The sequence below is a fragment of the Bacillus spongiae genome (assembly GCF_037120725.1).
In the GTDB taxonomy this organism is placed as follows: Bacteria; Bacillota; Bacilli; order Bacillales; family Bacillaceae_K; genus Bacillus_CI; species Bacillus_CI spongiae.
The window spans coordinates 1-115,343 of the sequence record NZ_JBBAXC010000009.1 but is presented as its reverse complement, the minus strand read 5'-3'; the positions used below and the strand labels follow the sequence as shown (position 1 = coordinate 115,343).

At 35.7% G+C, this 115,343-nt stretch carries 108 protein-coding genes, 1 tRNA gene, 1 rRNA gene, 1 pseudogene and 1 other annotated feature; of the genes and pseudogenes, 78 read left to right on the top strand and 33 right to left on the bottom strand.

Annotation, left to right across the window (positions count from 1 at the left end; genetic code table 11):
- Nucleotides 1–380: 380 nt before the first annotated feature.
- Entirely contained in the window at nt 381–725 is a 345-nt protein-coding gene (locus WAK64_RS12245) for a hypothetical protein (protein WP_336587263.1), read from the bottom strand.
- A 578-nt stretch (nt 726–1,303) separates the two neighbouring features.
- Here WAK64_RS12245 and WAK64_RS12240 point away from each other — a divergent pair.
- Entirely contained in the window at nt 1,304–2,686 is a 1,383-nt protein-coding gene (locus WAK64_RS12240; RefSeq protein WP_336587262.1) for a polysaccharide deacetylase family protein, read from the top strand.
- Between the two features lie 123 nt (nt 2,687–2,809).
- On the opposite strand, the gene WAK64_RS12235 is transcribed toward WAK64_RS12240, so the two are convergent.
- Nucleotides 2,810–3,808, bottom strand: coding sequence for an NAD(P)/FAD-dependent oxidoreductase (locus WAK64_RS12235; protein WP_336587261.1), 999 nt, complete (start codon nt 3,806–3,808; stop codon nt 2,810–2,812).
- Nucleotides 3,809–4,129: 321 nt separating this feature from the next.
- On the opposite strand from WAK64_RS12235, the gene WAK64_RS12230 reads away from it, so the two are divergent.
- From WAK64_RS12230 to WAK64_RS12210, 5 genes are all read left to right on the top strand, one after another.
- Nucleotides 4,130–5,344 (top strand): NAD(P)/FAD-dependent oxidoreductase, encoded by a 1,215-nt coding sequence (locus WAK64_RS12230; protein WP_336587260.1) that lies wholly within the window; start codon nt 4,130–4,132, stop codon nt 5,342–5,344.
- A gap of 481 nt (nt 5,345–5,825) precedes the next feature.
- Nucleotides 5,826–6,281, top strand: a complete 456-nt coding sequence (locus WAK64_RS12225) for an NUDIX hydrolase (RefSeq protein WP_336587345.1) — start codon at nt 5,826–5,828, stop codon at nt 6,279–6,281.
- Between the two features lie 160 nt (nt 6,282–6,441).
- Complete coding sequence (locus tag WAK64_RS12220) at nt 6,442–6,567, top strand: YuiA family protein (RefSeq protein ID WP_336587259.1); 126 nt, start codon at nt 6,442–6,444, stop codon at nt 6,565–6,567.
- 173 nt (nt 6,568–6,740) lie between these two features.
- Entirely contained in the window at nt 6,741–7,058 is a 318-nt protein-coding gene (locus tag WAK64_RS12215) for a YuiB family protein (protein ID WP_336587258.1), read from the top strand.
- Between the two features lie 120 nt (nt 7,059–7,178).
- Nucleotides 7,179–7,841: a 3D domain-containing protein gene (locus WAK64_RS12210; protein ID WP_419465942.1), complete on the top strand. Its 663-nt coding sequence runs from the start codon at nt 7,179–7,181 to the stop codon at nt 7,839–7,841.
- A gap of 37 nt (nt 7,842–7,878) precedes the next feature.
- Here WAK64_RS12210 and WAK64_RS12205 read toward each other — a convergent pair whose 3' ends face one another.
- Nucleotides 7,879–8,664, bottom strand: coding sequence for a cobalamin-binding protein (locus WAK64_RS12205; RefSeq protein WP_336587256.1), 786 nt, complete (start codon nt 8,662–8,664; stop codon nt 7,879–7,881).
- 12 nt (nt 8,665–8,676) lie between these two features.
- On the bottom strand, nt 8,677–9,156 hold the full coding sequence (locus WAK64_RS12200) for a divergent PAP2 family protein (RefSeq protein WP_336587255.1): 480 nt from the start codon (nt 9,154–9,156) through the stop codon (nt 8,677–8,679).
- A 175-nt stretch (nt 9,157–9,331) separates the two neighbouring features.
- Between WAK64_RS12200 and WAK64_RS12195 the strand changes: the two genes are divergently transcribed.
- The 3 genes from WAK64_RS12195 (at nt 9,332) to WAK64_RS12185 (ending at nt 12,667) form a co-directional block, all read left to right on the top strand.
- On the top strand, nt 9,332–10,837 hold the full coding sequence (locus WAK64_RS12195) for a leucyl aminopeptidase (protein ID WP_336587254.1): 1,506 nt from the start codon (nt 9,332–9,334) through the stop codon (nt 10,835–10,837).
- A gap of 223 nt (nt 10,838–11,060) precedes the next feature.
- Nucleotides 11,061–12,377: a Na+/H+ antiporter family protein gene (locus tag WAK64_RS12190; RefSeq protein ID WP_336587253.1), complete on the top strand. Its 1,317-nt coding sequence runs from the start codon at nt 11,061–11,063 to the stop codon at nt 12,375–12,377.
- A 95-nt stretch (nt 12,378–12,472) separates the two neighbouring features.
- A complete protein-coding gene (locus WAK64_RS12185) occupies nt 12,473–12,667 on the top strand; it encodes a hypothetical protein (protein WP_336587252.1) in 195 nt (64 codons plus the stop codon).
- Between the two features lie 339 nt (nt 12,668–13,006).
- Here WAK64_RS12185 and WAK64_RS12180 read toward each other — a convergent pair whose 3' ends face one another.
- The 3 genes from WAK64_RS12180 to WAK64_RS12170 form a co-directional block, all read right to left on the bottom strand.
- Nucleotides 13,007–13,390: a YuzC family spore coat inner layer protein gene (locus tag WAK64_RS12180; protein WP_336587251.1), complete on the bottom strand. Its 384-nt coding sequence runs from the start codon at nt 13,388–13,390 to the stop codon at nt 13,007–13,009.
- A gap of 349 nt (nt 13,391–13,739) precedes the next feature.
- The gene (locus WAK64_RS12175) at nt 13,740–14,123 is read right to left on the bottom strand and encodes a PaaI family thioesterase (RefSeq protein WP_336587250.1); all 384 of its coding nucleotides are present in this window, start codon (nt 14,121–14,123) and stop codon (nt 13,740–13,742) included.
- Between the two features lie 328 nt (nt 14,124–14,451).
- Nucleotides 14,452–15,666, bottom strand: coding sequence for a cytochrome P450 family protein (locus tag WAK64_RS12170; protein ID WP_336587249.1), 1,215 nt, complete (start codon nt 15,664–15,666; stop codon nt 14,452–14,454).
- 572 nt (nt 15,667–16,238) lie between these two features.
- On the opposite strand from WAK64_RS12170, the gene WAK64_RS12165 reads away from it, so the two are divergent.
- Nucleotides 16,239–16,808 (top strand): TetR/AcrR family transcriptional regulator, encoded by a 570-nt coding sequence (locus WAK64_RS12165; RefSeq protein WP_336587248.1) that lies wholly within the window; start codon nt 16,239–16,241, stop codon nt 16,806–16,808.
- A gap of 163 nt (nt 16,809–16,971) precedes the next feature.
- On the opposite strand, the gene WAK64_RS12160 is transcribed toward WAK64_RS12165, so the two are convergent.
- Nucleotides 16,972–17,742: an SDR family NAD(P)-dependent oxidoreductase gene (locus WAK64_RS12160; protein ID WP_336587247.1), complete on the bottom strand. Its 771-nt coding sequence runs from the start codon at nt 17,740–17,742 to the stop codon at nt 16,972–16,974.
- 310 nt (nt 17,743–18,052) lie between these two features.
- Between WAK64_RS12160 and rpiA the strand changes: the two genes are divergently transcribed.
- Entirely contained in the window at nt 18,053–18,727 is a 675-nt protein-coding gene (gene rpiA / locus WAK64_RS12155; protein WP_336587246.1) for a ribose 5-phosphate isomerase A, read from the top strand.
- Nucleotides 18,728–18,782: 55 nt separating this feature from the next.
- Here rpiA and WAK64_RS12150 read toward each other — a convergent pair whose 3' ends face one another.
- Nucleotides 18,783–19,628, bottom strand: a complete 846-nt coding sequence (locus WAK64_RS12150; RefSeq protein ID WP_336587245.1) for a LysR family transcriptional regulator — start codon at nt 19,626–19,628, stop codon at nt 18,783–18,785.
- A gap of 152 nt (nt 19,629–19,780) precedes the next feature.
- Here WAK64_RS12150 and WAK64_RS12145 point away from each other — a divergent pair, with 152 nt between their 5' ends.
- Both WAK64_RS12145 and WAK64_RS12140 read left to right on the top strand, forming a co-directional pair.
- Nucleotides 19,781–20,443 (top strand): type 1 glutamine amidotransferase domain-containing protein, encoded by a 663-nt coding sequence (locus WAK64_RS12145; RefSeq protein ID WP_336587244.1) that lies wholly within the window; start codon nt 19,781–19,783, stop codon nt 20,441–20,443.
- Between the two features lie 130 nt (nt 20,444–20,573).
- Entirely contained in the window at nt 20,574–22,010 is a 1,437-nt protein-coding gene (locus WAK64_RS12140; protein ID WP_336587243.1) for an NAD-dependent succinate-semialdehyde dehydrogenase, read from the top strand.
- A gap of 295 nt (nt 22,011–22,305) precedes the next feature.
- On the opposite strand, the gene WAK64_RS12135 is transcribed toward WAK64_RS12140, so the two are convergent.
- Nucleotides 22,306–23,280, bottom strand: a complete 975-nt coding sequence (locus WAK64_RS12135) for an alpha/beta hydrolase (protein WP_336587242.1) — start codon at nt 23,278–23,280, stop codon at nt 22,306–22,308.
- A gap of 379 nt (nt 23,281–23,659) precedes the next feature.
- On the opposite strand from WAK64_RS12135, the gene WAK64_RS12130 reads away from it, so the two are divergent.
- Nucleotides 23,660–24,022 carry a VOC family protein gene (locus WAK64_RS12130; protein WP_336587241.1) on the top strand — a complete coding sequence of 121 codons (363 nt, stop codon included), beginning with the start codon at nt 23,660–23,662 and terminating at the stop codon, nt 24,020–24,022.
- Between the two features lie 544 nt (nt 24,023–24,566).
- Here the strand turns inward: WAK64_RS12130 and WAK64_RS12125 are convergent.
- Nucleotides 24,567–25,118 (bottom strand): 2'-5' RNA ligase family protein, encoded by a 552-nt coding sequence (locus WAK64_RS12125; protein WP_336587240.1) that lies wholly within the window; start codon nt 25,116–25,118, stop codon nt 24,567–24,569.
- A 909-nt stretch (nt 25,119–26,027) separates the two neighbouring features.
- Nucleotides 26,028–26,272, top strand: a binding site (T-box leader).
- A 49-nt stretch (nt 26,273–26,321) separates the two neighbouring features.
- Between WAK64_RS12125 and WAK64_RS12120 the strand changes: the two genes are divergently transcribed.
- Entirely contained in the window at nt 26,322–27,317 is a 996-nt protein-coding gene (locus WAK64_RS12120; RefSeq protein ID WP_336587239.1) for a tryptophan--tRNA ligase, read from the top strand.
- 156 nt (nt 27,318–27,473) lie between these two features.
- Here the strand turns inward: WAK64_RS12120 and mnhG are convergent, their stop codons facing one another.
- From mnhG to WAK64_RS12085, 7 genes are read right to left on the bottom strand one after another with little or no spacing between them, the layout of a single operon-like run.
- Complete coding sequence (mnhG, locus tag WAK64_RS12115; RefSeq protein ID WP_419465941.1) at nt 27,474–27,854, bottom strand: monovalent cation/H(+) antiporter subunit G; 381 nt, start codon at nt 27,852–27,854, stop codon at nt 27,474–27,476.
- Entirely contained in the window at nt 27,835–28,122 is a 288-nt protein-coding gene (locus tag WAK64_RS12110) for a Na(+)/H(+) antiporter subunit F1 (protein WP_336587238.1), read from the bottom strand. Before WAK64_RS12110 ends, mnhG begins: the two co-directional genes overlap by 20 nt.
- Nucleotides 28,122–28,598, bottom strand: coding sequence for a Na+/H+ antiporter subunit E (locus WAK64_RS12105; RefSeq protein ID WP_336587237.1), 477 nt, complete (start codon nt 28,596–28,598; stop codon nt 28,122–28,124). Before WAK64_RS12105 ends, WAK64_RS12110 begins: the two co-directional genes overlap by 1 nt.
- A 6-nt stretch (nt 28,599–28,604) precedes the next feature.
- Entirely contained in the window at nt 28,605–30,086 is a 1,482-nt protein-coding gene (locus WAK64_RS12100) for a Na+/H+ antiporter subunit D (protein WP_336587236.1), read from the bottom strand.
- On the bottom strand, nt 30,079–30,423 hold the full coding sequence (locus WAK64_RS12095; RefSeq protein ID WP_336587235.1) for a Na(+)/H(+) antiporter subunit C: 345 nt from the start codon (nt 30,421–30,423) through the stop codon (nt 30,079–30,081). Before WAK64_RS12095 ends, WAK64_RS12100 begins: the two co-directional genes overlap by 8 nt.
- Nucleotides 30,423–30,845, bottom strand: coding sequence for a Na(+)/H(+) antiporter subunit B (locus WAK64_RS12090; RefSeq protein WP_336587234.1), 423 nt, complete (start codon nt 30,843–30,845; stop codon nt 30,423–30,425). Before WAK64_RS12090 ends, WAK64_RS12095 begins: the two co-directional genes overlap by 1 nt.
- Nucleotides 30,842–33,229: a Na+/H+ antiporter subunit A gene (locus tag WAK64_RS12085; protein WP_336587233.1), complete on the bottom strand. Its 2,388-nt coding sequence runs from the start codon at nt 33,227–33,229 to the stop codon at nt 30,842–30,844. Before WAK64_RS12085 ends, WAK64_RS12090 begins: the two co-directional genes overlap by 4 nt.
- 309 nt (nt 33,230–33,538) lie before the next feature.
- Here WAK64_RS12085 and WAK64_RS12080 point away from each other — a divergent pair, with 309 nt between their 5' ends.
- Both WAK64_RS12080 and WAK64_RS12075 read left to right on the top strand, forming a co-directional pair.
- Nucleotides 33,539–33,745, top strand: a complete 207-nt coding sequence (locus tag WAK64_RS12080; RefSeq protein ID WP_336587232.1) for a hypothetical protein — start codon at nt 33,539–33,541, stop codon at nt 33,743–33,745.
- 160 nt (nt 33,746–33,905) lie between these two features.
- On the top strand, nt 33,906–34,481 hold the full coding sequence (locus tag WAK64_RS12075; RefSeq protein ID WP_336587231.1) for a DUF5366 family protein: 576 nt from the start codon (nt 33,906–33,908) through the stop codon (nt 34,479–34,481).
- Between the two features lie 103 nt (nt 34,482–34,584).
- Here WAK64_RS12075 and WAK64_RS12070 read toward each other — a convergent pair whose 3' ends face one another.
- Nucleotides 34,585–36,435, bottom strand: a complete 1,851-nt coding sequence (locus WAK64_RS12070; protein ID WP_336587230.1) for a transglycosylase domain-containing protein — start codon at nt 36,433–36,435, stop codon at nt 34,585–34,587.
- Between the two features lie 275 nt (nt 36,436–36,710).
- Here WAK64_RS12070 and kapD point away from each other — a divergent pair, with 275 nt between their 5' ends.
- A complete protein-coding gene (gene kapD, locus WAK64_RS12065) occupies nt 36,711–37,331 on the top strand; it encodes a 3'-5' exonuclease KapD (RefSeq protein WP_336587229.1) in 621 nt (206 codons plus the stop codon).
- A gap of 272 nt (nt 37,332–37,603) precedes the next feature.
- On the opposite strand, the gene kapB is transcribed toward kapD, so the two are convergent.
- A complete protein-coding gene (kapB, locus tag WAK64_RS12060; protein ID WP_336587228.1) occupies nt 37,604–38,002 on the bottom strand; it encodes a kinase-associated lipoprotein KapB in 399 nt (132 codons plus the stop codon).
- An 85-nt stretch (nt 38,003–38,087) separates the two neighbouring features.
- Here kapB and WAK64_RS12055 point away from each other — a divergent pair, with 85 nt between their 5' ends.
- From WAK64_RS12055 to WAK64_RS12045, 3 genes are all read left to right on the top strand, one after another.
- A complete protein-coding gene (locus WAK64_RS12055; protein WP_336587343.1) occupies nt 38,088–38,822 on the top strand; it encodes a peptidylprolyl isomerase in 735 nt (244 codons plus the stop codon).
- 173 nt (nt 38,823–38,995) lie between these two features.
- Nucleotides 38,996–39,202 carry a hypothetical protein gene (locus tag WAK64_RS12050; protein ID WP_336587227.1) on the top strand — a complete coding sequence of 69 codons (207 nt, stop codon included), beginning with the start codon at nt 38,996–38,998 and terminating at the stop codon, nt 39,200–39,202.
- 227 nt (nt 39,203–39,429) lie between these two features.
- Nucleotides 39,430–39,939, top strand: a complete 510-nt coding sequence (locus WAK64_RS12045; RefSeq protein ID WP_336587342.1) for a superoxide dismutase family protein — start codon at nt 39,430–39,432, stop codon at nt 39,937–39,939.
- A 132-nt stretch (nt 39,940–40,071) separates the two neighbouring features.
- Here the strand turns inward: WAK64_RS12045 and WAK64_RS12040 are convergent, their stop codons facing one another.
- Nucleotides 40,072–41,226 carry a MalY/PatB family protein gene (locus WAK64_RS12040; RefSeq protein WP_336587226.1) on the bottom strand — a complete coding sequence of 385 codons (1,155 nt, stop codon included), beginning with the start codon at nt 41,224–41,226 and terminating at the stop codon, nt 40,072–40,074.
- 75 nt (nt 41,227–41,301) lie between these two features.
- On the opposite strand from WAK64_RS12040, the gene WAK64_RS12035 reads away from it, so the two are divergent.
- Nucleotides 41,302–41,562 carry a DUF1871 family protein gene (locus tag WAK64_RS12035; RefSeq protein ID WP_336587225.1) on the top strand — a complete coding sequence of 87 codons (261 nt, stop codon included), beginning with the start codon at nt 41,302–41,304 and terminating at the stop codon, nt 41,560–41,562.
- Nucleotides 41,563–41,668: 106 nt separating this feature from the next.
- On the opposite strand, the gene WAK64_RS12030 is transcribed toward WAK64_RS12035, so the two are convergent.
- Nucleotides 41,669–42,493, bottom strand: coding sequence for an alpha/beta fold hydrolase (locus WAK64_RS12030; protein WP_336587224.1), 825 nt, complete (start codon nt 42,491–42,493; stop codon nt 41,669–41,671).
- Between the two features lie 171 nt (nt 42,494–42,664).
- Here WAK64_RS12030 and WAK64_RS12025 point away from each other — a divergent pair, with 171 nt between their 5' ends.
- Nucleotides 42,665–43,165: an Lrp/AsnC family transcriptional regulator gene (locus tag WAK64_RS12025; RefSeq protein WP_336587223.1), complete on the top strand. Its 501-nt coding sequence runs from the start codon at nt 42,665–42,667 to the stop codon at nt 43,163–43,165.
- Nucleotides 43,165–44,337 (top strand): aminotransferase, encoded by a 1,173-nt coding sequence (locus tag WAK64_RS12020; RefSeq protein ID WP_336587222.1) that lies wholly within the window; start codon nt 43,165–43,167, stop codon nt 44,335–44,337. The genes WAK64_RS12025 and WAK64_RS12020 overlap by 1 nt, the downstream gene beginning before the upstream one ends.
- A gap of 220 nt (nt 44,338–44,557) precedes the next feature.
- Here WAK64_RS12020 and WAK64_RS12015 read toward each other — a convergent pair whose 3' ends face one another.
- Nucleotides 44,558–44,917, bottom strand: a complete 360-nt coding sequence (locus WAK64_RS12015) for a helix-turn-helix transcriptional regulator (RefSeq protein WP_336587221.1) — start codon at nt 44,915–44,917, stop codon at nt 44,558–44,560.
- A gap of 207 nt (nt 44,918–45,124) precedes the next feature.
- On the opposite strand from WAK64_RS12015, the gene WAK64_RS12010 reads away from it, so the two are divergent.
- The 3 genes from WAK64_RS12010 (at nt 45,125) to yugI (ending at nt 47,414) form a co-directional block, all read left to right on the top strand.
- Entirely contained in the window at nt 45,125–45,643 is a 519-nt protein-coding gene (locus WAK64_RS12010) for an RNA polymerase sigma factor (protein ID WP_336587220.1), read from the top strand.
- Nucleotides 45,633–46,838: a hypothetical protein gene (locus WAK64_RS12005; RefSeq protein ID WP_336587219.1), complete on the top strand. Its 1,206-nt coding sequence runs from the start codon at nt 45,633–45,635 to the stop codon at nt 46,836–46,838. The genes WAK64_RS12010 and WAK64_RS12005 overlap by 11 nt, the downstream gene beginning before the upstream one ends.
- Before the next feature lie 177 nt (nt 46,839–47,015).
- Nucleotides 47,016–47,414, top strand: coding sequence for a S1 domain-containing post-transcriptional regulator GSP13 (yugI, locus tag WAK64_RS12000; protein ID WP_336587218.1), 399 nt, complete (start codon nt 47,016–47,018; stop codon nt 47,412–47,414).
- A 95-nt stretch (nt 47,415–47,509) separates the two neighbouring features.
- Here the strand turns inward: yugI and WAK64_RS11995 are convergent, their stop codons facing one another.
- Nucleotides 47,510–48,838 (bottom strand): sigma 54-interacting transcriptional regulator, encoded by a 1,329-nt coding sequence (locus WAK64_RS11995; RefSeq protein ID WP_336587217.1) that lies wholly within the window; start codon nt 48,836–48,838, stop codon nt 47,510–47,512.
- A gap of 172 nt (nt 48,839–49,010) precedes the next feature.
- Between WAK64_RS11995 and pruA the strand changes: the two genes are divergently transcribed.
- From pruA to WAK64_RS11975, 4 genes are all read left to right on the top strand, one after another.
- Nucleotides 49,011–50,555: an L-glutamate gamma-semialdehyde dehydrogenase gene (gene pruA, locus WAK64_RS11990; protein WP_336587216.1), complete on the top strand. Its 1,545-nt coding sequence runs from the start codon at nt 49,011–49,013 to the stop codon at nt 50,553–50,555.
- Nucleotides 50,556–50,633: 78 nt separating this feature from the next.
- Nucleotides 50,634–51,830, top strand: a complete 1,197-nt coding sequence (locus WAK64_RS11985; protein WP_419465939.1) for an ornithine--oxo-acid transaminase — start codon at nt 50,634–50,636, stop codon at nt 51,828–51,830.
- Nucleotides 51,831–51,929: 99 nt separating this feature from the next.
- The gene (locus WAK64_RS11980; RefSeq protein ID WP_336587215.1) at nt 51,930–53,174 is read left to right on the top strand and encodes a Glu/Leu/Phe/Val family dehydrogenase; all 1,245 of its coding nucleotides are present in this window, start codon (nt 51,930–51,932) and stop codon (nt 53,172–53,174) included.
- A gap of 225 nt (nt 53,175–53,399) precedes the next feature.
- Nucleotides 53,400–54,800: an aldehyde dehydrogenase gene (locus tag WAK64_RS11975; RefSeq protein ID WP_419465938.1), complete on the top strand. Its 1,401-nt coding sequence runs from the start codon at nt 53,400–53,402 to the stop codon at nt 54,798–54,800.
- Between the two features lie 106 nt (nt 54,801–54,906).
- Here the strand turns inward: WAK64_RS11975 and WAK64_RS11970 are convergent, their stop codons facing one another.
- The gene (locus tag WAK64_RS11970) at nt 54,907–55,143 is read right to left on the bottom strand and encodes a DUF378 domain-containing protein (protein WP_336587214.1); all 237 of its coding nucleotides are present in this window, start codon (nt 55,141–55,143) and stop codon (nt 54,907–54,909) included.
- A 132-nt stretch (nt 55,144–55,275) separates the two neighbouring features.
- Here WAK64_RS11970 and WAK64_RS11965 point away from each other — a divergent pair, with 132 nt between their 5' ends.
- The 3 genes from WAK64_RS11965 to WAK64_RS11955 all read left to right on the top strand — a co-directional run bounded on the left by WAK64_RS11965 (nt 55,276) and on the right by WAK64_RS11955 (nt 58,558).
- The gene (locus WAK64_RS11965; RefSeq protein WP_336587213.1) at nt 55,276–56,439 is read left to right on the top strand and encodes an iron-containing alcohol dehydrogenase; all 1,164 of its coding nucleotides are present in this window, start codon (nt 55,276–55,278) and stop codon (nt 56,437–56,439) included.
- Between the two features lie 213 nt (nt 56,440–56,652).
- Nucleotides 56,653–58,002, top strand: coding sequence for a glucose-6-phosphate isomerase (locus tag WAK64_RS11960; RefSeq protein WP_336587212.1), 1,350 nt, complete (start codon nt 56,653–56,655; stop codon nt 58,000–58,002).
- A 151-nt stretch (nt 58,003–58,153) separates the two neighbouring features.
- Entirely contained in the window at nt 58,154–58,558 is a 405-nt protein-coding gene (locus WAK64_RS11955; protein ID WP_336587211.1) for a YugN-like family protein, read from the top strand.
- Here WAK64_RS11955 and WAK64_RS11950 read toward each other — a convergent pair.
- Nucleotides 58,555–59,544: a potassium channel family protein gene (locus tag WAK64_RS11950; RefSeq protein ID WP_336587210.1), complete on the bottom strand. Its 990-nt coding sequence runs from the start codon at nt 59,542–59,544 to the stop codon at nt 58,555–58,557. The two genes, WAK64_RS11955 and WAK64_RS11950, sit on opposite strands and share 4 nt — an antisense overlap.
- A gap of 107 nt (nt 59,545–59,651) precedes the next feature.
- Nucleotides 59,652–61,850, bottom strand: a complete 2,199-nt coding sequence (locus WAK64_RS11945; RefSeq protein WP_336587209.1) for a beta-propeller domain-containing protein — start codon at nt 61,848–61,850, stop codon at nt 59,652–59,654.
- 1,120 nt (nt 61,851–62,970) lie between these two features.
- Between WAK64_RS11945 and WAK64_RS11940 the strand changes: the two genes are divergently transcribed.
- Nucleotides 62,971–63,043 (top strand) — tRNA-Ala (locus WAK64_RS11940).
- A gap of 738 nt (nt 63,044–63,781) precedes the next feature.
- Here the strand turns inward: WAK64_RS11940 and WAK64_RS11935 are convergent.
- Together WAK64_RS11935 and WAK64_RS11930 are read right to left on the bottom strand one after the other, a co-directional pair.
- Entirely contained in the window at nt 63,782–64,675 is an 894-nt protein-coding gene (locus tag WAK64_RS11935) for a right-handed parallel beta-helix repeat-containing protein (RefSeq protein WP_336587208.1), read from the bottom strand.
- Between the two features lie 682 nt (nt 64,676–65,357).
- Nucleotides 65,358–65,594 (bottom strand): hypothetical protein, encoded by a 237-nt coding sequence (locus WAK64_RS11930; RefSeq protein WP_336587207.1) that lies wholly within the window; start codon nt 65,592–65,594, stop codon nt 65,358–65,360.
- 418 nt (nt 65,595–66,012) lie between these two features.
- Between WAK64_RS11930 and WAK64_RS11925 the strand changes: the two genes are divergently transcribed.
- Entirely contained in the window at nt 66,013–66,807 is a 795-nt protein-coding gene (locus WAK64_RS11925; RefSeq protein ID WP_336587206.1) for a right-handed parallel beta-helix repeat-containing protein, read from the top strand.
- 289 nt (nt 66,808–67,096) lie between these two features.
- Here the strand turns inward: WAK64_RS11925 and WAK64_RS11920 are convergent, their stop codons facing one another.
- Nucleotides 67,097–68,914, bottom strand: coding sequence for a M4 family metallopeptidase (locus WAK64_RS11920; protein WP_336587205.1), 1,818 nt, complete (start codon nt 68,912–68,914; stop codon nt 67,097–67,099).
- Nucleotides 68,915–69,140: 226 nt separating this feature from the next.
- On the opposite strand from WAK64_RS11920, the gene WAK64_RS11915 reads away from it, so the two are divergent.
- The 3 genes from WAK64_RS11915 to WAK64_RS11905 all read left to right on the top strand — a co-directional run bounded on the left by WAK64_RS11915 (nt 69,141) and on the right by WAK64_RS11905 (nt 71,001).
- Nucleotides 69,141–69,785, top strand: coding sequence for a DUF4047 domain-containing protein (locus WAK64_RS11915; protein ID WP_336587204.1), 645 nt, complete (start codon nt 69,141–69,143; stop codon nt 69,783–69,785).
- A complete protein-coding gene (gene sipW / locus WAK64_RS11910; protein ID WP_336587203.1) occupies nt 69,769–70,311 on the top strand; it encodes a signal peptidase I SipW in 543 nt (180 codons plus the stop codon). Before WAK64_RS11915 ends, sipW begins: the two co-directional genes overlap by 17 nt.
- A 90-nt stretch (nt 70,312–70,401) precedes the next feature.
- Nucleotides 70,402–71,001, top strand: a complete 600-nt coding sequence (locus tag WAK64_RS11905; protein ID WP_336587202.1) for a TasA family protein — start codon at nt 70,402–70,404, stop codon at nt 70,999–71,001.
- Between the two features lie 58 nt (nt 71,002–71,059).
- Here the strand turns inward: WAK64_RS11905 and WAK64_RS11900 are convergent, their stop codons facing one another.
- Nucleotides 71,060–72,286 (bottom strand): helix-turn-helix domain-containing protein, encoded by a 1,227-nt coding sequence (locus WAK64_RS11900; protein WP_336587201.1) that lies wholly within the window; start codon nt 72,284–72,286, stop codon nt 71,060–71,062.
- Between the two features lie 674 nt (nt 72,287–72,960).
- A complete protein-coding gene (locus WAK64_RS22435) occupies nt 72,961–73,068 on the bottom strand; it encodes a putative holin-like toxin (protein ID WP_419465937.1) in 108 nt (35 codons plus the stop codon).
- Between the two features lie 306 nt (nt 73,069–73,374).
- Between WAK64_RS22435 and WAK64_RS11895 the strand changes: the two genes are divergently transcribed.
- From WAK64_RS11895 to WAK64_RS11735, 34 genes and pseudogenes are all read left to right on the top strand, one after another.
- Nucleotides 73,375–74,715 carry a fibronectin type III domain-containing protein gene (locus WAK64_RS11895; RefSeq protein ID WP_336587200.1) on the top strand — a complete coding sequence of 447 codons (1,341 nt, stop codon included), beginning with the start codon at nt 73,375–73,377 and terminating at the stop codon, nt 74,713–74,715.
- A 12-nt stretch (nt 74,716–74,727) separates the two neighbouring features.
- Nucleotides 74,728–77,421 carry a right-handed parallel beta-helix repeat-containing protein gene (locus WAK64_RS11890; protein ID WP_336587199.1) on the top strand — a complete coding sequence of 898 codons (2,694 nt, stop codon included), beginning with the start codon at nt 74,728–74,730 and terminating at the stop codon, nt 77,419–77,421.
- A gap of 276 nt (nt 77,422–77,697) precedes the next feature.
- Nucleotides 77,698–77,898, top strand: coding sequence for a cold-shock protein (locus WAK64_RS11885; protein ID WP_336587198.1), 201 nt, complete (start codon nt 77,698–77,700; stop codon nt 77,896–77,898).
- Nucleotides 77,899–78,848: 950 nt separating this feature from the next.
- Nucleotides 78,849–79,286, top strand: a complete 438-nt coding sequence (locus WAK64_RS11880; protein ID WP_336587197.1) for a DUF4064 domain-containing protein — start codon at nt 78,849–78,851, stop codon at nt 79,284–79,286.
- 422 nt (nt 79,287–79,708) lie between these two features.
- A complete protein-coding gene (locus WAK64_RS11875) occupies nt 79,709–80,419 on the top strand; it encodes a YveK family protein (protein ID WP_336587196.1) in 711 nt (236 codons plus the stop codon).
- Entirely contained in the window at nt 80,400–81,059 is a 660-nt protein-coding gene (locus tag WAK64_RS11870; RefSeq protein WP_336587195.1) for a CpsD/CapB family tyrosine-protein kinase, read from the top strand. The genes WAK64_RS11875 and WAK64_RS11870 overlap by 20 nt, the downstream gene beginning before the upstream one ends.
- 363 nt (nt 81,060–81,422) lie before the next feature.
- On the top strand, nt 81,423–83,252 hold the full coding sequence (locus WAK64_RS11865; protein WP_336587194.1) for a polysaccharide biosynthesis protein: 1,830 nt from the start codon (nt 81,423–81,425) through the stop codon (nt 83,250–83,252).
- Nucleotides 83,253–83,324: 72 nt separating this feature from the next.
- Complete coding sequence (locus WAK64_RS11860) at nt 83,325–84,479, top strand: glycosyltransferase family 4 protein (protein WP_336587193.1); 1,155 nt, start codon at nt 83,325–83,327, stop codon at nt 84,477–84,479.
- Nucleotides 84,464–85,582 (top strand): glycosyltransferase family 1 protein, encoded by a 1,119-nt coding sequence (locus WAK64_RS11855; RefSeq protein WP_336587192.1) that lies wholly within the window; start codon nt 84,464–84,466, stop codon nt 85,580–85,582. The genes WAK64_RS11860 and WAK64_RS11855 overlap by 16 nt, the downstream gene beginning before the upstream one ends.
- The gene (locus WAK64_RS11850; protein WP_336587191.1) at nt 85,579–86,469 is read left to right on the top strand and encodes a glycosyltransferase family 2 protein; all 891 of its coding nucleotides are present in this window, start codon (nt 85,579–85,581) and stop codon (nt 86,467–86,469) included. Before WAK64_RS11855 ends, WAK64_RS11850 begins: the two co-directional genes overlap by 4 nt.
- A gap of 26 nt (nt 86,470–86,495) precedes the next feature.
- A complete protein-coding gene (locus tag WAK64_RS11845; RefSeq protein WP_336587190.1) occupies nt 86,496–87,572 on the top strand; it encodes an EpsG family protein in 1,077 nt (358 codons plus the stop codon).
- Between the two features lie 24 nt (nt 87,573–87,596).
- Nucleotides 87,597–88,634: a UDP-glucose 4-epimerase GalE gene (gene galE, locus WAK64_RS11840; RefSeq protein WP_336587189.1), complete on the top strand. Its 1,038-nt coding sequence runs from the start codon at nt 87,597–87,599 to the stop codon at nt 88,632–88,634.
- A 66-nt stretch (nt 88,635–88,700) separates the two neighbouring features.
- Nucleotides 88,701–88,853: a YwzD family small protein gene (locus WAK64_RS11835; RefSeq protein WP_336587188.1), complete on the top strand. Its 153-nt coding sequence runs from the start codon at nt 88,701–88,703 to the stop codon at nt 88,851–88,853.
- Between the two features lie 11 nt (nt 88,854–88,864).
- Complete coding sequence (locus WAK64_RS11830) at nt 88,865–89,467, top strand: sugar transferase (protein ID WP_336587187.1); 603 nt, start codon at nt 88,865–88,867, stop codon at nt 89,465–89,467.
- Nucleotide 89,468: 1 nt separating this feature from the next.
- Nucleotides 89,469–90,089 (top strand): acetyltransferase, encoded by a 621-nt coding sequence (locus WAK64_RS11825; RefSeq protein ID WP_336587186.1) that lies wholly within the window; start codon nt 89,469–89,471, stop codon nt 90,087–90,089.
- A 55-nt stretch (nt 90,090–90,144) separates the two neighbouring features.
- Entirely contained in the window at nt 90,145–91,266 is a 1,122-nt protein-coding gene (locus tag WAK64_RS11820) for an aminotransferase class I/II-fold pyridoxal phosphate-dependent enzyme (RefSeq protein ID WP_336587339.1), read from the top strand.
- 57 nt (nt 91,267–91,323) lie between these two features.
- Entirely contained in the window at nt 91,324–92,472 is a 1,149-nt protein-coding gene (locus WAK64_RS11815) for a glycosyltransferase family 1 protein (RefSeq protein ID WP_336587185.1), read from the top strand.
- Nucleotides 92,444–93,643, top strand: a complete 1,200-nt coding sequence (locus WAK64_RS11810) for a glycosyltransferase (protein ID WP_336587184.1) — start codon at nt 92,444–92,446, stop codon at nt 93,641–93,643. The genes WAK64_RS11815 and WAK64_RS11810 overlap by 29 nt, the downstream gene beginning before the upstream one ends.
- On the top strand, nt 93,640–94,701 hold the full coding sequence (locus tag WAK64_RS11805) for a glycosyltransferase family 2 protein (RefSeq protein ID WP_336587183.1): 1,062 nt from the start codon (nt 93,640–93,642) through the stop codon (nt 94,699–94,701). Before WAK64_RS11810 ends, WAK64_RS11805 begins: the two co-directional genes overlap by 4 nt.
- Complete coding sequence (locus WAK64_RS11800; RefSeq protein WP_336587182.1) at nt 94,694–95,881, top strand: CDP-glycerol glycerophosphotransferase family protein; 1,188 nt, start codon at nt 94,694–94,696, stop codon at nt 95,879–95,881. Before WAK64_RS11805 ends, WAK64_RS11800 begins: the two co-directional genes overlap by 8 nt.
- A complete protein-coding gene (locus WAK64_RS11795) occupies nt 95,868–96,287 on the top strand; it encodes an FAD synthase family protein (RefSeq protein WP_336587181.1) in 420 nt (139 codons plus the stop codon). Before WAK64_RS11800 ends, WAK64_RS11795 begins: the two co-directional genes overlap by 14 nt.
- A gap of 15 nt (nt 96,288–96,302) precedes the next feature.
- Nucleotides 96,303–97,496, top strand: a complete 1,194-nt coding sequence (locus WAK64_RS11790; protein WP_336587180.1) for a glycosyltransferase — start codon at nt 96,303–96,305, stop codon at nt 97,494–97,496.
- Between the two features lie 17 nt (nt 97,497–97,513).
- Nucleotides 97,514–98,710 carry a glycosyltransferase gene (locus WAK64_RS11785; protein ID WP_336587179.1) on the top strand — a complete coding sequence of 399 codons (1,197 nt, stop codon included), beginning with the start codon at nt 97,514–97,516 and terminating at the stop codon, nt 98,708–98,710.
- A 68-nt stretch (nt 98,711–98,778) separates the two neighbouring features.
- Complete coding sequence (locus WAK64_RS11780; protein ID WP_336587178.1) at nt 98,779–99,996, top strand: glycosyltransferase; 1,218 nt, start codon at nt 98,779–98,781, stop codon at nt 99,994–99,996.
- Nucleotides 99,980–100,168, top strand: a pseudogene (locus WAK64_RS11775) (glycosyltransferase family 2 protein); the annotation flags it as partial. The gene WAK64_RS11780 and the pseudogene WAK64_RS11775, both read left to right, overlap by 17 nt.
- 288 nt (nt 100,169–100,456) lie before the next feature.
- The gene (locus WAK64_RS11770) at nt 100,457–102,022 is read left to right on the top strand and encodes a lipopolysaccharide biosynthesis protein (protein WP_336587177.1); all 1,566 of its coding nucleotides are present in this window, start codon (nt 100,457–100,459) and stop codon (nt 102,020–102,022) included.
- Nucleotides 102,023–102,411: 389 nt separating this feature from the next.
- Nucleotides 102,412–102,552 (top strand): VanZ family protein, encoded by a 141-nt coding sequence (locus tag WAK64_RS22430; RefSeq protein WP_419465936.1) that lies wholly within the window; start codon nt 102,412–102,414, stop codon nt 102,550–102,552.
- A 78-nt stretch (nt 102,553–102,630) separates the two neighbouring features.
- Nucleotides 102,631–104,565, top strand: coding sequence for an asparagine synthase-related protein (locus WAK64_RS11765; RefSeq protein WP_336587176.1), 1,935 nt, complete (start codon nt 102,631–102,633; stop codon nt 104,563–104,565).
- Nucleotides 104,566–104,579: 14 nt separating this feature from the next.
- A complete protein-coding gene (locus tag WAK64_RS11760; protein ID WP_336587175.1) occupies nt 104,580–104,711 on the top strand; it encodes a paeninodin family lasso peptide in 132 nt (43 codons plus the stop codon).
- Nucleotides 104,712–104,817: 106 nt separating this feature from the next.
- Nucleotides 104,818–105,768 (top strand): ATP-binding cassette domain-containing protein, encoded by a 951-nt coding sequence (locus tag WAK64_RS11755; RefSeq protein WP_336587174.1) that lies wholly within the window; start codon nt 104,818–104,820, stop codon nt 105,766–105,768.
- Complete coding sequence (locus tag WAK64_RS11750) at nt 105,755–106,045, top strand: lasso peptide biosynthesis PqqD family chaperone (RefSeq protein WP_336587173.1); 291 nt, start codon at nt 105,755–105,757, stop codon at nt 106,043–106,045. The genes WAK64_RS11755 and WAK64_RS11750 overlap by 14 nt, the downstream gene beginning before the upstream one ends.
- A 17-nt stretch (nt 106,046–106,062) precedes the next feature.
- Nucleotides 106,063–106,506 carry a lasso peptide biosynthesis B2 protein gene (locus tag WAK64_RS11745; RefSeq protein WP_336587172.1) on the top strand — a complete coding sequence of 148 codons (444 nt, stop codon included), beginning with the start codon at nt 106,063–106,065 and terminating at the stop codon, nt 106,504–106,506.
- Between the two features lie 19 nt (nt 106,507–106,525).
- Complete coding sequence (locus WAK64_RS11740) at nt 106,526–107,728, top strand: nucleotidyltransferase domain-containing protein (protein WP_336587171.1); 1,203 nt, start codon at nt 106,526–106,528, stop codon at nt 107,726–107,728.
- Nucleotides 107,729–109,528 (top strand): ABC transporter ATP-binding protein, encoded by a 1,800-nt coding sequence (locus WAK64_RS11735; RefSeq protein WP_336587170.1) that lies wholly within the window; start codon nt 107,729–107,731, stop codon nt 109,526–109,528.
- Between the two features lie 120 nt (nt 109,529–109,648).
- Here WAK64_RS11735 and WAK64_RS11730 read toward each other — a convergent pair whose 3' ends face one another.
- Entirely contained in the window at nt 109,649–110,209 is a 561-nt protein-coding gene (locus tag WAK64_RS11730) for a CBO0543 family protein (RefSeq protein ID WP_336587169.1), read from the bottom strand.
- Between the two features lie 196 nt (nt 110,210–110,405).
- Between WAK64_RS11730 and WAK64_RS11725 the strand changes: the two genes are divergently transcribed.
- The 5 genes from WAK64_RS11725 to WAK64_RS11705 form a co-directional block, all read left to right on the top strand.
- Complete coding sequence (locus tag WAK64_RS11725; RefSeq protein WP_336587168.1) at nt 110,406–112,001, top strand: alpha/beta hydrolase; 1,596 nt, start codon at nt 110,406–110,408, stop codon at nt 111,999–112,001.
- 129 nt (nt 112,002–112,130) lie between these two features.
- Complete coding sequence (locus WAK64_RS11720) at nt 112,131–112,433, top strand: hypothetical protein (RefSeq protein WP_336587167.1); 303 nt, start codon at nt 112,131–112,133, stop codon at nt 112,431–112,433.
- Between the two features lie 746 nt (nt 112,434–113,179).
- The gene (locus WAK64_RS11715) at nt 113,180–114,121 is read left to right on the top strand and encodes a DMT family transporter (protein ID WP_336587166.1); all 942 of its coding nucleotides are present in this window, start codon (nt 113,180–113,182) and stop codon (nt 114,119–114,121) included.
- Nucleotides 114,096–114,614 (top strand): GNAT family N-acetyltransferase, encoded by a 519-nt coding sequence (locus tag WAK64_RS11710; protein WP_336587165.1) that lies wholly within the window; start codon nt 114,096–114,098, stop codon nt 114,612–114,614. The genes WAK64_RS11715 and WAK64_RS11710 overlap by 26 nt, the downstream gene beginning before the upstream one ends.
- A 535-nt stretch (nt 114,615–115,149) precedes the next feature.
- A 16S ribosomal RNA gene (locus WAK64_RS11705) occupies nt 115,150–115,343 on the top strand; the annotation flags it as partial.

Sequence of the window (115,343 nt, the reverse complement as noted above, 5' to 3'; positions counted from 1 at the left end):
TATTACTGTACGGATAACACTAGAAAACTGTCATTTTCAGCTTTGTAAATAAATATCCGCCACCCCAATTTTACCGAGTCAGGGTTGCGGATAGCGCCTTCCTTAGCGTGTTTTTTACATAAGGACCGTTTAGGAGGTTTTTTTAGTTTGGATTGTAATGGTATTTATTCACGATGAGGTCGAGTAAATGAACGAACAATCTAGTGAAGTGTTCGGCGAATAATAGGAATTACCTGCGGTAAGTCGCAAGACGTTATGATAGACATAAGGTCATAAGTACCACACGTTAACCCCTTGGATTCATTCTGAACCTTCATGTTGTGATAGTTTGCAGACGTAGAGCACGAATTTCTGTCAGCAAGTAAATATTTACTGAAAAATTACAAGTCAACGAACTCATTATTATAAAAAGTATTACCTACAGAACAGTTATCTCTATCGCGGAAATAAAGATTAATAATCAACTCTTTATGCTTGTCCGTTTCAAATAATACTTCGAAGTGACGAGTAGCATCGGAATCAAACGTTGCACGAGTTCCTGGAGGGATGGTGAGCGTTTCTGTTTTTATTAATTCTGGTTCCATTGTATCTTCCCAATCAAAAGCGTAAGCTGTCACTTTAATGGTTTTGTTACTACGGTTTAAAATTTCAGCGTGACTATTATCTGCTCCTACTTCTCTATATAAGACACCACTAGTTCTTTTTTTTGTCTTATTGTGCCCCATTAATACACCACCTTTCATATTTCGATATATTATCGTATGAAGAATAAGCTATTAATGTGCTAGTTTCATCTATCATTTAACGGAAGTATTGTGATAAGAATATCGAGATTTTGATTGCAAAAATTTGGTGAAGTGGGAAAGGAAGTATCAATAAAATTGAAATGGGTAATTCATTTTCACGAAGAAAGCCAAAACAACATCCAATGATCATACTCTCATAAATGATTCTACTTGATACGTATTTCTCATCGGATTATGAAATTCTATTTTTGTAATACCTAGACGTTACTTTCTACACGCACCCGAATATAAAAGTGAAAGGGCTAAAAAATTCCACTGACTATATACCCAATATTCAAAACGTTAACTATATTGTTTGAACTTTCACAAGTATATTATTTTCACATAATTTACCAAAGAATTGAGCTGAAATATACAATAAGAAAAACTAGTACTGTGATATACTAATATAATAGTTTAATAGGGTATCTCCAATAACAAAACCAAAGAGAAGCCTGCTTTAATGCGGGGTTCTTCTCTTTTTGACCATAAAATGAATTGGAAAGGGATGAACTGTGATGATCAAAAGCCTAAGATGGCCATTGTGGTTACTAATTATGGCCCTCTTTAGCGGAGTACTTTTTTTAGTAAATCAATTACTAAGTAGCGGGACATATGCAGAAGAAAAGGTTGAGAGAAAGGACTGGAGCAAGTACCCTGGTTTAGCGTTAGAGACGAGGACGAAAAAAACAGAATATTATACCTTTTCTATTAGCCTACCTATGTTGGACAATAAGGAAATGAATAAGATAATTCAAAAGTGGGCTGCGGAGAAAAAAGAGTTTTTCCTTAGCAAGGTAGAGGAGAATAAAGACCAGATACATAAAGATAATCCTGCCTCTTTGTCAATAGAAGTAGATACAATTCAATTAGATGATGAAATGTATAGTTTAGTCTTCTCTAGTCATCTTGACTCAGGTGGTGCGAACGGGAAACAATATAAGAAAACCTTTAATATTAATGTATCGACCCATGATATTATAGGACTTGATGATGTTATTAAGGATAAAGAAAGCATTGAGGAAATGCGAAAGCTTGTCCAAAATGAGATGGAAAAAAATAAGGATTTATTTGCAAAGGTAGATAAAAATTTGTTAGAAAAGAGCTTAGCGAACCCACAAGATTGGAAATGGTCCATGGACTCGGATCAGTTTCATGTGTATTTTGATGAATCTGAAATATCAAAAGGGGATTTAGGTTCTGTAACGGTGGATATTTCAATGGATGAGGTCGAGCCTTTACTGCAATTACAGACAGAAGGTGAGCAAGAAAAAATAATACCACTGGACCCTAACGGGAAGTATGTTGCACTCACGTTCGATGATGGGCCGAATAAAAACGTTACACCACAAGTATTACAAATATTAAAAGAATTTGATGCAAAAGCTACCTTCTTCATGTTAGGAATACAAGTAGAGCGCTATCCTGAGCTTGCGCGAAAAGTGGCAAATGAGGGTCATGAAGTCGCTAATCATGGGTATGATCATCATGATCTAACACAACTAAACAAACAGCAAATTAAGTCGCAAATAGTAAAGACAAAGGAATTGATTAAAGAGGTCACGGGACAAGTACCATCCTTATTGAGACCACCATATGGGGCGTTTGATCATAAAGTGGAAGCCATAGCTTCATTAACAAGCTCTCCTCTAGTTTTATGGTCTGTTGACTCGTTAGATTGGAAAAGAAAAGGTTCTCAAACTGTGAGCAATATTGTCCAACAAGAAACAAACCCTAATTCCATTATATTACTCCACGATATTCATTCTACATCAGCTGAAGCACTTCCCACTATCTTATCTAAGTTAAAGGAAGACGGGTACCAGTTTGTAACTGTATCACAATTATTAACGTTAGAAGAATTTGATATGGATAATCCTGTGTATGGAGCAGTGAGATAATAGTTTTCTAGATAAATAGGTTGATAACCGTATACAATAGGTTGTGAAATAATAGACAAAGCAGGAGTGTCCGTAGTGACCTCCTGCCTTTTAAATAGTTATGGTATTTTCTAATAGGAATGATTAACTGTTAAAGAGAGAGGTGCTGTGAAGTGGTTGTACTCGAGCCTTTGGGTCCATGAATGCTTTTGCATTGTTTACAGCAGTAGGTGCCTCGCCAAATCCACTAGCAATTAATTTGACTTTTCCATCATACGTGCAAATATCACCTGCGGCATAGATTCCCTCAATATTTGTTTCCATTCGCGAATTGACGACAATCGAATTCTTTTCAATTTCTAGACCCCAATCTTTAATAGGGCCCAACGATGATAGAAAACCAAAGTTTACAATGAGTGAATCAAAATCAATCGTTTCCTTATTGATGCCTTTTACTTCATCCAGGACAATCTTCTGCGCAATTTCGCCATTTCCAACAAGTTCTACAGGTACAAACGGTGTTTTAATCTCGACAGTTGATTGGAATAAGTTCTCAACACTATGCTCATGTGCACGAAACTTATCGCGCCTGTGGACAAGTGAAACTTTTTCGGCTATTGGTTCGAGCATTAAGGCCCAATCAACGGCAGAATCTCCACCACCACATACTACAACCTTTTGATTGCGGAATTGTTCAAGGTTATCAATAAAATAATGGACGTTTTTCCCTTCATATTGTCGTGCATTATCTAACTGCAATCGTCTAGGCTGAAAAGCGCCATTTCCAGCGGTAATAATAATGGTCTTACTATAATGAACTTCTTCGTTCGTTGTAAGCTTAAAGGTACCGTCTGATTGTTTCTCTACTGTTTCAACTGCTTGTCCTAAACAAATTGTTTGCTCAAACTGATTCATTTGTTCTTTTAAATTATCAACGAGTTCTTGGGCCTTCACTTTCGGAAAGCCGGCAACATCATAAATGTATTTTTCAGGGTATAAGGTAGCGAGTTGCCCCCCCAGCTGTGGTAAGCTCTCAATTATTTTTACACTTGCTTGCCTCATTCCACCATAGAAAGCAGTGAATAAGCCGGTAGGTCCCCCACCAATGATAGTAATGTCGTATATTTTTTGATCTTCTTTCATTCAATCTCCCCCTATGGACAAACAATTTTCTCTCCCCTTATATTACCACAAGGAAAGCAAGTTCCCCATGAAAGAGAGTGTATTTTTTAAATTTTCTTAAGTTTTATTATTTCCTATATTAATCTTGAAAATACAGGGTAAAAAGAATAATATGTAATGTAGGCATAATGTTAAGATTTTATGACATTTTTCGGCCCCTTTTCTATAGGTTCGTGAAATGCGTCACAAAATATTCTTTTCGTTACTTATAAATAAAACTGGCTTTTGCGGTGAAGCTACTAAAAAACATCGTAAAATCAACTAAAGGTGGATGTGATACAGGTGAGAAAGCCAAGAATTGTTGTTTTAGGAGCAGGATACGGCGGGCTAATGACGGTTACTCGTCTTCAAAAGCAAATCTCAGGTGAAGCAGAAATCATTTTAATTAATAAAAATGATTATCATTATGAAACGACTTGGTTGCATGAAGCTTCAGCAGGGACAATGCATCACGATAAAGTACGTTACGACATTAAGAGTGTAATTAATCGTAGCAAAGTTCATTTCATGGAAACAACTGTTGAAGATATTAAAACAGATGAAAATAAAGTCATTACGACTGATGGTGAAGTTGAATATGACTACTTAGTTATTGCCTTAGGCGCTGAACCGGAAACGTTTGGTATTAAAGGATTAAAAGAATACGCTTTTTCTATTACAAGCATTCGTTCAGCTCGTCATATTCGTGAGCATCTTGATTACCAATTTGCGACATATAGTCAAGAACAAGAGAAAAAAGATGAGCGTTTAACGATTGTAGTAGGGGGAGCAGGATTTACTGGTATTGAATTCTTAGGTGAGCTAGGAAATAGAATTCCTGAGCTATGCCATGAATACGACATCGACCCTAGCAAAGTCCGTATAGTATGTGTTGAAGCTGCTCCAATGATTCTTCCAGGTTTCGACCCTGAGCTTGTAAAATATGCTCGTGCTAAACTGGAGAAAAAAGGTGTAGAGTTCCGAATCGGTACACCAATTAAAGAAGCAACTGAAGATGGTATTTTCATTGCAATAAATGAAGAGGAAGTAGAAGAAATTAAGGCATCAACCGTTGTTTGGGCAGCAGGTGTTCGAGGCAGTAACCTTATTGAAAAAGCTGGGTTTGAAAACATGCGCGCTCGTGTAAAAGTTGAAAAAGATTTACGTGCTCCTGGTCACGATAATGTTTTCATAGTGGGAGATTGCTCGCTTATGATTAACGAAGAAATCAATCGTCCATATCCTCCAACAGCTCAAATTGCGATGCAGCAAGGTGAAGTATGTGCTCGTAATATTGCGGCTCTTGTGAAAGGGAAACACGATTTAGAAACATTTGTACCAGACTTGAAGGGAACTGTATGTTCTCTTGGAGAAGATGATGCGATTGGACTAGTATTCGGTAAAAAGCTAATGGGTTCTTCAGCTGCTTTCATGAAAAAGGTCATTGATAATCGTGCGTTATACATGATCGGTGGCGCTAGTCTCGTATTCAAAAAAGGAAAGTTTAAATTCTTTTAATAGAGATTTTAAAAAAAGGACGAGTATTCCCTCGTCCTTTTTTGTTTTTTGAATTAAGTTTAGCTAATACGAAGAAAAGCCTATTCCTCTTTGAATGCTTCTGATTCTGTGACCATTATTGTATTTTCGTCTGTGTAATGAGGTGGATAATTCCCCAATCGTTTGTCTTACTCATCTATGTTATTCTCATTGATGCAGGAGTACTTGTGCTAACCATTTCTGTCAGTGAAATTCCTCTATACTCGGAGAAATATTTTGTTTTTGAAGTAATCTATCTTTATTCTTTTTAATGGTTGTATAATCGTAATTCTCCAGTTTTTCCTACCTTTTGTGTTGTTGTAGACAGTTATTTCACAACTTCTAAAAATCGACGTTTTCAAGATAATATAGTGAATCGAAGAGAGTTTTATATCATGTTGGTATAATAGAAATAGTAAAAAAACTTTAGGAGTGGTAAGGAGTGTCTAAAGGTAAAGTATGGATGTGTGTAGCGGGATTAGTTGTTAATCAACAAGGGAAGTGGCTATTAGTAAAAAAGAAGTACGGTGGTTTAAAGGGGAAATGGAGTTTACCCGCTGGATTTGTACAAGCGGGAGAAACAGCTGATGAAGCGGCTGTCCGTGAAACAAAGGAAGAGACAGGCATTGATGCAAAAGTTCAAGGGTTGATTGGACTTAGAACGGGTGTGATTCGTGAGGAAGTGAGCGATAATATGCTGATTTTCTCATTAAAACCTAGGGAAAACCAGCCAATTCAAATACAAGAACAAGAAATTATGGAAGCTGCTTGGCTTGATCCGAAGGAAATAGCTTTTCAAGATTCCTCAGTGATGCTCTTTGAAATGCTGAAACAACATTGGGAGGATTATAAACAGAAGATTGACGGAATTGATCCAGGAGAAGTATTCGGTTATACCACTTACCGCCTATTTTTGTAATTTTTTAAAAAAGGAGTATGGACGAGATAATAATAGAAAAAGGAGGATGTATCCGTTTACATATTGTTAATTGGCCGATTTTGAATCTTTTCTTATTACAGGAATGATGATATATTATCAGAAAATTAAGAATAATTCTCTTAAGGAAGGGGAAAACAAAATGGCAAAGCATATTTCATCACAAACGAAGAAATGCCAGTATTGTTCAGGGAAAGGTTATTTTCAACTCATTCTTGGTGGTTCTGAAACATGTCCATGTTGTGGGGGAAGCGGCAAAAATAAATAAGGCTATGAAACAAAGGAAGACTGAACTTTGTATTAAGTTCAGTCTTCCTTTGTTAATGTTCAAGTTAAAGCTTATGAAGTGATGTATTATTGTTTCCACTTAAGTCCCTCCTAATTGACGGAACTTGTACATTTGAGTACACTAAATCATAGTGTAAGTAGGAGGTGTGCTTAGTGAACATTGCTCAGTTTATTATTTCTATTTTAATCTTTTTTGTTCTCTTTTTTAGCATTGGGTTTATTCTTAATATGCTTTTACGAATGACATGGGTTATGGCAATTATTTACCCAATCGTGACGATTTTCATTATTGATGATATTCGTTTTATTCAGTATTTTAGAGAACCTGGTAGTTCTTTTTCCGCTCTTGGGGAAAAATTAACAAATTTAGTAATGGTCGATGTCGTCATCTTATTAAGTGGTTTAGCAGGTGCGATTGTGTCAGGTATTGCTATTCGAGTGCTGCGAAAGAAAGGATATCGAATGTTTTAAACTGCCATACGAAATGGCAGTTTTTTTGTTGGAATAAACACTTTTTCGTCTTTTTCTTCGATTTGCGCATAATTTTCACTCCCATAGGAAAGTATGATACTTGGGAGGAGTGAAATGTTCATGAAATCAATCTTCATTTGGACAAAGCGCATCTTCATGATAGTGATCGTTATGTTAGCTCTAATAACAACTTATGAGACTCTTTCTGGTATAAAGGCATCGACAATGTTAGAAGAGTTTTTCAGTCGAATGGATGAAACAAGGGAAGTCCCTATGGTGCTTAAAAAATTAAAAACTAGTGATGATTCGAGAAAGAAACATGAACAAGTGAATGGTCATTTAAGATTAGAGGATAAAAATTGGTCGCAGTATCCGACAAAAACAGTAGTAGCAACAGGTTATACAGCTGGGATTGAGTCGACAGGAAAAAATGAAGGTCACCCTCTCTATGGAATTACATTTTCTGGTGTAAGAGTGAAGAGAGACCTTTATTCAACGATCGCAGCTGACTTATCTGTATTTCCAATAGGGACCATTTTATTTATTCCTGAATACGGGTACGGAGTGGTTGCGGATAAAGGAAGTGCAATAAAAGGAGATAGACTCGATTTATACTATGATACAGTAGAAGAAGTGTATGATGAATGGGGAAAGAAAGAAGTAGGTGTATATATCGTTTCGATGGGAGATGGAACACTTACAGAAGAACATCTTGTTATGTTAAATGAAACGGAGGATCTACAATCCTTTCGACCTCAGTACAATAAAACATTAAGAGAATAAAAGGAGGGAGGTTTCTCCCTCCTTTTTCCTTAATTGATTAAAGGTGTGAATATTTTTCAGGATGTAGAAGCTTTCCTAGCTTAATAGCACCTTCTATGAGACGTGGAGAAGGTCGACAATACAATGCTTCTTCTAAAATGAAAATTTTATTATGTTGAATAGCTTTAATTTCCTTCCACCCTGGTCTATACATTAATAAGGAAGGGTTCATTTTTTGTTGTTTTACTCCTACCCATGCCATCGCTATAATATCGGGGTCCCTTTCTTTAACATCTTCCCAATTTGTTTGGATGCTTGCAAGCTCTATATCAGCATAGAGGTTTTCTCCTCCAGCTAGCTCACTAATTTCCGTTAGCCAATTAATTCGACCTGGAGTAAATACTGGTTTGGGCCACCATTCCCAGTACACAGTGGGACGATGGTTTATTGATAACCCTATTTTGCGGAGCTCCGTTACTTTATGATTGAATTGGGTAATATAGGCTTCTGCCTCGCCTTTCCTCCCACACGCCTCCCCTACTGTAAGGAGATCTTTACTAATATCATGAAGACTTTGGGGATTTAAAACGAGATGAGGGATGTTTCGCTTTTTTAGTTGTTCCACGTTCCTTTCCATCCCAGGAACACTTAGGGAAGCAAGAACAAGATCAGGTTTTAACGCTTCTATTTTATCCATATTAATGGATAAATCAGGACCGAGACGAGGGAGATGCTGAATATGTTTTGGCCAATCTGACTCATCGTCTAACCCTACGAGATGAGAAGATAAATTTAAATACGCCATTATTTCTGTATTACTGGGACAAATTGATATAACCCTCATTCCTTCCCCTCCTCATGTCCAAATGTACAGACGAAATAATATCGTAAGGAAAATCCCTGTTAATCCTCCGATAAACACTTCATTTGGCTTATGGCCAAGAAGCTCTTTTAGTTCCTTTCGTTTATCCTGTTCAGGTTTTTTTTGCCACATTTTAGCTTCGACTACAAAACGTTGGAAATCAGTGACGAGTTGATTTAAAACAATTGCTTGCTCTCCCGCTTGTCGACGCACGCCTGTAGCATCAAACATAACAATAATGGCAAAGACTGCTGCTACTGCGAAGATGGGTGATTGGAGTGATGTTTCGAATGCTACGCCTGTTGCTAATGCTGTGACTGCGGCCGAATGAGAACTTGGCATTCCACCCGTAGAAGTCAAAAGGGACCAATCAATTTTCTTGGTAGCGAGATATTGAATGGGGACTTTAATAAATTGGGCAAAGAAGATAGCCATTAGTGAAGCCATAAGTGGAAAATTCAATAATAAATCCATATAGCTAGCCAGCACCCTTCCAAAGTGAAGTCTATTCCAAATAGTGTAATTTCCTAATTAGTATACCACAGTTTCCCAATCTAAAACGTGATAATGTATTGGTGAAGTAATGGTGAACCTGAGATGCTAGATTGTCGTTTGGGAATTCGCTATAATAACGGAGGAGGTGTTCTAAATGAAGTTTTCAGTAGAACAGGAATTTTTACTTGAGCAAGAAGTAGATGCGTTAGTATTGGGAGTTTATCAACAACCAGTATTTCATGGGGTCATAAAACAATTAGACGATATTTTTAACGGTCAGCTTACAGAATTAGCAAAGTCGAAAGACATCCATTATAAAGTGAAGAAAGTTTCTTCAATACATACTTTGGGTGCTATCGGTGCTAAAAGGTTGATTTTTGTTGGATTAGGAAAGGAACAGGAATTAACATTTGATGATTTACGTGCTGTATTTGGAAAGGTCAGCAAAACGGTAAAAGAATTTTCTTTACAAAAAATAGGAGTAGCGGTAGACACTTTCATAAATGAGGCTATTAGTGCAGAGGATGTCGCACATGCACTAAGCGAAGCAACAACAATGAGCCTTTACTCTTTTGAAGGGTATAAACAAAAATCTAACGAGCCTGAAAAAATGGTCGAAGAAATGGTTCTGTACACAGACACTGATGGAGATGATGTAAAAGCTGCTCTAGAGGTTGGTTATGCGCATGGACGTGGAACAAATTCAGCTCGTACGTTGGTTAATATTCCGGGAAATATGTTAACGGCAACAAAGCTTGCGGAGTACGCACTAGAATTAGCCGATAAATATGGTTTTGAGTCGGAAATACTAGAAAAAGAACAGATGGAAGAGCTTGGTATGGGAGCGTTATTAGCGGTTAACCAAGGTTCAACAGAACCACCTAAAATGATCGTTCTGAAATATCGTGGGAAAGATGAATGGAAAGACGTTATTGGTCTAGTTGGAAAAGGAATTACTTTTGACACAGGTGGTTATTCAATCAAGCCGAAAGACGGGATCGTAGGCATGAAAACGGATATGGGAGGAGCAGCAGCCGTGTTAGGAGCCATGGAAGTTATTGGTGAACTAAGACCGGAACAAAATGTTGTAGCTGTCATCCCTTCAACGGATAACATGGTTAGCGGAAATGCGTTTAAACCAGATGATGTCATTACGTCGATGAGTGGAAAGACGATAGAGGTTTTAAATACAGACGCTGAAGGTCGACTAGCATTAGCAGACGCAATGACATATGCTAAACACCATGGAGCGAATTATTTAGTTGATGTTGCGACATTAACAGGTGGGGTAATAGTTGCTCTAGGCTATGACAAAACAGGGGCACTGACGAATAATGAAGAAATGTTTGAACAAATGTTAGAAGCTTCCTATGAAGCAGGAGAATTTATGTGGCGTCTTCCATATACTGAAAGTGATAGAAAACGTGTTCGGAAGAGTCCAGTAGCAGATTTGAATAATTCTCCGGGACGAGATGGTCATGCCATCTTTGGTGGAGCATTTGTCGGTGAGTTCGCTGAAGGAACACCTTGGGTACATTTAGATATTGCCGGAACAGCTACTACAACTAGCCCGCATGATTTAGGGCCAAAAGGGGCTACCGGTGCTATGGTACGGACACTTGCTCTTTTTGTAGAGCGATTTGAAACAATAAACAAATAACTGCATAGAAAAAAGTCAACCTTCATAGCGTTGACTTTTTTCTATGCAGAGAATAGTGATCCTCGACATCGTTTTCTTTTTTTAGGGAATTATTAAGGTTTGAAAATCATTAAATAGAGCTGTTGACAAATATTCTAAACATCTGCTAGAGTATATTACATTACTTTAGTTCTCTACTATTTTAATAAACTAAAGAGTTAACGATATACTGGAGGAGAAGAGAATGAATTCTGTCATAATTGCTGTGTTAATTATGCTAGTGTTAAGTTTATTTCGTATAAATGTAGTGTTATCCCTTTTGATTGGAGCCATTGTTGGAGGAGTAACAGGGGGATTAACGTTAGAAAATACCATTTCTATTTTTACTGAGGGAATGGGCGGAGGAGCGACCATTGCCCTTAGCTATGCGCTACTCGGTGGCTTTGCTGTCTTAATTTCATCAACAGGAGTTCCGACAGCGATAGTAGAAGGTATGACCAAAATAGTAGGAAGAGGGAAATCTTCTCGAAAAAAATCATTAACAAAAGTTTTACTTATATTATTAGTGCTATTAATGGCCGTTTTTTCACAAAATTTAATTCCAATCCACATCGCCTTTATTCCGTTATTAATCCCTTCATTGTTAAAAACGATGAATGAGCTCGAGTTAGATCGTCGATTAATAGCAACCGCCTTAACATTTGGTTTAACAGCTCCTTACGTATTGTTACCAGTTGGATTTGGCTTGATCTTCCATCAGACCATTGTCGATAATATGGCGGTGAGCGGAATGGAAGTTGCTTTAGCTGATGTGCCTAAAGCGATGATGATTCCTACGTTAGGCTTGATTGTTGGTTTACTGATTGCTTTATTTATTTCTTATCGTAAACCAAGAAAATATGAAAATAGTAAATTTGTTAATGAAAACACTGCTGGAGACTACTCTAAGAAAGATATTCTTTTTGCAGGGATTTCAATTGTGGTAGCACTTGTCGCTCAGTTAAAGTTTGATTCTATGGTGATGGGAGCGTTGGCAGGTATCATCATATTAGTTGTAAGTGGGTCTGTCTCTTTAAGGAAGGCAGATGAGTTATTAACGGATGGAATGAAAATGATGGCGTTTATTGGCTTTGTTATGATTACAGCTAATGGATTTGCTGCAGTAATCAATGCTACTGGAGACGTTGAAACTTTAGTAACCAATACGGCGTCTATGATTGGAAATAATCAAGCAATTGCAGCATTATTGATGTTGGTAGTAGGACTTATTATTACTATGGGAATAGGTTCATCCTTTGCAACCATTCCGATTATAGCAGCGATTTTTGTCCCTCTTTCTATTCAATTGGGATTTAGTCCTCTTGCTACGATTGCTATTGTTGGGACAGCGGGTGCTTTAGGTGATGCGGGGTCTCCAGCTTCAGATAGTACACTTGGACCAACAGCAGGATTGAATGCTGATAACGCACATAATCACATTTGGGATACGTGTGTTCCAACGTTTATTCACTATAACATACCACTTATTATATTCGGGTGGATCGCAGCTATATTATTATAATCATTTGTTTCAAAAAAGTTATCAACAGATGCCCATGTCATTTTCCCTCATTTTGCATAAATAAGTAATGAGCCCGAATGAAGGAGGTATATGAAATGAATGAACGACAATTTATCGGTGGATATGGAAGAAGGCCCTTTGGGTATGGTTTCGGCCGAAGAAGATTTTTCTTTGGTGCTCCTTTTCTTGCCGGACTTACAGGTGGCCTTCTTGGTGGTGCATTATTAGGACCGCGTCCATATTATGGATACCCACCATATGGATATTATCCATACTACACTTATTATTAAAAAATATAACATCCCTTCATATGATGAAGGGATGTATTTTTGTGAACCGGTAAGTTACCTACTAACCGGTGAATAGGTAAAAGTAGAAACCTTGCGGGCTTCTTCATCCATTTAGTCGAGCGTTATCCAATGTGAACGGAAGGAGATATGAAATTCTTCATATTATATTTCAATGAGATAGTAGAAACATGGTACGCATTTTTATATCTTCTTTTTGTGAAGGGCTTCTTCAAAAGTTTCAATTGTTCCGTTGTTAAGAGAACGACGTTTGCTTTATTCAATAATATTAACGGTAAGAATTTAAATGATAGCAAAGTTCATCTATTGAACGGCTCTCCGTTATTGCCAGCGGAGAGCTAAATGAATTTTACAACAGTCGATATGTTCAAAGTCTTTTGTTAAAAGAATGCTTAAACCGTCAGGATTATAATTAATCGATGGTTGGGCCTGCATTCCAATGGAACGTACAAGTTCTTTTACGGTATCTGTATCCGACAATTGAGCTGCGTTCATTAGTTGATAGGAGAATTCTTCCGATGAAGAGATTTTATCCATAAGGAGGCGAGCATCGGTTAATAAAGATATAGAGAGTTCTGCTGACTTCTTAAAAAGCTTTGTTGAAATTGGTGGAAATTCGCGTGTAGGTATCATATAGGCAAGTGGCGATAACCTTCTGCAAGGAGGTTGGTGAATGACTGAATGGAAAGGATGGTAATGGTACATTCGTTGGTCACCTCTTTTCAATTCTAGGTCGTACCTATAATAAAAGTATGTAATGAACCAATACAAAATGTCTGTCATGTTTTGATTAGTATGTTCCTATTTCAAATGCATTGTTTGCACATGAATGCGATTTGACTGCATTTATTTTTTCCCTTATTTATTTTTATACATCATTTCACTATTTTATCTTTTCAACCGAATTGTTTTATAGCCTTGAAATAAAAAAACGAATCTCAAGTCTATCGTTGACTGAGGATTCGTTTTTAATTATTATCATTTTCCAACAAGCTGACTTCAAATTGAAAAGGGTGTTGACTACTATTATGATTCGCTACATATTAATTTAATGCTACCTCTTGGGAACAACAGCCATCGTACATCTTGAAGTGGAGATAAGCTGTTCCTGCTCATCTGTAATTCGAATGTCCCAAACCATTGTACTTTTCCCTTGGTGAACAATCGTTGCTGTCGCTGTAACAACCCCTTCTCGCTTCGCTTTAATATGATTTGCATTAATTTCTAATCCAAAACAAATCTCTTTTTCTTGATCAATTAGCTGTAATGCACCAAAGCTTGCAACCGTTTCAGCCAGTGCGACAGAAGCACCACCATGTAGATATCCTAACGGTTGACGCGTTCTTTCATCAACGGGCATTGTTGCCACTACAATCCCTTTTTCAATTTTTACAAATTCCATGCCAAGTGTACTAATTAATGTATTTTCAAGATTCATTTATTTCCCTCCTACCCTATTTATGCCTCTCCCTCTTTTGTACCGTTTTTTGGTATACACGTCAATATTAATTAGAAATATCTAGTATGAGGTAAATAGGAATGATGCACTCGGGATGGAGGATGTCATGTAATAGTTAACTAAACTTCTAAAAAAATTTTGTGAAGCCCGATTTCGTTTTGGTTTAGTCTGTGTGGAGAAAACAGGGCTGTCCAATAAGACGATTTTTGACTATAGGACGCCCCTCTTAATGTTTAATAATGCTTTTGACGTTTCTGGCATTTATCAATGATAGTATTGAATAAGCTGGTTAAAAAAGTAGGGTTGGTCACCAATTTATTGGTAGAGCTTCAAGTCCTCGAAAAATTTCTGAATGTCTCCATTTTAATTCTTTCTCTTCATTTAGCGATATATTTGGGAAATGTTCAAGAAGGTGTTTAAAAGCAACCTGTCCTTCTAATCTAGCTAAAGGTGCACCTAAACAAAAATGGATCCCATTGCCGAAAGCTAGGTGTTTATTTGGGCTCCTTGTTATATCAAGCTCATTAGGGTTTACAAATTGTTTCGGGTCTCGATTGGCTGCTGCTAATCCTAAAAATAGGAAATCTCCTTTTTTAATTTGATGCTCATGAAACATAAAATCTCGCACTGCATACCGAGAGGTGCCAAATTCAACAGGATTTGTAAATCTCAAAAATTCTTCAATGGCCGTTTTCATATGTTCAGGGTGACTCCTTAATGTTTCCAATTGATCACGGTTTTGAAGAAGGGCTAACATTCCATTGCCGATTAAATTTACGGTCGTTTCGTGTCCAGCTACGATTAATAAAAATAGCATTGATAACAGCTCTTTATGGGAAAGCATTTCTCCGTCTTCTTCAGCGATAACTAAACCACTAATAATGTCATCTGAAGGGCCTTTTTTTCTTTTTTCAATAATTTCTTCTAAATATTGTACGAATTCTTGAATGGAAGCTTCAAAATTTTTGGCATCTTCTACGCCATTTGAAACATTGGTAATGGCATTTGACCATGCTCTGAATTTATGCCGATCTTCCTTTGGGATGCCCATCATTTCAGAAATAACTGTTACTGGAAGAGGAACTGCATAGTCTTCTAATAAGTCAATCTCTACTTTGGTTTTCATTTCTTCAATTAGTTCGATAGAGATTTGTTCAATTCTATCTTTTAACCCTGCAATCATTTTAGGAGTGAATACTTTATGAACAAGCAATCGTAAGCGAGAATGGTCAGGTGGGTCTTTAAATAACATATTGTTAACAAGTAAATCTAAGCTATCCCCAAATTCATCTTGAATTTTCTCCTCTTCAGACAAAGTATTGATAACGTCTTTAGTCACGTCTTCATGTTTTAATAACGTGAGGACATCTTGATAACGGGTTATAAGCCAAGCATTTCTTTGGTACTCACCGCGAGAAATGAAAAATGGATGGACGGGGTCATGTTCTCTAAAGTAGGCTAAAGTCGGATAAGGATTATTTTGATACTCTGAAGAATACAAGTCAAAAGCCATTTTTTCCATACAGGTCTCTCCTTTTTTTTACTGATTACAAAAAAACGGAACGCTACATTAGGCCTACAAACGCTTCATAAAACTATTTTTAAAAAATTTATTGATTTGAAATAGGGCATAAGAACTACTATTTTCCTACTGTACCTATTTAATCAATTCTGTATAAACTATTCTATTAAAAGAATGTACATTCCTGTCGCTCTATAAATAAAATCCATTTATTATCTATTTTTAATATATTTTACATATATGAAATAATAGTAATTTTCATGTGTTTGAAATGATGAGGTGTTTTATTGAAGTGAAGATCATGTTATTAAAAAGTAAGGTGCTTCCTTTTCTAGATTTTTCTCAAGCACTTTGAGTTGGAAAGAAGCTATAAAGAAGTTGAAGATGAAGGATTGAATGAGATGTATGTGGGCTGCTTTCTGTGTATATCGCTTTACGTGAATGGATGATTCAAATCTCTTTCCTTGAAATAGGTAGATGATAGCTTACGGTTGTATCCTCTATGCAACTTGTTAAAATAGGGGAATGCGCTCTTTATTGACTCCTTATCTACATAATGGTAGATTGTGAATATGAATAATAACAATACGACTTTACAAAAAATTTTAGACGAAGGTCTTCATCTTATACAAAAACATGGCTACAATGGCTTTAGTTATGCTAATATTGCTGAAAGTATAGGCATTAAAAAAGCTAGTATTCACTACTATTTCCCAACAAAGCAAGAATTAGTTCAAGCAGTACTACAAAGATATAATAAGGATTTTCTAAACGACCTTGCCCAAATTGATCAAAAATTTAAAGATCCTGTTGATAAACTGAAGTCTTTTTTTCAACTATATCGTAGTGCTTTAGATAATAGTTCGAAACTTTGTTTATGTACGATGATGGCAGCGGAAATCACTTCATTCCCAGAGGAAATACGTACTGATGTCAATCGCTTTTTTCACGATAATGAAAAGTGGATTGAAAATGTTCTATTACAAAAAAAATCTGCAGACAGTTCTGTTAATCCTGATCGTATAGCCGATCAATCCAGGTTAGTTTTGGCTATTGCCCAAGGTGCTCAGTTGTTAGGTAGGTCTTCGGGAGAACTTGAGCAATACGATTCTATAGTCAATCATTTTTTAGCAAATTTATAAAGAAATGGTGACCTAAGATTATTTTAATATGTGATATCAAATCATCTATTTAGGTTATTTTCCAAAGACTAAAAAAGCAACCAGTGTGTGTTTACTATTGACGCCATCACTGGTTGCTTTTTGCTATTAACCCTGCCACTTCTTCATATTAGGGAAAGAATGATTATCTTAATCTTGCGGTGGCACCTCCATCCAGTGGTAAGACAACACCAGTTATCCATGATGCACGTTCACTAGCTAAAAAAAGGATTGTCTCAGCCACATCTTCAGGTTGACCATTTCTTCCAATCGGATGGAACTCATTAAAAGTAGGTAATGCTGTAGCCACTTCTTGTTCTGTCATAAACGAACGATATATGGGGGTTTCAACAACTGCAGGAGCCACTGCATTTACTCTAATATTATCTTTAGCGAATTCTACTGCGAGATTTTTGGTAAGAGCGTGTCTACCAGCCATAGCAGCTGAATAGGCAGTGGAAGGAGTTGCTTCTACTGACTGAATGGCCCACATTGAGCCTGTATTAATAATTGCGCCACCGCCACGTTTTTTCATTTCAGGGATGGCAGCTTGCGCGGAATAGAAGGTTCCTTTAAGGATGACATTAATATAATTATTCAAGTCTTCTTCTTCATGATCCAAAAATCCAGTCGGTTTAAAGATTCCCGTATTACATACGAGTACATCCACACCGCCAAATACTTCAACGGCTTTCTCTATTAATCTCACAGAAGTAGATTTAATACTAATATCCCCAGCTATATAAGCTATATTTTTACCGGAGGGATCAAGTTCATTTGCTGTTTCTATTAATAAACGCTCCCTTCTCCCATTTATCACTACTTTTGCGCCTTCATCAATAAAGCGTTTGGCAGTCGCTTTTCCTATTCCTGAACTGCCACCTGCAATAACGACTACTTTTCTATTAAAATTCATTATATTTCCCCCTTGGTTAGAATTATTCTTTAAAAAGTAAGTAAAACATTACTTCTTGAACATATTCTACCTACCAATAGGTAGAATATCAAGAGAAATGATTTATTTTTATTAAAATAAATCGTTTTTTTAGAGCAATTACTACCTTATGAATGGTTAAATAAAATATCGTTTTATTACAGAGCATTCGGGAAAAGTTAAAAAAATAGGATTTACTAAGAATATAACGGTGGGATTAACCGATTTTTCATGCAATAAGGTGAAAAAATAGCAATACGATACCAATTGGAATAAAGAGGAGAGAATTAGGATGAATCAAAAACAATTAGCAGGAGAAAAAGCAGTTGAATTTGTTAAAGATGGAATGATTGTTGGTCTTGGAACGGGAAGTACAGTTTATTGGACAATAAAATTATTAGGTGAGAAGGTAATGGATGACAGCTTACAGATTAAAGTTATTTGTACATCTGTAGAAACAGCAGCATTAGCTTCTAAGTACAATATGGATGTTGTCGGCTTTTCTGATATTAATTCGATAGACATAACGATTGATGGAGCAGATGAAATTGACCCAAACTTTAATCTAATAAAAGGCGGAGGAGGAGCGCTATTCAGAGAGAAAATAGTAGCCGTTTCATCTAACTATAATATTATTGTTGCAGATGAATCTAAAATTGTTTCTAAACTAGGGAAATTCCCTCTACCAATTGAAGTGTTACCTTTTGGATGGGAGGGGACCTTAAAAAGAATTAATCAGGTTGGTGCAACATCTAAACTAAGGTTACATAATAACAAGAAACCATTTGTAACGGATAACGGGAATTACATAGTAGATTGTGATTTTAAAGCGATAGATCATCCTAAATCCTTGGATAGGAAGTTAAAGCTCATTACTGGTGTGATTGAAACGGGATTATTTATTCATACGACAAATGTTGTTATTATCGGAACCGGTCATAATAATCTAAAGGTCATATCTAAATGAAAATTTGAATGAATGTTTATCTAGTTGAGCTCATTTCAAAAAAATAAAAAAATCGTTATTGTAACATTGCAGCGACTTTTTTTCCGAGCGTTTCGTCATTTGCTATTAGAGAAACATCACGTGATATATTAAAGTCGTTGATGGCGATGGCCTTAACATTTTCGGAGGTGTTTTGTATAAAAATTTCTGGAAGAATGGTTATGCCAAGATTTGCTTCAACAAATCCTAATATGCTTTGACCAAATTCAATTTCAGAAGCGACCTTTAAAGAAGCGCCTTTTGAAATAAATTCTTTTTCAACCAACACTCTAGCATCGCAAGTAGAAGGAAGAACAACAAACGATTCCTCTTTGATTTCATGAAAGGAAATAGAGGATTGATTAGTATAAAGAGGATGGTGGGCATTGATAAAAAGAAAGAATGGTTCTGAAAATAAAAACTTTGAATAATAAGAATGTTTGATTTCTCGATCATCAAATAACGCAACATCAATTAATCCACTCTCTAAACCTGATAATAATTCCAGAAAGCTATGTGAGATTTTAATTTTAAATCTATCTTTAAGCTCTTGCTTTGCAAATTTATGAGGAAGATATGACGTTGCTATACTTGGCCAAGACCCGATGGTGATATTACTTATTCCTTGACTAAGACTAATCTCTTTCCGGACAGAATTGATTTCCTTTAGTATATTTTTACTGCCCTTTAACAAAATTTCACCGGCAGGAGTTAATCGAACACCAGTGGAGGATCGAATAAATAAACTGACACCTAAGTCAATTTCAAGATTTCTTATTTGTTTACTTAAAGCAGGTTGACTAATGTGTAATAGTTCGCTTGATTTAGTTAAGCTTTGCGTCTCTGCCGTTATTTGAAAGGCTTCTAACCATTCCATTTTCATTTCTCTCACCCTTATAACTTTCCGTTATTCCCATCTAACATAATGGAAGAACATAATCTTTAGTATTGATGATAACCTATAGAAGTAGCGAAGACAATTTTAACACTTAAATAAAGTTACATGTGTAATTTTCATTATTAGGAGGAATAGACATGGCAAATGTATTAATGGTTATATCAAATGGAATAGCAGTAAAATCATATCGTACAGGTTATTGGTCAGAGGAATTCCATGTTCCACTTAACGCATTAGAAGAAGCGGGTCATAAGGTTACAATTGCATCGCCTAAAGGCGGAGATGGAAAGGTTGATCAGTTTTCTTTAACCGAGCAATGGGATCCGAATGGTGAGTCAAAAGAGTTTGAAAAGCTTGGACGTTGGAAGGATACTCTACGTTTAGCAGACTTACACGGAGAGGATTATGATGTCATATTGTTTGTGGGTGGACATGGTCCTATGTTCGATGTAGCGTATGACCCACATGCTCATCGCTTAATCAATGAAATCTATGATAATAAAGGAATTGTTGCTGCAGAGTGTCATGCCCCTGCTGTACTAGCGTTTACTTATAGAGAAGATGGCAAATCCATCATAGAAGGGAAGAAGGTAACGGCCTTTCCGGATGCCTATGAACCAAAAGAAGTATTAGAATTCCTACCTTATAGTGTAGAACAAGAATTAGCCAAAGTTGGGACATATGTGGGCGAATTAGATACACCTGAATTAGCGGTCTGGGCAGATGATCAAATTATAACGAGTCGTGACCCTGTATCATCAGGAATCATCGCTAAAGAAATAATAAAAGTATTAAAATAAATTTAGTCGTAAAAGCAGCTGGCACATAGAAGGGTTGATTCTGTGTTTCAGCTGCTTTCTATGTCGATAGAGTATCGATGAGGGATAATACAAGTCTTTATGGTAAATAACAGGTAAAGGAGTGTTCTAGATGTTTATTAAACAAAATTATATAAACGGTCATTGGGTAGAAACGAAAGACGTCATGTCTGTTATAAACCCGGCAACGAAAGAAAGGATAGGGGAGGTTTCAAACAGTGGAACGGCAGAAGCTACTCTGGCTGTTGAAGCTGCCTCACAAGCTTTTGTTCCATGGTCAAAAAAGACTGCTAACGATAGAAGTCAATTTCTTTACCAATGGCATCAATTAATTAAAGAACATACAGACGAGTTAGCTCAGATTATGACAATCGAGCAAGGGAAACCATTAAAGGAAGCATTAGCAGAAGTCCAATATGCAAATGACTATGTGTTATGGTATGCAGAGGAAGCAAAACGAAACTATGGCGATACGATTCCAGCCTCTTCAGTGAATAAACATATTATTGTAAAAAAGGAGCCAGTAGGAGTTGTAGCAGCTATCACACCTTGGAATTTTCCAGCAGCCATGATTACAAGAAAACTTGCTCCAGCGTTAGCAGCGGGGTGTACAGTCGTAATAAAGCCCTCTGAAGAAACTCCGTTTACTGCTTTAAAATTAATTCAATTAGCAGAAAGGGCCAATTTTCCAAAAGGTGTATTGAATATTGTGACAGGTAATGCCAAACAAATTGGGGACGTTTGGTTACAAGATAAAAGAGTGAGAAAGTTAACCTTTACAGGATCAACTCCTGTCGGAAAACTACTAATGAGAAAAGCTTCTGATACAGTGAAAAAATTATCCCTAGAATTAGGTGGACATGCGCCATTCATTGTCATGAAGAATGCAGATATCGAGAAAGCAGTTGAAGGAGCGATTCAATCAAAATTTCGTAATGCAGGTCAGGCATGTGTGGCAACGAATCGTTTTTATGTTCATGAAGATATAATGGAAAGATTCACAGATAGATTGATAGAACAGGTTTCACGTTTATCCATTGGAAATGGGTTAAACAATAATGTTGACATAGGACCGTTGATTAATGAAGCTGCTATAACAAAAGTAATGGATCATATTGAAGATGCTGTAAAGAAAGGTGCATCCATTTTAACAGGTGGAAAAAGAACTATGGAGAAAAAGGGGTACTTTATTCAGCCTACTGTAATTGGAAATGTGACAGATGATATGCTCTGTATGCAAGATGAAACGTTTGGTCCATTAGCTCCTATCACCTCTTTTAAGACAATTGATGAGGTAGTGGATAGAGCGAATAATAGTGCATTTGGCCTTGCTGCTTATGTGTTTACAAATAACATGAATGAAGCGGCATTATTTATGAATAATCTAGAATATGGGGTAGTGGGTGTAAATGATGGACTCCCCTCTACGGCGCAAGCCCCTTTTGGTGGTTATAAAGAAAGTGGTCTAGGTAGAGAGGGAGGCTATTTTGGAATTGAAGAGTACTTAGAACTAAAGTATATTTCAATCGGGTCATTCATCCAAAACTAAACAATCAAACAGAAAAAGGTAATGACAGGTGATAGGCAGGCTGTGAGTATTCTTTATTTATACAATGGTATATATTTTGAGTTTTATAGATTTACTGATTAATCGAAGGTTGAATTTATTCAAATAGGGTCCTTCTCTTAGGGAGGGAAGGCCTTATCTTTATGAGTCGGGCGCAATTGTGGAGGAACAAAGAGAACGGGATATAGGTGAAATGAAAAAAAGAGCCGCCAAATGGCAACTAAAGTATAAAGAGGGCTTACATTTGAAAAGACCAGCTTGTTTGTAAAATATCCAATCACTTACTTTTGGCTATTTTTAAAGCTCTAAGTAAGGCATTTAAGCTATTATCCGCCTCTTTTTTACTATGAAAAGCATCTGGAACGTTTAACCCTAAATGATGATATCCAGGATAGACATGCAGTTCTGTAAGTACCCCGTCATACATTAAGCGTTTTGCGAAATCCAATGTCTCATCAGCAAATAGTTCAATAGATCCTACACATAAATAGGTGCTAGGTAAGCCTTTCAAAGTTTTAGCCCTTGCTGGGGAATAATATTCTGAGATTCCTTCAGTTCCAGGCTCTTGTTTAAGAACAGACTTCCATCCAAAATAATTGATGGCATCATTGAAAAAGTACTCACCATTAAATGGATGAACCTCTTTGGTAGTCGAACGGTCATCTAGCATCGGTACAGATAACCGCAAATGATGGATCGTAAATTCTTGACGATCACGGATAAATAATGCCATTCCACCAGCTAATCCAGCTCCAGCACTTTCACCTGCAACAGCTATTTTCCCAATATCAATATTTAATTCTTTAGCGTTGTCGATACACCATTTAATTCCTGAATAACAATCATGCAATTGAGCAGGTTGGGAAAATTCAGGGGCTAAACGATAATCTACAGAAACACCAATGAAATGATAGTGATGTGCTAAATAGGCATGCTTTTCATTATCTAATTCTGGACTACCAACAATCATTCCACCGCCATGAACAGAATAAATTAGTGGATTTAGATGAGGGGTTTTATTTTTCGGTTTTGTAATGACCAACCTAATTTTAGAATCATCAAATAAATTATCAATCCACACGTTTTCAATTTCCACATCATATCGTTCTGTCACATCCAAAGGGAAGACCGCTTTCATTTGTCTCCGTACTTCTAAATAATTTTCCGATGTTAAACTCATACTACCCATTGCCTCTATAATACCCCTTATTTCAGGATCAACTAGATGCTCACTTTGATTAATTGGCTCCATACTACACCTCCATCTTTAAATGAAATTGCCCCATTTAAATTCTACTTAAGGAGCAAGCTAACCGTCAATGTTTACAGAAAATGAAAATAAATCTTTACTTTAGTGCCTTTTAGGAATGGGTGATAAGTGAATGTCTATAGGATGTTCTTATTACATATAGAATGGTGTCATTTATTAGGTGATAATTTTACTGCTGTAAACGAATGAGTGCGATGACCTAAAGGAGGGTGGTAATATATACGTTTCATCATTTATGTAATAAGTAATTCTTATCTATTATGATAGTAAATGTGAAATTTAATTTATAGAAATGGTGTGCTATCATTTGATGAAAATGAATTTAGTATTAATTTTATTTCTACTAAGGGGGAGATTGTCAATGATTATTGGATTACATCATGTTCAAATAACGATTCCAAATGGTGCTGAAGAAGAAGGAAGAAGGTTCTATTGTCATATTTTAGGTCTTCCAGAAATTGAAAAACCTGACTCCCTCAAAGGAAGGGGAGGATTTTGGATTAAAGTAGGTAATAAGGATGTTCACATTGGAACAGAAGATGGTTTTAATCGATTGCATACGAAAGCTCATATTGCTTACGAAGTAGAAGATATCTCGTATTGGAAAAATACGTTAGCAGATATAGGTATAAGCATATTAGATTCTGTACCGATACCAAACTTTAAACGCTTTGAATTTAGAGATCCATTTGGTAACAGAGTGGAGATGATTCAACGGGTGTAAATCGTTTTCCTAGAAAGCGTTGAGGTACATTTATGAAAACGCAATGGTAATACCGCAGATGTTATTATGTAAATAGTAATGTTCAACAATAGCATTAATAGGGTATTTGCTGTTTCATAATCCGCCAAAAAATAAGTTAAATATAAAGGTAGAAGACGTTGAAAAACTTCACATATCCATTTATATGGACGATGTAAAACCTTGAGCGCATAAGGGAGTTTGGTTTCATTTCTATAGAAGGCCATTATATAAAGCGATAAAAACTTTTTTTGTATGTTTTCGAAAGGTCTGTAAAATTACTCATGGAAAGATAAGATGGTAAAGAGCTATACATTAAAACTGAAAATGGTTGTTGTACCAGACGGAAATGGAAATAGGTATTGTTAATACAAAGCAGATGGGTGATTATATGCACTCATCTGCTTTGTTAGGCACAGTTACTTCTAACCATCCTTTAAGGATGTATTTCAACGTGCCATAGATTTAAGTATAGAACAAGGTCAAATGTTAAGAAACCTATAAGAAAAAGTCTCATATTAATTAGTCAAATGCTTAAAGGGATATCTAAATATTTTTCATATCGTTGCTCTTCAATGTTTAATTCATAAATTCTAATAAAATTCACTTCAAAATTGGGGTAAGGTGTCAATTCTTTATGGGCCCATTGTTCCATTTCTGTTAATACTTCATTTGACAACCGAGCAGAAGTATTACCAATGCTCTGCTTTATGCCTAATGTTAAGTGTGGGACAAAGTCATCAAGTTCAAAATACTGTTGTATTGAATCTTCTGATGGTGAGATCTCTCGCACCAAATATTGATGTAATTTATATAAATTGGTTGAGTGAACGCTTAAATATAATATGTTATCTCCAAAATACTTTGGTTTATCTAATGAAACCTGAAAAGGTTTGAAATTCTCACCTACTTTTTTTACTTTGTCAATCCACTTTTTATCTGGAGTTAATCCCCCTTGAGCTTTTATAGTGATATGAGGCTCAACACTTAATAGGGTATTCCATTTCCTTTGAAAATATTCAATTCGCTCTATATATTCTTCTGGAGGTACAATGCCAATAAAATACGCTACTTTCATTTTTTTACACTCCTATTATGTTTTGTTAAAATAATTCTACTAGAAAATTCAGAACATACAAATGATAGGATTCTCTAGAAAGGTTGTTTTCGTATAGGTTGTGTCTTTCTTGTGAGAGTGGTGAAACCTCGTGAGTCTATGAAAGGTAGAGAAATCTCTTGATGCATAGAGAAAAAGACCAAAAAAAGGAAGATATCTTTTTAAATATGTCAATTTTTCTTATTGTAAACTAATATCTATGTGTTCTAATTTTGAAAACATTTGTAATCCCTAAGGTATTTTATATTCTTCTTTATTTCTTCTTCTGTTAGATCTTTTAGGAAAAAATCAGTGTACTTATTGAACCTCAAAAAATCAACAAAAACCTCAAACATAGTTCCCAATTATCGCATCCGCTAATAAAAACATGACTCCTTTTTTAAGTTTTTTCCTAAATCATCTATTTTTAATAGACATAAACAAAAATTTAATTTTAGAAAATACAGAAACAATAATCTTGTATGAAGGTCAATTCTCTTCTTGTCTAAGTTTAAGCCAAGGTCGTAAAATAATTTATTTGAATTCTTCTATGGTTAGGAGTATTTACTTGTCTAGTAAATTTATTATTCTCTATGTACAACAATCCTTTTGTTCCACATAATCTTTCGGAACGTTGTATTCGATTTAGAATAATTTACTTTGTGGATAATAAGTGGATAATTAACCACCATTATTGAATTTGAGAGTTTCCGTGCAAGCCTCACTGTAATGATTTAGGTTTTGACCCGAACTTTCACCATCTATCACTGCATATAGTCGTCGCTTAAGTTCATAAGCTTTCATGACTTCAGCAGAAATCATTAATTTTCCATTTCTTGCCCATCAAGTTCTTGACGAATTACTATCCATAATTTAGAATTAAGAAAAAATAAAACAGCGATGAAGAAGAAGAGTAGGCTATTAGACCGCTTCAGAGAACTGATGGTTTGGTGGAAATCAGTGTGGAACGATAGTTGAATGGGCTTCTGAGCTACTCGACTGAAATAATAGTAGGTTTAGCGGAGAGTCTTACCGTTAAAAAAGACAAAGTATTGGAATTTATTTTTCAGTATGGATAAAGTGCGTTTATTTTGATAAACGAAAAAAGGTGGCACCACGGGTTACTCGTCCTTGTTTTTAAGGATTGAGTAGCCCTTTTTATATTTCATGAAGTTGGAGGTTAATATGAAAAAAACAATTTTAACTGGAATTAAACCCACTGGTCAAGTTCATTTAGGTAATTATATCGGTGCGATAAAACCTGCCTTAGAATTGGCAAAAATACAAGAATATAAACAAGCATACTTTGTTGCTGATTATCATGGTCTAACCAAAATCCATGATGCAAAAGAATTTCGACACCTATCATATGGAATCGCTGCAACTTGGTTAGCTTTAGGTCTCGATGCTGATAAAACCATCTTTTATAGACAGTCTGATGTTCCCGAGATATTCGAGTTAAATTGGATATTCAGTTGCTTCGCTTCCAAAGGGTTAATGAATAGAGCTCACGCTTATAAATCAATCGTTGATAGTAATAAGCAGCATAACAGAGATGTTGATTTTGGTGTAAACATGGGAATTTATAATTACCCTATTTTAATGACGGCAGATATTTTAATGTTTAATACAGAAATCGTACCAGTTGGAAAGGATCAAGTTCAACATGTTGAAATAGCTAGGGATATCGCAAAAAATTTCAATAATACTTATGGGGAAACATTCGGATTGCCAAAATATAAAATTCAGGAAAGTACGGCTATATTACCTGGATTAGATGGTCGCAAAATGAGTAAAAGCTATAATAATACAATACCGATATTTGAAGAGCCAAAAAAATTAGAAAAACTTATTAATAAAATTAAAACGGATTCATTGCCTCCTGATGCACCAAAAGATCCTCATACTTCTATTATCTTTATGTTGTATAAAGAATTTGCTTCCCCTAGCGAAACCCAGCAGATGAAAGACCAATATTTAAATGGTATCGGTTGGGGAGAAGCGAAAGCAGAGTTATTTAAGGTGATGAATAGATTTCTTGAAGAGCCAAGGGAGAAATATAATGAGCTAATGGCATCTACAGGAACCCTCGATAATATTTTACAAGAGGGTGCCGAAAAGGCAAGAGGACTTAGTATTCCTTTTCTTAAACAGATTAAAAGGAAAATAGGGGTAATTTAAGAAATTAAGGATAGCAGGCATTCATCAATGGTTATTCAAACCATGACTCACACCATTCGTTCTATTCCATAGCTCTATTGGAGAAGAATTATAGAAAAGGATATCCATTATATCCAAAGAAGGCATACGCTTTTCGTATGCCTTCTTTGGTGTAATTCACGAATTTATATTATCTGATTGATTGTTTTGTTCATATTTATCTTTGAACTGCAAATCATCTCGTACGCTTTTTTCCCATAGCTTTACACCAGAATGGTAGGCGGCACGGGAAATCAAGTGTCCGGCTACTGGTGCTGTAATAAAGATAAAAAAGATTCCTAACAGTACTCTTGTATTAACATGATCTTCTGTTATATAAAAATACAAAAAAGTAGCCAATAGAATGAACATCACACCAAGTGTAGCGCTTTTTGATGCTGCATGGTTTCTAGTATAAACATCAGGTAAGCGAATAACCCCAAAAGCAGTAACAAGGGTCAGAAAAGCTCCAGCAATAACAAAGAATCCAATGAAGACACTAATGATTGTCTCGATCACGTTCAATAATCGCCCCTTTCTCTAAAAATTTAGAAAAGGCAACTGTTCCGATAAAGGCTAGTATTCCGATAAGCAGAATCACTTCTAAAAATGCGTGAGTCTCAAGTAGCATAGAGATAAGGGCTACGAAAGCGACTAAGTTAATGCCAATAGCATCTAGCGCAACGACTCGGTCGGGAATAGAAGGACCTTTCACTACACGATATATTAAACCAAGCATGGAGAGTGAGACAGCAATTAAAGAAATTTGAATAATCACTTCAAGCATTATCGAGTCACCTCCATGATGGCCTTCTCAAATGTGTTTCGAATACTGTCTATGGCATCATCTACATCATCCACATCAATCGCATGAACATAAAGAATTTTATTATCAAGTGAAACATCCATGACGAGTGTACCCGGTGTTAGCGTAATTAAGTTCGCCAATATGGTTATTTCCCAATCACTCTTTAATTGGGTCGGATAAGCGAAAATGCCAGGTTTAATATCTAGTTTTGGTTTTAAAATCGTTTTTAACACAGAGATATTTGACTTGAGTAGTTCAATTAAGAAAATATAGCCAAGTTGGACGATGGCAATGAATCGAACTAAATAAAATCTCGATGGAAAAAAGCGGCGAAACGAAAAGATAATGATTATTCCTAGGATAAACCCAACTAAAAATGTATCAGCTGTAAATGAAACAGTTAGGAACATCCATAAAAAGGCAAGTGTGAAATTTAATAAAATTTGTAAGGACATGTGACACTACTCCTTTAAAACGGCTTGTATATAGATTTGAGGATCCATTAATACATCCGTTGCTTGAATCATTATTGGGCGAATGTAATCTGCACTAAAGCCGTACACTACAGCAAGCAACACGAGTATAGCTCCTGGCGCCCATAAGTAATGAACAGTAGTTTTATTTTCCACTTTACATTCTTGAGGCTCTCCCCAAAAGCCATTCATAAAGATTTTCATTACAGAATAGAGAACAAACAAGCTTGAAAGTAAGATTATACCTGCTCCAATATAGTGCTCAGCTATTAATGCTCCTTTAATGATCAATAACTTACCTACAAATCCACTAAACGGTGGAATACCAGCTAAAGACAAGGTTGCAATGAAAAATGTCCAGCCAAGAAGAGGGAAGTGCTTCAACATTCCACCCATTTGTCTTAAATTACTCGTTCCACTTATTTTAATCATCACACCAATAAGTAAAAATAAGGAAGCTTTAATCAGCATGTCATGAATCAAGTAATACACCGAACCTTGAAGTGAAAACTCATTATTCACGGAAACCCCAAAGAGAATGACTCCAACGGCGATAATGATGTTATAAATAATAATTTTCTTAACGTCCCAATAAGCAATTGCTCCGACAATACCTACCAAGATGGTAAGGAGAGCAAGTCCCATTAATAAAGTATGAGTAAACTCTGTATCAAGATTAAAAAACAAAGTGTAAGTACGTAAGATAGAGTATACTCCGACTTTCGTTAATAATGCACCGAATAGCGCTAATACAGGTATTGGTGGTGCAAAGTAAGAGCCCGGAAGCCAATAATAAAGCGGAAAAATAGCACCCTTTAGGCCGAATACGATTAAAAATAACACAGCAATAACCGTAATGATGCCAGGTTGATTAATTGCTGCAATTCGTTCACCGATTTGAGCCATATTTAGTGTTCCTACAACTGAGTAAAGATAAGCAACGGCCACAACAAACAATGCAGATGAGATCACGTTTACTAAAATATATTTAATCGATTCTCGCAATTGAATTTGAGTACCACCAAGGACGAGTAGCACATAAGAAGCCATTAACATCACTTCGAAAAATACAAATAGATTAAAGATATCTCCAGTTGTAAACGCACCAACGACACCCACTAATAAAAATTGGACGACAGGGTAGAAGTAGAATTTCTCTCTTGACTCACCTATCGATTTAAAAGAGTAAACCAGTACGAGTAACGTAATGATGCTGGTGGTCGTGACTAGTAATGCAGAAATGGGATCTGAAACTAATGTGATTCCAAAGGGAGCTGTCCAGCTTCCAAGGTTCACGGTTTGAATCCCCTCGGTATATACAGTGTTTAATAAAATAATGGATGCGATAACAGTTCCTAACGTTGAAAGTAAGGATATCCATTTTTGCACCCCAACCCACTTTCTAAAAAACATTAGAGATATTGCTGTTAAAAGAGGGATGAGGATAGGTAAAATTAATAAATTAGTCATTTCCTTCGTTTCCTCTCATTTGTTCCATATTGTCTGTTCCTATTTCTTGATAGGCTCGATAAGCAAGTACTAAAAAGAAGGAAGTAACCCCAAAGCTTATGACGATAGCAGTTAATATAAGGGCTTGTGGTAAGGGGTCAACATAGGATTTCGCATACTCTCCAAGCAGAGGAGCAGCACCATCACTTTTTAACCCACCCATCGTTAAGATTAAAAGATGGGCGCCATGGCTTAAAAGTCCTGTTCCTATAATAATTCTTAATAGGCTTTTTGACAGAATTAAATAAACTGCACTCATGAATAAAAAGCCAATGACGATAGACATTAATATTTCCATTAATCGCTCTCTCCAATCGTTTGAATAATGGTCATGGTGACACCGATTACGACAAGGTATACACCTATATCGAAGAGGACTGCTGTATGAAGAGATTGTTTACCAAGCAATGGGAGATAAAAATCATTAAACGCATGTGTTAAGAAAGGGACATCAAATAAGAGAGCGCCTGCTCCTGTCCCAACGGAAAATAATAATCCAATCGCTGTTAAGATTTTATAATCTATGGGTAATATACACGCTACAGTTTTAATGTCGAAAGCGAGCAATAATAGCACCAAAGCGCCAGCCGTCATTAATCCACCAATAAAACCTCCACCAGGATAATAATGGCCTGCGAAGAATAGTTGAATGGAAAACAAAATAATCATAAAGGCGGCAACGGTTGTTACAGTTTGTAAAATGACATCATTTGTTTTCATCCTTCTTTCCTCCTTGTTAAACGAAGTTTTATCATTGAGAAAATTCCAAGTGCCGCAATGGCTAGTACACAAATTTCGAACAATGTATCAAACCCACGAAAATCAACTAAAATGACGTTGACCAAGTTCTTTCCACCGGCTTCTTTATAAGCACTATCAATATAATATTGTGAAATGGAATCGAAAAACTTTTGGCTGTGAGAAGAAATCGAAATTAAGGTAACGACAACTCCCACTCCTATAGAGATCAATGCATTTCCTAATTTAAAGCGCATATGTTCTTCATGGCGACTGAGACGCGGTAAGTGGTAAAAGCACAATAAGAATAACGCGACTGAAATCGTCTCAATAACAAGTTGTGTCAATGCTAAGTCAGGTGCACGAAACAATACATAAAATAGGGAGACCGTATATCCAACAGCACCAAGAGAAATAATCGCTGTCAAACGGGATTTAGCAAATAAAATCGTAATGGTTCCGATAATAAGTACTATGGCGAGAACTAATTCATACACACCAATTGGTGCTATTTTGTCGGTAGAAAACACAAATGCGTCTTTAAACCATAGCGTAAATAGTAGAATTCCAATGAAGAAGGAGAAGATATACACTAGGTAAGTGCGAATAAACCCATTCATCACTGTTCTTGATGTTTTATAAGCGCCTCGCTCTAATGAAACGATTCCGTGGTCGTACAGAAAATTAAATGATAGCTTTTCTGGTAGACGTTCAAAGAGTTTTTTCCATTTCGGGAAAGTGGCATATAATAGGATACCTCCTAATATTACGCCAATTGTCATAAAGAGCTCAGGTGTAAATCCATGCCAAAAGGAAATATGAACCTCTAATTCGTTAACTCCTGGTATGATAGCTTCCACCGCTGGTTTAATAATTGAATGAGACAGTAAATTTGGGAAGAAACCAAAAATGATAACAAGTGAAGCAAGGACGATTGGAGAAACCAACATACCAAAAGGTGCTTCATGAGGTTGTGTTTTTAGTTTTTCAGGTTGTAATTTCCCAGTAAATGTTTTAAATAGTAGCCTCATACTATACAAAAACGTAAATACACTGGCAGTCCAAGCAATAACAGGGAATAACACTCCCCATGTTTCTAAATTGTAAATATCCATCTCTAACACTTTCACCATGGCAGTGAAGAACATCTCTTTACTTAGAAACCCATTAAAAGGTGGGAGACCTGCCATGGAGAATGTTCCAATTATGGCAATAGTAAAGGTAATGGGCATAAAGCTCATTAACCCACCAAGCTTTCGGATATCTCTAGTACCCGTTTCGTGGTCGACAATCCCTGCAACCATAAATAAACTTCCTTTAAAGGTTGCGTGGTTGATTAAATGAAATACTGCAGCAAGTGTCGCGATAAGGTAATATTTTTCATAGCCATAATGTTGAGCCGCTGCCCCTACCCCTAATAATGACATGATTAATCCTAGCTGGCTGACTGTAGAGAAGGCAAGGATACTTTTTAAATCCGTTTGCTTTACAGCGTTAAATGATCCCCAAAAGAGTGTGAGTAACCCTATTCCTCCAATAAGCCATAGCCAAATACCAGATTGAGAAAAAATTGGACTCAAACGAGCAACAAGATAAATTCCAGCCTTTACCATAGTAGCAGAGTGAAGGTAAGCGCTGACGGGTGTTGGTGCTTCCATAGCATCAGGAAGCCAAATGTGAAAAGGAAACTGAGCTGATTTCGTAAAGGCACCTATTAGTACAAGGATGAGTGCAGGTGTAAATAATGGATTTGTAAACAGTTCATCTGATTGGGCAATGAGTTCACGAATACTAAATGTATCCCCCATAATGGATAAAAGAATAAACCCACAAAGCATCGATAAACCACCAAATACCGTAATAAGCAGTGATTTTTGAGCACCGTAGCGAGAGCGCTCACGGTGATACCAATAACCAATTAATAAAAAGGATGATATTGAAGTAAATTCCCAAAACATATATAGGACCATTAAGTTATCTGATAAGACAAGTCCAAGCATTGCTCCCATAAAGAGTAACAAATATACGTAGAAATTATGTAATGCTTCTTTGCCGACTTCTAAATAATAGATCGAATAAAGCACTACAAGTGAGCCAATTCCCGTAATTAATAAGGCAAAGAGAATCCCTAGCCCATCAACATAGGCAACGAAGTTAATTCCCAATGAAGGCATCCATTCAGCCGTTTTTTTAACTATATTTCCCCCTTCTGTTACGGGAATGTATTGTAAGAAATACCCAAATAAAGTGACAGGCAAAATTAGCGCAAACCAGCCAGTATGAACTTTCTTAAAAAGAAAATAAAAAATTGGTATCAATATAGCCATCAAAAAGGGCGAGATGATGGCAAAATGAAGTATAGACAATAAAAAACCCCCCTAAAGGCATAAATAAAATGTCAGTTCGTATAGATCCTTTTTATCAGCATTTCCTTATTTACATGATAAATTCCTACAGCCTACTAATGACCATACAAGCATTATAACGCAAAAGAAGAGCAGGTGCATGTGATTAAGTCTTTTATCTAAAGGTGTTTTAACTGCTATTAAATAAGTAGAAAGTGCATCATTTAATAAAAAAATTTTTCTAAAAAGGATAATTGAAAAAACACCCTTTTCAATTTGAGGTATAAAAAAGGGGGAAAAGGCCATCTTAAAAGTAGGTGGTGATTGCGAGTGAAAAGGAAAGTGTGTTTTTCTGCTTCCTTATTTAGTCTTTTGTTTGGGATGGCATGGTGTGGACATGAATCGGTTATAGAGAAGAAAAGGCTAAATTATTTAGAGAAACAAGGGGTAACCCCCATATCTACTTTTCAGGATGCAGAACCTGTTATTGAACCAATTCCATTTGGCTCTAGAGAGTATATTCGATTTGTACAATAAGGTGGGGAACCCCCGCCTTATTTTTTTGTGTTAGAGCTTATAGCGTAATTCCATTATTTGTTTTTCCTTCTTCTATCCTTCCTATTTTATCCTTTAATTTAAGGGCAGAAAGCGATAAGATGGTTTCAAGAACGTTGATTTTAGGAGAGACGGAGACTACATGAAAAATACATACTTAACGGGATATTTTCCTCTATTTTCAATTTTAATGTTTAGTTTAACATTTGCAGTATTCGGTGCGGAGGTGTTTGTAGCACTTTTTAAAGGAATTGGTATTTATGCTGGAATGAGAGAGTTTTTATCGGATATACAACTTAAGCTATTTGTTTTAATTCTGCTAATGGCCGGTTTTTTTATGGTCTTTGCCGCTTTAAAATTAATAGCAGAGACGATTAATGAAATTAGTTTGCTTTTTTTTTCAAAAGATTCTAGTGGAGAAGCGCTACAAAAAGTTCGCTCCTTGTCCACTATTTATTTGCTAGGAGCTTTCTTGTCCATTTTGAGTGTGAAATCCATTATTGGGTTATTGACGATTTTTATCCTATCGTCCTTTAGCTATTTTGTCATGTTTGTTTATAGAATTACACCTTCTTTATCTAGGGGGGGAGTGCTGGGAATTGTTTTATTCCAAGTTTCAATCTGGAGTATCTTATTTACTATCATTATCTTAGCGGCGTTGAAGCTATACAATGGAGTAATGTCTAGTTTACCGATTATTTCCCAAGTGAATATTTAATGAATAATACAGTGTTAGTTACTGAATATAATCCATTTATTGTGGAAAATAGAAGAAAGAGAGTGAAATGGTGGGGCCATTTCACTCTCTTTTCATTCGAAAGTTATTTCATTATATCTCGCCAAATTAAATGACTTGGACGGTTGTTTTCAATTGTTTTCATGTTTTTAGGTATATCATGTCCAACCCAAACCCCTGTTGTGAAGTCGTTTGTTAGACCTACTGTCCAATAGTCAAAGTATTGGTTTGTTGTACCGGTTTTAATTCCAACGTAAGGCTTTGAGACGTAAGCAGGTCTGCCGGTTCCATTAACTGCTGATGAATGAAGTAGGGTACGAATCTTTTTAACTGTCCCTGATGACCAAAGTTCTTTTTCAGATGTATTCCATTCATAAAGAATATTTCCCTGATCATCGACAACCTTTTCTAAGGCGTGTGGTTCAATATACCTCCCATCAATAAAGCTTGAATAAGATCTTGTCATTTCAAGAGGGCTCATTCCATTAGTAAATCCACCAATAGCAGCTGCATAGGTTTTATCTTTCTTTTCCACTCTGTCGAAGGAAAAGGGGTTCAAGTAACTAAAGGCTTCATCAAGCCCGACCTTTTCAACTAAGCGAATGGCTGGAGAATTAAGCGAGCGTGCAAAAGCGGTTTGAAGACTTACCATGCCATATTGTACATTTCCATAGTTAGTAGGACAATAACCGTTAATACAATAGGTGTTAGAATTTACACTCTCGTAAATAGATGGGTCAAACCTTTCGATGTACGGACCGTATACAAGGAGAGGCTTTATAGAAGAACCCGGTTGGCGAAATGCTTGAAAAGCTCTATGAAAATAATATTTTTTATATTCTTTTCCCCCTGACATGGCAATAATTTGCCTCGTTGCATTATCGATAACGACTGCTGCTCCTTCTACTTGATTGTAGGGTAAATGTTTTTTGACAGCTGCAATGGTTTTCTCTTGCATTGCCGGATCTAGGTTTGTATGGAGCACAACTCCTGAAGCGATCACTTGGTCAACACGCTCCGACAGTAATTCAGAAATCCATTCCTTTTCTTCCTCTGACTGAGCTTGCTCAATTCGCACTGAAAACCCTTCTTGCTGGCTAATTAATTGTTTTAATTCTTCTTCTACATAAACGGCATAATCAGGATAGAGATTTTCATGTTTTCGCAAATTGAGGTGAATCTTTTCTTTCTTTAATGAATAGGCCTCTTCTTGAGATAATTTCTTTGCCAGTACGAGAGAATCTAGTAACCGTTCCTGCCGCTTCTTTGTTTCTTCAAAATGTTTAATTGGGTCATATTTATTCGGGTTATTTGGAATGGACGCTATAAAGGCTAATTCGCTCCTCGATAACTCATTCAACGTTTTTTGAAAGTAATGTTCGGCAGCAGATTGCGCTCCGTATATTCCGTTACTAAAGTAAATGACATTTAAATAAAGTTCTAAGATTTCATCTTTTGAATATTTCTGTTCTAATTCATAAGCATAAAACAGTTCAGTTAATTTTCGATTATAAGTTTTTTCCTGATCTAAATATAGGTTTCTTGCGAGTTGCTGGGTGATAGTACTTCCACCTTGTTGAATATGTGTAAAGACTAAATTCTTCACTAAAGCTCTTAAAATGGCCCCAGCATCAAATCCAATATGCTCGTAAAAATTTTGATCCTCGGAATAGATTAATAAGTCTTTGAGAAAGATAGGGATTTCTTCGCTTGGAGCAAAAGAACGATAAGGCTTATTTAACTCAGAGAAAACCTGCCCATTATGATCGAGCATCACACTCGTAATGGATAAGTTAATATCTTTATCATTTATAATGGAATCCATTTGTTGTTGGAAGCTCTTCGCTTTACTTGCTTCTTCATCAGTAAAATAAAGAAGGAGAAGAAAAGCTGGGAGAAGGAAGGCAATGAAACTATAACCAGTTAATGACCTCAAAAGTAATTCACATCTCTTTACGTTAGTCTTAAGTTTTCTGTATGTTCATAAGGTTTTGTTCTTTACCATCATAAGGGAAAAGTCATTAAGAATAAAGAATTAGTCTAAAAGTATAGTTGTGAGAAATCTGATGGAAGAACTATATCTTTTTTCTCATATTTAATAATGGAATGAAAAAATGAATTTTTTGAATAGTCATAATTTATTTGTGTAACGTGATATAATAGTAGTAGCGAACTAATTTGGAAACAGATGAAGAGTGAGGGGGGAGAAGCGTGAAAGAACGTCAATTGATTTTTATGGACTTTGAATTCTCGATGCCAGAAGGTAAAAATTCACCGAGGAATTTTTATCCTGAAATTATTGAAGCAGGTATCGTTTTAATACGAAATGGAAATATTGAAAAACAATTTTCTTCATATGTAAAACCGATGGCGTTTCCTAAACTAACGCAGAGGTGTAAGAAGTTTCTTCATATAAAACAAGAGAATGTCGATGATGGAATGCCCTTTCATGAATTAGTAAATTATTTAAAAGAAATAAATGATGGTACTAGTCAAAATAAAATAATCACTTGGGGAAATATGGATATTAAAGTGTTAAGAAATAATTGCCAACAAGCAAAATTATCATACCCTCTTCAAGGAGAATATGTTGATCTATCGATGGAGTATAAACGATTTTTTGGTGACCGTAATCAAACGGGGTTATGGAAAGCTGTGGAGGAATACGGAAAAGATGGAATTGGCAAGCATCATAAAGCGTTAGATGATGCCTTAACCACTTATCATATTTATAAGCTTGTTGAAAAGGATAAACAGTATCTTCAAAAAGCATCTCCACCAACAATTGGAGATAGAGTGGATTTATCGAAACTGTATAACCTGTTAGCATGATAACCTTCTTCTTTTTGAAAAGAGAAGGTTATTTTCTTTTTAAACATAAACGAAAGAGTTGATTGCACCTTGATCTCTTCATGATGAATAGAAGAGATCAAGTGTCTGTTATGATAGTTAAACCCTTTAACAAAATTAGCCAAGAGGAATGCTTATTTTTAGGCTTGAATTTGCATACATTTGTATATTAAATAAAAACCGGTCCTACAAATAGTGAATACTCTAGTTAATGCTATCGTACTCTTTAACGGATCCATGACCTTCGATATAGACTATATTTTGATTGCATACATAAGCTCATATTCTCGTTTTATGCTTTCTAAAGCAGCTATGCTTCTTGTAGCAAAAGCACTATTTTCTTCTCGTAAAGTCATTAAAAGATCAAGGAATGTTGTTTGTAAAGACTCTGTATAGGGAGGAACCTCTCCTTCATATGGCTTAACCATTATTTTAGGGATATTTGCTTTCTCACCAAATGAAAGAGCTTTGCGCTCATGAAAGAAGCCTTGGTCGACTTGTTTCGGGTGATGTAGGTCTCCTTGAATGGGATGTTTTAACACGGCTAAAATTTTCACTACGAATGTTGTTTCATTTTCACTAACCAATTCTCCAATATATTTTCCTGTCTTATATATCCCAATTACAAAATCATTTGCTTTTAATTGTGTCATAGGTTTTTCCCCTTTCATGCATTATAATGCAATTATACAAAAAAGAAGAAATGAATTCTTTATTATACAAGTCGGAGGGAAGATGATGAAATCTTGGATTTATACGATAGCAAGCTTTAGTCTGATCATTCTATTTCTTACTGGGTGTGGAATTTCGAAGCAACAAGAGGAGAGTAGTAAGGGGGAAGTGGCTAAGCAAAAAATAACAGTTGAAGGAGATGTCGACAAGTTTTTTCCTCAATTGACGAATGAAGTTCAAGAAAATGAAATACTTGTTGAAATGAAAACGAGCAAAGGAACTATTAAATTAAAACTATTTCCAGAGCTTGCACCGAAAACGGTAGAGAACTTTGTAACTCATAGTAAGAATGGCTATTATGATGGATTAACATTTCATCGAGTGATACAGGACTTCATGATTCAAGGTGGCGATCCTAAAGGAGATGGCACAGGTGGCGAAAGTATTTATGGCGAATCATTTGAAGACGAATTAAATTCCCAATTATTCCACGTTCGTGGAGCGCTGTCTATGGCAAATGAAGGTCGGTCTAATACGAATGGTAGTCAATTCTTTATAGTCCAAAACGCAGAAATAAATTCACAAACGAAAGAAGCGATAGAAAAGGCAGGTTATCCAACTGAAATTGTTACAAAGTATATAGAAAATGGCGGTACTCCACACCTGGATTATAAGCATTCTGTATTTGGATATGTAATTGAAGGGATGGATGTTGTGGATAAGATAGCGGCTGTGGAAGTTGATTCGCAATCCAAGCCAGCTAATAATGTTGTGATTGAGAAAATGATGGTAATCGAATAATGAAAAGCTTGAAATACCTTTTTTAGTGTTCGTTCATTATTCACGTAATTTTCATAGACATAAATAGAAGCGATGAAGGAAAATTGATATAATAATGTTTAACGTCTATGCTGATTATTTTTTATGGTTTTATATATTATGTCATTTAACATTCCCACTGAAAGGAGGAGCTTATGCTTTCAGATTTTGCGTTTAATTTATTTTTATATTTCCCAGAGGATAAATCAGAATATATTCCAGCAGGAATAACGATGGCTATATTTACCGTTATTGCCATTTTAACCTTTAGGCTGTTTATTAAAGTTTCTAAGCGTCAGGAATTACAAACGAAAGAGCTAGAAAAAAGCATTATGGAAGAACGACAATCAAAAGAAAAGTGAGCCGTAATATCGTTCTAACTTAATACAAAACAAGCAGGGATTATTTTTCTGCTTGTTTTGTATTTAGGTTAGTCTCTAAATTAGATAGCTTCCCCTCCCTTATTCTATAAAAGGGATATGTTGGAGTTGACGAATAATAATGGACTTATCGGGGCACACTGCATACATACTATGTGTTTGTGGAGGGGATCCCTTTGAATAGACAGAGAGTGTACATAATCATCGTGATGGCTTGCCTATTGCTTTCAGCATGTGTGTATTCGGATGTAAAGAAAATAAAAGTAGATATGAAAAATGCAGACGGGGACTCGATTGGCACTATCTCCTTGGAAGAGCAGGCGGAAGGGCTAATGGTTAAAGTAGATGTAGAAGGACTATCGCCAGGAGAGCATGGCATACACTTTCATGATAAAGGAGTTTGTGAAGCGCCAGACTTCACATCGGCTGGAGAACATTTTAACCCTGAGGAAAAACAGCATGGTTTAATGAACCAAGAGGGAGCGCATGCAGGCGACCTTCCCAATTTATCTGTTGGTGAGGATGGAAGTGTAAAAGTAGATATAATGACTTCCCAAGTGACGCTAAAGAAAGGGAAAAGCTCTCTTTTTACGAAAGAAGGAACGTCAATTATTATTCACGAAACCTTAGATGATGGAAAAAGTCAACCAGCGGGTGATGCTGGAATTAGAGTTGCATGCGGAGAAATAATGAAAGAAGGAAAAGAGAAGAAGAAATAGAACTCACAGCATAGAAAAAGGTTGAATAGGCGAGACTCCATTCAACCTTTTTTATAATCCCCTGAATGGGATCTGTTAGGACTAGGTCATGAAGAAGCAGGGAGGGGGTGTTACAAAACAGGTACACATTCTTTATTGTAGTGCTTGCTTCATTTTGTGCATGGCGGTTTCTAACTGATCGCGGGAACATCCAATATTTAATCGGAAAAAGCCTGCTCCTGCATCTCCATATTTACTTCCTCGTTCTAAAGCAATTTTTCCCTTGGATAACAATCGTTTATTCACTTCTTCCTCATGAAAACCCGTCTCTCTAAAGTCTAGCCAAAGTAAAAATGTCCCTTGTGCATCAATCATTTTTACGTTAGGGAGATGCTGGACTAAGTACGAGGAAACGAACTTCTTATTCTTTTCTAAGTAAGCGAGAAGTTCATCAACCCATTGCGCTCCATCACGATAAGCAGCCTCCATCGCGACAAGTCCAAGGGCATTAACAGTAAAGAACCCTTGTTTTTTTTGACTATTTTCTATCTTTACTCTTAGCTGTTGATTTTCAATAATCATAAGGGCAGATTGTAAACCTGCAATATTGAAAGTTTTACTTGGTGCAGTTAGTGTAATAACATGGTCTTGATTTGCTTTAGCAATAGGTATGTGTGTATGTGGAGAATAGACGAGATCACAATGAATTTCATCAGAAATGATGATGACATTATAGGCTTTGCATAGATCGGCAATTTTTGTTTGTTCTTCGTTCGTCCATACACGTCCAACTGGATTATGAGGGCTGCAAAATAAGAAGAGCTTGACTCCTTGTTTTAAACATTCTTCAAATGCATCAAAGTCAATGTGATATTGATCGTTCTGAATGACAAGCGGACAATCTACAACTTTACGATCATTTTCTTGAATGAGCTGAAAAAATGGGTAATAAACAGGAGTTTGAATTAAAATACGGTCTCCTTTTTCAGTTAAGGATTGAATGGCTGTTGCAATTGAAGGAACGACTCCGGGGCTATAGAGAATCGCATCTTGTGAAAAAGACCAGCTATGTCTTGATTTAAACCAATTTGTAATGGAAGATTTTACTTCAGTAGTAGGATAACTGTATCCATATATGCCGTGTTGAACTCGTTTATTAAGTGCTTCCTTAACTGGTAATGGGGCTTCAAAGTCCATATCTGCCACCCATAGGGGTAAAAGGTCACGTTCTCCAAAAATGGATTCAGCCATGTCCCATTTGACAGAAGCGGTTGCTTTACGATTAATAATACGATCAAAATTTTCCACTATTCATCCATCCTTTGCTTTTTCTCATATTATGATAAGATAGGAATACAAACTAAAGTGTAATTAGGTGATATTATGAATGTCTCTCAGGTGAATAGACAGCTCGTTGAATTATTAAAGAAGTGGGATCCATTTAGAGTAGGTCCTGAAGGCTATGATACAGAAATTGCTGATGTTGTACAAGCAGTACACGACAATGATAAAGCAAATATATTAGCAGGTGAGATCCAGGCGATTTATGAATTTTCCTTTGAGGAATGGATCCCGATGCAGGAGTGTCACGTCATCGCTGAGAAAATGCTACAAATTAAAAACTTAGCTTCTTGCTCGTATTAATATGTAGAGCAACCTATTGCGAATGTTACGAGAATAAGGAAGGTAAGTCATCAAGAGTGGTATAATTAGTGACAGAAAAGACAGCACCGAATAGGTGGCTGTCTTTTTACGTAACGACAAATTGTTGTATATGGTGTAAAACTTCATCAGGCTTTTCTTCAGGGACTAAATGACCTGTTTTCTCTAACACCACAATAGTAGCATTCGGTAAATCTTTATTTAACCGGATGCCAACATTAAGTGGAACAACGCGATCATGGTCTCCCCAAATGAGTAGACAAGGGGTGTGAATGTTGTGCAGGACATGTTCTGGTAAATCTCCTTCTCTGTCACGAATCATTCTGGTTAGTGCTCGAAATATTTTTTTATCTAAAAATGGCGTTAAATAACCGGATATCATGTCATCATCAATCATTTCACTATCGTGGAGAACATTCTCTAAATTTCGTCGTATTCCTGTACGCTTTAACCAGTACTTCACGTATAAGTGAAAAAATGGGGCATAACTAAGCATTGAAAGGGATCTACGTGCACGATTAAGATAGCCAGAACTACATAGAAGAATACCCTTTTCAACTATTTCTGGTCGTAATTTCATCATGTTTAAGGCTATTTGACCACCCATTGAATGGCCAGCAACATATACATTAGTCAGCTGTAGTTTTTCTAAAAGATGGAGAACCGTTTTCCCTAAGTTTTCGTATGAATAACGAAAGCGAACAGACTTCCCACTTTTTCCGAATGGAGGAAGATCAATCACTAGTACGTTGTAATGCTTCTTTAAAAGGGGAGTTAATCGTCGAAAGCTAAAAGTAGAAGAGAGAAACCCATGAAGCAAAACGAATGTCTCATCTGAAAGAGATTGTGGATGATATTCATAATAAACATCTATTCCGTTAATATGGGCCTTTACTGTCGTTTGTTCTATCATCCTTATTAGCTCCTCTAAATTTTTGTTGTAATAGTTGTATTTTCTCCGCTTTAATCAAAATAACTCTTGAAGAACCGATTAGGAATTATTTTCTAATGGGATGAGAACATTGAGAAAAACCAATAAAATTCAGTATAATAATAGGGTGAATATCATGAAAGAGGGAAAAAAATGAAGTGTACAAATAAAGAAATTGAATTACTAAAAATATTAGAAAACGATGCTCGTCTGTCAAATGAATTAATCGCTAAAATGATGGGGTCTTCCGTTAAAGATGTAGGAGACATGATTCAGAAATTAAGTGATCAACATATATTAGTTCGATGTTCGGCGTTAGTGAATTGGTCAAAGGTGGAAGAGCATGAAGGGGTAACAGCGATGATCGATGTGAAGGTTACGCCTAAAAGAGGAGTAGGTTTTGATGAAATTGCACAAAGAATTTATCGCTTTCCAGAGGTGAAATCACTTTACTTAATGTCTGGAGCCTATGATTTATCTGTGACAGTTGAAGGGAAATCAATGAATGAGGTTGGGAATTTTGTCTCTCAAAAGTTATCCACACTGGATTCCGTCGTTTCGACAATGACTCATTTTTATTTAAAAAAATATAAGCATGATGGAACGATATTAGAAGACGGCGATGAAGATCTTCGTATGGTGGTGTCACCTTAATGAAAGCATCCCGTTCGTATTTATCACACACCGTAGAAGAATTAGCTCCATCAGGAATTCGTAAGTTTTTTGACTTAGCAAATAGCATGAAAGGGGTCATATCTCTTGGGGTAGGTGAACCGGACTTTGTCACCTCATGGGGCATTAGAGAAGCTGCTATCAATTCGTTAGAAAAGGGATATACATCTTATACAGCCAATGCCGGTTTACTTGAGCTGCGTAATGAAATAGCTACATATATGAACGATCGTTTTGATGTTCAATATAAAGAAGAGGAAGAGATTATTGTTACGGTTGGAGCCAGTCAAGCACTTGATTTGGCCTTTCGATCTATCCTTAATCCAGGTGATGAAGTCATTATCGTAGAACCGAGCTTTGTTTCTTATGCACCGCTTGTCATCCTTTCGGGAGGTATTCCCGTTCGAATTCAAGCAAAAGCAGACAATGAATTTGTGTTACAACCAGAAGAACTGAAAGCTGCTATCACAAATAAAACGAAGGCGATCTTACTTTGTTCTCCTAATAATCCGACGGGAACTGTAATGAATAAAAGCGACTATGAGCAATTGTTACCAATAATTAAAGAAGAGGATCTACTTGTTATATCAGATGAAATTTATGCTGAGCTTGTTTATGAGGAAGAGCATATTTGTATTGCGTCCTTAGCGGACATGAAAGAAAGAACGATAGTAATAAATGGTTTCTCAAAAGGCTTTGCGATGACTGGATGGCGTCTCGGGTTTATTTGTGCCCCAGCTTTTCTTACTGAAGCGATGTTGAAAATTCATCAATATAGTATGATGTGTGCGCCAACATCAGCGCAATATGCAGCGATTGAAGCACTGCGAGAAGGAATTAAAGATCTGGATGAAATGAAGAGAAGCTATCGCCAAAGGCGAAATTATTTTGTTGCATCTTGTAATGATATCGGATTAAGCTGTCATGTACCTGGTGGTGCCTTTTATAGTTTTCCGTCAATTAAAGAAACGGGATTAACCTCAGCGGAATTTGCCGAGCGACTCCTAATGGAGGAAAGGGTGGCAGTTGTTCCGGGAGATGTATTTGGAAAGAGTGGCGAAGGGCATATTCGCTGTTCTTATGCTTCTTCTATGAATCAGCTTCAGGAAGCAATCAGGCGCATGTCATCCTTTATGGAGAAATATTCAAAATAGCAAAAAAAAGAGGACGATTGTTCAATCGTCCAATAAAGGGGGAATACTTAAGAAAGCTTAGTACAAGGATACCCAATTGGCTATCTTTTATACATTCAGATGATCATTTTTGAAAAATAATGTACTTTCTCTACAGGAAAGAAGGGGTGTCAGATTTAGTGATAACCCCTTTTTCTTTTAAAGTTTGGCTTCTCATAAAAAAAACCAGCAATACAGCTGGTTATTGGTTATATTTTAAATCATAAAGCATTTGCATGACACGAAGAAAGTCTTCTTCTGAGAACTCTTTTGCTTTTCTTAAAATCAGCTTTGCTTTTTTTGTACCAATTTCAAGTATTAATTGCTCGATTTCTGCATCAATCCCAGAAATATTTGTTGTCTCTATTTCTAATAGTTCCGAAGCGGGTACGTCTAAAACGGTTGATAGTTTTAAAATGGTAGGTGTGTCTGGGAGCTGTTCCCCATTCTCGTATTTCTCAATCGTTTTTGTTCCAAGACGTGCTTTTAGAGCCAACTCTTGTTGAGTCATCTTGCATTGTTCACGATACATCTTTAAATGTTCACCAAACTTGTGAGACATTCCATCCCCTCCATTGAAAACGTTTTACATACCTTTATTGTACACTATATTTATTCTAAATTCCTTTTACACTATGAACATTTTTTTACATTTTTCAATTTAAAATAAGAAACTGTTTGGAAAATATTTTTATCATAAAATTACATTTATTGTTACGGATTTATTATATGATGGAGTTACAGTAAAAAAATGAAGGGGAGAAAGGAAATGGAAGAGGCATTACTACTTAAACGAGCCAAAAATGGAGATTTAGAAGCGTATAAGCATATCATTGACCACTATTCTCCCTTAGTCGAACGGTTTGCTTTTCAAATAGGTACTCCTTATAAGAGCATCTCGGATGTGTCCCAGGAAGTCTTTATTCGTATTTATCGTACTCTTCCTCAATTTTCACAGACGACATTCACGACGTGGTTATATACAATGACATACAAAACGGTAAAAGAATATGTAGAACAAGCTCTGTATGAGGAAGAACAAGAATGTGAGAATCCTATTTTTTTACATGAAGAAGATAAAATGCTGCATGAATGTATTGGAGGATTAGATGAAATATATCGTTTGCCGATAATTTTATTCTGCTTTCATGACCAATCGTATGAAGAGATTAGCGATATATTGAAGATTTCCGTATCCACTGTAAAAACACGAGTCACTAAAGCCAAGAGTCTTTTAAAACAAAGCATCATTCAAAAGGAACAGGAAGCGGGTGTGTATGATGGATGAAAACTTGTTTGAAAAGCGAATGGATTTTTTGAAAAATTCCTATAAAAAACTTCCAATTCAAACAGACTCCTCAGCAGTTTTAGCCCAATTACATCCGCAACAGGAAAAGAAAGAGTTCACTAAGTCCAAACGTTTCCTTCAATGGCCCTATGTTGCAAGCTTTTTTGGTGTAGTAAGTCTGGCGGTGATTTTACTTATTCCCTTTATCGGAGAAGAGGATTCTATTGATCAAGGGAACCAATATGACGAGCCGAAAATAGAGGTTGATACAAAGAGTCAAGCAGAATTGAATGCAGCCTTTCAGGAGTTATGGCGAATGTACGACTTAATGGTCGGTGATGCCGCGCTTAGTCTAAATGTTTCAAGGGAATTCGTTGAACAAGCTAATTTTGTCCAAAGTGCAAAAAGTTTTATTTATTCAACAGAAGGAAGGCTGAGAAAGGACATACAAGAGGGTTGGGAACTTCAACCAATAATAGACAGAATATACTCTTACAAACAATCGGTAGAGAGGTCTCTATTAACCCCAGAGCAATGGATGCGAAACACTCATACACTACAGTCAGAAGAAGAAGTAGTAGATTGGTTGACAACTTTGATTGATAAGGTAAAAGAGTCCATTGCTTTATATGATGAATACTTTTTACAGCTACCAGATCAGGGGAAGGATTATTTGAGTGATGATTACACACTTTCTGCTTTACAACGGAACGCTGTTGCACTGGAGTTGAATAACAACGGAGATAAAACAAGCATGAAAATTGATTACGAGAAGATTTTATCCCTTATGCCCGTGCAAACACCTGAAGCTTATACAATGTATTTACAATTTAAGGTCGATAATCCTTCTATCATTCATGCAGGAAATATATTAGTGAGCTGGCAAGAGCATGCCACTTACCTTGTTCAATTAGAGGACATTATTAGTAAACTTCCAAATAATTCATTTTTAGAGAATGAATTAAAGGTAGAGTATGACCAGCTACTTTCTCTGTTTGTTAATGGTTCATACTACAACCCTAGCTTTAATGAAAAGAGTGTGTTAAAAGAAGAAGTTCGTTCCGCTTATTTGAATGTTATCGAATTGTACCCAAATCGGAAAACAACATTTCAATTACATGAAATTTACCAAATGTTGAAAGAAAATGGGTTTAAGAAACCTCATAATTGGGATGCATATACGGGAGATTTCTAATAAGAAATTCTACGTAGACAAGGCTGTAGGCGCTATTTTAAAAAGCTAGTAAAGTGACGGTGATAGGGGAACACTCCTAAATGATACTTGATTCATTTTTGCTTATAATGGGCAACTGTGGTATAATCTTTAATTGCGTATAAAAAGACGAAAATATATTTATTAGGAGTTGTTACCATGACTACAAAATACGAAATTGGTACAGAATTAAAAGGGAAAGTAACAGGAATTCAACCATACGGAGCGTTCGTTGCTCTAGATGAAGAAACACAAGGGTTAGTGCATATTTCAGAAATTACACACGGATACGTAAAAGATATCAATGAGCACCTATCTGTTGGCGATGAAGTAAACGTAAAAGTACTTTCTGTAGACGAAGGTGCAAATAAAATCAGCTTGTCTATTCGTGCGACAGAAGAAGCTCCAGCTCCTAAAGAAGTAGAGGCAACGAAAAAGCCACGTCGTCGCCAAGGTCAAAATAATCTTAAAGCGGTAGAAAGTGCTCCTTCAGGATTCAATACATTAAAAGATAAATTAGAAGAGTGGATCGAGCAGTCCGACCTAATTAAGAAGTAATAATTAGAAGTTAGGGTCCCGATCTTTTTGTGAAAAGCCACCATTTCAGTGTGTGGCTTTTTTTCTATTTTTATACGTATTTTTTGTTAATTATCTTATGGTCGAACTAATTGGTTTTTTTTCATTCGATATTGAAGATTTTGACGGCTCATCCCTAAGGATTTTGCAGTTTGAGTAATATTGAATTGATGATGTATTAATGCTTTTTGAAGATAGTATTTTTCTGCTTCTTGAAGGTATTCTTCTAAAGGCAATAGTTCACGGTTAGGGTTTACTAAAAATCGCTCATCTTCCTTATGAACGGAATTCGCCCTTTGTCGGAAAGACATTGGTAAATGATGATGTGAGATCACTTCATCTGAGTTAACACAATTCAACGATTCCTCAATTACTCGTTCAAGTTCTCGTACGTTTCCAGGCCAGTCATAGTTAATAAAAGCATTTATTACATCTTGATGAAGCGCTTTCACATTTGAACCAAAAAGTAGACTGTACGATTCAATAAATGATTGAGCTAACTCAATAATATCTTCCTTCCTTTCTCTTAATGGGGGTATAAATATGGAATAATGACTGAGCTTGTAGTAAAGTTCTTTTTTTAATCGTCCAGCTGTAATCGCATCAATTGGATCTTCGTTTATCGTAGCAACCACTTGAGTAGATGTCTGGGTTTCGCTTGTTTTCTGGCATTGAAGGGTGTTTAATAGCCTTTCTTGAAGGCGTGTATCCATTCGGTTAATATGTGTAAGTAAAAGAGTTCCTCCTGTGGCTTGAGCAATCATTCCCTTGTCTCCAAAAAGCACATCTTCACTTTGGGTTGGCAAAATGGACTCACAATGATGAATAAGGAATGCCTTGTTTCGTCTAAAGCTTTCATTATGAATGGATTGAGCAATCATCTCTTTCCCTGTCCCTGTCTCCCCAATTAATAATATAGAGGAAGGGGCTGTGGCTGCATGCCTACTGTTTTCAATGACTTCTTGAATAGAGTCGGAGCTACCAACGATAGAGTTAAATGTATATTCTTCTTTCTTCGACAGTTGTTCCTTTAATAACCGTTCCACCTTTGTCACATCTTTGGCAATCTCAATTGCCCCGATACATTTCCCAGAAGAGTAAAGTGGATAAGTATTATTAATTGTTGTGATTTCTTGTCCTTTTTTAGTAAAATATGTTTGTTTTATATTTAGGCTACTTTGTCCGCTGTTGAGTACTTGTAGAAGGGTGCTTTCTTCATCACGTTCAAAATGGAATACGTCTAAAATATTTTTGTCGAGTACATCTTCTATTGACATACCTTCAATTTCCATCATTTTCCGATTGTAAATGACGGTATTCCCTTCGATATCAATGACATGAACACCTGACTCTAATTTTTCAACTAGTTCTTGGTAAATATATAATAAGTTCTCATTCTTCATCATAGGATACTCCTTCATAAAATGCAAAATCTTAAAGAAAAAAAACTTGAAAAACGCAACGTTCTTTTGCATTATTATATATGTAAGGGTTTTCTTTGTGCAAATAATTTTTGCATATGTTGATTCTAGTTTTGTTTGTTTTTAATATGAAATGAATTTGAGGAGGAAATGTACGATGATTCCATACAAACACGAACCATTTACTGATTTTACAAATGAACAAAATCAAGTAGCTTATCAAGAAGGGCTAAAGCTTGTTGGTAGCTACCTTGGAGAACACTATCCACTTGTAATTGGGGGAGAAAAAATTGTAACAGAAGAAAAAATTGTCTCCCGTAACCCTGCAAATAAAGAAGAAATTATTGGCTATGTTTCAAAAGCTAACCAGGATCTTGCTGAAAAAGCGATGAATATTGCCTATGAGACATTTGGAACATGGAGAAAATATAAGCCTGAAGCACGTGCAGATATTTTGTTCCGTGCAGCGGCTATTATCCGTCGTCGTAAGGACGAATTTTCTGCCCTATTAACGAAAGAAGCAGGAAAGCCTTGGAGAGAAGCTGATGCAGATACGGCTGAGGCAATTGACTTTTTAGAATATTACGGTCGACAAATGTTAGAAATGAAAAATGGACATAAATTGGAAAGTCGTCCGGGAGAATACAATCAATATAATTACGTTCCACTTGGCGTAGGAGTCATTATTTCTCCATGGAACTTCCCGTTTGCGATTATGGCTGGAACAGCTGTAGCGGCGATTGTCACAGGTAATACGGTTCTATTGAAGCCGGCATCTACTACACCAGTGGTGGCAGCGAAGTTTGTAGAAGTAATGGAAGAAGCAGGTCTTCCAAATGGAGTATTGAACTTCATTCCAGGAAGTGGAGCTGAAGTAGGTGACTACTTAGTCGACCACCCGAAAACGCGCTTTATCTCTTTCACAGGTTCTCGTGATGTAGGTACTCGTATTTATGAGCGTGCATCGAAAGTAAATGAAGGTCAAATCTGGCTTAAGCGAGTAATTGCGGAGATGGGTGGAAAAGATACCATTGTAGTTGATAAAGATGCTGATCTTGAATTAGCTGCTCAATCAATTGTTGCCTCTGCTTTTGGCTTCTCAGGCCAAAAATGCTCGGCTTGTTCACGTGCAATTGTACTTGAAGAAGTATATGATTCCGTATTAGAGCGCGTTGTAGAACTTACGAATGAGTTAACTGTTGGAGATCCAGTGGATAATACGAATTTTGCAGGACCAGTGATTGACCAATCAGCTTATAACAAAATCATGAGCTATATCGAAATTGGGAAACAAGAAGGCCGGTTAATGGCTGGTGGCGAAGGAGACGATTCAAAAGGATACTTCGTGAAACCGACTGTCTTTGCTGATCTTTCACAGGACGCTCGTTTAATGAAAGAAGAAATATTTGGACCTGTTGTAGGATTCACTAAAGCGAAAGATTTCGATGAAGCTATTGAAATTGCAAATAATACGGAGTATGGCTTAACAGGGGCTGTGATCACGAATAATCGCGACCATATTGAAAAAGCAAGGGAAGATTTCCATGTTGGAAATTTATACTTCAATCGTGGTTGTACTGGAGCTATTGTTGGTTACCAACCATTCGGTGGATTCAATATGAGTGGAACAGATTCCAAAGCTGGTGGACCAGACTATTTAACTCTTCATATGCAAGCAAAAACAACATCTGAAATGCTTTAAGAAGTATAAGAGTCTTTCGAAAGAAAGGCTCTCATCTTTATAAAGCAATAGAGGATCCATGGATTAGGAGGAATTTCAATGACTACACAAACATCATCCATTATTGAACAAACGGAACAATTTGGAGCTAATAATTATCACCCTCTCCCTATTGTGATTTCGGAAGCTGAAGGAGTTTGGGTAAAAGACCCAGAGGGAAACAAATATATGGATATGTTAAGTGCATATTCAGCAGTTAACCAAGGGCACCGCCACCCTAAAATTATCCAAGCGCTAAAAGACCAAGTAGACCGTGTAACGCTTACTTCTCGCGCGTTTCACAATGATCAACTTGGACCTTGGTATGAAAAGATTTGTAAATTAACCAATAAAGAGATGGCGCTCCCAATGAATACAGGTGCAGAAGCAGTTGAAACAGCTGTTAAAGCTGCTCGCCGCTGGGCTTATGACGTCAAAGGCGTTGAAGAGAATTGTGCTGAAATTATTGCTTGTAACGGAAACTTCCACGGCCGTACGATGACAGCCGTCTCGCTTTCATCAGAAGTGGAGTATAAACGTGGGTTTGGACCGATGCTTCCAGGCATAAATTTAATTCCTTATGGGGATATTGAGGCACTTAGAGCAGCTATTACTCCAAATACTGCGGCATTTTTATTTGAACCGATTCAAGGGGAAGCTGGAATTGTCATTCCGCCAGAAGGCTTCTTAAAAGCAGCTTATGAATTATGTAAAGAAAACAATGTGTTATTTATAGCAGATGAAATTCAAGCAGGACTTGCTCGCTCAGGAAAAATGTTTGCTTGTGAATGGGAAAATGTTGACCCTGACATGTATATTTTAGGAAAAGCTCTAGGTGGAGGCGTCTTCCCTATTTCATGTGTTGCCGCAAATAAAAGTGTTCTTGGTGTCTTTAACCCAGGTTCTCATGGATCTACTTTTGGTGGCAATCCGGTTGCATGTGCTGTATCTGTTGCCTCTCTTGATGTGCTTATTGAGGAAGACCTTGCTAATCGGTCACTCCGTCTTGGTGAAAACTTTATGAGTAAGCTGAGAGAAATTGATAACCCTATTATTAAAGAGGTACGTGGTAGAGGGTTATTCATTGGAGTGGAATTAACAGAAGCTGCTCGCCCTTATTGTGAACAGTTGAAAGAAGCAGGTCTTTTATGTAAAGAAACACATGATACAGTCATTCGATTTGCTCCACCACTTATTATTTCAGAGGAAGAACTTGACTGGGCAATAAATAAAATTAAAAATGTTTTACAAAAGTAGAAAAAATTGATTATTATACACTGATAAAGCGAGATAATTCATAACGCATATGTTACAATATCTTCGTTCTAGATCACACTTATAAAGAGGCGAAATGCAATGGGAGAAAATTTAAATCTGTTCACTTCTACACAACATGTTATAGAAGATGCATTAACAAAACTTGGCTACGGTGAAGAAGTATATGAACTTCTTAAAGAGCCAATTCGTATGCTCACGGTTCGTATTCCGGTGAGAATGGATGACGGTGAAATAAAGGTATTTACTGGTTACCGCGCACAGCATAATGATGCTGTTGGCCCCACAAAAGGAGGAGTTCGCTTCCATCCAGAAGTAGATGAAGAAGAAGTGAAAGCCCTATCGATGTGGATGAGTTTAAAATGTGGTATTGTTGACCTTCCTTATGGTGGAGGAAAGGGTGGTATCATTTGCGACCCACGTACGATGTCAATGAATGAAATTGAAAGACTAAGCCGTGGATATGTTCGCGCTATCAGTCAGATTGTTGGTCCTACGAAAGACATTCCTGCTCCTGATGTTTACACGAATTCACAAATTATGGCCTGGATGATGGATGAGTATAGTCGTTTACGGGAGAATGATTCACCCGGATTTATTACAGGAAAGCCACTCGTACTTGGCGGTTCACAAGGCCGTGAAAAAGCGACAGCGCAAGGAGTTACAATTTGTATTGAAGAAGCAGCCAAAAAGCGTGGAATTCAAATAAAAGGAGCCCGTGTCGTTGTTCAAGGGTTTGGAAATGCGGGCAGTTATTTAGCAAAATTTATGCATGATGCAGGAGCAAAGGTCGTAGCGATTTCGGATGCTCATGGGGGACTATACGATCCGAACGGCTTAGATATTGATTACTTACTCGACCGCCGTGATAGCTTCGGTACGGTAACAACCCTATTCGACAACACGATTTCAAACAAGGAGCTACTAGAGCTTGAATGTGATATTCTTGTTCCAGCTGCAGTGGCAAACCAAATTACTGCCGACAATGCACACCTTATAAAAGCGCCTATCGTTGTGGAGGCGGCAAATGGCCCTACTACATTTGATGCGACGAAAATTCTTTCTGATAGAGGAATCCTTCTTGTCCCAGATGTACTTGCTAGTGCAGGAGGCGTGACGGTATCCTACTTCGAATGGGTACAAAATAACCAAGGCTACTATTGGACAGAAGAGGAAGTAAATGAAAAGTTGAAAGCTAAACTTGTCGAAGCCTTTAACAATGTATATGAAACAGCGAGCAACAGAAGAGTAAACATGCGCTTAGCTGCATATATGGTTGGTGCTCGGAAAATGGCTGAAGCTTCTCGCTTTAGAGGGTGGGTATAATCATTATATAGGCAAACTTTCAAATAGAAAGTTTGTCTTTTTTTCGGTTTTTTTACCCTTTAAGTGTAATTGTATTAGAGAGTGCATACGTATTAATATTGACGAATGAAAAAAAACAACGTATATTTAATTTAAAGGTTTAAACATTTAAACGAAAATATTGTACAATAATTTTCTATCTATAGAAGTAGTTTCTTTTTATGAGACTAAAAAAGGAGTGGAAAGATGAATCCATTAATGGTAGAAGATGTAGCTACTCAGCCAATAGAAGGGTTATTTCAACTTCAACAATCCTATTTTGCCACAGGGAAAACGCGCCCATTGATTGAACGAGAAATGACATTAAAGAAACTTCAAACATTAATTGACGAGCATGAGAATGATATTTTATTAGCACTAAAAAAAGATTTGAATAAATCTGAAACAGAAGCTTATATGACTGAAATTGCTATTATTAAGGATGAAATTAAACACCTTTTAAAGAATTTTAAAAAATGGGCTAAGCCAAAGAAGGTGAAAACAGCATTAACACATTTTGGAACGAAAGGTGTCCAAGTACCAGAGCCTTACGGTACAACCCTTGTTATCGCGCCATGGAATTATCCATTTCAATTAGCCGTTTCACCAATGCTAGGAGCCATTGCAGCGGGTAATACCGTTATATTAAAACCGTCTGAATTAACGCCAAATTTATCAGCGGTACTAGTGAAAATAGTCAATCCTCATTTTGATTCTGGTTTTCTACATGTAGTAGAGGGTGGAGTAGAAGAGACCCAGCAGCTGTTAGAACAAAAGTTTGATTATATCTTCTTTACAGGCAGTGTTCCAGTAGGGAAAATAGTGATGGAAGCAGCATCAAAGCATTTAACCCCTGTAACGTTAGAACTAGGGGGGAAAAGCCCTTGTATTGTCCATCATGATGTAGACTTATCGCTTGCTGCAAAACGGGTGGCTTTTGGAAAGTTAACAAACGTAGGACAAACATGTATAGCACCAGACTATTTATATGTTCATAAAAGTATAAAAGACGATTTTATTTTAGAGCTTCAAAAAGCCATTCATCGTTTTTACGGAGTAAATCCAATTCAAAATGAAACATATGGGAAAATCGTAAATGAGCGACATTTCAATCGAGTGAAGTCGTATTTAAAGGATGGAAAAATACTATTTGGTGGGAATGTTGATCAAACCCTTCATAAAATTGAACCTACGCTGATTAGTCCAGATCGACTAGACTCTCCTGTCATGCAGGAGGAAATCTTTGGTCCTGTTTTACCGATACTAGAGTATGAATCAATTGATGAAGTAATTGATTTTGTAAATGGTCGACCAAAACCACTTGCTTTATACCTGTTTACAAAAGATGCGGAACTTCAAAAAAGAATAACCACTACTATTTCATATGGTGGGGGTTGTATTAATGATACATTGATGCATATAGCAACACCTTATTTACCATTTGGTGGGGTTGGAGAAAGTGGAATGGGGAATTATCACGGAAAAAATAGCTTTTCAACCTTTTCACATTATAAAAGTGTGTTAAAGCAAACGAATCTTTTCGATTTTTCTTTTAGATATCCAAACGCTAAGAACGGGTTGAAGATTATTAAAAAATTGATGGGGTAGTAACTAAGGCAAAGGGTGGCAGATAAATGCCACCCTTTGTTGTTTATAGTCTGCAGCTAACTGTTAATATTGCTTAAGTCAGATTAACTGCTAAACGTCGTTCTCATTATGGTCGAGTAGGTCTTGTTTCTGGTTCGTGTTCAAGTTCCTCGGATGGTTTAAATAAAAGTCCAAGGTTTACAAGACCGGCAATACCGACAAGTCCGAAAATAATACGGGAAAGCGCACTTGTTTGTCCACCGAATATAGAGGCCACTAAATCAAACTGAAAGAAACCAATCAGACCCCAGTTAATCGCCCCTATAATTGTTAGAACCAGTGCAATACGTTGAGTAGCACTCATTAGAATTCCTCCTTATAGATTGGTTCATGAATAGTGTGTGAAACTAAGTAGAAATTATACTGCACTCATAAGAGCAAATTTTTTGCAAAAGATATAAGAGTAGTCAATAATGTAAGCTAGGGAGGCGAAAAAATGGAAAACTTTACATTTTATAATCCAACGAAACTAATTTTTGGTGATAACCAATTAGAGCAATTAAAAACAGAAATTCCTTCATATGGGCAAAAGGTTTTGCTTGTGTATGGTGGCGGAAGCATTAAACGGAGTGGGCTTTATGATAGAGTTATCTCAAATTTAAATGAAATAAACGCGGAAATCTTTGAACTATCTGGTGTCGAGCCGAACCCTCGTTTAACAACGGTCCATAAAGGTGTAGAAATCTGTAAGTCCGAGGGGATTGAGTTTCTGTTAGCCGTAGGTGGGGGAAGTGTAATCGACTGCACGAAGGCGATAGCAGCAGGTGCAAAATATGATGGAGATGCTTGGGATCTTGTGACTAAAAAAGCACTTCCACAAGACGCACTGCCTTTAGGAACGGTTCTTACCCTTGCGGCTACCGGTTCAGAAATGAATGCTGGAAGTGTCATTACAAATTGGGAAACAAATGAAAAGTATGGTTGGGGAAGTCCATTAGTATTTCCGAAATTCTCTATTTTAGAGCCGAAAAATACGGTAACTGTACCGAAGGATCATACCATTTATGGTATGGTTGATATGATGGCTCATGTATTAGAGCAATATTTCCATAACAGTACGAACACTGTTCTACAAGATCGTTTATGCGAATCTGTTCTTCAAACTGTTATAGAGGTAGGTCCTTCACTGATGGATAACCTTGAAGATGTTTCATTACGTGAAACGATTTTGTATTCCGGAACCATTGCGTTAAACGGTATGCTTCAAATGGGCTATCGTGGTGATTGGGCGACACATAATATTGAACATGCTGTTTCCGCTGTGTATGACATCCCTCATGCAGGTGGACTAGCCATTTTATTCCCAAATTGGATGAAGCATAATCTAAAGGTAAATCCAGCTCGATTTGCACAGCTTGCCAAGCGAGTTTTTAATGTGAGTCCTGAAGGGAAAACGGATGAGGAAATTGGCTTAGAAGGAATTGAAGCGCTACGTACATTCTGGAGCTCTCTCGGAGCCCCAACACGACTTGTTGAGTATGATATTGACGATAGTCAGCTGGACGTAATGGCAGAGAAAACCGTTGTAAATGGTGATTTTGGAAACTTTAATCCATTAAATAAGGAAGATGTTTTAGCCATTTTGCGTGCATCATTATAAAAAAAGCGGACCTTTTTACAAAGGTCCTTTTTTTATGGAAAATTTTTCGAGTGGAAAGAAAAAGTTCTTCTATAGCGATCTATTCTGTTCCAATATGAAAATTTGTTAGAAAAAATTCATACTGAATCCGCTTACATAGGAAGGGCTTTCTTGATTATCTTGTTCGCTTTCGATAAAGTGAAAGAGAAAAAATGATATATGGAGGAATCTAACATGACACATGTTCGTTTTGATTATTCAAAAGCTCTCCCATTCTTTGGTGAACACGAAGTGACATATTTAAGAGATGCAGTAAAAGTTGCGCACCACTCCTTACATGAAAAAACAGGTGCTGGAAATGACTATTTAGGATGGATTGATCTACCTGAAAATTACGATAGGGAAGAATTCTCTAGAATCCTTACTTCTTCAGCCAAAATACAGAAGGATTCAGACATTCTTTTAGTAATTGGAATCGGCGGGTCGTATCTAGGTGCTCGCGCGGCAATTGAAATGCTTAATCATAGCTTTTATAATGAATTACCAGGCGAAAAGCGTAATACTCCTCAAGTGTTATTTGTAGGAAACAATATTAGCTCTACATACATGAAAGATTTAATGGACTTACTGGAAGGGAAAGACTTTTCCATTAATGTTATTTCAAAGTCAGGAACCACAACAGAGCCGGCAATTGCATTCAGGATATTCCGAAAGCTACTTGAAGAAAAATACGGAAAACAAGAAGCAAAAGGTCGTATTTATGCAACAACGGACAAAGCAAAAGGTGCATTAAAAACCCTTGCAACGGAAGAGGGCTTTGAAACCTTCGTTGTACCCGACGACGTAGGGGGACGCTATTCAGTCCTAACTGCTGTTGGGTTACTACCAATTGCAGTGAGTGGTGTTGATATCGAGGCAATGATGAAAGGGGCACAAGACGCTCGCGAGGAATTTAGTAAATCAGAGCTCGAGCAAAACCTAGCGTATCAGTATGCAGCTGTTCGTAACGTTTTATACAACAAAGGGAAAACAATTGAAATGCTGATTAATTATGAACCAGGCTTGCAATATTTCTCAGAATGGTGGAAGCAGTTATTTGGAGAAAGTGAAGGAAAAGATCAAAAAGGAATTTTCCCTTCTTCAGCTAATTTTTCTACTGACCTTCACTCATTAGGTCAATACGTTCAAGAAGGACGTCGTGATTTATTTGAAACGGTAATTAAAGTAGATAAACCAAGGCATGAATTAACGATTGAAGAAGCAGAGAGTGACCTTGATGGCTTAAATTATCTTGCGGGTGAAACCGTTGATTTTGTGAACAATAAAGCCTTTGAAGGAACACTCCTTGCCCACACAGATGGAGGGGTACCAAACTTAATTGTTGAAATCCCAGAAATGAATGCTTATACATTCGGTTATCTTGTATACTTTTTCGAAAAAGCATGTGCGATGAGTGGGTATTTACTGGGAGTGAATCCATTTGACCAGCCTGGAGTCGAAGCATATAAAGTGAATATGTTCGCTCTACTTGGTAAACCTGGATTTGAAGAAAAGAAAGCAGAATTAGAAAAACGCTTAAAATAAAAAGAAAAGTGCGGTTCTCATAAGAGAATCGCACTTTTTTATGTGTGAATACATCCAATGACCAATCTACCCAGTTTGCAATGCAGAAGTCATCGTGCATGATATTGATTGAAAGGGAGATGCTAAACGAAAAAGGGAAGGAGTTAGACAAATGATAGAAGTTCCTTCAAGGCTAGAAGGTCAGACATTTCAACTTTATAAATTGGAACAAGAGTTAGAGCCGCTAGGGTATACGATTGGAGGAAATTGGGATTATGATCACGGATATTTTGATTATAAATTAGGTAAAGAAGGGGGATATCAGTTTTTACGTATTCCTTTTAAAGCCATTGATGGACAACTTGATTCACGTAGTGTTTCGGTGAAATTTGGTAAACCATTTCTGCTAGCTCATACTTATCAAAGAGGGTTAGATGATTATGCTGACGCTGGAACATTTTCCGGTATAATCAATCAGTTTTCAGAACCACAAGATAAAGATGCGAGCTTCCCAGAAGAGTACATTGAGGCTGGGAAGCAATGTGTGAAAGAAGTAGAGAGTGTTCTCTTACATTAATCACAAAGGACAAATAGTTCATTTCCTTCTGAAATAATTTCGTGTAAGGGGGGATTTACAATTGTTTCTTCCCCCCTCTTAACACCGAGCAGGAGCGTATGTTGTTCAAGAAGATGGACACTAAGTTGTTGGAATGTCTTCCCAAACCATTCTTCTCTTGCAGGCACCAATTGAACTTTACTTCCCTTCACTTGGTCAAGCATGGCTAAAATAGCCGAACTCATTCCATGGGAAACAACACTATTCATCATGACATAACTTGTTTGTTTATTTGATTGAATCACTTCATTTGCACCAGCCCGTTTTGCGTTAATGACTTGTTCAGCCGTTAAGATTTCGGCAACACAATAAAGGTCTGGGTTTAACCCCTTTATGGCTAGTAACGTTAAAACGGACCCCATGTCAGCGTGAACTTCTGTCTGATTTTGATCTGCCGTAATGATGGCGATATCTGCTTCTTGTATACTTGCTTTCAATAACACATCATCTTCAAACGGTTTTCCTTTAATAAAATGAATGTGGTGATTTGAAAAGGGGTTTTGTTTTAATGTTTCATCTATTAGGACAATTTCACCATTCTTGCGTACGGTTGAAATTTGTTCAATTAACTCTTTTGCTCGTTCATTCCACCCAACGATGACGATATGTTTTTGCAATTTAAATGCTCCTTTTCCTGCTAGGTGGGCGTGTTGAGTCATCACGGCTGTAGTCGCTAGTGAAACAAAATACGTACTAAGAAATCCCGCACCTAATAATATTAAAAGTACAGCAAGTACACGCCCTGTGAAGGTAACGGGATATAAATCTCCGTACCCAACAGTGGAAGCTGTAATGATGGCCCACCAAACCCCTTCAATAATGGAGGGGAACGTCTCTGGCTCAACGAGGTGAATTGAAAAACCAAATAAGAAGATAACACCCAATGCCATTAATAAAACACGAATAACCATCGGCCAACGAGAAAATTGATGATAAAACTGAAGCATACGGTTTCCTTCCTCCATTCATTTTCCATTATGGACGAAGCTGAAGGATTCCATAACTAAATTGAAATAGGAAAAGAACCAATTCCAAAAGAATTGGTCCTTCTATATTATTTAATTGTTAATAAATCTTTTTCTTTCCATGTTGTAAGATCATACACACCGATTTGGCGGTTTGAAAGGGCATACAGATCATTTTGAATATAAAGTAACCGTTGAATTTCGTTTTCCCTATATCCCCCATAGTCTTTCTCAGATTTCCCATCTAATTGTTGCCCAATTAACGATAGGCTTGCTTTTTGTGTAATTCCCTTCTCAGGAGAAATTTCATAGACGAGTGCTCCTTTAAAGTCCAACCCTTCCTCAATGGACGTTACCTCTTTATTAAGATAGACTGAAATCGGAAATGCGAATAGGTCCTTCTCTTTGTGATGAAGAAGAGCTTTATGGTCATAAAGCAAATTTGAATATGTGCCGGTATCCCCAATAATTTCAGTGGCTATTTCTTTCGGATTTTCGAAATTTGTAATGTCAAATAAGGAGATCTTCATTCCACCTGTTTGAACTCTTGGTTCCACTGAAGGGTTTTTTTCGTCATAGATAAGGGTTGTATCATGTCCAAATCCAATGATATGTTTTTCATCATAGGGGTGTAAGTACGTACTGAAACCAGGAATTTTTAACTCTCCTAACACTTCAGGTGCAGTCGGTTCCGCAACATCTATTACAAAAAGTGGGTCCACTTGCTTAAACGTGACGACATACGCCTTTTTCCCCATAAAACGGACTGAGTAAATTCGTTCCCCTTTCGCTAAATCTTCCACAGCTCCAACATGCTTCATATTTTCATTTAATATATAGAGATTATTGGTAGATTGTTCATCATCGAACACCCCTGTGGAAGAATGCTTCGTTGTAGCAACTCGAAAATACCCATCATGCTCATCCATACTAAATTGATTTAAAATAGTTCCATTCACTTCAGCCAAACTGACAAAATCAATGTTTGTTTTATTGACAGAAAACTTATAAATTTCGGTGTTAGGTGATGGCCATTGTTTGTCTATTTCAGTCTTCTTTGCATACTTCGAAGCAGCAATATATAAATTTTCTTGAGACATATAAATCTGTTGACCACCTCCTAAATAAGCTTCAATAAATACCTCTGTCTTAGGGCTTGTGACATCAATCGCTGTTAGGATGGTGTAATTCGCTTCATATGATTCAGGTAAGAATTTAATCTCATCATAATTAATGGGTGTCATCTTCTTTCCTTGTACGGAATCATAGAATTGTGGCCTAAGGTCGTTATCTTTATCGTATTCTAATGTTCTATAATTAGGATAATGATTCGCGACTAAATAAACGTAAGAATCAACCTTTCTCGCCGTTACATAATTCCCTTCTAAGCCAATCTCGCGAATCAGCTCGGGGTTCGATTGGTCAGAAACATCATATATATAAGCATTCATCGAACCGTGAAACGGTGGATAGTCAACTGGAATGGAACGATCAATTGCTTTGTTATTTTTTAAATTCCAACTTTCTCCGATAATTATAAGTGTCTCATCATACAAAAATAACTCTCTAGGAGAAGTAGTATCGTCAAATGCTATTGTCGAGGCAATCGAAAGGTTTGATGGATCACTTGTGTCTGTTATGACTAACGATCTGTTCGTTAACTGATAAATATAATTTCCATCTGTTTTTACAGTGTCTGCTTCATCAACACCTTCCACTTGATTATTTGTTTCAGAATAGCCATTACTAGAATCTTCCGCTTTATCGGCATTAGAAAATTCCAAAGTTTCCTCTTCTATTGATGGAAAGAAAGAATTCTTTTCTTTTTGCTTTAATACAGTCAGAAAATATTGATTTAATTCTTCTTTTGAACTAAATGTCGGAAGCTCTGGAATGACTTTAAACGTAATCTCTGTCCCCTCACGTATCTTCTCTCCTGTTAGCGATTGTATATTATCGGTAACATGTAAAGTGTAAGCGGCGTCGGGGTCGTAACCATCTTTAGGAGGTGACACCTTGACATGCTTCTTATCCTCACTTAATGCTAGTGAAACAGGTATCACCTCACCACGCTCATTTTTTACATAAATGTTGTCATTTGTCACGGTCTCTTCATCCATTTTGGTTGAAAAATCTAACTCCCACACTTTATTGGATGAAACGATGGTTTCCTCTGTATTGTTTTCCAAAACCGCTTTTAAGGAAGGCTTCTGGGAAACAGAAAAGATCCAGTAGGACGCTATGGATAACAAAACAATCATACTACTATATAGTAACCATTTTTTCATTTCTTCTCCTCCTGTCATGTTGAAAAGGTTTTCCTTTAAAGAAATAGACGGAAGAATAATCTAAATGTTACAGCATATTAAAAAAATGGGCATAGTGATCAAATCGCTTTCATTTATAAAGAAGTTCTAAATGTTGAAGCAGGTATCCTTAACTAAAAATGATTTAATGTGGAAAGCGTTGCGGCCTTCTTTCAAAACAATTTCAACTGTTGATTTGGAGTAGTGTGACGAAAAATTAATGTATTTAATTGTAACTAAACTAAAAAATGGCTGATAAACACAATTACAACACGTCTCCAGAACATAAGATAATTGGAATAGGAGCTCCTTATTTACGGAAATGGGATGTAATGAGGAAGCGATTATGGAACCCTATATATTAACGAATGTTAATGTCTCTAGATAATTAGTAAATTTCCAAAAAGCTTTTTTATTTCTTGTTGGTTGTTATGCTACGGTGGACTAGTATGAGAGCTTTAGATTTACAGGGGAAGTCAACGAAATTTTATTTGAAGATAGAGAATAATACAGATGAAATTTACGAGAATGAAATTCAAGTTGATAGCCTTATAGAGCACGAAAAGAGTAACCCCTTTTCTGTATTGTAGAGACTAATAAGCTATTTGGGATATAGATAATTTATGGTTTACTCACTAGTGCTTTACATAGATTTTCTAGAGTGGTCGAAGGGGGGGGAATACGTGTAGCTATTATCGATTGTATCTCCATAGGTGCAATAATGCTGTAATCGTTTTGATCTTCTTTTATTGAGTCAACGCTAGTCTATGTGAAAGAAAGTAGGCTATTATTTATAAAATTCTAAAAGCATGATAGTGATTAGCCAAGCCTGCTTCATTTTTGCATCAAGTATGAATTCGTTATATGAATAATTCTTCTTTTAATCTATGATATCTTCACTAACAGGTCGTAACAGAAGCGATAAAATATGAAATAGATTTTCTGGTGATCGAGTTTCCGAGGGGGTTTGTTTGCTTGATTACTACTGTGTTATGCAACTTTTTATTGAAGTGTTGAGGGTCTATCAGTTATAATAAATCTAGCAAATAAGAGTTGATAAGCAGTCGTTCGCTTAGCGGGTGACTTTTCAATATTTTATTACGGGGCATTAGCTCAGCTGGGAGAGCGCTACACTGGCAGTGTAGAGGTCAGCGGTTCGATCCCGCTATGCTCCATACCTTAATTTAACAGCGTTTATACAATACTATGTCAAAACGAGTTTGCTGTTTAGTTTCAATCAAGTTTTGACGGAAACACTCCGTTTATTCTAAATCATAGAATGAATGGGGTGTTTTTTTGTCTTTAGATTTCTTTGATGAAAAAAAGAAAGTATTCAAGCGACAACCCAATAAAAGAAAAGCAGAAAAGACCATTAAAAAAGAATCAGTAAAAGTCATATTTGAAAATTTTCTTGATTTTAAACAAAAACAAAATTTACGGAGTGCTAACTTAGTTTTATCATTTCGGTATAATAAAAGAACGAATTTTTCATGGGAAAGTATCTGATGTATGGAATACCTTGTTTAGATATTAAATTCATAACCTATTTTATTGGATATTCTTTAACCCCCAACATAATAATAGTTTTCTAACGACGCGGTTTTTCGGCTATATGAGGTACCGCGTCGTTTTTTGCTTTTTAGAGACGTTCACAAAAAATCACATCTCATTTATTACTATGGGTTATTTGCTTACAAGGAATTCGAAAAGTATTTATTAGCTCCGTTAAACATCAGAATTGTTTATTGGGCTTTTTGTATTAGGGTGTTAATTTAACAAGGCTCCCTATTACTACCTTAATATTAATGCTATCTTGACTTGTTTATTGCCGAATAGAAGTGTAGACTATAGAAATTTTAGACCAAATGGAGTGCACAAAAAGGGCGCGTCGTGTTGACACGCCTAGTGTTCGTTTAGGTACACAGTCCAGGCGGGTCACTATTTCCGCATTTGTTGCCATCGAAGGTGTTAGCTATATCGGCAGGTGGTATTGCTTCGATGTCAAATTCGAAGTTATTTCTCGCTTTGTTGAAGCGGATGGTGTTGTCAGTTGCGCCTGAATTAACGAGGATACCTGCGTCTGTATCTTCAGTGCCGTTGTTCCGTACAAGATTGGAATCTATGACGTTCTCACTAATCGCATCTAATTCAATTCCACTTCTCTCATTATTACACACTTTATTATCAATTATATTAATTAATATACTGGTTATCTCTATTCCCGGCCCGTTGTTTTTAAGAACCTCATTACCTAAAATTGTAGATGGAGAACCAACAAAAATACCAGCACCATTATTATTTTCACTTGCACTACTGTTAATTAAATTACCTGTAAACATAAAATAACCATTAACTGCATTTTGAGTACTAATGCAGTTAATAAGGCAAGAAGCAGGAGTCCCCATTATATCCATTCCTAAACTATTATTGGAAGCAATGCAGTTAATAATTAGATTAGCACCCGAAAGCTCAAAAATTCCCCTTGAAGTATTAAACTTAACTTCAATTTTTTTAAGAACATTATTAGTTGATACTATGATAACGCCACTATCACTAAATCCTTGCACCGTAAATCCTTGTAATGTCGTTCGGTCTGCACTCACTACCACACCGTCACTGGTTCCCTGCGCTGGAGCACCCGCAATAATCGTCCGACCAATCCCACATCCAAATATTTTTAAATTTTCCACGTCTACCTCAAACCCATCGAACTTTCCAGCGAGAATCTGTATACTATCCCCCGGGCTTGAAGCATTAATCGCATCCTGAACCGTTGGAAACATAGTAGGTACAATCCGTAATACCATATTGTAAACCTCCCTTCATACTTGGCCTTACTAAAATATATGAAAGAAGCGCTAAGACTGCTTGTACAAAGAGGGTAAATGTGCGTTCTAACTACTAATCTCATTCGTCTTCTATACGCCATTAACGCTGCAATCATTGGGTCGGAATGTTTTGCGGTAACGACAGATTGATCGAAATAGTGAAGCGCCCCGAAAACTTGAGCAAAGCGGTCAAGTTATACGTCTTTAATTCCAATGGGAATGAGGCGTATTTTTTATGCCAAAAGGGAAAATTATTAAACAAAGCCGGTCAAATCGTTGCGTTTTTTTACGCAAAATATTAGAATGCAAAGAAAGCAGAAGGGAGAGCGAAAGGCCACTCGCGAACTATGACGCAGTGTTTCGATGACTAGGGGTATAAATTAATGCGAGAGAGTAGGACGATTATATAGACACAATGAATGTCGATGATTACCGCAACTTTATTGTATGGTTGCAGGAGGAATATCCGCTTCCACCCGGCTCATTGATAAACAGTAGCGGGCCTCCATCGATCCCACCACCTACAGAAAATAATAACAATTATGTATGGTTGCCGAAATGAATGTGAAATGGAAGCAAGAAAAAGTTGATGAATCACTTGGAAGGTATTAAGAACATAAATGAAAATGTCTCCTTTCTCATCGAAAGGAGCCATTTTCATTTATTTGCTTTTTTTAATAATACAAATGATTATAGCGATTAATGCAATGAAAAAGAAAATTAAGGCTGGTAAAACGCTTAAAAATATAAAATTTTCTATAAGTAATTCTTCATTTTCTGGACTTCTAGCAATTCCATCTATTACGCTTGAAGCACTAATGTTTAAGCCTATTACTATGGCAGCCATTAAAATAAAACCACCTAAACATAGACAGCAAATTGATTTATACTTATCCACTTCTGCCACCTCCTCATAGAACATATGCCTATTTGTTTTAAACTATGACAGGTCAATTGGCTATTTATGTATTCGTAATTGAAACGTATCGCTTTTTACTCTCATTGTTTTCCTGATTTTGTGTTTCTCAGGAAGTCCTAGAGGAAAATTAACTTGTCCTTTTCAGTTTAGTTGTGTTTAAGTGTGATACAAATTGGATATATCAAATGTTTTTTGAAAAACTGTCGAGTAATAAACCATTATTGTTTTTCTTATATTCCTATTTTAAAAGTAGGCTAGAAGAATGTTCGATAAGTAAATCCTAATAGGGAAAATTTCTTCTTTTGCCATGAGAATTTTCGTCATTCTCTTAGACTCATATAATGATCAGTTCCTTCATAAACTGTAAGAGCATTACCTTCAGGATTGAGGTGAGGAAATGGATGCAGTAACAAGAAAAGGTGTTTTGTTGATGGGCATTGTATTCGTCACGTTTCTATTATTAGGGTTTCTCACGATAATCGGTGTCTTCATCTTTAATGAAAAAACAATCGTTGTGCCAGATGAAGTAGAGAATATTGACGATGCAGTTAGCATGGCTGAAGTTGGTGACATTATACTAGTTAAGGAAAAAGGTGAACCTTATGTTGAAACTGTAACGATAGATACAAGAAATATTAAGCTAATCGGGGTGGGGAAAGAGAAGCCTTTGCTAGATGGAATGGATATGTTGAATAGTGGGATAATTATTTCTAGCACTGCTTCTGGCGTGCTTGTCAAGGGGTTTATTATTCAAGATTATATTTTAGGCGGGATAAGCATTTCCAACTCAGATGGTAATATGGTGAATGGTAATCATTGTAATAGTAATGCTACCGGAATTAATATTGCTGATTCAAATAGTAATAAGGTAAAAGGGAATAGTTGCAGTGATAATTCAATGAACGGGATTGAATTAGACAATTCTGATAGGAATTTGGTTGAAGGTAATGAAGTAATTGGAAATAACAATGGTATTTTGTTAGAGGATGATTCCAGTAATAATAACATTATTAGAAACCAGGCTAATGATAATGATTTTGATGGGATCACTATATCTTCAAATTCAAATGAGAATAATGTTTTCTTTAACCGTGCGTTCTTTAATGGTAACCTAGATATTTTTGATGACGACGATAATAATTTCAAAGGGAATAAGTGTGAAAATAGTTTACCAATCGGTCTTTGTAACTAGCCAACGAAAGTATCCTTGGGGATGCTTCTTTTCTTATAAACAGTCATTGCAAACCTTTTATTTCCTTTGCAATAAAGCCCCAATCTTTACGAAAAGAGCCTAACTAAAGGTGATTACTGTCGTGTCTTTAATATATTTAACTGTCCATATATTCTTAACTTTAGACAATGAGAACATAAATAAAAGCGCTCGGAATAAAATTCCGAGCGCGAAAATTATTCGTTTATCCAATCAATGAGTGGCAAGTAGAATAATTTTTTAGTAGATTTGTTGTATAATTAACCCTATTTTATTGAACTCCTACAGAATCATAAGCATCCATTACAGATTGTACTTCTGGAGACCCTTCCCCGTATAAGTCACTTGCAGATTGAATGGCTGCCTGACGCATATGGCTAAAGTCAGAAGAAGCCGTTAAATAAAGGGTAAGCGCACGGTAGAAGATTTGTTCTGCTTTCTCTTTCCCAATCCCTTGAACGGATACATCGTAATGTGTTCCGCCTTCTGTAATAAGGTATGCAACCTTATTATTAATACTACTATTGATGTGAACGCCACCGTTATCTAGTGGTCCTAAATAACGATCATCGTAATGGTCAGGGTAGTAGCCTGAATCGGTATATCCACCAATGTATACTGATGCTGGGTCGCTCATTGAACGAAGTCCGTCGCCTGGTGTATTAGGTGTCCAAATGTCTTCACCTAGTAACCAAAGGTCATCTCCCGTTTTGTCCTCGATAAAGGCTCCCAAAATATCAGCTATAGACTCATTAATCGCACCTGATTCATTTTGGTAAACAAGGTTTGCTGTATTAGTGATAACGCCATGAGTCATTTCGTGGCCGATAACATCTAATGAACCTGATAGGGAAATCATCCGATTTCCATCCCCATCTCCATATAGCATTTGTCTACCATTCCACGCTGCGTTATTCCATTTTGATCCAATATGGACAGATGAAACAAGCTTCATGCCGTTATCATCTAATGAATTACGATTAAATACGTCACTGTAATAATCGTATACCTTTCCTGCATTGACATGGGCGGATACTGCAGCTGGATCGTGGAAGAAGCTGGATGAGCTTGTTACTTCAGCTCCTGTATATCCGAAAAAGGCTGATAAAAACAGGAAGAAGTTCGTGTCCATACGTTCAGCATTAAATGTATGGATACCATCGGCTCTAGTTCCATCAAATAAATATCGCTCGCCTGTTACAGGATCCATTACTGAAGGGAAGGTGTGAAGTTTCCCGAAAATATCCATTCCTCTCGAGGAAACTGGCTCTGCAGGGTCTGGAACAATGCTAGGGTTAACCGGACCTTCATTCCCACTTGCCGCCGCTGTGTTAGTAAAACTATTATGATCTGCATCTTCGAGTGAAGGATGCAGGCTGTGTACCTTGTTGTAGCTGTTTAAAATATCGCCGTTACTTGCATCAACGAAATAATGGTAATAACCAGGTGCAGGTTGGGAAGTAGAGGCCTTGATGAGATAAGTAAGGACTAGCTTGTCATTCTGAGGGAGTAGCACTAGCTCGGAAGTAATTCCATCATAATCCTTTACTTCTCCAATTTCAGCTTCAATGCTAGATTTCGCGATGTTTAACGCTTCATCCTCTTGTAGTGCTGCTGTTGTCGAATTTACGATAGAATCTAAGTCACCTGTAACTTTTCCGAAGAACGCTGTTACGTTGTTATCCTTGTCGAGCGCAATAGTTTGTTCTGAACCATAGATAGGAATACCTTTGAACTGTTCGACAGTACGGAAATGATACGTGCTTGTCTCCTTATCAGATTTTTCACTGATAATTTTGAATTGCTCCTCCGCGTTGGCACTTTCTTCAGCTGCTTTGAAGGAAGACAAGCCTTGTGGTTGAAGAACTTTTGTTTGGAGAAATTCGTACATCGCTTCTTTCTTCGTTAATCCCTTTGGTGCATCCCATAACCCTATTATGTAGGAGGGAGTATTTAGCTCTTGGTGAAGCTTTACCTGTTCATTTGCTAATACATTCTTTCCAGGTAGTGCTGCTATGCCAGAAATAGCAAAAGTTGCAGCGATCGCAGCAGGAAGAGCTTTCTTTCGTAAATTTTTTCTTCTTTTCAACAAAATCACCTCTCATAAAAATTTTGGAAAACTCACCTTTAATTATTATGAAGATTGTTTTTACGGTCAATTGGGTTATTAAAAAGTCAATAATAACGGCATTGACAACAACTTTTAGCAAAATAATAGAAAAACCACCTTTATTTTTCGGAAAAATAACCCAATTTACAATTTTCTGATAAATACATACAATAAACGCATATCCACTTGTTAAAGGATGAGAAAAATGAGCCCGTATAAAAAAATCATACTCATTTCAGTAAGTTGTACTATGGTGTATTTTGTGGCTGGACAAGTTGGGGAAACGGGAGCATCGTTTTCCAACCAAGAGGAGACTATGGTTCAAATTACTGCTGCTTTTGTCTTTCCTTCTACAATAAAGTCGCTTGAAGAAAATATTCATGACAAAGTAGAGGAGATTATCCAAAGCTTTAATCATATGCCACAAGATAGTTCAGCAAAATCTTTGCTTAAGCTAAAAAGTGACAAAGAAATGCTTCTTAAGCAGTACGATCATTTAATCATCAAGTGGAGTGAGCTTCAGCATGACGTAAAAGAGGTGAAGCAATATGCTTCTCAAGCGAAGATAAGCAATAAGAGTGAAGAATTTTTATTCGTTACAGAGGCATTTAACGAAATAGAAAAGATTATAAGTGGAATTGAGTATGAGAAAAAACTCTTGGAAATAGAAGAGACGTTAACTGCTCTGGACGTATCGATATCCATTCTGGAGGAAAAAGAAGCGGTAGAAATGGAGAAAATGAATGGAGAAACTCAGGATATAGAAGGTGAGCATTCTAATATTCCTGTCCAAGAATCTCCAATACAAAATGATCAAATTGAGGTGGATAGTAGTGAAGAAAGCAATTAAGGTACTAGGTAAAATGGGGAGTGGGGCTCTTATTCTATTATTAGTTGTATTAGCAGTACTTGTTCTATCAAGTAGAGCTTCAGGAGGAGAGCCGACTATCTTCGGGCATCAAGTGAAGGTCGTCCTCTCAGGCTCTATGGAGCCAACGTTTTTAACAGGTTCAATCATCGTAAACGAAGTAGTGAATAAGGAAGCAACCTATAAAAAGGATGACATTATCACCTTTCAAGCAGAAGATAAGTTGATTACTCATCGAATTATTGATGTGAAAAAAGTTGGGGATCAAATGATGTATGAAACAAAAGGAGATCATAATAATGCACCCGACTCAGGTTATGTAGTATCGGCAAATATTGTAGGGAAATACACAGGGATGACGATACCTAATGCTGGTTACATCATTCAATTCGCAACATCTAAAGCAGGATCGGCTCTCTTATTATTTATTCCTGGCTTGTTACTTGTCCTTTCAGCAGTTCGAACTATGGTGACGGCTCTTAGAGATTTAGAAGCGAAAAATGCCTAATCTTATTGGTTAGTCCTCTTGTCTCTGCTATTTATATTGACGAGAGTTTAATAGATTAACAGCTACATACAATTAAGGAGGAATGAATTGATGAGTTTTACAAAAACAGTAAGTAAAGGAATTATGACAGCTGCCTTAGGATTTTCTTTAATGGGAGGAGGAACTTATGCCTATTTTAGCGATAGTGTAGAGACGAATAACACATTCGCTGCAGGAACATTAGATTTATCTGTTGATCCTGAAACAATCGTCAGTCTTGATAACCTGAAGCCAGGTGATGAAATTTCACGTGAATTTTCAATAGAAAACAATGGTACATTAGATATTAATCAAGTATTACTAGAAACTAGTTATTCAGTAGACGATGCAAAAGGTGATAATTTAGGAGATTTCGCGGATCACATTAAAGTAACGATTCTTTACAATCAAGCGAATGCAACAGTTCCTGTTCTAGAGACGACCTTGAAAGATCTAGCTACTCAAATGCCAGATATTACAGCCATCGATACAGATGGAGGTGGCCAAGTGCCTGACGGTTTGGCACCAGGAGATAAGGAAAAAATTCTCGTATTATTTGAATTTGTTGATAATGGGGAAGATCAAAACGAATTCCAAGGAGACGCTTTACAGGTGAATTGGAAATTTAATGCAGATCAAACAGAAGGAATTGTATACGAAGGAGAGGAATAAAACCATTAGTCAAGCCCTCGTCATATGTTTAACATGTGACGAGGGCTTGATTTTTTTATTAGATCATATTAGATATCTCTATAGCTTTTATGTGCTGGTTTGTTTCAACATAATAATCATACAATTGTTTTCCAAACCTCTTCATAAAAAGGATATGTTTCCGTGAGGAGAATTGTGGAAAGGCTTGCTTTTCAATAAAACCATAGTATTTATCCGTGGTACCCTCTGCTTTTAATTTCAACAGTTTAAATAATGTTGAATAATGAAGTTGGTTATATTGAGTTGCTAAGGTAAGACCTTCGTTAATTTGCTTTAATAATAATGACTTTTTTGAGAGGTTTCCTTCTAAACTAGTATCTATATAATTGTAAAGCCGAAGAAGATACATCGGATTGGCTTTATCAACTAGGAGTAGTGCTTCTTTATAACAACTTTTCGCTAATTTATATTCTTTTCTGTAGAAATATTCATACCCTAGATTATTTAAGAGTAGGCCTTTTTTATTTTTTAAACGAAGGGAATCAGTCGCCTGAATTAAGCTTTGATAACGTTCTATTAGCTCATTAAAGTTACAAAACGGATCACTACTAAGTTGAAGAAGCATTAACGATTCTGCATCGATGGCCCGTGAATAGTTATTGGATTCTTTAAAGAAATCTAATGCCTTCTCTCCATAAGAATAGGCCATTACTTTTGAATCTATTAGATGGTAGGCAATGGATAAGTGATAGTAGTATTCTTTGTTTCTATATATATTTAGGTCAATTTCCTTTAAAAACTCGATGGGCTTTTCATGACTATAATAGATTTTATTTTCTATGTAATAAATTCCTTGAACATGTAAGTAGAGGTTTTTTTCATAAGGAGAGAGATCTTGGTCTAGTTCCTGTATTTTATGAAGGATGTTAAAGGCTATATTATGCTCTTTCAGTAAAATATGATATCTAGCGGTTAGAAGATGATAGTGTACGGCGTATTTGGAGGATTGAATAAAAGTAATCTGCTCTAATTCGTTCTTGATTTTTTTTACTAAAGGAATTTGTTCCATTATAATGGCGGTATGCCATTGGTCAAGGTGATGGTCTAAATCTCTTAACGTGTCAATTTCTTTTTGAACATCAATATTTAAGCGTCTTGAAAATAGGTTAATGATGTCGGGAGAGTAGGCTGTTTTTCCACGTTCAATTTTACTTACATGTGTAGTCGTGCAAATACCTTCACCTAATTGGGCTTGTGTCATTTTTGCTCTTTCTCGGTAAAATCTAATGATTTCTCCTTCTAACATCTAACACACTCCTTTTATGGTCTATCCCTTATTTCAATTTTTTACTATACCTCTATATTGGCTTTTTTTCTTCATATCCCTTTATATGAGTGTAAAAATGGGTGAAAATACCTTTTAACGTTGTGGTTCTTTAGAAGTGATAGTGATATATGTACTAATAAGTAATGGGAAATAGATTTGTTCAAACTGAAGAGTATTAGACTATATTTATAATCATGGCACGTAAGCTAAATTTACCTTATTCCTTTCATAGTTGAAAGCTTACTATCAACTATTTAGTATTTTAAATAATATGAGGATGTAAAACATTGTTTTCGTTTGAAAGTTATAAAAACTTTTTATAGAGAAATAGCTAAAAGGCAATATTGTTTCCGTGAACGTAAAGGGAGACGTTTAAAAGCTATAATCAAATAGGAAGTAACGATGATGAAAATAAAATATGAAATCCAGACAAAGAATGAGGGTAGAAGAAGTCAAGGACCATGTTTTTGCTTGAAAAGAAATAGCCATTTTCTTTACTGTTTCAGTATTAAAATGTATAATTTATAGTTAAAGATATAGTATAAATCTGAAGCCATTGGCTGCAACCAATGGCTTCTGTACAACCAATAATCGGGCAGTTTCGCTTGTCCAAATGAGTAGATCACTTATAGTATCGAGTCTATATGAGTGGTCTATTTTTTTATGACCAAAGCAAGTATGGCGACGACTAAGGTGATAATCGCCAAAATCAGGGATCCAAAACCGATTAAAACTTCAAGTGTTTCACTAGTTGTCAGCATCTACTACCACCCCCTTTATATCAGGGAATGAAATCTATATAAGCCTCGTTTATAGGTTGTACGATTAAATTATACCACTTTAAACAGAAAATAGGAACATACGTTCTTTATTTAGAGCTATTCGTCAATATTAAGCAATTAACAAAGGATCATTTCTATGGAAAAAAATGAAAATTGTTGAAGCCTTTTCACTTAAAGGCTTCATAACGAAAGTTCTAATCTTACTAGCCGAAAATAAACTATTTAGGTGAGATTCATATTTAGAGCTTCAGCCAACTTATTACGTCTGAAAAGGTGGTGTGATATGTGCCCTATAAAATTCAAATAAAAAGTTGTTTAAAAGAAGAGTTGTCCGTGTTAGATATTGGAGAATTCTGCTTTTGTATAGACACGAATGAGTTATTTATTGGTACAGATAAAGGGAACGAGTTATTGGCCAACAAGCGTGATATACCTTCCACTTTGATAATTGAGGAATCGGCTTCTAATGGATTTATTGTAGTGAACGGGGCAGAGCTCAAGGTTTTTGATGAAAAGGGATGGTTTGAACAGCTGGGAAGTAAAGCGGATAGAACGGAATTGGAGAATAAAGCTGAAGTGGTTCATACTCATAATTTGTCCGAAGTAAAGGATGTTGATATAAAGGCTAGGGAAGATGGATTTGCACTACTTTATGATAATAGTGAGGGGAAGTTTGTATCGAAGGCTTTACCAACGGAAAGTGGTGCCACTAGTTTAGGTGAACTTTTGGATGTCGATTTGACTACACCTTTACCAATAGATGATGACGTGCTGACTTTTAAGAATGGGATATGGAAAGCCAGTGCATTAACTGGTTCAGTAATAACTGAAAATTTCGTGAATGGAGAGTTAGTCGAATTACCCACAACTAGTCCCCCAGAAGAAGTGAATAATTTCGTCGTCACAACGATTACAAGAACGTCTTTAACCTTAAAGTGGTCACCAAGTTTATCGAGTAATGTCATGACTTATAATATTTATCATGACAATGTTTTAATTGATACATTAGAGTATATTCAACTTGAAAAAGTAGTAGACGACTTGTCCGTTTATACGGAGTATACATTTAGAATTACAACGGTTGATGACTATGGGAATGAGTCACCAGGCATTATCGTAAATGCTAGAACAGAAGGCTATAGTTTAAAGCTAGATGGATTACCAAACTCCTATTTAAAAACACCTATATTGGCCCATGACGAAGTGATTTTTGAGTTTAAAGTGCAGAAGAAGCCTAATGTTACAAATTATTATTTAGATTCAAGGCTGACGATGCCGAATAGTCACGTTCGGACAAATTCATCCGGAAATGACTCCGTTGGGGCATTTTATAACCGTGTGTATGTAGATGATGTAGAAGTGAATACGAGTTCTACTCCATGGATTCCAGAAGCAGTGTTTACAGAGGTAAGGCTAGTAGATGAATCTGGAAATAACTATATGGCTTCTACGACAATATTTGCCAATGCTCTTGGCCCAAGTGACATTTCGAAAGGAGAAATAAAGCGGATTAGGCTACTAAAAGAAGGAATCATTGTAGCAGACTATGATTTTGGAACAGGCACTTACGCTGACCAAAGTGGAAACGATAACACATTGCTGCATATTGCAGGTGTTTTTATTTAAGGAGGTGTGTGCATGGAAGGCGAAATTAGAAAATTGAAAGAACTAGATGATATTATCTATCCTATAACTCGAGCTTCAGCGGTTTATTTAAGTAAGGATACGACAGTTGAGCAGAAAACGAGAGAATTAGAACATTTAATTAAAAATAACTCTGGATTGAATTATTTATCTGATGTAAATGCAAGTTCTCCGGTAGAAGGGGACGTCTTAACTTATATAAGGGGAGAATGGAAGTCAAAGCCTTTAGGTGGAAATATGAATATTGAATTGGAAACCTGGGGCATTAGCCAAGGCTTTCCGACTAAACCATATTCAGAAGATGATTATCTTCAAGCATTTAACAATGTTGAGGCGATTAACGAGGCACTTAAATATGCAAAAGAAGCAGGATACTCTTCGGCTACGCTCCCAACAGGAGATTATTCCGTATGTTATCCTGAGCCGATAGAGTTACAAAGTCATTTAACACTAAATCTTGGCGGGGCTAGGTTGAAAGTAATGTATGACTCTGAAAATCGTTCCCCCTTCGATAGTTCATCGGACCCAGTCTATTTATTTGGTGGTAGCCTATTTGTTTTTTCTGGAGTAAAGAACGCTCATCTTACGAACGGAGAAGTGATAGGGGATATGTATGAGCGGAGCTTTGTTTCCTCTGGCGAAGTCGCAGTGGAACATACGAACGGTGTACAAATCAAAAACGGTTCGTCATTTTGCAGCGTATCCAGTTGTGAAGTTCATGGATTTGCTGGAGATTGTTTAACGTTTGTTTCAGGAGGAAGGGACAGGGGAGGCATGACAGTAGGGGCTACATCAGGGAGTATTAATGAACAGACTGGTGCACTCGAGCCTGCTCAAGATGCCAATTCAAATACTGTATACTCACCTGAGTTTATCATCGATCGTGAAAAACATTATAAGACCTTCTCTTTAGGAGGTCAGGGGTATAGTAGGAATACCACGTTAAACGATAAGTACGTTGATGTGTTTTTTTATGGAGAGGGAGATGTCTTTATAGGAGTATTAAAGGGAATGAAAGTTCAAACGCCGATTTCTATTCCAATAGAGGCAGAAAAGTTTAGAATGATGTTTTACGAGGAAACCGATGAAAATAAAGACTTTCAAATTTTTATTAACTGGGGATCAGATTGTCATCACAATGTCGTAGAATACAATGAATTTTACAACGGTCATCGTGGAGGGCTTCAACTAGGTGGTAGTTATAATATCATTCAACATAATATCATTCGAGATAGTGGAAAATTTACGAATACATTTTTAGACGGAATACCAGCATTTAATGATACAACGAGATATTTAATTAACCAAGAAGATTCATTCGGGGAGAATAGTATTATTCGGTATAATCACCTTTCTGGAGGCTTCCATGCCTTATTATTACGTTCTTGGTCCATTATGGTTGAAGGAAATGTCATTAATAATATTACAGCAAGTGCCCTTGTTCTCTACAGCATAGAATATGCCAGTATAAAGGGGAATTATATACAAAGTGGTGGTATTCATTTGAATGGATCTGGACTTCCAGGAAAAGTAATTATTGAGGGGAATTTCTTGCGAGAGGTTAATTTTTCGAATGTTGATTATTCTGTTATATGTGTCAATAACCATATTAGAGGCTCCATTGATACAGGAGATGCAGTTTTTGAGAATAATTGGATTTTCTTTAAGGATACAGCTCTTTCAATAAGCGGTAACAAGATTAATAAAAATTGTTTCTTAGCAGAAAAAGGTTTTGAAGCGATTAAGCCAGCGGCAAATATTTTTAAACTTTATGATGGTGAGGCGATTTTCTCAAATAATGATTTTTATAACGTAAAATTATTTTTAAATTTATCTGTAGGAAAAGTAAAGTTTAAGGACTGTTTATTTGTAAAATCAGAATTGTATACTTCTGTGTCCAGTATAGATTTCATGTTAGAGGTAGAAGATGGGAAGTCAATGGATTCTTATTTTAATATTAGGTCCTCGCCTATGAAGGATTCGTTCAAGTGTTTAATAAAAGGAATGCAGTTTTCAATTTCAGAGTCTTATGAACACGACGCCCTCATAAACATCCTTGTAACAACGTATAACAACGTTCAAAATGTATTTACCTTAACAATAAAAGATTGTCATTTTATCATTGAACAATCTGAACTAGCTCAAATAATTGAGTATAACTACCTTTATATTGATCAGTCTTCTGTTCACCTTCTAAATAATTCGTTTCAATATGTAGGAGATCAAGTTTTATATAGTAACTATTTTGATCATATTAATAGAGTGGCTTCTGCTGTTATTGCCGATAATAAGCTGGATAATATTGTTTTTCGTGATGATTTTTCGAATGTACAAAAATTTAGTTTTTTTGATCCAGATAAGAAAGGGTTGACTGAGCCGAACGAGGGTTATTTCAACAAAGGAGATATTTATTATAATGCCAATCCGGCTCCAGGAGGCTATATTGGGTGGGTTGCTTTGAATCAAGGCTATGCTAATCAGGTATCATGGATAGCTGAGATGAACTATGAGGTTGGGGATATAGTAAATTCGAATAATACTGTTTATTTATGTACGGTGGAAGGAACATCAGGCACTACCGGGCCAAATCATGATGCTGATCAAGGAACAGCAATAGACGGAACGGTAACTTGGAGCTATTTAGGTAACCTAGCGGTATTTAAATCATATGGACCGATTTCTTTATAGAGGGAAACGTTCATCCCAACAATTTGTTAGGAAGAGTGATGGGCATTAAAGCAAAGCAAAGGGAATGAGATAGAAATATGTTGAATATTGACGAATATTGTCTAGAAAATAAAGGTATTGTCAGTAGGCTTGCTATTTAGGTTTATTTCTGTTATTCTTAGAAAGAATTATTTTTGTTCGGTATATATGGGAAGAAAATGATACTTTTCGCCTGGATATCATTTAGAGCAAGAATAGTAATACATTGTGTGTAGAACACACTAGGAGGCAACAAACATGGAAAACGGTAAAGTAAAATGGTTTAATGCAGAAAAAGGATTCGGCTTCATCGAAGTTGAAGGTGGAGAAGACGTATTCGTACATTTCTCAGCTATCCAAGGCGAAGGTTTCAAGACTCTTGAAGAAGGTCAAGAAGTATCTTTCGACGTTGAGCAAGGAGCTCGTGGACCACAAGCTGCTAACGTAACTAAGAAGTAATAAACCATATTAGAAAAACAGACTCTTCTAGAGTCTGTTTTTTTAATTGGCGACCATTAAGAAAAACCGTGCAGCAAATGCTGCACGGTTTTTCATGTAGAATTGCTTTCTACTTTGATAAAGAAGTTGAAAATGTTTGTCATGTTAGCTAGTGATGACAAGAATGGGCTTTGAGTTTTGTTATGTCTTCTGGAAGTAGCCATCTGAAGAAAAATATACGGGTATTTTCGTTTTACTAATATAAGGACTGGGTTCAATGGATGGTGGTTGGCTCTCTCTTGAAACTCTTGAGGCATTTCCCTGCCATCTTTATGATATATCCTCCTCACTTAATGTCCACTTGGAGAGAGAAAAATGATCTTAAGCTTAGCTGTTAGCCTATGAATCACATTAGTTGATAATACGTCTATTTTTTAATCATCTACTAAATTAATCAAAGAATGAGTAACTACCTTTATTATACAAATTTATTTTTGTTGTATTCATACTCTCATAAAATTTGATTCCCATATATGTGAACTCTTTTTTTGAATTTACCTTTCAGTTACTTCTTTAGCACATAGTGTTCTTTAATCACGTTTTTAAAAAAATTCATTTAATGTTCATCATTGTATTTAATCATGATTTTCATTCCTGATAGGGGATAGAATTTATTGTCGAAATAGATCAAGGTTTGATGTTTTCGTGTTTTATGTGGAATAACACAAAGGATGACTATTTAATGGGAAAGAGGGGGAGTTGGACTGACAAGCATCTAGTCTTCAATTCACTATGAGATGATGATAAAAGAAAAAACAAGACTCTTATGATCTGTTTATGTTAAATGATAAATCTTAAAAATCGTATCTAACAAAAAATGTTAGACAATGTTATAGTATAACTGTAATTGAAACCTTCATGATGCTAGTTCTTATAAGGTAAAGAAGGGAAAAAATGAAGGAGGAATTTTTTTGAAACGTACAGCTGAAATTATTTTAAGTGTTATTGGTGTTATAATTAGTGCGTTGCTATCATTATTTGTTGGAGGCTTTACTGCTTTGTTCAGTAATGATAAGGTGCGCAGAGAAATGGAAGCAGAATTAGCAGCAAACCCTGATTTTGCAGCATCCGACATAGTTGTAGTTATGGATTTTATTGATTTAGCAACTAATGTAGGTTGGTTTGCTGTCGCAGGAGGGGTCATTGGAATAGTATTAGGTGCAGTAGCGATTTTCAGCTTGAAGGGAAATAAAAATCCAAAGCTAGCCGGAATTCTCTTGATTATTGCGGCAGTATTAGTTGGAGTGATGGCGTTCTTCTTCTTTGGTTGGATACCAGCTCTATTTTTCTTAATTGCAGGAATTGTGAGTTTAGTCCGTAAGTCTAGAAAGACTGAAGAAGTCATATAAAAAAGAAAATCACATACCATAACGGTATGTGGTTTTTTATTTTTGGGTTGTCTAATTCTAAAAAATACAATTTTTCGACAAAAATATGTCAAAAAATGTTTTTTAAAAAATTGTGAAATTTAAAATATGTGTTGCATACTAAACTAAGAATAGAGTAATATAGAACAAAATAATTCATTATAAAGAACAGCAATACCTTTTAATGGGAAATGCTCCATCTCTATACCTATAGCAAATATGAAGGTTTAATATGATTGAGACGAGAAAAATGATAGAGGGAAATCATTTGGCATTCTCTCTATAGAATGAGAATAGATTAAGTGATATATCCTTTTATATGATTTCTAAAAAGACATAAAGATTTATGATCAGCTCATTTTTCAAACTCACAATCGAGATACAGGGAGGGGAAGAGATATAGAATGGGGAAAAATGGAGAGAGAGAAATAGATATAAAAGAAATACTGGATATGTTAAAAAGGCGTCTTTGGATTATAGTGGTCATTACAATGGTTTTCACTTCGATAGGTTATTTTTATAGTACATTAAATAATACCACTCTTTACAAAGCTTCGACCCGTATCATTGTTAAGACTGATCCGGAAAACATGAAGACCATAATGGTTATGATTAAATCGCGTGAAGTATTGGAAAAAGTAAGTGAGGATTTGCAATTAAATCGTTCTGCTGGGACATTATCTAATCAATTAAATGTAAATGTCATAGATGGTTCACAAGTTGTTGAAATCGCTGCAATAGATGCCAATCCAGAGTTAGCCATTAATATCGTCAACACAACTGCACAAATTACAAAAGAAAAAATTAGTAGTATCTTAAATTTTGAAAACATTCAACTATTGGCACAGGCTGAATTTACCCTTCCAATTAGTTCAAATCCAAATCGAATGATTATCTTAGGATTTATTTTCGGTTTAATTGTAAGTATTGGTTTGGTCTTATTATTAAATTCGCTCGACAGTTCAATAAAAACAGAGATGGAAGTAGAGGAATGGCTAGGGTATCCCGTTTTAGGAACAGTATCAAAAATTCCAAGGAGCAAATTATCTAGAAGAAAAAGAAAAGGATTTAATATGAACTATAGGGGGGAGACCATTGGCTCTAAAGAATCGTAAGAAAATAGAAATTAATACAGGTAATTTAATTACAGATCATCACCCAGAATCGCTCATATCTGAACAATTTAAAGCAATACGAACAAATATCCAATTTTCCCCTAAGGGGGAAGGATGTAAAACGCTGTTAATTACATCGCCAGATAATTCAGAAGAAAAATTGACAACAACTGCTGTCAATCTAGCAATATCCATTGTTCAGGATAAAAAAAAAGTATTATTAATTGATGCTAATATAAAGCAACCATCACTTCACTCATTATTTTATCTATCGAATGAATTAGGGCTTACTGATGTTTTGTTAGGAAAATGTGATTTAGAACAAGCAATCCATCAAACGGAAATAGCGCGTCTTGAAGTAATGACAAGTGGACAGATTCCCTTTATTTCAACAGAGCTATTTGGGTTAAAGTCTTGGAAAACAATTATGGAAACAAAGCTTACACCTTACGATAAAATTATTATTAATGCTCCTTCTATTTTAAATAATACGGACACAAAACTATTAGCTAATCAATGCGATGGCGTGATCCTTATTCTTTCTCCCGGTAAAACAAAGCTCGAGAAAGCAATAGATGCGAAAAAAATCCTAAGCTTTGCTCATGCAAATGTTGTAGGGACAATTTTAAATCATCAATAAAAAATTTTAAATACTACGTTCACTTTAAAGAACTTTTATTTCTGTTGAATGAACCATTAGTGCTAGGTGATGTCTCCTTGCCTATACAAAAGGGGGTACTCGATCATGCTGTGGGTTTAAATAACCTTAGACGCTAGTCGTCGATAGTGTGGAGTGAGGAGGGGTTAGATGCCCTTTTATTCATGTTTTTATGTGTCAGATTTTCTTCACATGAAATCCTGGTACATAAGAACGTTGAATATGCTTAAGGAGATGATGAGTTAAAGGTTGATTTTAAACAGTATTCAATTAAATGATGGTCCTTTTTTAAAAAATTAAATTCATTATTAGAAAAAAGAATGGTATAAAGAGAGGCGGCGTATCATGACCTTCCGGCAAAGAGTATCCCTATTTATAGTAATTGATTCGAGCATTGTCTTAACGGCTATATTTCTTAGTAAAATGTTAGTGAGTTCTACATACCAAGTACTTACGCTTCCCATTTTCATTACGTCCCTTACGTTAATTGCCAGTCACCATCTATATTCACTATTATTTAAACTTTATAGAAAGGCTTGGCAATATGCTAGTATCGGGGAATTGTTAGTCATCTTAAAAATTGTTACTTATTCTATCTTATCGGTAGTTGTCATCCAACAAATCTTATTTCAAACCATTCATGTAAGACTTTATGCTGTAACATGGATGCTTCATTTATTGTTAATAGGGGGATCAAGATTTGTTTGGAGAATGTATAGGGACACGTTTATGTCAAATGACGACAATCGAAAAAAAACCTTAATAATTGGTGCTGGTTCAGCAGGAACTATGGTGGCAAGGCAGCTTTTAAATAATGAAGGAGACTTACATCCAGTTGCTTTCATTGATGACAGTGTTAAAAAACAAAAATTAGATATACTAGGGATACCTGTTGTTGGTGGGGTCGAATCAATAGAAAATGTTGTCACAAATTTAAATATTGAGCACATTATTATTGCCATTCCATCCTTAAGTAAGAAAGAATTAACAGTAATTTTTCAAGAATGTGCGAAAACGACCGTTAAAACGCAAACACTTCCGATGCTAGAACATCTTGTGACAGGGAAAGTTTCTGTTAATCAGTTCCGAGATGTACAAGTAGAGGATTTGTTAGGGAGGGATCCTGTCGAAATCGATATTACGAGAATTTCAGAATATATAACGGATAAAACGGTTCTTGTTTCTGGTGCAGGCGGGTCAATTGGTTCAGAAATCTCTCGACAAATTGCTAAATTTCACCCTAAGAAATTAATTTTACTTGGGCACGGAGAAAATAGCATATACTCTATTGAAATGGAATTAAAGGAAGCATTCGGTGATCAAGAGATTGAACTGATTCCAGTCATTGCAGACCTTCAGGATGAAAAGCGTATGCTTATAGTCATGAACGAATTTACACCGGATGTTGTATATCATGCAGCTGCTCATAAACATGTCCCGTTAATGGAACGAAACCCAGAAGAAGCGGTAAAGAATAATCTTATAGGTACAACAAATATTGCAAAAGCTTCAAGTTGGAGTGGGGTTAAAACATTCGTCATGATTTCGTCAGACAAAGCAGTGAACCCTACAAGTGTTATGGGGGCAACAAAAAGATTATCAGAAATGGTCATTCAAAGTATGGATCAGAGCAGCCAAACAAAGTTCGTTGCGGTACGGTTTGGAAATGTACTTGGAAGCAGAGGGAGTGTAATTCCTTTGTTCAAAAAGCAAATTGAGAAAGGTGGCCCTGTTACTGTTACTCATCCTGATATGGTTCGTTTCTTTATGACCATTCCAGAAGCGTCAAGACTTGTTATTCAAGCTGGAGCTCTTGCTAAAGGAGGAGAAATCTTTGTTTTAGACATGGGTGATCCGGTAAAGATTGTTGACCTAGCTAAAAATGTAATTAAGTTATCGGGTAATTCAATAGAAGAAATAGGGATAGAGTACACTGGTGTAAGACCAGGAGAAAAATTATATGAAGAACTTCTAGTAGATGAAGAAAAGCATGAGGAACAAATTTATCAAAATATCTATATAGGTAAAACAGCCAATCTCTATTTAGATGAAATTAATGAAATTATCAATACATTTTTAGAATTAGAGCGAGATACATTACGCAAGAAACTAGTGGAATTAGCAAATGCGAAGGACGTAAGAGTCGTTAAACCATCCATGTCTATTTCAAGTTAATGAGGTTTTCTTACAAAGTACTACTCAGTTATTCATTTCGTTTTAAATGTAGAATAATAATAAAAGGTGATAATGATGAGAAATTCGGTTTTATTCTGTGCGACGGTTGATTTCCATTTTAAAGCATTTCATTTACCTTATATGAAGTGGTTTAAAGAGCAAGGGTGGGAAGTTCATCTAGCAGCATCTGGTGACATGGAGCTCCCCTATGTTGATAAGAAGTACAACCTCTCGATTCAGCGATCGCCTTTTCGGGTGAAAAACATTCAAGCGTATTATGAGTTAAAAAAAATTATGAATGAACAGAACTATAAAATCATACATTGTCATACCCCAGTCGGAGGGGTGCTTGCACGTTTAGCAGCAAGAACAGCTCGAAAAAATGGCACGAAAGTTCTTTACACCGCTCATGGTTTTCACTTTTGTAAGGGAGCACCGATTATTAACTGGTTGGCTTACTATCCATTAGAGAAGATGTTAGCTTACTATACCGATTGTTTAATTACGATTAATGAGGAAGATTTTGCATTAGCTCAGCAAAAATTAAAGGCAAAGAAAATTGAGCATGTTCACGGGGTAGGAGTTAATCAGCACAAATTCAAGCCAGTATCAGAAGTGGAAAAAAATAAAATGAAAAAGTCATTTGGTTATAAACCAGATGACTTTTTGTTATTTTATGCAGCGGAATTTAATCGTAACAAAAACCAACAAGTGCTTATCCATGCATTAGCGCTTCTCAAGGAAGAGATTCCTAATATTAAATTACTACTAGCCGGTAAAGGAACATTACAAAAACAATGTGAGGAATTAGCTGAGTCATTAGGCGTGGGTCACTTAGTAGAATTTCTAGGTTATCAAGAAAATCTTCCATCGATTATGCCAATGTGTGATGTTGCAGTAGCATCGAGTCTTAGAGAAGGGTTACCTGTTAATGTTCTTGAAGCAATGGCAAGTGGATTGCCGGTGGTAGCGAGTGATAATCGTGGGCACCGAGAATTAGTGTTAAATAACCGAAATGGATGGGTACTCGATCCGGCCAATATAACAGAATGGTCAAATAAAATTAAGCTGCTCTATTTAAAAAAGGAAATAAGAGAACAATTTGGAATGAACGGCAGAAAAATGATAACAAGTAAATATAGTATAGACAAAATTCTTCATCAAAAAAGTACGATTTACAAGCATTATATGGATGGAACGGAGGTGAAGCAATGGGGAGTCCATTAAGAATTCTTCATGTAGTAGTAAATATGAATCGCGGTGGTGCGGAAACGTTAATAATGAACCTGTATCGGAATATAGATAGAACAAAGGTTCAATTTGATTTCTTAACTTGTAAAGAGGGAGTGTTTGATCAAGAAATCATTAAAATGGGGGGAAAGGTATATCGGGTACCATATGTGACTGATGTAGGTCACTTCGGGTATGTGAAAGCTTTAGATACCTTTTTTAAACAGCACACTTCTTATCGAGTTATTCACTCTCACATGGATAAAATGAGTGGTTTAGTATTAAAATCAGCCAAAAAAAATCATATTCCTGTGAGAATTGCCCATAGTCATAGTACTCAAAGTGAAGGGCGGATAGCACCAAGGCTGTATAAATGGATAATAGGGAAACAAATTCATTCGAATGCTACGAATCTATTTGCTTGTTCTAGGGCGGCTGGCTCTTGGTTGTTTGGTAGTAAGGGTAGAGATGTGAGTGTTATAAAAAATGGAATTGAATGTAATAAATTTTCGTTTTCCTCAAATATAAGGACTCAAATAAGAACGAATTTGAAAATTGGCGAATCTACTTTTGTGTTAGGACATGTCGGCAGGTTTAGCCAACCGAAAAATCATTTGTTTTTACTTAATATATTTAAGGAATTCACTTTGTCTCAACCTGACTCTATATTAGTACTAGCAGGAGATGGACCTTTAAAGAAGGTGATTAACGAAAAAGTAAGAGAGTTAGGGTTAGAGAATAAAGTGATGCTTCTAGGTGTAAGAGATGATATTCCGTCTTTATTACAAGCATTTGATCTTTTTGTTTTTCCCTCGTTATACGAAGGTCTGCCTCTTACGTTAATTGAAGCACAAGGTGCAGGGTTACCTTGTTATATTTCTGACACAATTACAAGCGAAGTAGACATGGGGATGCAGCTCATTCATTACATATCAATTGAAGATGAAAAAGCATGGGTACAAAAACTGATTCATGCATCCCAAAATCAAATACCAAGAGTATCGGCACTAGCAGCGTTAATTCATAATGGATACGATATCCAAAAAACAGCTGCCTCCACTGAGAAATCATATCTTTCCTTAGGAGGAGAAGTAATATGAAACAGCTTACCGTTTTTACACCAACATATAACCGGGCCTATTGTCTACATAAATGCTATGAAAGCCTAAAACAACAAACGAACAAAAATTTCATCTGGCTTATCATTGATGATGGTTCGACCGATAACACGAAGGATTTAGTGACAAAATGGGTGAATGAACAGGAAATACAAATTGTGTACCATTGGCAAGAAAATGTAGGAATGCATGGTGCACATAATACAGCATACGAACTTATTACGACTGAGTTAAATGTTTGTATTGATTCAGATGACTACATGCCGAGTGATGCGGTTGAAAAAATTCTCTCGTTTTGGAAAGAGTATGGAAGTTCTAAATTGAGTGGAATGATAGGGTTAGATGCAAATGTTAATGGTGACATTATTGGAACAAAATTACCAAAAAACAGAGAGGCGTCTACATTATTTGACTTATACAATGAACATGGAGTAAAAGGCGATAAGAAGCTTGTATACCGAACGGAGTTAACCAAAAAATATCCTTACCCTATTTTTATGAATGAAAAATATGTTGGTCTTGCCTATAAATACTATATGTTAGATAAAGAATATGAACTGTTGTTAATGAATGAAGTCCTTTGTTGCGTAGAATATTTACCAGATGGCTCCTCTTTAAACATGTTGCAACAATATAAAAAGAACCCTAAAGGATTTTCCTTCTATCGTAAAGAATTGATGAAACTCCCTTTTGCTAGTATGTCGTATAAATTTAGGCAAGCCATCCACTATGTCTCTAGTAGTCTATTAAGTAGAAATTGGTCTTTTCTTAATGAAACTCCAAATAAGGCATTAACCATCATGGCACTACCAATAGGATTTCTCTTATATTTGTATATTTCAACGAAAACCAGAACGGCTACTAGGTAGTATGCCCCCTATTTTGGAGTGATTTTATGACAATATTATGGTTTAATCTTTTTTTTGTGTATATTTTTTCTATGTTTGCCAGAGTAGCAGCAACAACTCAAACAACTATAAATGCTACTGTTTCAAATAGACCGAATAAGCTCTTCTTTTTATTTGCCTTATTGCCTCTTATTATTGTCTCAGGTCTAAGGAGTGGTATTGGAGATACTTACTTTTATAAACATGCATATATGATTAATGATTTCACAGTAGATTTTGTTTTAGAGCAAAAAGATATTGGTTTTGCTGTCTTACAAATGCTCTTAAAAAATTATGTATCTGAGGATCCGCAAATCATGGTATTCACTGCGGCACTCTTGACCAATACACTTATTTTTCTCGTCTTTTATAAGTATTCAAATAAGATTGAGTTAAGTGCCTATGTTTATATTACAGGGGGACTATTTCTTGTTTCAATGAATGGAATCCGTCAATTACTTGCAGCTGCCATTACATTTACTGCAACGAAATATTTAATTGAAGGAAATTTTTTTAAGTACAGCCTCATTATTATAATTGCCTCTTTGTTTCATTTAAGTGCATTAATATTGCTGCCAATCTATTTTTTAGTAAGAACAAAAGCTTGGTCTAAGTCTACAATAATACTCATTTTCTCTGCACTTATTATCGTAATTGGATTTGATCAATTTTCTTCTCTCTTATTTTCAGCCATCCAAGATACTCAGTACGGGCATTATAAAAGCTTTGCTGAAGGAGGGGCAAATGTTATTCGTGTAGCAGTTGAAATGGTCCCACTAGGGATTGCGTTTCTTGGAAGAGAAAGGTTGAAAGAAATAATGCCCCATAGTAATATTATAGTTAATATGGCACTTCTTGGTTTTGTATTCATGCTCATTTCAACGCAAAACTGGATTTTTGCCAGGTTTTCATTCTATTTTAGTTTATATCAATTAATTCTTATTTCTTGGATTATTCTACTATTTAAGAAAAATAACCAGCCGCTTGTTTATTTCGGACTGATCACTTGCTATTTTCTCTATTATTATTATGAAAATGTGATTAGTTTAGCTATTTTATATTATAGTGATTATTTAGTTTGGTAGTACATCAAGTAGAGGAGGAAAAAGATGACTATTCTTGTTACAGGAGGAGCAGGGTATATTGGAACACATACTTGCATTGAATTAATAAAAGCTGGCTATGACATCGTTGTCGTAGACAATTTTTCGAATAGTAAACCGGAAGCGCTAGAAAGAGTATGTGAAATAACAGGCCATAATATCATTTCCTACAAAACCGATATACAAAATAAGCAAGAGTTAGAAAAAATATTTAGCCAACACAACATTGAAGCTGTCATTCATTTTGCAGGCTTAAAGGCGGTAGGTGAATCGGTTCAATTACCTTTGACTTATTATCAAACAAACATAATGAGTACGTTGACATTATGTGAAGTAATGAAAAAATACGATGTGAAAAATTTAGTATTCAGTTCATCCGCAACTGTCTACGGGGCAACAGACCAAGTTCCAATACTGGAAGAGAGCCCACTTAACCCGGTGAATCCGTATGGTAGAACAAAACATATGATCGAAGAAGTATTGCGTGATTTAGTAAAGTCAGATAATAACTGGAGCATTGCACTATTACGGTATTTTAACCCAGTAGGAGCGCATGAAAGTGGAGAAATCGGAGAAGATCCAACTGGAATTCCTAATAATCTTATGCCTTATATTTCTCAAGTAGCGGTTGGAAAACTTGAGAGTCTTCAAGTATTTGGAGCAGATTATAAAACAGTTGATGGAACGGGTGTAAGAGATTATATTCATGTTGTTGATTTAGCTCAAGGGCATATAAAAGCACTTGAGAAAATAATAGACACTAATGGGATAGAGGCGTATAACTTAGGAACGGGAAATGGATATAGTGTTCTTCAAGTAATATCCGCTTTTGAAAAAGTGAGTGGTATAAAGATTCCTTATTCAATTGGAGAAAGGCGTCCTGGAGATGCAGCATTATGCTATGCAGATGTAAGTAAAGCAAAGGAAGACCTTAAGTGGGGGGCAAGGAAAGGGATAGAGGATATGTGCCAAGATTCATGGAGATGGCAAAGGAAATATCCAAATGGTTATTCACAGAAATCAATAAAAATATATAGCAACTAATAATAACGGGTGCCAAAGCAAAGTGGCAGCTGTTTTTTTATGTTCAATATATGTGAGGTTGGGACTATGAATGGTTTAGAAAAATTAACAGAAAAAAACTTTCAAGATTTGTTAATCAAATTTTATGAAAAAGGAACCCAAGCAGAAAATGTTGATACACGAGGTTTTTTAAATGAAATGGAAAAAATGATTTTAATGACTTTTTCAGTGGATGAATAGGAGGTTTTTTTTTGAGGAAGCGCTTATTAGACGTATTCGTTGCATTACTAGGTTTACTTCTTTTCTCTCCATTTTTTATTCCTATTGCAATCGTACTAAAGAGAGAGATGGGCTCACCAATATTTTTTTTACAAGAACGACCAGGAAAAGACGGGAAAGCTTTTATACTCTATAAGTTTAGAACGATGCTTTCTAAAAAAGGAGATAGCGGTCTAGAGCTGTCTGATGAAGAGCGTTTAACGCCAGTGGGACGGTTTTTAAGGAAGTACAGTATCGATGAAGTTCCTCAACTAATAAATGTTCTAAAAGGAGAAATGAGCTTAGTCGGACCGAGGCCCTTATTAATGGAATATCTTCCTTTATATACGAAGGAGCAAAGGTTAAGACATGAGGTTAAGCCTGGAATCACAGGATGGGCACAAGTAAACGGAAGAAACGCTATTACGTGGGAGCAAAAATTCGAGTTAGACACATGGTATGTTAAAAAACAAAGTTTTCTTCTCGATATAAAAATTCTCGCCATGACCCTTCAAAAGGTAATAAAAAGAGAAGGAATTAATCAAGCAGGGCATGCAACGACGGAAAAATTTAAAGGCTCGAAAGAAGTGGTCTAATATGAAGGTCATTATTATTGGTGATGGGGGCCATAGTCAAGTCATACAAGAAATGGTGATTAGACAAGGCCATGCCATTATTGCGCTGTTAGATGATAAATATGAAAATGAACAAATCGTTGATGGAAAAATAATAGCTCCTATTTCATATTATAAACAGTTACTGGACGGGAATGTAAAGGTCGTGGTCGCTGTAGGGAACAATGAAACTAGAAAGAAAATTGTGCGAAGATTACAACTATCAGACGAGTTCTTTTTAACGGTCGTTGATCCGACAGCTTTCGTTAGTAGCACTGCCTTAATCGGTTATGGAACCGTTGTAATGCCGAATGTGGTGATTAATGCAAATAGTGTGATAAAGAATCATTGTATTGTTAACTCGGGCGCCGTGGTTGAGCATGATTGTCGAATAGAGGGTTTTGTACATATATCACCTAAGGCAACATTAACAGGGAATGTATCAATAGGAGAAGGTGTACATGTTGGGGCGAATGCTACGATTATTCCAAGTATTAAAGTGTTAGAATGGTCAATCATTGGCGCTGGTACAACCGTTATCGATACGATTCCTCCATATTGTACAGCTGTTGGAAATCCAGCAAGATTAACCACAAAATTATAGAAGGAAAGGAATTTTACTAGTGGAAAAATCAAGGATTTACCTTTCTCCTCCTCATATGAGTGGAAGGGAGCAAAAGTATATCAATGAAGCATTTTCTACCAATTGGATAGCTCCTTTAGGTCCAAATGTAGATGCTTTTGAAGCAGAATTCAGCTCATATGTAGGAGTGAAAGGTGCTGTAGCCGTTTCTTCCGGAACAGCTGCTATTCATTTAGCACTTTCAATATTAGGAGTAACAAACGGTGATACGGTTTTCTGTTCAACCTTTACGTTTGTGGCAAGCGCTAACCCCATTGTCTACCAAGGAGCTGAACCTGTTTTTATTGATTCTGAACCAGATACTTGGAATATGTCACCACAAGCTTTACGAAGAGCATTGCAAGAAGCGGAACGACAGCAAAAGTTACCGAAGGCGGTCATCATTGTCCATTTGTATGGTCAGAGTGCCAAAATGGATGAGCTCTTATCCATATGTAAACAATATGAGATTCCAGTTATTGAGGATTCTGCTGAGTCCCTTGGCTCCTTATATAAAGGAAAAGCAAGCGGAACCTTTGGCCAATTTGGCATATATTCCTTCAATGGAAATAAAATTATTACTACTTCAGGAGGAGGAATGTTGGTATCAGATGATGAGGCTTTGCTGAGAAAAGCAAGGTTTTTAGCCACACAAGCGAAGGATCCAGCTGTTCATTACCAGCATAGTGAAATTGGGTACAATTATCGTTTAAGCAACCTTCTTGCTGGAGTTGGAAGGGGTCAGCTAGAAGTCATCGAAGACCGGGTAAAGGAAAAGAGAGACGTATTTGAACGATATGAAAACGCATTGTCCCACTTTGCTACTCTTTCCTTTATGCAAGAGTTGGAAGGAACCTACTCGAATCGCTGGTTAACGACTCTTACTGTTGCTAAAAATAAGGCGGGGATCACTCCTTCCTATTTAATCGAGGTGTTTGGAAGAGAAAACATAGAAGCGCGTCCAGTATGGAAACCTCTACATATGCAGCCACTATTTAAAAACTGTTCTTATTACCCACATGGAGAGAATGAGCATGTGGCGGAGGAATTATTTCAGACCGGGCTTTGTTTACCATCTGGCTCAAACTTATCAAACGAAGAACAAAATCGTGTGATTCAATGTTTAGAAGAAAGTTTGTCACTGCCGGTAATGGCCTAATGAAACGATTGATGACATGCTCGTTGAATATTAAGTGAAAGGAGGGTGGCCACAATTATGACTGAACCCACAAGAATTCTTCATGTGGTCGGTGCAATGAATAGAGCAGGAACTGAAACGATGTTAATGAATCTTTACAGAAAGATTGACCGAAAACACATTCAATTTGATTTTATTTCTTTTAGTCAACAGGATGCTCACTATGATAGTGAAATTAAAAAAATGGGTGGGAGAGTCATAAAGTTAGAAAACCCTCAATCGGTGAAAGAATTGTATCATGCAATTAAAACCTTTGGCCCATATCAAGCTGTGCACTCCCATACTTTGTTTCATTGTGGAATGGCTTCATGCGCGGCGTGGTTAGCTGGAGTAAAGATTAGAATCTCTCACGCCCACACTACAGCTGATAAAAGTGATTCTTTTCTCAGAAAGCTCTATCAATTTTCAATGAGTGTAATGATTAAACGATTTTCTACTAATTTATTGGCATGTAGCAAAGAAGCGGCAACGTTCTTATTTGGCTCTAACTATAAATCCAATAAACACTATGCTTACTTTCCGAATGTAATTGATTATACGGACTTTATAAGTCAACCTCGTCAAAAAGTAATGGAGTTTAAGATGAGAGAGGGACTTGGGAATTCACTAGTTATTGGTCATATTGGTAGGTTTATTGGAGCGAAAAATCATGAATTTCTTATAGAAATCATGAAAAGTTTAGTAGAAAAAGAACCTTCTATTAAATTGCTATTAGTTGGTGATGGTGACTTAAAGCATAAAATCTTAGAAAAAGTACAACAAGAAGGAATGGGTGACCGTGTTCACTTCATGGGAATTAGAGAAGATATTGCGACAATCTTACATTGTATGGAGGTTTTTGTATTTCCATCAAAATATGAAGGATTGGGCCTTGTCTTATTAGAAGCTCAAGCATGTGGAATCCCTTGCATTGTTTCGGAGGCCATTCAACCTGAAGCGGATATAGGCTTAGGTTTAATAACTCAAGTGAACTTGGATGAAGGAGCTAGCACTTGGGCAGATGAGATATTAAATAACGCTGGAAATAAAGAACAAGATTCTACGTTTATTGCAGACCATTTTGAAAAACATCAATATTCACCGAGCAAAGGAATAGAAAAACTTATGTCTCTGTATCATCTTAATAATGGAGGAACATATGAAGAAAGTATTAATCGCTTCGTTTGACATGGAAGTAGGAGGGGTTGAACGAAGTTTAATTAGCATGCTAAAGAATTTCGACTATAAGCAATATGACGTCGACCTTATGCTCTATAGTCATACAGGTGAATTTATGAATTTACTCCCTTCAGAGCCTAATCTACTTCCAGAAATATTCGCATATAAGACCTTTCGTATGCCGATTTCTCAAATCGTTCGGAAGGGAAATGTATTAATAGGAATAACTAGAATGTTAGCGAAAGTAAAAGCAAGTCTTTCTTCGTCAGCTGAAAATGGACATGTGCAAATGCAGTATATGTGGAAATATTCAATGCCTCTACTACCTAAGATGAAGCAACAATATGATATGGCAATCAGTTACCTTTGGCCACATAATTTTGTTGCTGAAAAAGTAAGCGCGGACATTAAAATTGCTTGGATTCACACAGATTTTTCGACGATTGATACAAATATCGAAATGGATGTAGAAGTGTGGAACAAGTATCATTATATCGTTGCAGTTTCAGAGGAATGTAAAAATGCATTTATCAAAAAATACCCATCACTTTCAAAAAACGTTATGGTCATTGAAAATATAACAGCACCAGAATTTGTGAGAATTTTATCTGAGGAAAATGTAAAGAATCCAATGATTGTTGATCCCCGATTTAAAATCATTACCGTCGCGCGTTTATCTCATGCAAAAGGGATTGACCATGCAGTGAAAGCATTAAAGGTTTTACACGACAGGGGATATAATGACATTGCTTGGTACATTGTTGGGTATGGTGGGGACGAAAAATTAATAAGGGAATTGATAGCTGAAAATGATCTTGTTGATTCTTTTGTGTTGCTTGGTAAAAAAGTGAATCCTTACCCATATATGAAGGCAGCGGATTTATATGTTCAACCATCTCGTTATGAAGGCAAGGCTGTAACGGTTGGAGAAGCTCAGATTCTTTCAAAGCCAGTATTAATTACGAACTATGCGACTGCGCAAAGTCAAGTTCGAAGTGGGGAAGACGGAATGATATGCCCTTTATCGGTTAAGGGTCTTGCAGATGGAATTGAGGAACTTTATAAAACAAGTGGTCTAAGGGAAGAGTTAGTTCGTAACTGTCAACGAATAGATTACACCAATGTTTTAGAACTCAAAAAGTTATATGAGCTGGTAGAGAGGAGGGAACCATTGCATTGAATAATTTAATGGTGAGCGTTGTGGTTCCTATATATAAAGTAGAAAAGTACATTCATAGGTGTATAAATAGTTTAATAAATCAATCGTATAAACAGTTAGAAATTATTCTCGTAAATGACGGTTCACCCGATAATTGTGGAGAAATTGTGGATGAATATGCAAGAAAAGATGAGCGGATAAAAGCGCTACATAAACAGAACGGCGGATTATCAGATGCTCGCAATTACGGAATGAAGTATGTCACGGGGGGTTATACGATATTTGTCGATAGTGATGACTGGTTAGAAGAGAAGATGATAGAAGAGTTAGTACGATGTAGTCATGAACTAAAAGCTGATTTAGTCCAATCGGCTTTTTATTATTCTTATGAAGATGCTCTTTTATTCGATAACAGAAACTATTCTATAACTAGTGATCCTTTAATTATGAATAATAAGGAAGCGATGCTTGAATTAGTGAAAAATGAAAAAGTGAAAAACTTTGCATGGGGAAAGTTATACAAAACGGAAATGATTAAAGACCTTTCATTCAAAAAAGGAGTATTGTTTGAGGATGTTTTTTGGGCACATAAAGTGATCAAACGAGTAAATAAGTTAGTGTTGATTCAGAAACCGTTATATCACTATTTTCAACGAAGCGATAGCATTGTTTCTACATATTCTTTACGTAATCTAGATATGATAGAAGGGTTAAAAGAACGATTACAATTTATTGAAATGCATTACCCTGAATTGTTAAACGAGTCATATAAACAATTACTCAAATCACATTTAATTCATTACAACCTCCTATTGGTTAATCGAAAAAAAGATAAACGAGGAGAAAAGAGAAGGGAAATACGTCGTTATATAGAGGATCATGATACACATTTTCAACAAGCTGTTAAGACAGATGAAGAATTAAAAAAGCAGTTAACTCTTTTTTTAACGCATCCATTCATACATCTTTTGTTTCTTGGATGGAAAAAAGGATTAAGGTTAATGAAGTTCTCTCCTATCCCTAAAGGGCTAGAAGTCGTGGATGTAAGAAGCTCAAAGGAGGATGTGATAAATGACTAGTTTCTATACAAAAATAAAACATAAGGTCGTTCTTCTTATCGTCCATTTATTTAATCTATTACCCGTTCAAAATAATAAAATTTTTCTTTTTAGCTACTATGGTTCCCAATTTGGATGCAATCCAAAATATATAACAGATTATATTATTAACAATGAACCTGACGGTAAGTTTGATATAGTATGGGCTTTTAATGATTTGGAATCAAGGAAGCATTTAGAATCGTTTAGAAAAGTAAAGGTGATGTCCCTTAAATACTTTTATGAACTTTGCACCTCCAAAGTGGTTATTACTAACTTTAGAACAACAGAGTATTTTGTGAAGAGAAAAAATCAGTATTATATTCAAACGTGGCACAGTTCTCTCCGCCTAAAGCAAATCGAAAAGGATGCAGAAAGCTCATTACCAGCTCATTATCTACAAATGGCTAAAAAAGATTCTCAAAAATGTGATTTATTACTTTCAGGATGTAAATACAGTTCGACAATTTTTAAACGTGCCTTTTGGTATCAAGGAGAAATATTTGAACATGGCATACCACGAAATGATGTGTTATTTCAAAACGATGAAAACAAGAGGGAAGAAGTACTAAAAAAGCTCAATATTAAAAAGAATACCAAAATCGTGCTCTATGCACCAACGTTTAGAAAAGATCATAATGATCATGTTTATAATGTAGATTACAGCAAGGTAGTAGATTCGTTAAGTAGAAAGTTTGGCGGGAAATGGAAAGTTTTAGTCAAATTACACCCACATTTATTAGCTCAATCGAAACATCTGCTAAATGGACAAGAAGTAATGGATGTTACAAAATATGATGATATTCAAGAACTATTACTTGTTGCAGATGTGTTAATTTCAGATTATTCTTCTTTAATTTTTGATTATGCTATTACGAATCGTCCGTGCTTTTTGTTTATTCCTGATGTGGTGGAATATATTAAGAAGGAAAGAAACTTATATTTTGAGATTGATAAGCTTCCGTTTATTAGTGGGAAAAGTAATACCGAATTGATTGATCAAATAGACAATTTTAACTCAGAGGATTATTTGTTGAACTTAAGAAGTTTTTTAAAAGGAATTGAATCCTATGAAAATGGAGTAGCAGCTGAAAAACTATTAGAGAAAATTGATACGATTTGCTTTGGTGAGAAAAGGAGAGGATTGGATGAAGCCGTATAAATTAGGATATACAACAGGGGTTTTTGATTTATTTCATGTAGGTCATTTAAACATATTAAAAAAAGCAAAAGAACAATGTGAACTTCTCATTGTGGGAGTCAGTACAGATGAGTTAGTCATGAAATATAAGAATAAATATCCAGTCATATCACATGAAGACCGGATGACCATTTTAGAAGGAATTAAATACGTAGATATGGTCGTACCACAAATGAATAGAGACAAGTTTTCAGCTTGGGAGCATTACCAATTCGATGTCATGTTTGTAGGAGATGATTGGAAGGGTAATGCTCTTTTTAATGAACTAGAGGATAAGTTTCATCATGTCGGAGTTGATATCGTTTACTTTCCGTATACAGCAGGCGTCTCGTCGACAAAATTAAAGCAAAAAATGATAAAAGTTTAAACAAAGAGGTAGATCATGATGAAAAAAAACTTATTATTTGTCATTGATTCATTAGACGTAGCTGGAGCTGAAAAGAGTTTAGTAACGCTATTATCCTTGTTAGATTATAAAAAGTATAACGTTGATCTTCTGTTATTTTCTCATGGGTCATTGCTTGAAAAGCTAGTGCCTAAAGAAGTAACGATATTACCGCCATTAAAATATACTAAGTTCTCAAATTTAAGTGTAAAAAAATCACTACAAACGGCGGTGAAAAAATCAGAATATAAGATGCTTTATGCAAGGTTTCGCTATTCCGTTATGCTTAGAAGCAACAAACATAGCAATATAGTAAAAGCAAGGTTATTCTGGGAAAGTGTCGGAAATGTGATTGAGGAACTACCGAAAAAATATGATATTGCCATTAGCTATGCTCAAGGCATTCCGACTTATTTTGTTGCAGAAAAAGTAAAGGCAACGAAGAAATTTGCTTGGGTTAATGCAAGTTATCATTTGAATAAAAAAGAGAGACAGTTCCAACTGCCGTATTATGAAAAATATGAAAAAATTGTTGCTGTATCTGATACAGCAAAAAATATTTTACTCGAAGTATTTCCAGAGTATGCAGAACGTATAAAAGTCATTTATGATATAAACAATCCTATTTTTATAAATGATATGGCTAAAATAGGAAAAGGGTATTCAGATGATTTTTCAGGAATAAAAATTCTAACAATTGGAAGGTTATCTCAGTCAAAAGGGTATGATATTGCCTTAGAGGCATGTAAGCAACTTAAAGAATCTGGTGTCAATTTCAGGTGGTATGTGTTAGGGAAAGGACCTTTAAAACACGAAATTGAGGAATTTATTACCGAACATGAATTGACTGATCACTTTGTCTTATTAGGGGTTAAGGCAAATCCATATCCTTATCTGCTAAATGCTGATTTTTACGTTCAAACATCTAGGTTCGAAGGATTTGGATTGGCCATCGCGGAGGCCAGAATGTTAAATATCCCTGTGGTTACAACGAAATTTGATTCTGTATTTAATCAAATGAAAGATGGAAAAAATGGATTAGTAGTAGAGATGAATGCGAATGGTGTAGCGTCTGCAATTGTAAAACTAGTTGAAAATCCAGAATTGAAAGAGAATATTAAGCAATACTTGAGATTAGAGAAAAAGGGTAATATTGAAGAGATTCAAAAATTTTATCAATTGATAAGCTAATAAAAAGGTGAATTTTATTGAAGAAAAAAATTGTTTTTATGGTGATCGATATGAATATTGGTGGTACGGAAAAAGCACTGCTTAATATGATATCGGAAATGCCTCAAGAAAAATTTGATATTACGATTTATATGTTAGAGAAAAGGGGTGGATTTTTACAGTCTATTCCCGATTATGTTCACATTAAATATTTAACAGATTACGCCAAGGTTAAGTCTCAACTAACTTTGCCTCCTTTTCAAATAGTCGAACAGTTAGTGAGGAAAGGAAGGTGGATGAAAGGCATACACTTCGCATTTATCTATTTGCTCTCTAAGCTGGTAAATGATCGGGGGTTGCTTTATAAATATATTCTTAAGGAATATCCTAAAGATACAACCGAGTACGATATAGCGGTAGCTTATGCTGGTCCAATGGATTTCATTAGTTTTTTCGTATTAACTAAACTAACGGCAAAAAAGAGAATTCAGTGGATTCATTTTGATGTAAACAAAATAGGATTTAATAAAAAACTTGCTGCAAAATTATATCAGAATTTTGACAAAATATTTGTGGTGTCAGATGAAGGGAAAGAAAAATTAAGCAATGTAATCCCAAATGTAAGGCATAATATAGATTCGTTTTCTAACATTGTGTCTTCAGAGTTAGTGAGAGAACTCTCCGATAAGGGATCAGGGTTTGTGGATGATTTTGATGGAATAAGAATCTTAACAGTTGGAAGGTTAAGTAAAGAAAAAGGACAGGATTTAATTATCCATGTGTTAGCAAAATTAAAGGAATTAGAATACAACGTTCGATGGTATTGTATCGGCGAAGGTAGTGCAAGAAAAGAATATGAACAACTTGCAAGAGAATTGAATGTAGAGGATGACTTTATATTACTAGGTTCCAGTGCTAACCCGTATCCTTATATGAAATATTGTGACCTATATGTTCAACCATCGCGTCATGAAGGGTATTGTATTACCCTTGCTGAAGCTAGATGTTTCCACAAACCAATTATCACGACAAATTTTACTGGAGCTAACGAACAAATAACACATAATGAGACTGGATTAATCGTAGAGTTTGATGAAAGCCAATTGTTAAATGCTATAAGAATGATATTGGATAGGCAGGAATTGCAAAAAACGTTTAAAAGGAACTTAATGAAAGAACATATAGACACTTCAAATGAGTTAGATAAAATCTATAAATTTGCTAATGAATCTTAAAACTTCCACAGGAAATAACATCCTTCTTGTGGAAGTTTTATTTCATTCTACCAATTTGGAGGCCACCTATGAAAAAAGTGCTAATAATGGTTTCGAGTATGGAAATAGGAGGGGTTGAAAAGTCACTTCTTAATCTATTGTCCTCAATACCAAAGGGAAAATACGATATTACTCTATTGCTATTAGAGAAAAAGGGAGGCTTTTTAAGCTATGTTCCAGATTGGGTAAAGGTTAGAGAAGTTGATTGGTATAAACAAATTAAGCCAATTATTATGCAGCCTCCCCAAACGACCATTCATCAATATTTCATAAAAAAAGACATATTAAAAATTCCTGGATTTTTATGGGGCTATTATATTTCTAAAAAGCTTGAAGATAGAAGTATTTATTATCATCAAGTATTTAAATCGATTGCTAATGAACCACTAGCTTATGACGTTGCTATTTCATACCAAAGTCCTACGGATATTTTGGACTACTATGTTGCGAATAAAGTTATAGCTAAAAAGAAGATTTCCTGGATTCATTTTGATGTAACAAAACATAAAATTAATCAAAAGCTTTACAGTAAGCTTCATAAAAATTTCGAAAGAATTTTTGTTGTGTCGCATGAAGCTAGAAAAAAATTAATTCAAAAGCTCCCAGACAATAAAGAGAAAACAGAAGTATTTTTTAATTTAATTTCACCTAATTTAATAGAACAAATGTCAAGAAATCAGGTTGATTTTGATGAGCAATTTGATGGAATGAAAATTGTTACAGTAGGACGGCTATCAAAAGAAAAAGGGCAAGATCTTGCAATAAAGGTGTTATCAAGATTGAAAAAGACGGGCTATAACGTGAAGTGGTATTGTGTAGGAGAAGGGAAAAATCGAGAAGAATATGAACATTTAATCAAGGAGTATGATCTAAAGAATGAATTTGTTTTATTGGGCGCTACTCCAAACCCTTATCCGTATATCGCAAAGGCAGATATCTATGTTCAAACTTCTAGGCATGAAGGATACTGCCTTACACTAGCGGAGGCAAAATGTTTACATAAACCTATTATTACAACCAATTTTACAGGAGCTAGAGAGCAGATAATTCATAATCAAAATGGACTGATAGCTGAGTTTGATGAAGAGGATTTGTATATAAAAATAAAAGATCTTATTGAAAATAAACAAAAAAGGGAAAAGCTGATAAGAAATGTATCTTTGTCAAAAGTCAATACGAAATTAGAAGTTCATAAACTGTTTACATACATTGAGGGGGAAAGTGAAGTGTATGAAACCAAGGATTAGTATTATAGTACCCATTTATAATGTTGAACAATATATTCATAAATGTATAGATTCAATTCTTGGGCAAACATTTACTGATTTCGAACTTATCCTTATCAACGACGGATCACCTGATAGGTGTGGAATGATTTGTGATGAGTATGAAAGAATAGATTCTAGAGTAAAGGTCATTGAATAACCATTTCTATGAAGTCATTAGACTAAAAAAATTCCCACGAAATGTAAAGCTCTTGCTTTTTATCACAAAGCTACATCCGATGCTGTATAGATTACTAATCAAACAAATATTAATAAATAATAGAAGCGATTAGAAATGACGTATACTAGCTTACTTTCATTACACCCTATCAATTCTATCCATGAACTAAAATGGGCCTAACTATACTGTGGTGTAAGGCAAGTAAAAAATCTTTATTAATTCTGGAATAAGTAGAAATTAATTAGAATAGGATAATGAAAAATGAGGACGAAGCATTCATTAAATAATATCTTTATAGGAATTATTTCACAATTAGTTATAGTTATTCTAGGCTTTATTTCTCGTAAAATATTCCTAGATAGTTTGGGGATTGATTACTTAGGGATAAATGGATTATTAACAAATGTATTGTCGATGTTGGCCCTTGTAGAAGGTGGCATTGGTTTAAGTATTGTTTATAATTTGTATAAACCTTTAGCTGAAAAAGATCAAAAAAAAGTCATTGCTTTAGTGCAACTATATAAAAAAGTCTATGGGTATTTAGCGGTTATTATTTTAATCATTAGTATTTGTTTATATCCATTTTTAGGTGGATTAATAAAAGATGATAGTTCCATTTCAAATCTAACAATGATTTATTTTTTATTTATTGCAAAGAACTTATTATCTTATTTGAATGCGCATAAATGGTCTCTTATTTATGCGGATCAACGAGGATATGTACTAGATAGAATGAACCTTCTATTTCAAGTAATAACGACAATCGCTAAAATTATTATTTTGATTGTTACAAAAGATTTTATTCTTTACTTGATAATAGAATTTTTGTTGTACGGTGTGCAAGTGATTGTGAATGGAAAAATTGTAGATAGAAGATACCCTTATATTAGAACAAAGGTGAAATATTCTTTAGATGAGGAAACAAAAACGAATATTAAGACAAATGTAAAAGCCTTATTTTTACATAATATTGGTGGCTTCCTTGTGTTTGGGACCGATAACCTATTAATTTCCTCATTTATCGGTTTAGCAACAGTCGGTATTTATTCAAATTATACGATGATTATTACGCAACTAAATGCATTTGTAAAGCCAATACTTGGAGGAGTGGGTGCGAGTATTGGAAATTTAATCGCTACAGAAGGTAGTGAAAAGAATTACTTTATCTTTCAAATTACATACTTAGTAAATTTTTGGATTTATTCTACGTGTGTAATTTTCCTATTCAATCTTCTTGATCCTTTTATATCATGGTGGTTTGGTAGTGAGTATGTCTTTACAGATCTTATACTTGTTTTTATTTTAATTAATTTTTATTTAACTGGTATGCGAACTTCTATTGCTACATTTAAAAATAAGGCTGGGCTGTTCAAACAGGATAAGTATGCTCCTTTAATTGAAGGAGGCATTAATTTAATTTCATCGTTAATTCTCGTTAAATACTATGGCCTAGTAGGCATATTTATAGGGACGACTTTAAGCACACTGTTAACGGTATTTTGGACACAACCGATTATTGTGTATAAGCATGTTTTTAAAAAGTCTTTTGTTTTCTATTATCAGAAATATTTTCTATACCTTCTAATTGGAGGGGTGGCTTTTACTATTACGACTGCTGCTTGCCAAGCTATTGTATTTGAGCAAGAGTTATTAACATTGGTTGTGAAAGGGATAATTAGTCTTTTAATCCCTGCAATCATTTACGGGGTAGTCTTTTTTAAGACGGAGGAATTAAAATATATGATCCAGTTTTTGAAAAGACAACCATTCTTCTCTAAGGTCGTGTTGGTATTAAAAAAGAGTAATTTAAAGGTAGAAAAATCATAACATTTACGAAATTAATTTTTATCTAAAAATTATATAATTATAGTATTGCGTTCTTTTATTAAATGTAGTATTGTTCTTTATATAGAACGAATTGATTCGGTTTTTCTTTTTGGGGTTCATGTTCTTTATAAAGAACTATAGTGACCTGAGGAAAGAATGACTTGGGGGTTAATTATTCATTGAAATGTACGATTGTACATACATTATTATTGGCAGCGTTAGTATCTAATATGCTTATCATCTGGATTTAATCAAGCTCTCTTAACCAAGAATCATAATATGCTAGCGTAAAATATTGGTGAGGGAATAGCATTATAGTTACTTCATTTTGTTGAGTTTGCGGTATGATACCTGCTATTAATTGGTTATTTTTCCTCATTTAAAAAATAATGAAATCAATCGAGTTATATACACTAGTCATTTCGATTAGATATGCTTCAATTGAAGAGGTTCATCAATATTTTGTACCATTTCGTTCGTTATTACTAAATGACTTTAAAAAGAATAGTATTAAGAATTATCTATCATAAAAAGTATGTAGTTGGAAGAAATAGAGTTAAAATTGTTCTCTATAAGAAATAGTATTGTTAAGGGGGAGGGATATATACATGAGTGCCATTACAGGAATCTATCATGAAAATAGTCATTTACTCAATATAGAAGACATAAATAAGATGATGGTCTCACTAGAGAAGTTTCCCTCTGATGATATACAAGTTTTGAAGATGAACAATCTCTTCTTTGGCTGTCACGCACAGTGGATTACGCCTGAATCTGTAGGAGAGCGTCTACCTTTTTTTAATCAGGAAAAACAATTGGCAATCACGGCTGATGCAATCATTGATAACAGAGATGAACTTTTTGATCGTTTGCAAACAGACAGAGCGATAAGAAAAGGGATACCTGATAGCCAATTGATTTTGTTAGCGTATGAGAAATGGGGAGAAGAGTGTCCTAATTACCTAATCGGAGAATATGCTTTTATGATTTGGGATGAAAGGGAGAAAAAGCTGTTCGGCTCGAGGGATTTTGCCGGAAGTCGTACTCTGTATTATGTTTATTCAGAGAATTGCTTTGCTTTCTCAACGACCTTAGCTCCTCTATTTGAGCTATCTTTTGTTAAACAACAGCTCAATGAGGAGTGGATTGCTGAATTTCTCATTATTCCCGATATGTTTAATACTGTTGATACTTCTTCAACCGTGTATAAACATATTCAACAAGTACCACCATCACATTCCATTGCCTTTCAAGATGGGAGAATGAATCTTAAAAAACATACTCCTTTACAACCAAAAGAAAGACTCATCCTTCAATCAAACGAAGAATATGAAGAGGCTTTCAAAGAAATATTCGGACGGTCCGTCGCTGATAGACTACGTACGAATCGGAATGTAGGGGCATATTTAAGTGGTGGATTGGATTCAGGCACGGTGGTTAGTTTTGCTTCGAAAGAATTAAGAAAAGAAAATAAACAAATACATACCTTCAGCTATGTACCCGTTAAGGATTTTGAAGACTGGACGCCACGTTCACGCGTCGCTGATGAAACACCGTTTATTCAAACGACCGTTAAGCATGTTGGGAATATTCAAGATCATTATCTTGATTTTAAAGATAGAAACCCCTTTACTGAAATTGATACTTGGCTAGAAACAGTTGAGATGCCTTATAAGTTTTTTAATAATTCCTTTTGGATATATGGCATTTATGAACAGGCAGCTAAGCATGATATTGGAATGCTTCTAAATGGAGCTCGAGGAAATTGGACGATCTCTTGGGGGTCATCAATTGATTATTATGGAAGGTTATTAAAAAAACTAAAACTACTAACTTTTTATAAAGAGATTAATCATTACGCCAGAGTAAAAAGAATGGGAAGAAAACAGCTTTTAAAAATGGTTACTCGGAGTGCATTTCCCATTATAAACGAATGGCTTACACTCGATAATCAGTTTTCATTTCCTCAATTTATTAATTCTGATTTTGCTAAGAAAACAAATGTCGCTCAAAAGGTAAGAGAGCACGGGATAGATATTACAGGAAGAAGAATACCTGGAGCAAGCAAGGCAAGAGAGGAACAATTTAAGCAATTATTTTATTGGGGGAATGGTGTAAGTGACACCAATCTATCGTTACGATTCTCTTTGTGGAGACGTGATCCAACAAATGATTTGCGTATTATTCGCTTTTGTTTATCATTGCCAGATTCTCAATTCGTTCAGAATGGAATAGAGCGCTCGTTAATTCGTCGGTCGACCGTTGACTATTTGCCAGATGAAGTTCGTTTGAATCATCGGTACCGTGGAGCACAAGGTGTAGATATTGTTCATAGAATGATGCCGAATTGGTCCGAGTTTACTAGTGAGCTAGACCAATTAATGAACGACACATCCATTTCTCAGTTTATTGATACAAAAGTATTACGCAAGTCATTATGTAATGTAAGGGAAAATCCTAGTCCTGATTTGGCTTTGCACGAGGATTTTAAAATTCTGATGCGCAGCCTAATTTTATATCGATTTCTAAAAAAACGTACTTGAAAGGGGGTGAAATAATGAAAAAGAATTGGGAAACACCAGAATTAGAAATTCTATCAATTGATATGACAATGGCAGGTCCTGGACTTCGTTGGGTAGATGACTATCAAAATGACCCAGATATCGAGGATAACGATCACTTTAGCTAAGAATTGTAGTACAAATGGCTCTACTTTACTAATTAAGCCCTTATATTCTATATGTATATAGGGGCTTAATAGTAAGCATATCGAAGATTATCATGGAGTGATGAATATGGTCGACACAATGACTAAAGCGACTTATAAAGCTTTTGGAATGGTAATCGAAAGTGAAATCCCACTTCCAGAACTAAAAGAATATACATTTTTTGAAGAAAGCTATCATGCAGATATTGATATAACGATAGCAGACTTAACCGAACGCTGGAACGAGATTGGGATTGAAGGGAAATTTATCGTTAAGGAAAAAGAGGTCCTATTTCATATAAAGAATACTGCCATTTTTGGTGTCTTAAATGGAAATAGTATAATTGTTTCTCCATCTCTTCATGCTGATTACGATAAAATTCGTCTTTATGTACTTGGTACTTGTATGGGAATTCTACTGATGCAAAGAAGAATATTACCATTGCATGGAAGTGCGGTTGTAATCGATGGAAAAGCTTATGCTATTGTCGGTGAATCAGGAGCAGGAAAGTCTACTTTAGCTGCTACTTTTATAGATAATGGATACCCACTATTAAGCGATGATGTGATAGCTTTATCCCATTCCTTAAATGGGGAAATTACAGTAGCCCCATCGTACCCACAACAAAAGTTATGGGAAGAAAGTTTGAAGAAATTAGAGATGCACCCAAATGAATTTAAGCCTTTATTTGAAAGAGAAACAAAATATGCAATTCCAGTAGCCTCTAATTTTTATGACGGTGAGTCGTTACCCCTTGCAGGTGTATTCGAATTAGTGAAATCGGAACAAGATTCTATAGAATTAACTCGAATCGACAGTCGTTTAGAAAAACTGCCAATTTTACTGCATCATACTTATAGAAATTCTTTTTTAAAGGGCTTAAATCTTTTAGAGTGGCATTTTGATATGACAGCGAAATGTGCTCATCAACTAGAAGTTTATCGAGTGAAGCGACCACTAACTAAATTTACTCCATTCGAATTACAATCCTTACTATTAAAAACGATAAAAGGGGACTTAATCGATGATGAAAATTGAAAAACTTACTACTAACGACAGTATTAAACAAGTCGAGGGCAGTATTGTTAGCGATATGAATGGAGAGAAAGTAATGTTAAGTATCTCTAATGGAAAATATTATAATCTAGGGGATGTCGGTGGGAGGATTTGGGAATTGATTGATAATCCGCTTCCTATTTCGACATTAGTGACCAAGCTAATGGCTGAATATGAAATATCGAAACAGGAATGTGAAGAACAGGTGTTATCATTTTTAGAATTATTAAGACAAGAACAATTAGTCATTGTAGTGTAGCGTTAGGTGAAAAGTACATGAAAAAAATAGCATTGTTTTTATCTTTAAATAATAAAACAAAATGGATTTTTATTGAAGCTTTCTTCTATTTGGCGTTGGGTAGAATTATGAAAGAGTTACCATTTAAAAAAGTAGCTCCTTCATTTGGTCGTCATATGAAAGAGTCACCTTTTGAACTAGAAGGGGTGAATGTGAAAAAAGCAAAGCAAGTCTCTCAAGCTATTCATATAATGAGTCGTTATACTTTCTGGGAAAGTCAATGTTTAGTGAAGGCTATTGCTGGAATGAAGATGATGAAGAGAAGAAAAATAGAAACTACCTTATATTTAGGTACAGCAAAAGACGAAGAAGGAAAAATGATTGCGCATGCTTGGTTAAGAAGTGGATCCATTTATATTACTGGCTATGAAGAGATGAAACGATTTACAGTCGTCGGAACATTCCAGAATAAAGCTCATTAAAGATTGAAGGTGAAGGTTAATGGAAAACAAGTTGAGGCTTGATTTAAACAATGTAAAACAAGAATTGAAATTGCTTATAGAAATATTAAAATTTGATAATGGTCATACTCCTTCTTCTTATAAGTCTGATCGTAGTATTGATTGGGAAACATTTTTAAGCCTCGCAAAGCATCACCGTATTTATCCACAGATTTTCTTAAAGGCAGACGAAAATCAGCAAATTCAAATTCCGTCTCAAATTATCAACCGATTGAAGAAAGCATACCAAAAAAACACGATAAAAATGCTACACCTTACTCATGAAATGGAGAGTTTAAATAGCCTTCTGCTAAAAGAGAATGTAAGAATGCTATTTTTAAAAGGCCCTGTTTTAGCTGATGACCTTTACGGAGATATTTCTCGCCGAACTTCTAGTGATATCGATGTCCTAATCCCAATAGACGAATTAGATCGAGTCCATGATTTATTAGTAGATTGTGGGTATGTGAAAGATGATTACATTTCAACAGTATTAAGTGATTGGAAATGGAGACATCATCACGTTGCTTATTTTCATCCTGAAAAACGCGTGAAACTTGAAGTGCATTGGAGATTAAATCCTGGTCCTGGACCTGAACCGAATTTTAATGATTTGTGGAATAGGAAGAGAGTTAGTAATATTACACCATCTCCAAGCTATTATCTTGGAAGAGAGGATTTATTATTATTCCTTATCTCACATGGAGCTAGACATGGTTGGTCTCGATTAAGGTGGGTCGTTGATATACATCAATTATTTCAAAATCAATCTGAAGAGCTGGATTGGACCCTTATTTTTAAACTTTCAAAAAAATACTATTCTTATCAAATAGTTGGCCAAGCATTATTACTATCAGCCAATCTTTTTGGAACGGAATTAAATAAAGAAATGGATCCGCTAATAAAAAGTAGAAAAGCCGTTGAATTAAGTCAAAATACTGTATTTTATTTTGAGAATATGGTCAATTTACATACCGAACCTTTACCTGAAGAAGTAGCAAAATATCATAAACGTTATTTATTTTTATTAAAAACATTTAGACAAAAGACTTTATTTATTTTAAGTTTTTTATTTCCATATTCCGATGATGCTGACACATTACCTTTACCGAAAAGCCTCCATTTTTTGTATTTTCCTTTGCGACCATTTCTCTGGTTTTGGAGGAAGACGAAGAAACTTCATGCTTTAAATAGGGGGATATAAATGAAATCCTTACTATACTTCACTAAAAGGTTATACTCTTTTTCAGGGAAAATATTGATTATCAATCTGTTAGGCATGGTTTTAATCAGTATGCTAGAAGGAGTTGGTATTCTACTGCTAATTCCAATGTTAAGTGTTAGTGGGCTTATGCCAACGGATTCGGACATTTCAGCCCTCTCCGAGTTATTGAGTTTTATCACAAAAATACCGCCATCTTACTCATTAATTTTTATACTAACGATTTATTTTTTTATTGTTGCAGGACAAGCCATGTTGCAACGAAATATTACTAGAAGGAACGTGAAAATCCAAGTCGGGTTTATAAACCATTTAAGAATGGAAGCGTTCCGTGATGTATTACAGTCAAACTGGCACTTCTTCTTAAAGCATCGGAAATCGGATCTCATCACCTCACTTACGACTGAAATAGGTCGAGTGAATGGGGGGACGAGTATGTTCCTACAATTACTGACATCTATTATTTTTACCATTATTCAGCTTGGCATTGCTTTTTGGTTATCACCGTCCTTGACGATATTAGTATTATTTTCTGGAGTCGTTTTAGCTTTCTTATCTAGAAATTTTATAAAAAAATCAAAAAGTATAGGGAGTCAAACTTCTAAAATTGGCAGAGAGTATTTAGCTGGTATAACGGATAGTTTTAACGGCATTAAAGATATTAAAAGTAATTCTTTAGAGAGTTCAAGAAGCCGATGGTTAAAAGGATTGAGTGAAGAAATTGTAAAAGAACAAAGTGAATTAGTAAGAGTTAAAACAAACTCACAGCTTTTATATAAGTGTTCGTCAGCTGTCATTATAGCCGTTTTTATTTTTTTATCTATTAATATGTTTCGCAGTCAACCTGAACAATTGTTTTTAATCATTATTATTTTTTCTCGACTCTGGCCTAGATTTACAAGTATTCAAGCGAATATGGAACAACTTGCTACCACTATACCTGCTTTGGTCATTATCGAGGACCTTCTTCATCAATGTAGGAAGGCAAATGAATTTCCGCTGAAGCAAGGTACAGATAAAGTAATGCCATTAGCTGTTTCGGATAATATTGAGTTAATAAATGTAAATTTCCGTTATAATATAGATGATTCCAAGTATGCTATTAAGAATTCAAATGTAAAATTTCCAGCTAATGCAATGACTGCTATTGTAGGTCCTTCGGGCGCGGGGAAAAGCACATTAATTGATATTTTAATGGGGCTTAATCGGCCTGAAGAAGGGAAAGTGTTTATAGACGGTACCTTACTAACGGACGAAAAATTAGTTTCACTAAGGAAAGCAGTCAGTTATGTTCCACAGGATCCTTTTTTATTTAATGCATCCATCCGTGATAATTTGCTTATGCTTGAGCCGAATGCAAGTGAGGACGAACTTTGGGAGGCTTTGCACTTCTCAGCTGCTGCTGATTTTGTTAAGGGACTTTCTAACGGTATAGATACCGTAATTGGTGATAGAGGAATAAAACTATCAGGTGGAGAAAGGCAAAGGCTAGTCTTAGCAAGAGCAATATTAAAAAAACCGTCTATTTTGATACTAGATGAAGCAACAAGTGCACTTGATAGTGAAAATGAAGCAAAAATTCAAGAAGCAGTTGAAAAATTGAAGGGGAAAATGACGGTTATTGTCATTGCTCATCGTTTATCTACTATTCGAAATGCAGACCAAGTAGTTGTTTTAGATAAAGGGAAGATTGTTCAAATAGGAGGATTTTCTCAATTGGCAAAAGCAAAAAGAAGTTTGTTTAGTAATTTGCTTGAAAAACAAACGGGTATCACAGTTTAAGTACTTCAATTTATAGAAGTGTGTTTCTTTATATGCACCTTTTAGGCATGGAGAAAGGTCTTGAAAAGAATACCCCCTCAATATCAAACTGACTATTGGGGGGATTCTGTATGATTGTATTTAATTAAGCTTTTCAAAGCTATTAATTTTTGTAGAGAAGAAATAGGCAATTAGAAAAAGTAGAATATATACCCAAAAGGAATATCCGCTTCTCCAGTAAACAGGCTCATAAAATCCAATAAACTCTAATAATGGTTCTCCGATAAATGCTGCACTTCCCCCCCATATGACCCCTTTAATTAATGGGTTTGCTTTTGGCTTTATTTGAAGAGTAAAGAGCAAGCTGACTGGTATAATTGTAATATCCCATGGAATAAATTCCGGCGTAAATGGAGCAAACTTATAACGGTAATACCAAGCCCCTGTCAAAATCCCAATGGAATCCAAAATAATTGAAATGAGTGTAACGAAGAAAACACCAAATAATAATCGAGCAGCACTTCTTTTAGGTTTAAAAAAATACCAAATAATCCATGGAGCAAAAGTAAGGAAAATTAATAGCCACCACATTGGAGTGAAAAGGACGTACCCGTACCACCCTTCTTTTATTAAAACGTATGTGTTTTCCATAGATTTATAAGTATCAAGTAACAGCTTTTCGTAGTCAGCCTGTTGTTCCATAATTCTCTCCTTCCACTAAGGTAACGGTGTTCGATGAATATCTTTACTATTTATCACCAATTTGGCAATAAATCATTACAACTTCATATAACAAACGGTAAAATAAAAATGGAGTATATATTGTAAAATTTTTCTGTTATTTCCTAGTAAGAAAAGCTATTATTGAAAATAGGGATTTTTTGTAGGAGAGATTAGTATGCCAATTATGTTGCTAGATAATAGTCAACCGATACACTATCAATTTCATGAATGTAATGCAGATCATGCTGAAACCATTTTATTAGTTCATGGCTTGGGAGTGGATATGAATATTTGGGAGCCCATTATTGAGTATTTACTGCCTAACTATCATGTGCTTAGATATAATCTTCCTGGACACGGTACAAACCAAAAAGAACATGGGCAAGAGAAATGGACATGGGATTTTTTAACTGAAGAATTAGAGGCTATTTTAAATAAATTGCAATTACAACGCGTACATTTTGTAGGATACGGTGGAGGAGGCAATTTCGGTATTGAACTGGCTACAGTAAATAAACCGTACATCCAGTCACTTACCTTAGTTTCAACGCCCATTTTTTACCCACATGATCTAGGTGAAAGGGAATTTTACAAACGGGTTAGAGCTTTTAAACAAGGAAAGAAAGAATTTATAAACAGCATTATCCCAAATCTTTTTTATTATAAAGATGAGAGAAACATAAAAAAAGTTGTGAATATGCTCAAAGTAGTTAATGAAAATGATTATTTACAATTTTATCGATTATGTGGGGAAAGTGTATTAAGTTATTCTTCGAAAAAATTTAAAAGCATTTCTGTTCCAATTTTTAATGTAGTTGGTGAATATGATCCACTTTATCCACCAAAGTTGCACTTATTAGACATAAAGTATTTAACAGATGATCGATTTTTAATTGTTCCTAATGCTTCAAGCGCGATTATGATGGATCAAAGTGTGCTTCTCGCTCATTGGATTCGTGATTTTATTCATAAAGTAACACAGAAACAATATATTTCACTGCCCAAATCAGAATTTGGTGAAAAAATTGCTAAAGATTTGGAGAGTATCGTTGATGCAGGTATTCATCAGCTTCTTAGTAAAAATGTCATACAGGTTTCTTTCGTATCGACATTCTCGGTGAAGATAAATGGTCAATATGTTATGGGGAAATGGAATCAAAGGAAAGCAAAACAAATCTTTAGCTATATAGCTCTTCATAAAAATGTGACAAGAGACCAATTATTCGATATTTTTTGGCCTGGTTTAGAATTAAATAAAGCTAGAAATCAGCTTCGAGTTTCCTTGAATCATATTAAGGCGATACTAGAGGAGCATACAGGTAATGAGGTTGATCAATATTTAATGATTGAACGTGAAGGAATTTCTTTAGCAGTACGAACAAAAGTAGATTATGTACAGTGGTTAAATTGGTTTCGTAAAGTTGATGAATTTGAAAATATTCAACAGCACGTTAATGAAATTATTGAGGAGTTACACCTTCTACCAGATTCACTGTTTCCTAGTTTATATGATGAATGGGCATTAGAGCTTCGTACAAAACTTGAGAGTAGAGTTATTGAACTCTGTGAAGAATTATTGGATTGTAACCTAACTACTGATCAATCTATTGATATATTAAAAACGCTTATTAAATATCATCCTGCGGAAGAATTGTATTTTGATCAAATGATATATTTATTACAAAAAGAAAAAAAAGATATTGAAGCGGAATTTTATGAAGAGAAAAGGAAAGCTCTTTTATTAGATAAAGAAAATGTAAATAAAATGTGAAGAAAGTGAAAAAATTAAAAAACCTCATTCTTTTTCGAATAGAATGAGGTTTTTGTAATGTTAGTGTAATGGTCAATGTAGTAAGGTGAGAGTAACTTTAATTTCATGACGTGAATCAGGAGGTATAATATGGAAAAAATAAAGCTACAAGATCTTGATCAAGATAAAATTGACCAATTAAAAGCAAGTGTTAAAAATAATACATATACAGATGACGATTTTAAAGTATTGTTTGAAATATTTAAAAAATACGACAATGACATTAATTTGTACCAAACGAAAAAAATATGTGAATTTGTTCAATATTTACATGCTGTTAGACGTGAAGACAGGCTGGAGTCTGTTTTAATTCAATTTATAGAGAATATGGTTCCGCAAAGAAGTCATAATCAGTTAATGGCTAATAGCTTTAGCTATATAATCGGTGCATGAAAGTAAATACAATATATTTACGATATAGGCTTGTGAATAGTTTAGTTCGTAAACATACTCACCATAATGATCCAAATTTTGTTAGTATGTTTTTATGCTATTCATAACAGAGGAGTGAAAATAAATAATAGAGTATGTTAGAAGAGTTAAATTTCTATCTGTAGAAGTTAAAAAGCTTATCTCATGTAATGGTTATGTAATCATCACTCTCCTTTAATTACTAAGAAGGATGATTAATAAGGTACATAAGAATGTCACAATGGTCACCATTACATTTCAATAGATCATGAGAAAATAGGAAATATTTGTTTTTTCTTCGGAAATAATTATTGCTGTACATGTAACAATTATTTTCTATAAAAAATGCTGTTGCGTAATTATATATCAATAGGACGATAGTTCACCAATGATAGAACTTAAGATAATTGGTTATTAGCTAAGTTAGAAGTGCAAACAGTACAAAACAATCAATTTAGTAGTACAGTAAAAAATCCTCTATTCACAAATTCCTCGACTATGCGCTACTCTTAGAAAAACGCTGCTTTCAGTAACAAAGCAGCTATAATTAGTACAATATCCTTCCCTTGACCGTTCCCAAAATAGTGAAAATGTTTAATTTATACAAGTAGTAAAGTAAATTAGATCAAAGAAGATTAGTAGATATTGAATTTTATGTTCAGAATAGTGTAAATTTAGAAGAAGTGTATTCCCTAAATAATTATTTGTAAATGGAGAGGTTGAAGTCTATGAGAGAAGACAAGAAAGTAAACCCTATTATCGCTTTATGGGTTGGTGTAATTGCGGTCTCAACTTCTGCAGTATTAGTGAAAGCTTCTTCTGCTGAAGCGGGGGTTATTGCTTTTTATCGCCTGTTTTTTACGATTGTAATAATGTCTCCGGTCTTTTTGTTTAAATACCGACATGAACTCAACTTAATCACCAAGAAAGATTGGCTCTTTTCTGTAATATCGGGAATCTTTTTAGCATTTCATTTTATTCTTTGGTTTGAATCGCTAAATTATACTTCTGTAGCTAGTTCTACAGTGCTTGTTACACTGCAGCCACTATTTGCATTTGCAGGAACATATCTATTCTTTAAGGAGGCAATAAGTCTTAAAGCAATCGTTGCAGGTGGTATTGCTATAAGTGGTAGTATCTTAATTAGTTGGGGTGACTTTAGAATTAGTGGTCTAGCTTTATGGGGGGATATTTTAGCCTTACTCGCTTGTGCCCTTGTCACTGGGTATTTGTTATTTGGACAACATGTTAGAAAGCGCCTATCCCTGACAACGTATACATTTGTTGTCTATAGTATTAGTTCTGTCGTCTTATTTTTTTATGTGTTAATCAAGGGCGAGAATTTTATCTCCTTACCTAAGGAAGATTGGGTATATTTTTTGCTTTTAGCTATCGTCCCTACTTTATTAGGTCATACCCTCTTTAACTGGTCGTTAAAATGGATTAGTACCTCGACGATTTCAATGGCCATTTTGTTAGAACCAGTAGGTGCTTCCTTGTTAGCTTATTATTTCTTGGCTGAGACTGTATCATACTATCAAGTGCTTGGTGGAGGAATTATCATACTGGGAATAGCGATATTTTTAATAGATGAAAGAACAGCTAGGAAAAAACGAGAAACCTCATTTACTAAAGGAGAGAAAGATGATTATTCGAAAGGCGCAGTCTAGTGATGGAGAGGGTATTGCAAAAGTACATGTAGAAAGTTGGCAAACCACTTATCAAGGAATATTGCCACAGTCATATTTATCCACTTTAGATGTGGATAATAAAATAAAAATGTGGAGGAACATATTAGCACATTCTCACCATACTTATGTTGCAGAATGCGAAGGGAGAATAGTAGGGTTTGCTAGTTTCGGTAAGGGCAGGACGAATATTGCTGATGCTGAATTATATGCCATTTATTTATTACAAACTCATCAAAAAAAGAAAATAGGGCAGAAACTTCTCCATTATGCTATTTCTATATTATTGAGCGAAGGGTACAAATCATTATTTACATGGGTGGTAAATGAGAACTCTTCTATTCAGTTTTATAAAAAACTTCAAGGAGATCTAATAAAAGAAAAGCAGGTAGAAATAGGTGGAAAATTATTAATTGAAACAGCAATCGTGTGGGAAGATCTGCAGCAGTTGCAAAATGTTCTCTCAATTGATTAAATAATAGACAATTTAATTAAGAAACCAATAGCACATGAAAGAAAACGACACAGCCATAGTGGTCGAAAAAATAAATGTTCCACCATGGACTTTTTCGGTAGAATCGAAAATCCTTAGAGCTTCAATGTAAGAATAGCAAAATAAATAGATAGCCGAGATGTACGATATATAAAAAGCGAGCAGAGTTAACATCATCAATCTCCTTTCAATAATATGGTTTTTACTAGAGTTATGCTGGGATTGAAAAAATATGATAGAAAAGATAGTAATGAAAAAATATTAAAAAGACTATTGCAAGGTTCATATATTCGTGATATATTATTACTCGTCCGAAAGATTCCATGAAAAAATGAAAGAGATTAAAAAAACTTTTTCAAAATAATGATTGACTTCTTTTGGAGGGTATGGTAAATTATAAAAGTCGCCTCGGAGCGATAAACATTGAACTTTGAAAACTGAAAAGACGAAACGTCAACGTTAATTCTAAAACGTAAGAACTTAGTTCTTACACAAAACATGAGCAAGTCAAACTACTTTTATGGAGAGTTTGATCCTGGCTCAGGACGAACGCTGGCGGCGTGCCTAATACATGCAAGTCGAGCGGACTGATGGGGAGCTTGCTCCCCTGACGTCAGCGGCGGACGGGTGAGTAACACGTGGGCAACCTACCTATAAGACTGGGATAACTTCGGGAAACCGGAGCTAATACCGGATAATCCTTTTCACCTC

Excerpts from the sequence above, each read along its gene's own strand:
- WAK64_RS12195 (WP_336587254.1), top strand. The coding sequence starts at position 9,332 with ATGAAGTTTTCAGTAGAACAGGAATTTTTACTTGAGCAAGAAGTAGAT.
- WAK64_RS12190 (WP_336587253.1), top strand. The coding sequence starts at position 11,061 with ATGAATTCTGTCATAATTGCTGTGTTAATTATGCTAGTGTTAAGTTTA.
- WAK64_RS11730 (WP_336587169.1), bottom strand. The coding sequence starts at position 110,209 with ATGGAACAACAGGCTGACTACGAAAAGCTGTTACTTGATACTTATAAA.
- WAK64_RS11875 (WP_336587196.1), top strand. The coding sequence starts at position 79,709 with ATGGGGAAAAATGGAGAGAGAGAAATAGATATAAAAGAAATACTGGAT.
- WAK64_RS12150 (WP_336587245.1), bottom strand. The coding sequence starts at position 19,628 with ATGAAAATGGAATGGTTAGAAGCCTTTCAAATAACGGCAGAGACGCAA.
- WAK64_RS11765 (WP_336587176.1), top strand. The coding sequence starts at position 102,631 with ATGAGTGCCATTACAGGAATCTATCATGAAAATAGTCATTTACTCAAT.
- WAK64_RS12145 (WP_336587244.1), top strand. The coding sequence starts at position 19,781 with ATGGCAAATGTATTAATGGTTATATCAAATGGAATAGCAGTAAAATCA.
- WAK64_RS12140 (WP_336587243.1), top strand. The coding sequence starts at position 20,574 with ATGTTTATTAAACAAAATTATATAAACGGTCATTGGGTAGAAACGAAA.
- WAK64_RS12030 (WP_336587224.1), bottom strand. The coding sequence starts at position 42,493 with ATGATAGAACAAACGACAGTAAAGGCCCATATTAACGGAATAGATGTT.
- WAK64_RS12135 (WP_336587242.1), bottom strand. The coding sequence starts at position 23,280 with ATGGAGCCAATTAATCAAAGTGAGCATCTAGTTGATCCTGAAATAAGG.
- WAK64_RS12100 (WP_336587236.1), bottom strand. The coding sequence starts at position 30,086 with ATGACTAATTTATTAATTTTACCTATCCTCATCCCTCTTTTAACAGCA.
- WAK64_RS11960 (WP_336587212.1), top strand. The coding sequence starts at position 56,653 with ATGACACATGTTCGTTTTGATTATTCAAAAGCTCTCCCATTCTTTGGT.
- WAK64_RS11905 (WP_336587202.1), top strand. The coding sequence starts at position 70,402 with ATGAGTTTTACAAAAACAGTAAGTAAAGGAATTATGACAGCTGCCTTA.
- WAK64_RS11850 (WP_336587191.1), top strand. The coding sequence starts at position 85,579 with ATGAAACAGCTTACCGTTTTTACACCAACATATAACCGGGCCTATTGT.
- WAK64_RS12050 (WP_336587227.1), top strand. The coding sequence starts at position 38,996 with ATGCTTTCAGATTTTGCGTTTAATTTATTTTTATATTTCCCAGAGGAT.
- WAK64_RS11900 (WP_336587201.1), bottom strand. The coding sequence starts at position 72,286 with ATGTTAGAAGGAGAAATCATTAGATTTTACCGAGAAAGAGCAAAAATG.
- WAK64_RS11835 (WP_336587188.1), top strand. The coding sequence starts at position 88,701 with ATGAATGGTTTAGAAAAATTAACAGAAAAAAACTTTCAAGATTTGTTA.
- WAK64_RS22430 (WP_419465936.1), top strand. The coding sequence starts at position 102,412 with ATGAAATCAATCGAGTTATATACACTAGTCATTTCGATTAGATATGCT.
- WAK64_RS12120 (WP_336587239.1), top strand. The coding sequence starts at position 26,322 with ATGAAAAAAACAATTTTAACTGGAATTAAACCCACTGGTCAAGTTCAT.
- WAK64_RS12180 (WP_336587251.1), bottom strand. The coding sequence starts at position 13,390 with ATGTACCATTACCATCCTTTCCATTCAGTCATTCACCAACCTCCTTGC.
- WAK64_RS11725 (WP_336587168.1), top strand. The coding sequence starts at position 110,406 with ATGCCAATTATGTTGCTAGATAATAGTCAACCGATACACTATCAATTT.
- yugI (WP_336587218.1), top strand. The coding sequence starts at position 47,016 with ATGACTACAAAATACGAAATTGGTACAGAATTAAAAGGGAAAGTAACA.
- WAK64_RS11710 (WP_336587165.1), top strand. The coding sequence starts at position 114,096 with ATGATTATTCGAAAGGCGCAGTCTAGTGATGGAGAGGGTATTGCAAAA.
- WAK64_RS12245 (WP_336587263.1), bottom strand. The coding sequence starts at position 725 with ATGGGGCACAATAAGACAAAAAAAAGAACTAGTGGTGTCTTATATAGA.
- WAK64_RS11745 (WP_336587172.1), top strand. The coding sequence starts at position 106,063 with ATGAAAAAAATAGCATTGTTTTTATCTTTAAATAATAAAACAAAATGG.
- WAK64_RS11860 (WP_336587193.1), top strand. The coding sequence starts at position 83,325 with ATGATGAGAAATTCGGTTTTATTCTGTGCGACGGTTGATTTCCATTTT.
- WAK64_RS11955 (WP_336587211.1), top strand. The coding sequence starts at position 58,154 with ATGATAGAAGTTCCTTCAAGGCTAGAAGGTCAGACATTTCAACTTTAT.
- WAK64_RS11800 (WP_336587182.1), top strand. The coding sequence starts at position 94,694 with ATGACTAGTTTCTATACAAAAATAAAACATAAGGTCGTTCTTCTTATC.
- WAK64_RS11820 (WP_336587339.1), top strand. The coding sequence starts at position 90,145 with ATGAGTGGAAGGGAGCAAAAGTATATCAATGAAGCATTTTCTACCAAT.
- WAK64_RS11780 (WP_336587178.1), top strand. The coding sequence starts at position 98,779 with ATGAAAAAAGTGCTAATAATGGTTTCGAGTATGGAAATAGGAGGGGTT.
- rpiA (WP_336587246.1), top strand. The coding sequence starts at position 18,053 with ATGAATCAAAAACAATTAGCAGGAGAAAAAGCAGTTGAATTTGTTAAA.
- WAK64_RS11770 (WP_336587177.1), top strand. The coding sequence starts at position 100,457 with ATGAGGACGAAGCATTCATTAAATAATATCTTTATAGGAATTATTTCA.
- WAK64_RS12110 (WP_336587238.1), bottom strand. The coding sequence starts at position 28,122 with ATGCTTGAAGTGATTATTCAAATTTCTTTAATTGCTGTCTCACTCTCC.
- WAK64_RS11735 (WP_336587170.1), top strand. The coding sequence starts at position 107,729 with ATGAAATCCTTACTATACTTCACTAAAAGGTTATACTCTTTTTCAGGG.
- WAK64_RS12240 (WP_336587262.1), top strand. The coding sequence starts at position 1,304 with ATGATCAAAAGCCTAAGATGGCCATTGTGGTTACTAATTATGGCCCTC.
- WAK64_RS11885 (WP_336587198.1), top strand. The coding sequence starts at position 77,698 with ATGGAAAACGGTAAAGTAAAATGGTTTAATGCAGAAAAAGGATTCGGC.
- WAK64_RS12035 (WP_336587225.1), top strand. The coding sequence starts at position 41,302 with ATGAATGTCTCTCAGGTGAATAGACAGCTCGTTGAATTATTAAAGAAG.
- WAK64_RS11890 (WP_336587199.1), top strand. The coding sequence starts at position 74,728 with ATGGAAGGCGAAATTAGAAAATTGAAAGAACTAGATGATATTATCTAT.
- WAK64_RS12200 (WP_336587255.1), bottom strand. The coding sequence starts at position 9,156 with ATGGATTTATTATTGAATTTTCCACTTATGGCTTCACTAATGGCTATC.
- WAK64_RS11995 (WP_336587217.1), bottom strand. The coding sequence starts at position 48,838 with ATGATGAAGAATGAGAACTTATTATATATTTACCAAGAACTAGTTGAA.
- WAK64_RS12160 (WP_336587247.1), bottom strand. The coding sequence starts at position 17,742 with ATGAATTTTAATAGAAAAGTAGTCGTTATTGCAGGTGGCAGTTCAGGA.
- WAK64_RS11985 (WP_419465939.1), top strand. The coding sequence starts at position 50,634 with ATGACTACACAAACATCATCCATTATTGAACAAACGGAACAATTTGGA.
- WAK64_RS11720 (WP_336587167.1), top strand. The coding sequence starts at position 112,131 with ATGGAAAAAATAAAGCTACAAGATCTTGATCAAGATAAAATTGACCAA.
- kapB (WP_336587228.1), bottom strand. The coding sequence starts at position 38,002 with ATGACACAATTAAAAGCAAATGATTTTGTAATTGGGATATATAAGACA.
- WAK64_RS22435 (WP_419465937.1), bottom strand. The coding sequence starts at position 73,068 with ATGCTGACAACTAGTGAAACACTTGAAGTTTTAATCGGTTTTGGATCC.
- WAK64_RS12130 (WP_336587241.1), top strand. The coding sequence starts at position 23,660 with ATGATTATTGGATTACATCATGTTCAAATAACGATTCCAAATGGTGCT.
- WAK64_RS12165 (WP_336587248.1), top strand. The coding sequence starts at position 16,239 with ATGAATAATAACAATACGACTTTACAAAAAATTTTAGACGAAGGTCTT.
- WAK64_RS11865 (WP_336587194.1), top strand. The coding sequence starts at position 81,423 with ATGACCTTCCGGCAAAGAGTATCCCTATTTATAGTAATTGATTCGAGC.
- WAK64_RS11760 (WP_336587175.1), top strand. The coding sequence starts at position 104,580 with ATGAAAAAGAATTGGGAAACACCAGAATTAGAAATTCTATCAATTGAT.
- WAK64_RS12220 (WP_336587259.1), top strand. The coding sequence starts at position 6,442 with ATGGCAAAGCATATTTCATCACAAACGAAGAAATGCCAGTATTGTTCA.
- WAK64_RS11935 (WP_336587208.1), bottom strand. The coding sequence starts at position 64,675 with ATGGTATTACGGATTGTACCTACTATGTTTCCAACGGTTCAGGATGCG.
- WAK64_RS12025 (WP_336587223.1), top strand. The coding sequence starts at position 42,665 with ATGAAGTGTACAAATAAAGAAATTGAATTACTAAAAATATTAGAAAAC.
- WAK64_RS11810 (WP_336587184.1), top strand. The coding sequence starts at position 92,444 with ATGAAGAAAGTATTAATCGCTTCGTTTGACATGGAAGTAGGAGGGGTT.
- WAK64_RS11980 (WP_336587215.1), top strand. The coding sequence starts at position 51,930 with ATGGGAGAAAATTTAAATCTGTTCACTTCTACACAACATGTTATAGAA.
- WAK64_RS11715 (WP_336587166.1), top strand. The coding sequence starts at position 113,180 with ATGAGAGAAGACAAGAAAGTAAACCCTATTATCGCTTTATGGGTTGGT.
- WAK64_RS11950 (WP_336587210.1), bottom strand. The coding sequence starts at position 59,544 with ATGCTTCAGTTTTATCATCAATTTTCTCGTTGGCCGATGGTTATTCGT.
- WAK64_RS11915 (WP_336587204.1), top strand. The coding sequence starts at position 69,141 with ATGAGCCCGTATAAAAAAATCATACTCATTTCAGTAAGTTGTACTATG.
- WAK64_RS11750 (WP_336587173.1), top strand. The coding sequence starts at position 105,755 with ATGATGAAAATTGAAAAACTTACTACTAACGACAGTATTAAACAAGTC.
- WAK64_RS12185 (WP_336587252.1), top strand. The coding sequence starts at position 12,473 with ATGAATGAACGACAATTTATCGGTGGATATGGAAGAAGGCCCTTTGGG.
- WAK64_RS11855 (WP_336587192.1), top strand. The coding sequence starts at position 84,464 with ATGGGGAGTCCATTAAGAATTCTTCATGTAGTAGTAAATATGAATCGC.
- WAK64_RS12235 (WP_336587261.1), bottom strand. The coding sequence starts at position 3,808 with ATGAAAGAAGATCAAAAAATATACGACATTACTATCATTGGTGGGGGA.
- WAK64_RS11970 (WP_336587214.1), bottom strand. The coding sequence starts at position 55,143 with ATGAGTGCTACTCAACGTATTGCACTGGTTCTAACAATTATAGGGGCG.
- pruA (WP_336587216.1), top strand. The coding sequence starts at position 49,011 with ATGATTCCATACAAACACGAACCATTTACTGATTTTACAAATGAACAA.
- WAK64_RS11755 (WP_336587174.1), top strand. The coding sequence starts at position 104,818 with ATGGTCGACACAATGACTAAAGCGACTTATAAAGCTTTTGGAATGGTA.
- WAK64_RS12105 (WP_336587237.1), bottom strand. The coding sequence starts at position 28,598 with ATGTCCTTACAAATTTTATTAAATTTCACACTTGCCTTTTTATGGATG.
- WAK64_RS12125 (WP_336587240.1), bottom strand. The coding sequence starts at position 25,118 with ATGAAAGTAGCGTATTTTATTGGCATTGTACCTCCAGAAGAATATATA.
- WAK64_RS11965 (WP_336587213.1), top strand. The coding sequence starts at position 55,276 with ATGGAAAACTTTACATTTTATAATCCAACGAAACTAATTTTTGGTGAT.
- WAK64_RS12095 (WP_336587235.1), bottom strand. The coding sequence starts at position 30,423 with ATGGAAATATTAATGTCTATCGTCATTGGCTTTTTATTCATGAGTGCA.
- galE (WP_336587189.1), top strand. The coding sequence starts at position 87,597 with ATGACTATTCTTGTTACAGGAGGAGCAGGGTATATTGGAACACATACT.
- WAK64_RS12055 (WP_336587343.1), top strand. The coding sequence starts at position 38,088 with ATGAAATCTTGGATTTATACGATAGCAAGCTTTAGTCTGATCATTCTA.
- WAK64_RS12225 (WP_336587345.1), top strand. The coding sequence starts at position 5,826 with ATGTGTGTAGCGGGATTAGTTGTTAATCAACAAGGGAAGTGGCTATTA.
- WAK64_RS12075 (WP_336587231.1), top strand. The coding sequence starts at position 33,906 with ATGAAAAATACATACTTAACGGGATATTTTCCTCTATTTTCAATTTTA.
- WAK64_RS11815 (WP_336587185.1), top strand. The coding sequence starts at position 91,324 with ATGACTGAACCCACAAGAATTCTTCATGTGGTCGGTGCAATGAATAGA.
- WAK64_RS12210 (WP_419465942.1), top strand. The coding sequence starts at position 7,179 with ATGAAATCAATCTTCATTTGGACAAAGCGCATCTTCATGATAGTGATC.
- WAK64_RS12090 (WP_336587234.1), bottom strand. The coding sequence starts at position 30,845 with ATGAAAACAAATGATGTCATTTTACAAACTGTAACAACCGTTGCCGCC.
- WAK64_RS11845 (WP_336587190.1), top strand. The coding sequence starts at position 86,496 with ATGACAATATTATGGTTTAATCTTTTTTTTGTGTATATTTTTTCTATG.
- WAK64_RS12010 (WP_336587220.1), top strand. The coding sequence starts at position 45,125 with ATGGAAGAGGCATTACTACTTAAACGAGCCAAAAATGGAGATTTAGAA.
- WAK64_RS11795 (WP_336587181.1), top strand. The coding sequence starts at position 95,868 with ATGAAGCCGTATAAATTAGGATATACAACAGGGGTTTTTGATTTATTT.
- WAK64_RS11975 (WP_419465938.1), top strand. The coding sequence starts at position 53,400 with ATGAATCCATTAATGGTAGAAGATGTAGCTACTCAGCCAATAGAAGGG.
- WAK64_RS11945 (WP_336587209.1), bottom strand. The coding sequence starts at position 61,850 with ATGAAAAAATGGTTACTATATAGTAGTATGATTGTTTTGTTATCCATA.
- WAK64_RS12175 (WP_336587250.1), bottom strand. The coding sequence starts at position 14,123 with ATGAATCTTGAAAATACATTAATTAGTACACTTGGCATGGAATTTGTA.
- WAK64_RS12045 (WP_336587342.1), top strand. The coding sequence starts at position 39,430 with ATGGCTTGCCTATTGCTTTCAGCATGTGTGTATTCGGATGTAAAGAAA.
- WAK64_RS12005 (WP_336587219.1), top strand. The coding sequence starts at position 45,633 with ATGATGGATGAAAACTTGTTTGAAAAGCGAATGGATTTTTTGAAAAAT.
- WAK64_RS12205 (WP_336587256.1), bottom strand. The coding sequence starts at position 8,664 with ATGAGGGTTATATCAATTTGTCCCAGTAATACAGAAATAATGGCGTAT.
- WAK64_RS11740 (WP_336587171.1), top strand. The coding sequence starts at position 106,526 with ATGGAAAACAAGTTGAGGCTTGATTTAAACAATGTAAAACAAGAATTG.
- WAK64_RS12015 (WP_336587221.1), bottom strand. The coding sequence starts at position 44,917 with ATGTCTCACAAGTTTGGTGAACATTTAAAGATGTATCGTGAACAATGC.
- WAK64_RS12020 (WP_336587222.1), top strand. The coding sequence starts at position 43,165 with ATGAAAGCATCCCGTTCGTATTTATCACACACCGTAGAAGAATTAGCT.
- WAK64_RS12170 (WP_336587249.1), bottom strand. The coding sequence starts at position 15,666 with ATGGAAAAAATGGCTTTTGACTTGTATTCTTCAGAGTATCAAAATAAT.
- WAK64_RS11825 (WP_336587186.1), top strand. The coding sequence starts at position 89,469 with ATGAAGGTCATTATTATTGGTGATGGGGGCCATAGTCAAGTCATACAA.
- WAK64_RS11790 (WP_336587180.1), top strand. The coding sequence starts at position 96,303 with ATGATGAAAAAAAACTTATTATTTGTCATTGATTCATTAGACGTAGCT.
- WAK64_RS11925 (WP_336587206.1), top strand. The coding sequence starts at position 66,013 with ATGGATGCAGTAACAAGAAAAGGTGTTTTGTTGATGGGCATTGTATTC.